This window comes from Stieleria sp. JC731 (assembly GCF_020966635.1).
Classification (GTDB): Bacteria; Planctomycetota; Planctomycetia; order Pirellulales; family Pirellulaceae; genus Stieleria.
In genome coordinates, this window is the sequence record NZ_JAJKFQ010000005.1 from 288,356 (window position 1) to 403,698 (window position 115,343).

Genomic DNA, 115,343 nt, shown 5'->3' on the forward strand with positions numbered 1-115,343 from the left:
GCAAGTAAAGATTTCAAAGAGAGTGAATCGTTTCGACTATTTGATGCCCATCCCGGAGTGACGGAGAATCACTTCTGGCCAGACGGACAGATGCGGGTCACGGGACGAGACTATTCGGGGATGATTGAATCGCCTTGTTATCAACGAGGTGAACTTGGCTGTGTCTCTTGTCACACGATGCACCAACAGGACGAATCGCTTCAGGCCGAATGGAAAGATGACCAGCTGAAACCGCAAATGCGAACAGACGATGCTTGTCTACAATGTCATCCCAGCTACGCAGATCTTGGAGAATCGCACACGCATCATCCGGTCGGCTCTGAAGGCAGCCGCTGTATGAATTGCCATATGCCACACACGGTCTACGGGATTCTGAAAAGCAGTCGTTCCCACACGATTTCAAGTCCTTCGGTCGCAACGACATTGCAAACCGGTCGTCCCAACGCATGCAATCTATGTCACCTGGACTTCACCCTCCAGCAGACCGCGAAGCATCTACACGAGTGGTACGGACACGACATTCCCGAGCTGTCCGACGATCAAAAAAACACCGCCGATTCATTGCTGCATTTCATCACGGGGGATGCCGCACAGAGGGCGTTGCAGGTCAACGCGTTTCAATGGCCGCCAGCACAAAAAGCGTCAGGGACGGGTTGGATGCCGTTGTTCTTTCTATTGGGAATGGATGATGAGTACCACGCGATCCGTCTTATCTCCGAGCGGGGCTTCAATCTCTTGCCCGACGTGGAACCGTTTACCTACAACTTTTTAGATTCATTGGAAAGCCGTGGCGCAACGATGGGACGCCAGTACCAGAAAGCCCTTAGCAAAGAGCACCAAGTGGATGGTCGTCTTTTGATCGATTCGAGCGGCTATTTCGATCGGCGACGCATGGAACGATTGATGGAGCAACGTGACGAACGTCCCATCTATCTTCAGGAATAGTTTGGAAGGGATGCGGTCGTGCTTTATTTCCGCAATGACTGATGCGACCCGTCACAACGAGGCAGGCGTGATGAAAGTCCGCAGATGCAATCGTGGATTCCTTTGCCTGCCATGATGCGATCGACGCTTTTTTCGACTCGGTCTTTACGCGTCCGAGATTGCTTGGCACCGGTAAAGTGCAGGATGTAGCCTCGCTGTCTGCCCGGAGTCAACGACTCGAACGCGGCTTGTAACAATGGGTTCTCGTCGTATGTCTGTTGCAGTTCCTTGGGGATCTCCAGGTTGTCCTTTTGACTGAAGTCGACTTTCTTTCCGGATTGTTCGATCTCGATCGCTTGCTGAACGTACGACCGGATCGTATCGGTATGAGAGTGAATCTCTTCTTCGCTGAAAAAACGAATGACTCGCGCGGACTGAGAGTTCTTTCCGGGGGCGACTAGGACTTTTGCTTCATCGTTCAGCAAGATGCCCTTGAAGAAGCTAAGGGTGCAACTGTCTTTCAGACGGGCGATGATTGCGATGTTGCTATTTTCAAACGTATAGCACGGTGCCCGCCATTTGAAATCTTCCGTCAGGCCACTGTCGACAAGGATCGAACGCAGCGTCCGAATTTCCTTCCGCCAATTCGAATCCTTCTTGATGAATTCAGAAACCTTGGGGTGGACTTTAGGCATCGGTTAACCGGTTCAGGGAGACAGAGATTACTTCGTGACGGCCAGCTATCGCATCTTGATAGACGTTCGTCGACAAGTTTCATTCACTGATGACATACTAACTGGCAAGACCCGACGAACGTTTTATCGCTCGACTGGTTGCGCACAATCATTCGCCGATTTTTCGCTCGCTCTTTCCACGACTCGCTCCGACGGGAGCGAAGAGTCAAGTTCATTTTAAACCATGGTTTGGCTAGCTGATGCCTACCAGACCAACGTCATTCAAATTTGCTTCTGTCATCGACATGCGAGCAGTGATTTGCCAGCGGTGACGAGCCTAACTGTAAAAACAGAGGTAAGCAGTTTCTTGCTTGACGTTCACCTGAAACTTGGTGCCCGCTGGGACTTTGAATTCGCTTCCGGTCTTAAAAGTTTCAAACGAATCACTGCCTGGGAGTTTGACATCCATCTCACCCGAGACGACTTTCATCAGTTCATTGTCGCTGGCACCAAATTCATATTCACCAATCGACATCACTCCTGCAGTCGCTTTCCCTTCATCGTTGTTGAACGCGATCGAAGTGACTTTGCCGTCGAAATACTCGTTTACTTTCATTGTTGCTAGATTGACACTGTTTTGAGAAAAAGCTGCACCCTTTGTGCACGACCTTCGTAACCCACCCCGTGTTAACTTTCAATAACCGAGCAACACAGTTTGTCTTCCGTGTTGCGAAATCAGATCGCTTTGGATTCAGCACTGGGTGGTGCCGTTCTGCCGTGACAAACGAGGGGAACAAGATCGCAAGATGCCGACCGGTACAACGGGCCACAAGTGTGAGATCCGTTTCGGACAAGACTTGATCAGACAGACCAATCTGTACACACCGCGTGGTGTGACTACGGTTGCTGGAGAGCTGCTTGATGCAGAAGCTGAAACCACAGAGTTCTCGAAACGCCGATCGGCTGAAGTCGAGAGTCGTTGCCCCAGCAACTATCCGGTCCAGCCGATCGGCGGACATGATGTTATCGCTTCAATGGCGCCCGTCAAATAATTACGGGAAACAAATGTCAATTGAGTCATTCCAAGGGGGTTGCTGTCCACCTTGGGCGGGATCGGTTTCGACCAAATGGGTAAATGACGCCGGTTGTTGGCGGTTGGACGTCTGATTTGGGGTGGATATATCAGCCACCGAGGCAGGTCCTTTTCGCAAGAGTCTGTCTGGCTCGGTCCCAATTCATCAAACTAGCGATGTAGATTCGCGCCGGAGCAATACTTTCTCAATTCCCGCTCCAGCGCGTCGATCGATGAACAACTGGTTAGAACGACAAGGCAAGAAGCTGTTGGCTAGTCTTCGTTGACCCAGCTTCGTGCGTCCGCCATTTGCGTCTGTTCGAAGTACTTTATCTTTGCCGTTGTAAATGGTCTGCAGAAGACAGCCATCGCCTTTTCCCATCGACTGTCCCCGACGATCGCCAGCCTTTCAATGTCATTGAAATGCTTAACGTCAAATTTGATATCGTCCCAGAGAGCTTCTGCATCCCAGCCGTGGAAGTCGCTGAACACGACAAGCAAGCGGACCTTTCCGAACTCTTCAATTCGTCGTTCTGTAATCGGAACGAATCGCTTGTAGTCTTCGTCGGATAGCTTTCCGGTCAAGTGAACCTCGATCGTTTTGCCGCCATCAACTTCGGTAATGTTCGTTGACATGACTTGGATCTCCTGCGTTGTAGGAAAGAACTGACGTACGTGTGAGGACGATCTCACCGAGAGGTCTGTGCAGGATGATCCAGTGCGATGTTCGTGCCAGAGAGCTAGAAGTGTGCGAATTTTTGTGGCAACAGTGGCGAAGTCAACATTCGATGCAAACTGATGTCAGCCACGGCAGGCTAGATGTGCAAAGACATCGAGATCGATCGAATGTGTCGGGTAATTAATGATCGCACCGGTCAGCCGTTGATCGGCGCGATCGCGTTGTCGTCAGCTCGACCCATTCCCGATCGCACACATTTGCGGGAATCACGCACGTTTACTGTGACAACTGGGATGAAATGGCCACATCACGTTTGGCAATCAAATCGTTGATGAATGCATCGGCAGGCCGAATCTCGAAAGGTCCGACGCGAACGCCAGGGTGCTTGGACATTAGTTCAACCGCGTGATCCATGTTCTCGGCTTCGAGCAGCAAAATACCGCCGAGCATTTCTTTCGTTTCAGCAAACGGCCCATCGATCGCTTCGATTTCGCCGTTGACCGATTTCAGTGTGATCGCCTTGCTTGATGAATCGAGAGCCTCTCCGCCAATGAAGTGCCCACCGCGCCGCAGCTCGTCATCGTAGGCGAAGCACTCTTCCATCATCTTTTGCCCTTCTTCGGGCGGGAGTTTGGCGAATTTTTCCTCATCGATATAGCCCAAGCAAACGAATTTCATACGAACCCTCACGGAGTGTAGGCGTTGGATATTATTTTCAGTTCAGCAGAGTTATGGATGGTCGAACGGCCCGGCTGCGAATCGACATCGAAGTGAAGTTTTCTTTGAAATCGGTTCGGCGTGGCTACTCGACCCGCGGTTCACACCACATGAAATGTCTGGCACGGATAAGACTTGGTACGAGCACAAATGTGATCGCTAGTTCTTCCGATGCAGTTCATCGGCACGTCAATTCTTCGGTTGCCCTGCATTTTAAACGCGATCAGCCCCAGCAACCTAAGTGGCTTGCTGGGGCTGAATGCACAGTTTGGATGATGCGTTGCAGTCAGCGACGCGTTTACAGCTTGCTCATTGCATCTTTAGCGATGGACACACACTGGCGGATATCATCGATCGGGTCGCTGGGGTTTTCTTCATACTCAAGTGAGATCGCGCCATCGGTTGGGAAGCCAGTCGACTTCAACGCCATAAAGACTCCTTCAACGTCCAGGTGTCCTTTGCCGAGAATGACGCCCTCGGTTCGATCTTTCATTTCCGCGAAGTCTTTCAGGTGGATCCCGAAGAGACGCCCTTGGAGCAAACGGATGACTTCGGTCGGACGTTGTCCGGATCGGATGTAGTGTCCGAGGTCCGCACACGCTCCGATACGTTCGTCGTGGCCTTCGATCGCGTTGAGGACATCGACTGCTTTGTTGTAGCGGTGGCGAGGTCCGTGATTGTGAATGGCAACTCGAATATTGAATTCCTTTACCAAAGCATCCAGGCTGTCAAACGAATCGAGGTCTGGATCTGCGGTGATGGTGGGGACCCCCAATGCCTTGGCAAACTCAAACATCTTGCGATTCTTGGCATCGTCTTTTGAGAAGTGATTCACCCCGTGAGCAGAGATCGACATACCGAGGTCGTCGACCTTCTTTTTCATCGCAGCGATTTCTTCAGGAGTCGACTCGATTGGCAACATTCCCCCGTAAAACTCGACCTGTTGAAAGCCCAGGTCGTGCGCGTGTTGAAGTGCTTGGTCAACGTTGAATCCACGCAGGGAATACAGCTGAATACCGAGCTTATAGCCGCTTGAATCGGCTGCGGCGGCCACGCGAGGCATGGCGGTCATCGCGACCGATGCGCTGGTGGCGAGCAAGAACTGACGACGTGTAGGGGAGATCTTTCGCATAGTCATGATTTCCGGCAGTATTGGGATTCAAAATGAATGTGGCTAATTAGTCTATGGAATCCATTCCAACGATTCTGGCGATTGTCAAAGCGATTACCGAACGGAGCGATTACCAACAGAGCGTTCCGCCCCTCAACCTTATTCGCTCGCATTGTAGAACAGGCCGACCGAGCATTCGAGCAACTGAGCGGTGGGTGGCTGGAAAAGATTGGAATGATACATTGACGATTGGATTTGACGGTAGAATCCGTCTGAAATCCAAAAGAGCTACCCCATGAAACTCAGATATGGGGTCAAGATCGAAACGACTTACAAAGGTGAACAACTTGTCCATGACACAACGCACTCTCAGTCTGGTCGCAGCATTGATGCTGGTTCTCGGTTCGACAGCCTCTGCCGAAGAAGGAAAGTGGATTTCCTTGTTCGATGGCAAAACCCTAGACGGTTGGCAAAAGGTCGGAAACGATGATAGCCACTGGGAAGTCAAAGACGGTGCGATCCATGGCACTGGCAACCCTTCAATGCTGGTCACGACCACCGGCCCTTACAAAAACTTTCGCTACCGCGCTGAAGTGAAAATCAACGACGGTGGCAATTCGGGTTTGTACTTCCGCACCAAAGCCAAGCCTGGCTTCCTGGATGGCTATGAGGCACAAATCGACAGCACACACACAGACCCGATTCGTACCGGATCGATCTACGGCATGTGCCATGTCTACAAACAGGTTTCAAAACCTGACACTTGGTTCACCTACGAATTGGAAGTGCGTGACGACAACTGGCGCGGACGCGATATGACTCGTATCAAAGTCACCATTGATGGCGACGAATTGTACGAATACTTGGACTTCGACAAGACCTTCAAACAAGGTCACTTCGCGTTCCAACAACACGATCCAGGCAGTGTTGTCGACATCCGCAAAGTTGAAGTGATGCCTTTGGAAGACTGATCGATCAGTCGCCAGCCCGATCAAACTTGCAAACGCAGTTCTCAGCACCGAGGACTGCGTTTTTTCGTATCGGAATACAGGCTGACGATACAACGGGCTACGCGATTCAACGCGCTTGGAAGGGTGTTTTGTGCAGCGTGCTTCTAAACTCGGTACGCTTTGTAGCTTGGGATCGCTCTCGATCCGCATGAAATCGCAAACATCCCTCCCCTCTCCTTTCTAAGCTCCCGCCATGAAGATACAGCACTGTTTTGCTTCTCTCGTTTTGTCTTTTTTCTGCCTCACTGCGTCAGCGCAAGTGGCTTCGCCAGCTGCGATCGGAAATCTTGATCCCGAAATGGCGCAGCCAACTCAGGTGTCCGAAGGTATTGCGTGGTACGACGTGACTGGCTGGGGAGTTGAAGGCCGGATTCTTCCCGATCAGAAACGGTTGCGATGGTTTGATAGGCTTCCAGAGTCGGCTGAAAAGTCAGTGACTTCAAACGTCTGGAATCTCAGTCGACACTCCGCCGGAATGATGGTTCGGTTTAAGACCGATGCCACCGACATTCACGTTCACTACAAATTGCTTCATGGCAACTTGGCAATGCCGCACATGCCAGCGACCGGAGTTAGCGGAATCGATCTCTATGCCAGAAATTCAGACGGGCAATGGCGATGGGTTCAGGTCACACGTCCGTCTAGCCAGGAGATCAAGACGAAAATTGTTGGCGGTATCGCTGGCGCTGAAAACGAGCCCGATGGGATGCGAGAATTCGCTGCCTACCTGCCGCTCTACAACGGTGTTGATTCGCTGAGTATCGGTGTGCCCGAAGGCAAACGCTTTGAAGCACAAAACCCTCGCGAAAAACCCATCGTGTTCTACGGAACGAGTATCACTCATGGAGCGTGCGCAAGCCGGCCAGGAATGGTTCACACCGCAATTCTTGGTCGTCAGTTCGATCTTCCGGTCGTCAATCTCGGCTTTTCCGGCAACGGCAAAATGCATGAAGAAGTCGGCGACTATTTGATTCAGGTCGATGCAGCGGTCTATGTCATCGATTGTCTTCCGAATATGAACGCCGCGATGGTGCAGGAGCGATGTATCCCCCTGGTTCGGCAACTGCGCGAGGCGAAACCGAAGACTCCGATCGTTTTGGTCGAAGACCGACGAAATACCAACAGCTGGATTCTTCCTGCACGAGATGCTCATCACAGTGCCAATCATGCGGCACTGAAAGCGGCGTTCGAAGAATTGCAATCAGCCGGTGTTGAGAACCTGTTTTATATCTCTGGAGACGAGCTCTACGGAACCGATGCTGATGGGGCTACAGACGGCTCGCATGCCAGCGATCTTGGTTTCAAAAGGCAGGCCGATATCTTTGCACCAGTCTTGCGAAAAGCTCTGGACCTGTAGCTGAATTGCTAAACTAGCCCTTCAAATTACTTTCCTGTTCAAAAGGCACTGCCATGCGTCTGATACCGAGAATGCTTGCCGCATTCACGATCGCTTCTACCTGCCAGTTTGTATCGGCTCAAGAATCTGCTCAGCAAGGACGCAAGTACTTGCTCGATCGGGTCGACGATGTCGCGATTGTTCAGCTTTATGTCGATGGCTTCGAGCAGCTTCCGCTGCGTGAAAAGACGCTTATTTATCACCTTTCACAAGCTGCCATTGCGGGAAGAGATATCTATATCGATCAGCGATACCGGTACTCGCTGACGATTCGGAACTTGCTTGAAGGCGTGCTCGAACACCCGGGCGGTATTGATCCGAGCACACTCGGTGCGATCGAGAAATACATGAAGCTATTCTGGGTGAACAATGGGCCACACAGTTCTTTGACTGCCAAAAAGAATCTGCTCGAATGCGATCCCGAGGCTTTGGAAACGGCCGTTGAACAAGCATTGCAAAATGGCGCGACCTTCACGGTCGGAGCTGATGAGATGGAGCCGTTGCTCGATGAGCTCGCCCCAGTCTTTTTTGATGAAGACTATGAATCGCATGTGACGCAAAAGTCGCCACCGGACGGTCGCGACATCATGATCGCGAGTGTCAACAACCTCTACGACAACGTCACCACCAGTGACATCGAAGGGTTTGATGAGCAATTCCCGTTGAATTCAAAGCTGGTCAAGCAGTCCGATGGAACTCTTGTCGAACAGGTCTACCGGATGGGGCTTGATCAGCATGTTCCCGCGGGACTGTATGCCGAGCAAATCAGCGAGATCGTACGCCATCTGGAGGCTGCGGTGCCCTACGCAACGCCCAAGATGGCACGTGCAATCGGGGCTTTGATTCACTACTACAAAACGGGTGAAGCGAAAGACTTCTACGAATACAACATCGCGTGGGTCGACGACAAAGACAGTCCTGTCGATACGATTAACGGCTTTATCGAAGTCTATATGGACCCACGCGGGATGAAAGGCTCATGGGAAGCGGCGGTGTACTTCAACGACCCGATCAAAATGGACATGATCGAGAAGTTCGCCGACAACGCCCAGTGGTTCGAGGATCATATGCCTTACGAAAAACAGTTTCGAAAGGCCAACGTCAAAGGCATCTCGGCAAAAGCCATTCAGGTTGTCATGGAGACCGGTGATTCTGGGCCCGTCACACCAATCGGAATCAATCTGCCAAACGATCCCGTGATCCGCCAGCGTTACGGAAGCAAATCAGTTTCGCTAAGCAACGTGATGGAAGCGTACGACAAGTCCGGTTCAAAAGCAGCACGCTCGGAATTCTGTTTTGATGAGGCCGAGGCGGCGCGCGCTGACAAATGGAAATCGGAAGCCTTGGCACTGGAAGTCAACATGCACGAAGTGATCGGGCACGCATCGGGGCAAGTTAATGAAGGTGTCGATCCAGCGATTTCGATCAAAGAGTACTATAGTGCACTGGAAGAGGGACGCGCCGATTTGGTCGCTTTGTACTTCATCGGCAACGAAAAACTGGTGGAGCTGGGGTTGGTCGCGAACCAGAATGAGTTGCAAGAATTACAGCTCGCCGCGTACGAGGCATACACTCGCAACGCGATGACTCAACTGCGTCGGATCAAAGACGGTACGACCATCGAAGAAGATCATATGCGAAACCGTCAGATGATCGTCAGTTGGTTGGCGGCAAATACCAAAGCGATCCAAGTCGAAGAACGCGACGGTAAAACGTACTTTCGCGTCGCAAGCGTTCAAGAGTGGCATGAAGGTGTCGGGCGGTTGCTCGCTGAAGTCCAGCGGATCAAATCCGAAGGCGACCGTCCGTCCGCTGAACGTCTGATGAAACGCTATGCGATCGATATCAACGTCGAACTCAGGGACGAAGTGTTGCAGCGGTACGCTGATCTGGATCCACCGGCCTACACCGGATTTGTTCAGCCAACTTTGACGCCAGTCCGCGATTCCGACGGGGCGATCACGGATGTGGTGATTTCCTATCCGATGGATCTTAAAAAGCAGATGTTGGAATGGTCCGACAATTAATCGCTTAAAAGATGCCAATCAGTCGAATTGCCGCAATCGCTGTGAAGGCAAGCAGGATCCCGTTGAACAGCTGCTGGGAGACTCGTGTGACCAGCCAGCGGCCGAAGAAAATTCCGGCCGGGATCGCAGTTGCCATCACAGCACCGACGGCAAGCGATGAAGACGTGATCAATCCCAAGTTGTAGCTAAGCGGCAGTTTCAACACATTCAAGACGAGGAAAAGCCAAGCTGCCGTACCGATCAGTTCCCACTTCGGCAAGTTGATCGCGATCAGATAAAGTGCGACGACAGGCCCGGCGGCATTGGCCAGCATCGTCGTCAAACCTGCCAGAAACCCGAGGCAAATCGCGAATGCGGTTGAATGCGGGATTTGATCAAACCAATACGGCTTGGACATTCGAACCACTTGGACGCCTGTTAGCACCAAAATAATGATGCCCACCAACCGTTTGAAAATGTTTTCGTCTAGGACATCCATCAGCTGCCAGCCGACCAAGATGCCGACCAACGTTGGCGGAAGCAGCCGTCGAACATGAGACCAGTCGGCTTTGCGACCGAAAACTTTGATCGCAAAAAGATCGCCGACAACGAGCATCGGTAGAAGCACTCCGGTGGACTGCTTTGCACCGAAGACCCATGCATAGACCACCACATGGAACATGCTGATACCGGGAAAACCCGACTTGGATATCCCGATCCCCATCGCACCCAAGAAAAGCAGTACAAATTCGAGGGGCGAAAGGTCGGCGAGCATGACTTTAAAGCGGTGTGAAGCGTGATGTGGTCAATCGAGGCAACTGACCATAGCGTTTGGTCACCGGTTCGTTAACTGGGATAGACCCAGTCGCCGCGGTATTCCCGCCGCATCAAAGCGGCTGCTTCGGCATCACCGGGGATCGTTTGTTTGTCCGCGTCCCATCGAACGCTGCGACCAAGCTTCATCGAAAGCATTCCCAGCAAGCTTAGCGTTGTTGCTTGATGTCCGACTTCAATTCCAGCGACAGGCTTTTTGCCCGATCCGATGGAACTTAAGAAGTCTGCCCACAACAACTGAATGTTGTGGCCGTCGGGTTCTTGCAGCTTGGCATCTTCGTGAATGACAGGTTTTTTGTCGTCGGCCGGATAAAAGGTCCACCCGTCACGCCACCCAAGATGCACCGTGCCTTTGGTGCCGTAAAAGTAGCATCCGACGCTGGACTGTTCGGGACCTTTGCCAGCGAATTTTCGATGTTCCCAGTAGGCTGTGAACTTCTCGAACTGATAAACCGCCACTTGGTGATCGGGGGCATCGGTTGTTTGTTCTTGGTCGTTTAAGACGGCCGTGCCGGCGATGGGACGACCTCCGGTCGAATAGACCGATGTCGGTGCTTCTTGGTCAGCCCACCAAAGGACTTGGTCCAACCAGTGCACACCCCAGTCACCTAGCGTCCCGTTGGCAAAGTCGAGGAAATTCCTAAAACCGCCTGGATGAATTCGACGACAGAAGGGGCGCATGGGTGCTGGTCCGCAGTACATGTCCCAGTTGAGATTTTCGGGCGGCTCGCTGTTTCGTGTGGGGCGTTCTTCGCCACCGCGCGAATGCACGAACATTTTGACCGAACCGATTTTACCGGCGCCGCCATCTTTAAGAAACTTCATTCCGGAGACATGGTGTGGTCCGATTCGGCGATGAAGTCCGACTTGGACGATTCGATCGGAAGCGTTGGCGGTCTTAACCATTGCCTTGCTTTCGTCGATCGTGTGACCGGTCGGCTTTTCGATAAAGACATGGGCACCTGCATTGATCGCTGCGATGGTTTGCAGTGCATGCCAATGGTCGGGAGTCGCGATGATTGCGACTTCGATATCTTCTTTTTCGAAAAGCTCGCGATAGTCGACGTAGGTCTTGGGCGTGTCGCCACACAGGTCGGTGACCTCTTCCGCATTGATTTCAAGACGGTCGGTATCGACATCACATAGTGCTACGACCTTTGTTTGTCCGGCTGACAGTGCTTCGCGGAGGATATTCATTCCCCACCAACCCGAACCGATCAACGCGGTGCGGTACTTTTTGTCTTTCGATGCGGCATGAATAGCCGGTGCGGACGATACGGTGGCCGCTGCGGCTGCCGTTCCGGCCAGAAAGCTTCGTCGTTTCAAGTTCATATTCGCCGTTGGGTCGGGATCGTTTTTGTGTTCGCGTGTCACCCCAGGGCAACAGGATGGCCGCCTAGTTTACTCGCGGCAATCGATACAAACGACCTCGCCATGGACGGTTCGGCAATAGATTTTTTGATCGGAGAAAACCGGCGCGGTCCAGCACTTGCCCTCCAACGCCTTTGTCTCCGAAGTCGGGCTCCAACCTTCGGAAGTTGCCGGCGCGGTGATTAGCATCCCGTCTTCAGTCAACACAATCAGATCGTCGCCAACCATTGCAATGCCGCCCGGTCGCAAGTCATCCTCGGACCAATCGATTTCCCCGGTTTCAAAGTCCATGCATCGGAGGCTCGCGCCGGTTTCCATATCGCCATCAATCCCATAGAGCTTTCCTTTGAACAGGATTGAGCCATGGATTTGATTTTTCATTTCCTTGTTTTTCCAGACCGTCTCGGGCTCAGCCGTGTCTATTGAGAATAGACCTGCGCCCCGGTTGTAGCCCGACGACAAAAACAGCTTCTTGTCCTTGATGATCGGATCGGCCGCATTGCAGTTGAAACTGGTCAGCCAACGAATCGACCAAAGCTCTTCACCGGATTCAACCTCGACAGCTTTGTACGACTTTCCGGATGCGATCACGATGGCTGCTGGATTCGAATTTGGAATGGGGACCGGAGTCGCATAGCCACATTCGCGATCTTTGGATTTCCAAAGCAATTGGCCGTCGGACTTTTGCATCGCTATCCCGGCTTCGCCCAGATTGATAAGCAGCTTGTTGCCGATCACCAACGGAGCGGCTGAGCAGCCCCAGCCTGGCAAGCGGATACCGGTTTCGTCAGGCAGCGACACTTTCCAGATCAGCTCGCCGGATTTCAGGTCAAGACAGAAGACTTCACCCATTCGGCTGAGCACATAGACGTGGTCTGAGTCGATCGTTGGGGTTGACGTTGGTCCGCCTTCGAAATCACGGTCATCAAGCGGCGCAGCGAACTGAAACGTCCAGGCGGCTTCACCGGTTTTTTGATCAAACGCGGTCACGACGGAATTATCACCGACATGCCCCATCGTGATCACAAGCCCCTTGCCGGTGACGAAAGATGAAAACCCAATCCCAACCGATGATCGCCAAAGAACCTTCGCACCGCCATCAGGAAAAACACCCGACCACGAGCCTCCGTCCGCGATGCCGTCCAGATTAGGACCTCGCCAGCGGTACCACTCCTCGGCACCGGCCAATGAGACCAGTGGGAGCGTCGCAAGTAAGAGTGACAGCAGTTGATGCCGAAAGGACATAGGCACGCGATCGTCATTCGTGTGGGAAGAAATTCGAAAATTGTGATGCAAGAAATCTTTACGGATGAAACCTTTCTCGCCGGCGTACAGCATATCTACCGCGGGCGAAATTCGTCGATGGGCGAGGTTTTTTTGCAAAGTCAGCTGGCTGCGGAAAGTCAACTCGCCTTCGCAACCTCGAAAGCAATCACTCGCTCAATTCGCGAAATCGTGCACCTCGGATTACCTTTGTTTTCTGTCTTGGCGATCAATTTCGGCCTCAGGAAGCGAATGCCGGATCTGGGCAGTGGAAATTTCTAAATTTCTGCCCAAACGAACGCAGATTGACTACACCTATGTGTTGGTTGTTCTGTAAATCCTGATGTCGAGCATCACCATGGCTCGCCCGTGTGTCTGACCAACTTTGTATGCCACAGTTCGGCGAAGATTAAATTGATTTCAAGTTTTCACGCATCGCTCATCTATGGCTTGATTGTGCTCTCATTTAGCGTGGTCACGTTCGTCGTCTATGCTGTCGACAAAAGATGTGCACAAGCAGATCGGAGGCGGGTTCCGGAAAATACGCTGCATCTGCTTTCACTGCTCGGCGGCTGGCCGGGGGCTTGGATCGCACAACGCGTTGTTCGGCACAAAACGAAGAAGCGTTCATTTCAAATCGTTTTCTTCTTGACCGTTGCGGCTCATCTATCGGCCGTCGGAACTCTGCTCTACTTGCGATTTTGGAAAGGTTGGTTCGCATAGTGGAAAGCTCAGGCAGCAGATTCCATTTGCAAACCGAAAAAACGCGTCAGTCACGGGATTCGAGCTTGGCCCAATATCGCTATTGATAGCTCTCTAGGATAAATTGGCTTTCCAAAATTGACCGGTGTGATCTGCCTGCGAGTACTCGGCAACGCTTCTTGCCAGACGCCTGATTCTGAAACATTGGTCCCAGCCTCAATTTCCCGCCACGGCTTCAATGGACCGACTTTCAGTTTCTCGCGAAGAGAACGCAAAGTTCTCGACATCAATCGCAGGGATCTTGATCGGTGCGAATATTAGCGGCGTCGCATTGAGCTATCTGTTGATGCTGTATTTGGCTAGGAGCCTTGCGCCGGAAGAGTTCGATGGTTTCGTTGGTGCGATTGCTGTGCTAATGATGTTTGGTGCCCTAAGCGAAGCAGGAGTCGGAAAGTACGCTTACAAACGGATCCCGTTGGCGGCTGAGGCTGAGGATCACAATCAACGCCATGCCTACGTGGTGTTTGCGGCTTGGATGGTGTTTTTTGTTAGTTCGCTGTTTGTCGCACTAGGGATTCTGTTGGAATCCAGTTTTGTTCGTGGTGCCGTCGAGATGACTTCGGTGACCGCGGTTCTGTTTATTCCCGCTATCGCCGGATGTGGTGTCGCAGTCGATCTATTGATCGCAAGTCGTTCTGCGGTAATCGGAACATTGATCGCGCGGTTGATGGTTCCGCTGGTCACGCTATCGCTAACGATTGCTGGCGTGATGTCGATCAAAAGATTCGACGGTACTGCTGCAGTGGTCTGCTTCGGAATCGGCAGCTCCGTCGGATTGGTTGTTTGCTATTGGCTTTTAAAAGGGCGGCAAGATTCACTGGGCCAAGAACCGACGGACACCAATTTCGCTGAAGAAGACTCAGGCGATCTCTCAATACCTGAAGCGTCCGAGTCAAGAAAGCTACGGCTTATTTGGCCAGAAGGGCTGAGCATCCGAAGGGCTGAATGGATCCATTGGACTTATCGAAGCCTGTCGTACTTTGCAATCGGATGTGCGGTCACATGGTTGTTCAAAGCACCTTTGGTCGTTCTGCACCACTTGCCACACTCTGCGGCAGAATTGGGTTTGTTGGCACCTGCGTTTGAAACGGGTTGCCTTGTGCTCCTGCTGTCGAAGTCCGCCGACAAATACTACTTTCCCATGCTGGCCGTCGCGATCGATACCGGGGATCTGAAATCTGACATGAAGTTGCGACGCCGCCGACAGGCGATTGTTGGCGGTGCGGCTTTGGTCTTTTGGGTGATCGTTTATCAATTAGGCGATTCGATCTTGTCACTTTTTGGATCACAATTCGTGCAGTCTCACACGGCCCTGATTTGGGTCGCGTCCGGAGCATGTGTCTGGACGTTGTTTTCGCTTTCGCCCACGGCATTGCTATTTATGCGACGTTCCAAGCAGTTGGCAGCGAACCTGCTGTTCCATTCGATCGCAATGGTGATCCTAATTCCGATCGCGTTCCGAGATTCCGGAAACGACGGTGTGGCCTGTGTCTTTGCGGTTTGTCTGGCTTCAGCAGCAACGATTGCAAAAATCCAAGAAGTCCACGCGTGGAAATCTCAACTCGCTATGTCAGCGACTGCTGTTCAAGCAAATTAGGTTCGGCACCAATGAGTGCAGCAAAGCATCGTGGCTAGACTTCGGCCAGTGGTTGCGTCGCATCGCCAAACTGTTCTCGCTTGACACCCATCACATTCATCATGCTGAGGTACAGACGGCACATCTGCCGATTTGGATTGTTGGCATAGTCAAGATTCTGGCCACCCTTAATTTTCCCGCCTCCGCCACCGATCATGACGACCGGCAAACGAGTCGCATCATGCTGTCCGTTCCGCATGCTTGAACAAAGCATCAGCATCGAATTGTCTAACAGCGTGCGATCACCTTCTTCGATCGCATCCATGCGTTGGGCCAAGTAACGCATCTGTTCGAGAAAGAACTGATTGACTTTTAACCAGTCCTCCGTGTCGCTGTGCGACAACAGGTGGTGGATCATGTAGTCCACCCCCAGATGTGGGAACCGCAATGTTCCGTGATCGTTGTTCAGTTTCAGCGTGCAAACACGTGTGGTGTCGGTTTGAAAGGCAAGCACGAGGATGTCGCACATCAATCGCATGTGATCGACGATGTCTTGCGGATAGCCATCAGCCGGTCTTGGCATGGTCGGCTTCTGCGATGTGGGACGCCAACCCTGCAATTCCCCAAGTCGACTTGCGCGATCCAAGCGGGTTTCCACCTCGCGTACCGAATGCAGATACTCGTCAAGCTTTTGCTGGTCACGATGACTGATTCCGCGGCGAAAGTCTTTCGCGTCTTCCAAAACGGCGTCAAGCACGCTTCTGTCACCCTGTTCGGCCGAGTCTTTGAACAGTTGATCGAATGCCAACGCTGGGTACACCTCCAACGGTGTCGGCGTTGTCGGGCTGCTCCACGAAATGTGTGAGCTGTACAACATCGAATAGTTTTTATGCACCGACGGGTTCGACTTTTCACATCCTAAAACCAGACTTGGGAGTTTGGTTTTCTTACCCACGTGCTGTGCGACCACTTGGTCAACGCTGGTCCCCGAGCGAATCTTTCCGCCAGATGAAAGCGGCGCTCCCGAGAGGAGGTTTCCCGTTTGTGAGCTGTGGATATTTCCCTTCAACGCTTCCGCATTATAAAGCCCATTGATGAACACCATGCGGTCGCGGTAGTCCACTAGCGGATGGAGGACGCGTCCGAGTTTCATCTCCGCTCCCTGCCCCTCGGCCCACCATTCGGTCGAATGGTAGCCGCATCCGGAGAACAGGATTGCCATTCGTGTCGGTGCACTTTCTGTTGACGCCGGTTGGGACGGATCGTCACTCCAAACCGAACGTGATTCCATCCATGGCAATGCCATGCTAACGCCCAGCCCACGCAACATCGCGCGGCGATCAAAGGAGACCTGTGACATGGTTCAATCCAAATAGGCGGGTGATTGAGGAGGGGAGAAATCTGCACATCGAATCTGTCGAAACGGCTGGCTGGTGACGATTGATTCTATCGCAACACGGAACCGGTAGTCATTGTTTTTCAGCCGTTGTTGCATCTCATCGAGCAGGACTTCGTCGGAAAGCTGGACTGCACGTCCCAGGGCAAATCCCAATAGTTTTCTGCAAAATTGACGAACGAAGGCGTCTCGACGATCATGAAGTAAGTATTCGCGAAGCCCATTGATTCCATCCATTGCCGTTCCATCGGCAGCGACAGTCGCGGTGTCGACGGGGATTGGCCTGAGGCGGCCTATCGCATCGTACTGTTCAAGCGCGAAACCGAATGGGTCGATCAGTTCATGGCATTTGGCGCATTGTGGTGCAGCACTGTGCTGTTCGATCAACTCTCGAGCGCTCAGGTCTTTAGGCAGCTCTTCGGGAAGTTGCGGAACATCTGCGGGTGGGCGAGGGAGGCGTTCGCCAAGCAACGTTTCGAAAACATAGTTGCCACGCAAGATTGGGCTTGTCCGTGACGCTCCGGACTGGCTCGCCAATACCGTCGCCATGGCAAGAATACCGCCACGTCCTTGTTTCTGGACGCCGTCAAGACGGACCCATCCGTCGGTGTCGATATCTTCGATCCCATAGTGGGCAGCGAGTGAACGATTGACATACGCATAGTCCGCATCAAGGATCTCCAAGATCGAACCGTTGTTTCGGAATAGGTGTTCGAAAAAGAGAATCGTTTCTTCGTACATGTCGTGTCGAAGTGACGCGAACTCGGGATAAAGCTTTTCGTTCTTGTCGTCGTTCTCGCTAAAGTTCCGTAGGTGCAGCCATTGGCAGGCAAACTGGATCGCAAGCCTGCGGGTTTTTTCATCCGATAGCAGGCGGTCGATTTCGGCCCCAAGAGTTGCTGGGTTGCTGAGTTCTCCTGCGTTTGCAGAACGCATTAGTTTTTCGTCTGGCATCGACGACCAAAAGAAAAAGCTAAGGCGATTGGCATATTCGATTGCAGACACGTCCGCGGTGCCCGAACCTTCGGGCTGAACTTCACGTCGATACAAAAATGCCGGAGAAGCGAAGATCCGCGTGAGCAGTAGCTCGATCGCTTTCTCATGCGGCAAGTCTTCACCACGCAGTGACTGGTAGAGTTCGCTTAGGCCCCGTTGCTCGGGTTCCGAAAGTGGCCGACGCCATGCTTGCGAAGCCAGACGCAACGCAGAATCCACTTGCAGCGGTTCGAGATCGATTTGACGTTGCCGAAACTCGTTTGCTCGGCGAACAACATCTGGTTTTAAAGGGTCCCAAACCTTGACTAGGTCCGGTCGATCTTGCGTCGCAAATTCTCGTAGCTGTTCGAATGCGACTTCATAACGCAGAGGTTCTTGCGCCACGAAAAGCATTTCATCCCACATCTGATCAAGCGTTTTCTTCTGCTGATCGTCAAGCATTAAACGCTGAAGGTCGTCGTCTTGACGATAGTACAAACTGAGCGTCACCACTTCGTCGACCGGGACGATTCGCGAATAACAAACCAGGGGAGGAAAGCAATCGCAGAATAGATCAAATGCGTCTCGAACCGATTGTTGTTTTTGTCCTCGGGGATGAACGAGCACTGGGGTGGCAAGTGGCAACGAATTTGAATTGTGCGCAGCTAGTGCGACTTCGATACAGACACTTCCTTCTTTGCCAGCGGCGTCATGAAGGACTGCGTCTAGCTGCAGCGTCCTGCCTTGCGCAATCGATTGGGGAATGGTGAATGCTAATTTGGCCGGTGCTTGAACCACCAAGTCGTTCTTTCCGATCCCTTCAAGAGATTCGGATGATCCAAACCGCGAATCCGGAATCGAACGCTCGATCAGCTCATTCAGATTCCTTTTCTCGCTATTGAGTTCATCCGCATGCTGTTGTAGCCACTGGATTGATGCAAGCGGAACATCGACATCATTTTCGATCGTGATTCGAGGATTGCGTAGGATCACGATATCGGAATCGCTACCGTCATTCGCATCGGAGATCGTCAAGTGAATAGCGATGTCGGATTCAGGTTCTGCCGGCAATGCAAAATTAACTGACTGGTTTGTCAGAACCGGTGAAACTCTTTCCATCCAACGTTTCGGTTTTCCATCGCCGCCGACATGACCGATTGAATTGAATCGGAAGGTCGCTTGTTGCAGTGCTTTGACGGTCTTCAAAACTTGGTCAACATCGGCCTCGGAAAACTGTTTTGCGATTTGATTGACGATCACCCCGTTTTGAGGGTCCGTTCTTGATAATCGAGCCCAAAGAAAACCGAGGTATTGCGGATTCAAACTGTGGTGATCAGCGATGTCAAGAATCGACTGCTCGCCGGCACGCAAGTCCGTTTGCGACGCTTTTAGTGCGTGCAGATACTTTGCATAAGGAATCGCACCGCCTTCGTTGGGCACAGACCCTGCGCCACTGACCTGCATTTCGACATTTGAAAACTCGGTGAAATTTAGGTAGAAGTCGCGGATATCTTGAACACGTTCGTCGGTCCAGTCGCGGCGTGAAGTGAACTCCGAAAAATCGATCCCTTGAGGCGTCAGGACGGCGTGGGACGCGATAAGTCTTGCCGCGTCTAAGTATTTCGATACCAATGCCGGAGACATCGCTTGAGCTTCGCCGGTATTGATAAAGCCTTCTCCTGCGGCACCATCGACGGGGAATTCCGCGGTCGGATTCAAACTGGAAACGCCTGTCAGGTCGCCGATGGTGTAGCGATATTCTTCATTGTTGAGACGTCGAAGCATCACCGGGCCAGGGTCGCCTGCATTAGCCTTTGCGGCGGATCGCAGATACTGTTCAACCCACGACAAGAGCAGTCGATGTTCGTCGTCGCTTAATGGTTCGGCATCTTTAGGAGGCATTTGATGACTGCGAATCATTGCTCGCGTCTTGACCCAAACGCTGTTCTCGCGTGAAACGTCTCGCGATTCATTGAACTGTGACAGGTCGATATCGGCTTCTGCATTGTCGCTTGAGTGACAGTCGATGCATGCACGATGAAGGATGGGGCGAATGTCGTGTGCAAAGTCCGGTAGGTCGGTCTGCGTTTCGTCAGCGATTGCCGTACTAGCGGAAAGGACTGCGGCGAACAGCAAAGTGATTTTGGCAAGTGGTGACATCGGACAACGGTAGATAGAAGTGTTGCGATGGGCGATCTGTTTCGACAATCGCGAACGCATCAAAAGAAAAACGCCGTGCATCATTATGCACGGCGCCGGCGTCGATGATGTTGTCGCCGAAGCGATATTCAGCAACAAGAGGAAAACAATTCAGCTGAATGTCTTACGCGGTGCCAAGATCCAGGCGGCCGTCGGAGTCACCGAATTGTGTGACGGGAACGCCCATCAGGTTTAACATCGAAACATAAAGGTTTGACATCGGTTGCTTTTCAGCTTGATAGTACCGGCCGGTTGTAACCTTTCCACCGCCGTGTCCCGCCATGATGACGGGAAGGTTTTCATGGGTGTGTCGGTTGCCGTCAGCGATCGCACCGCCGTAGATGATCATCGAATTGTGAAGCAGGCTATTCCCATCGACGTCTTCGGTCTGTCGCATCTTTTCAAGGAACCGTGCAAAGTGCTCGATGTAGAACTGGTCAATTCGAGCCACTTTTTCAGCGAGCTTTTCATCACGTTGGCTATGGGTTAGCCAGTGGTGTCCTTCGGGGATGCCCAGTTGCGGGAATGTCCGATTGCTACCGTCGTAGGCCAGCAACAATGTCGCGACTCGCGTCGAATCGGTTTGAAAAGCCAAGTGCAACATGTCGTACATCAGCGTCATGTAGTCGCCAAAGTCACGAGGGATTCCCGCGGGGGCGTCTTGGTCTGTTTCTGGAGGATCTTTGAAGCGTTCGGCGGCCTCGATGCGTCGTTCCATGTCACGGACGACCGAAAAGTATTCGTCAAATTTTCGGCTGTCGGCAGCAGCAAGCTGTCGTTGTACGTCGCGGCCTTCTTCTAAAACGAAATCGAGCACGCTCTTTTTCGTTGCTAATCGGGCTTCGTAGTTCTGCTTTCGATCGTTGGCAGTGCCCGCACCGAATAGTCTTTCGAACACAAGCCTGGGATTCGCTTCGGGCGTGACCGGAGTTGAGGGCGAACTCCACGCGAGGTTGTATTGGTATGCACACGCATATCCTGAGTCACAGCTGCCGGAGTTTCGGATCAGGTCCGATGTCAGCTCCAGCGATGGCATTCGGGTGACCGAACCGAAAGCTTGCGCGGCGACTTGGTCAACCGAGATCCCGCATTGGATGTCGCTGCCGGATGTCTTACGGGCTCGCAGGCCGGTTAGGAATGTGGCGTTTGCACGGGCATGGTCACCCGCCCCGTCTGGACCCGCCGTGGCATTGATATGGTCCAGGCCGCTGATCACTTGCAGATCCGATTTCAGCCCTTCGAGCGGCTTCATCGTTTCGTTGAGCTGGTAATCCTCTGTCGGGAACCAGTTTTCTTGCTGCACACCATTGGGAATCGACATGAATGCCATCCGCAGTGGTGCACCGGTGGAGGTGACTGCACCGGCGGAAGGAGTCGCTTCGAACGCCGCTGCACTGCTTGCCTTTAGCGAGACGAGTGCCGGCAACGCGACCGACAAGCCGCTTCCGCGCAGGAATCCACGTCGACTGAAAGTTGGTTTCTGTCCGTGACTCATGGCGACTCTCCACTCGCTTGAATTTCGTTTGATGAAATGGTTTGTTGATCTGTGCTGGTCAGTCGTTGTTTTTGAAATGGCGCCGACTCGATCACCGCTTTGACCAGGACACTAAATTTGCCATCGTTCTGCCGAAGCTTTTCAACGATTTGGTCCACGGTGTGTTCGTCGGTGTATTCCATACCGCGTCCAATGGCGAACACCAAAAGCTTTTCCGTAACGCAGCGATAGAAATCGTCCGCATGATTTTCACGTAACAGCTTTTTTAGCTCGCGAATATCGCTAAACGTTTCTCCGGTGACCAATTCACCTTGGGGTTCGATGGGTGATCCGTTATCGGAATCTCTCCACATTCCTAGGGCGTCAAAGTTTTCCAGAGCGAGACCGATCGGGTCCATTCGCGCGTGGCACGAAGCACATAACGCGTCTTCACGGTGGACCGCCAATAGTTCACGCAAGGTCGGTTCGCGTCCGTCGAAGCGATCCGCTGATTCCTCCAGTTCGGGTACGACACCCGGTGCCGGTGGGGCGGGGGTACCCAAAATGTTATCGAGGATAAATAGCCCGCGTTTGACAGGTGAGGTGCGTGTCGGATTGGAAGTCACCATCAACATGGAAGCTTGCGTCAGCAATCCGCCTCGGGGGCTGTCTTCTGGCAGTTCGACACGACGCATCTTTTCACCTTTGACGCCTTCGATGCCATAGTGGTCCGCCAGTTTCGGATCCAGGAACGTGTAGTCACAGTCCAGCAGATCCAACAGGCTGACTTCGTTGCGGATGACGTATTCGACGAATTCCTCTGTCTCGCGCCGGATCGAACGTTTTAGGTCATCGTCAATGCGGTCGACTTGTCGTCGGATTTCGCGGAAGCGGTCCAGCTTGGCTTGGTCTTCATCGGACATCTCTCCCCGTCGCCGAAAGAATCCACGGGGCAGCGTTTTGAACCATTCACGAAGCTCTTCGAGTTCTTCCGAATAGCCGAGGATCACGTTCGCATCAACATTGGCATTGACGACGTCTCGCGTTCGCAACCATTGTCCGACAAAGTTTCGGATAAAGGCGTCGGCCCGTTTGTCAGCCAACATTCGGTCGACTTGCGACTCCAGGTTTTCACGCAGTTTTCCTTGTTCGGCCAGCTCAACCAGTTCGTTATCCGGCATCGAAGACCACAGAAAGTACGACAGCCGTGAGGCGAGCGAAAGTTCGTCGACCAACGCATATCGCGAAGACGGATCGTCCGAAGCTGCCGATTCAATTCGAAACAGGAATCGCGGCGATGCCAGGACGGCGACGATCGCTCGACTGATGCCGGATTCGAAAGTTGTCTCGGGCTGCGAGTAGACTGCTTCGGCTAGGCTGACCAGTCGATCGACCGTCTTGCGATCGACTTTGCCTCGGAAGGCGCGAGTTGCAAACCGTTCTAAAACTTCCGCCGCATATTGCCGTCGTTCCTCGGCTCCTTCTGGTGGTGAGTCACGAGTGAAAAAACGATCGTAATTTTGCGGGTGGACTAGCTCCTGGGTATCCAAGGGGCCTTCGATGCTGACACGATAGATTTCGAAATGAACGTGCGTGTTGCCTTCATCTTCGAGGTCATCTTCGTCGCTCGCATTGACGATCGGTTCGATTTGGAACGAGATCTTGTGATCGCCCGCATCCCAATCTTTGACCGAATCGAATTCCGTTAGCTTGTTTTCGTCCCAACCCAATTCGGACTCAAAGGCGAGTTCGTCGTCGATGCGGCAGATGACTTTGTAGCGAGCCGGGTCGAATTCGAAGGAACCGTGTTGCTTCGTTCCGATCGAAACGTTGTAGCGGCCGTTGTCTTTGATCGCGAATTGTCGGCTGACCGTTGTTTCTTTCTTTCCGTCAAGCGATCGCCCGTTGCGATTTGATCCTTTGTCGGAAGTCGTGAAGTCATGCCCGCGAAAGTCTTGTCTGGGAATGATTTTCGTAACGCGGGGTACGGCGCGTTCGGTAATCATTTCAGCCGCTTGAAGGTATTTGTCCAGCAGCAATGGCGAAACCATTAAGGCATCGGCGACGTTGTCAAAACCGTGACCTGAATCATCTGGTGGAAACAATAAGGTCTCGTCAAAGTCCACACCCATCAAAGATCGAACGGTGTTGCCGTATTCTTGGCGGTTCATCCGTCGAACGGTGATCGGTCCTGGATCGGGGTTTTCGGGGTCAATACCGAACGGTCCAAACTTGATCCAGCGATTGACCCGTGCGAGTTCCTCCGGCTTCAGCTTCGGAGATCCAACGGGAGGCATCACACCGGCGCGAAGATTTTTGACAACGTTCCACCACAGTTCTGGATCGGCGTTTGCTTCTTCGCCGGACGAGAATTGGTCGAGGACGAAGTTGCCTTCTCGTTCGCCATAGCCGTGGCAGTCGTAGCAGTAGTTCTGCAGAATCGGAACAATATCGCTTTCGTATGCCGCGATCGGATCCGATTCGATCGACGGCAATTCACCCGCGACACCACATTGTGGTTCGGTTGCAAACCATGTCATTGCGACTGCGGCCGCGATGGTAAATCGACTCATTCGCGATTCCATTTGCCGAAGGACCCAAGGTCGCTGAATTCGAACAATCGATTTCATCAGATTCAAGGCAGGGTAGGGTGGGTTCTGAGGTCATCCCAGAATTGGGTGGGGCGGCACCATTTAAACACAAAATATTGGCCGATGTTACGGCAAAATCATGCTCAAGACGGCAAACCGGACGCCATAGCATAAAATCGTTCGGTTGCGGTGACAAACGTGGTTTCTTCTATGCCGGAGAAATTAACAAGTCACCGATTCGCATGAGGCGAGCTGATCGGAAGCAACTTCATCGGAAGCTGCTAAATTGCAGTAGGAAGGACGCGAGCCCGACGTTTCATGGAGATAAGAATGGACGACTTGATTGTCTTCAACCAAGAATACGCCAGGCATCTGAAATCCGTCTCCCACCAGCTTTCCAAATCCATGACGATTTAGAATCGCAGCCTGGAAGCCCCGCCACCATACCGATGGCGGAACGAGTTGGTTGATACCACCACGTTGCAGGCCATATGCCTGATATAGATGACAATCGGGATCGCTGATCCGATGAACATCTGCAAGCCCGTAGGATGCGAATAGCTGTCCGTTGGATTGATTGTCCCCCATATGAACCAGAACAATTGTCACGCCCGACTTTTCGATCTGCTCTCGCTGTTCACTGATGTCGCCAAGTGCCTCACGACAGAAAGTGCAGCCCGCATGTCTTAGAAAAACTACCAAAACCGGTCGCTTTGCTGATAAAGACCCGATCGTTTCTCCATGCTGCGATTGGTAGTGCACGTTCAGTTCCTGCATGGTTCCGTTGGTCGGACCCGCCTCTGGACGATTTGCAATATCAAATGCCATGAACAAAATTGCAGCGAATGGAAAGAGCCAAATCAGATCATTGAATATGGTCAACAAGACCCAGTCCATTGACAGAGAACCGGTGGCAAGGTTCCAAGCGATACCGATCGGACCGAAGACTTTTCCTAGAAAGCCGACGAAGACGATGGGCCAGTGTCGGACCGGATCGCGCGACGCGATCGCATATCCGACGCCATAGACCCCCACAATCATCCCCACGCATTGCCAAATGAAGGGGTAAGTTGGAATTTCCAATTCCGCCCAATTGAAGAAATCGTCCGGGCGAAGCACCACCCAGGTCCCCCAAGCCAAGTTGTAAACCGCAGCAGCGATCAAAACCGATTTTGCCCAACTGGCGGATTTGTCTTGTCGTGCAATCGGACGTGTTTGATTCGGATTCAAGGCATAGCTCGATTCGAGGGGGCTCTGTCAAACAGGGTTGCTGCGTCAGCCACTATTAACCGCGTATCTTCTAATTGCAAAACAGGAATTCTATCCTCGAAAGTCCAGGCTGACGAATCAGCAAATCGCCAGTCGACTAGATTGTCGCGGCGGATTGTCATTGCGAAGAAGCATGCATAGGCTGACCGGAACGCGACGATGTTCGGTGGAAGTCTTTGTCACAGAATTGTTGCGAAAGCGTTTGCGGCATTTCCGAAGTCCGCATCTGCCCTAGTGCTTCGTTCCAACTCGATTTTAGGATTAGCCGTATGGCGGCAGCCACGGTTTGAGTGCAATAACCGGGGCTAACGCCCGTCGGCTGATAGTCCGAACAAAACACCTTCAAGATCTTGCTTCATGTTGGCACATTCCATTGAACATCGCGTCCGCTACGATGAGTGTGATCCGATGGGGTTTGTTCATCACAGTGTCTACCTCCAGTATTTTGAAATTGGACGCACCGAATTGCTGCGTGCAAGCGGAGGCCGGTATCGTGATATGGAAGACGAGGGCCTGTTAGTTGTCGTTGTTAACGTCAACTGTCGTTACCACAGGCCTGCAAAATATGATGACCTCGTTCAGATCGAGACTCGGATCGCGAAAGTAACGGCTGGGAAAATCATCCACGAATATCTCGTTTCACGCGAAGGCGAGAAACTGGTCTCAGCCGAAGTCACCTTGGCCGTCATCGATCGGCAGGGTCAGGTTCAACGTGTCCCGCAAAGCCTGCGTGACCAGTATCAGCAAGATCAAGAAGCGTCATCCTGAGGTCGCGATCGCGGACTGTGATTTCGCTAGTGCCCGTCGTGCGATCATGCGTTTGACGACAACGTCAACGATGACGCCTGCAAGAATCACGATTCCGATGATCGCAAATTCAAGCTTGGTGCTGATACCCAAAATGTTGATCGCGTTGTAAAGCACACGCATCACCGCGGCACCGATCACAACGCCTAGGATATTGCCTTCACCGCCACGCAAGCTACAACCGCCCAGCACCGCTGCCGCGATGGCGTAAAGTTCATAGAATTCGCCAAACCCCGACGGTTGGACGGAGTTTACGTCCAGCGAAAACAGAATGCCTCCCAGGCCTGCCGCCAGTGAGCAGAGGACATAAGCGACAACGACCATTCGCTTGGTGTTGATCCCGCTGTACCGTGCCGCTTCTTCGTTGCTGCCCAGTGCCAGCAGATAGCGGCCGTAAACGGTGCGATTGAGGAATACGCTTGCCAAGAACGCAAGCCCGATCATCAGCAACATGGGAGTCGGGACCATCGTCGTGACCAAGTCTGTTTGGCCAAGCAACGCGAGCACTCCGAAAACAATCATAGGCAGCGCAAGTGACCGACTGGTGGCGTTTGACGAGCTTCCTGATTGGATCATCCAGCCGATCGATCCGATCACCATCGCGACGACGAAAAACTCGATCAGCATCACTGCGGTTTTCAATGTCCCACCCGTGATCGTGACTGCTCCGACACGCCACATGTCTTCCGGTGCGGCGTCGCGAAACAACGGCACGACAAACCAAATGCTTAGCCCCAGCAATACCAACGATACCAAAACGGAAATTAACGGCCCGGTGATTCGTTTTGCGTTCGTCTTGAATGCAGCTCCGACGAATGCGATCAATGCGGGAATGAACAGCAGCGTCGCCGCGTACTGCATGATCATCGCTGGCAGTTTGGTTCCGTCCGGTGTCGCGGTGACCCGAATGCCGCGAATCTGATACTCCCCAATAGGCAGTAGGACGGGGCCTTCGCCCGTTTCCCAACCGAGCCAAAAACGCGAACTCCCCGTGATGGCGAGAAACAATCCGACTAGTGGCAGCGACCAGCGCTGGATCTGATTGGAAACCGAGGAAGCGTCAGGTCTCGGAACGAAACGGAATGCTTTCCAGATGCCAACAACCAGCAAGGCAATACCGAGGATCGCTAGCATGGTTGCCCAGCTAGCAGGTTTGCCCGTTGCCAGCAAACGCAAGCTGTTGTCATAGCTTTGACCGTACCCCAACGTCTGGTCATCGGTCAGCCATCTTGAAAAGCCTCGATAGAAAAGCAGCCCGCAAAGGGTGACCACAAATGGTTGTAGATCCAGCCTGGTAATCAACAACCCATGCAGTAATCCGATTGCGGCGGAAACGACAAGTACCGTGGCGATGGATGCCAACGGCGATAGTCCATGGTCCACGACCAGCATCGGAAGTAGGCATGCGACGAGACCGACGACGGATCCGATCGATAGATCAATACCTCCGGTAATGATCACGAACGAGACTCCGATCGACAGGATGCCAAACAAGGCGCTCCAACGCGTGATGTTGTTCAGGTTGCCCTGTCCAACAAAACTGTCGTTCAAAATTGTCGTGAACAAGCAGACGAAGATCAGCAGTCCAAAGATTCCAAGCACTTTATTCATCTGATACTCCGACGCTGACACCTGTTGCCAAATTCATGATGCGTTCTTCGGTAATTTCTTCGCCGGATAAATCGCCAGTCATCTTTCCTTCGTGCATGACCAATGTGCGGTCACTCAGGGCAATGATTTCTTCCATCTCGCTAGAAACGAATAAGACTGCCAGGCCCTCAGATGCGAGCGATTCCATCAGTCGATAGATTTCTTCTTTGGCACCGATATCGATACCACGTGTCGGCTCATCAAGCATGAGTACCTTGGGACGCAATGCCAGCCATTTCCCCAGCACCACTTTCTGTTGATTGCCGCCAGACAGGTAGCGAACGACCTGTTCCGACGAAGGCGTCTTGATTGCCAATCGGTCAATCGAACCATCGGTGTCGGTGGTTTCTTGTTGAAAGTTGATCCACAGACCCGATCGAGCGTGTTCTTTGATGCTTGCCAGCGAGATGTTCGGTTTGACACCGAAGTCGATGACCAAGCCTTGTGTTTTTCGGTCTTCTGGGACCAGTCCTAATCCATTTCCAATGGCATCCGATGGCGAATTGATGCGGACCTCTTTGCCATCGACTTCAATTTTGCCGCCAAGGGATTCCGTCACACCAAAGAGACAACGTAGCAGTTCGCTGCGTCCTGCGCCGACAAGCCCGGCAATCCCAAGCAGTTCACCTGGACGGATATCAAAACTGATCTTTTCTGTCGGGTGCTCTGGGACGATAAAGTCTTTGACTGAAAGCACCGCCGGACGATCGTTTAATTCGGCGCGCTGGGTGCGATTGTAGAAACGCGAAACGTCACGCCCGACCATGCGGCTGACCATCGCGTCGTGGGTGATTTCGTCGTGGTTCAAGTTGCCTGCGTTTTCTCCATCACGCATCACGACGACTCGATCGGCTAGACGTTCGACTTCGGCCAAACGGTGTGAGATGTAGATCACACTCACCCCGCGATCACGAAGTGCTTCGACGACTTCGAACAGTGCTTCGGCTTCACGCTGCGAAAGACTGCTGGTCGGTTCATCCATAATCAGGACGCGAGCATCAATGGAAAGCGCCTTTGCGATTTCCACCATCTGCTGTTTACCGATCGTCAGTCCTCGCAAAAGGGTTTGTGGTGAAACGTCAAGGCCGACGTCGTCAAGATAGCGTTTTGCCTGCTCGTTGATTTTCGAGCGATGGATCAAGCCAAATCGAGTCGGCTCGCGACCCAAAAAGATATTGGCACCGACCGTCAAGTTCTCAGCGAGGTTCAACTCTTGATGGATCAGCGCGATGCCCCGGTCGATCGCGTCCGATACACCAGAAAAGTCCACCGGTTTGCCGTCGATTAGAATCTCGCCCGAGTCTGCAGGTTGCACACCGGCGAGGATCTTCATCAAAGTGCTCTTTCCGGCACCGTTTTCCCCTACGATCGCAAGGACTTCACCGCGATTGAGTTGCAGATCGACTTGGTGCAACGCGCGCACACCGGGAAATCGTTTGCTCAACGAACGCACTTCCAACAGCGGCGTCTGTGACTCCGGCATGTCTGGTTGGTCGACGTTTCTTTGATCGTTCACGGGACGCTGTGTTAAGTGCAAGTCTGAGAAGTAGGCATCACGCGATAGGGCGTGCACGTCATTTGCTGTCCCATCCGAAGTCGCATTGGCCACGTACGGCGTATCCTTGTCTTCGCCTAAGGTCTGTCCGATGCCGTTGGATGATTGTTCCGGCAGGCCGATTTGTGGCTATCGATTTTTGACGAGGAAGAAGCAACGCATGGACTGGCAGGTTCTTTCCTACTTTGCCCCTGCCTCATCTCCGGTCAACGATTTCAACTCGTCCCAGAACTCTTGCACGTTGTCTTGGCGGATTGACCGAGCGGGAATGTCAAGGAACCCTCCTTCGGGAAGCGCTGTTTCGTCGCCCGCGGCGAGCTTCGACAGCATCTCGACAGACTTGTATCCATATTGATATGGGTTCTGAACGATCGTGCCGTGGCAATCACCGCTAACGATGGCTTGCAAAGTTCGGTCGTCTTCGTCGAAACCAACCACTTTGATTTCACCGAGTTTTCCTGCGCCGCTGATGGCTTCCAGAATGTTGGGTGGGTTGTAAGCGAACAGTCCGACCATGCAACCGATCTCGGGATACTTGACAATGGCATCTTCCGCCAAACTCTTTGCCTTGGCGAAGTCGAAATCGTCTGTACGTGTATCAAGGATTCTGTACTTGTCGCCTTTCAAAACCGCATCGGCCGCATCAAACGCTCGTTTGGGATCGTTAGAGCGATCGAGCAGTTCATCAATCACGCCTTGTCGTCGCTGGTCGGCATTGAGTTGCCCAAGTCGTCCGACGAAGATCATGACATCGCCGCCATCGGGCAAAGCTTCTTTGACGAGCTTGCCGCACATGCGTCCGGCGTCATAGTTGTTCATTCCGATGTAAGCCAATCGATTGGCGTCGGGCGCGTCGGAGTCTTGGGTGATCAAATTCGTTGATGCGGCAACTTCATTAAGAATGCTAGTTTGGTTTGCAGGGTCGATCGGGCTAACAGCGACGCCGTCAACGCCCAAGGAAATCAGCTCTTCTAAGGTTCGCTTCTGGTCCGCGGCTCCATCGGGCATGCGGATGGTGCATTCAACACCAAGGTCGCGGGCAGCTGCTTTGCATCCAGCTTCGGCGATCACCCAAAATGAAGCGATACCGTTGGTGACATAAGCCACTTTGATGTCGTCCCCATCGGCTTTTTTGATCGCGTTGGCCGCGTTCGTTTCGGCGAGTTCATTCTCTTGGTTGGAATCAACTTTTTCGATCTTGCAGCCGACTGCCATAGCCGCAACCAGAGCGATCAGCGACACGCGACCTGCCCACGATGAAGCACCGGCAATTGAATGGCGACGGAAAAACCTCAGACAGTTGCTCATGGCAGAAACCGAAACGGGGGGATGGCAGTGTGGCTGGGAAAGCCAGATTAACGGTGGCTTAAAGTGGCTTTTGGCAACCAAGCAGTGTAAGTGGGGAAACATTGTCCCGCAAGCGAACTGCCGCAGTCGGCGGGGCACCAATCCGGACCAGCCGCATAGGCTGCAAAGTCAATCCCGTCGGCAAAGTCACTGAGGACCGCAAAGTCAGAGAACCGTGATGGCAAAGTCCACCAGCGTTCCGCAACCGGCTGATGCGTTGAGGTTTAGCCAGTCGATATCGACACCCTAACGAGAGATCACTTTTCGCTCCGCAACCCCCTGGAAGCGAACGCGATTGATTCGTTGATCCCGGATACTGCGCAGACGCTGTAGAGTCGAGTTGAGTTTTCACACGGAATTGCCGTGGGACTCAAACGCCAAGTGAAATGCCCCGCACCATTTTGTTCGCAGGGAAAATCATCAGACGTCGACAGCGGCTAGAACACCAATCGCAACTCCCTGTTGGATAGCTCGGGGTACGGATCGGAAATCAATCGAATCATCCTCAACGCAGATAACGCAAGAGACCTAGGCCGTGAGTTCCACATCCCAAAATAGCAGTCATGCGATGGGGCCATCCCATTTCGCAACAGCGACAGCAACGGCTTACCGTCAAGCGAAACGCCCTTCCGAAGGCGTGGAGAGCATTGCGTATCGGCCGATGGAGGACGATGCTTTCGAAACGGTTTCGCGTCTGATTAGTGAGACTGCCCATGACATCCGTGCCCCGTTGTCGACGATCCGCGAGGCGGTGCGACTGGTCCGCGATGGAGACCTGGGACGCCTATCCCGAAGTCAACAAGAATGCTTAAGCGCGGCGATTGACCAGTGCAACTGCGCCAATCAGATGCTTGACGAGATGGTCCAATCTCGGCGCTTTGAAACCGGATTCGGGAATGTCTGTCGCACCTGGATCTCGATCGACCAGATTCGCCAGCAAGTCGAAGCGACGCTGCAACCTTGGGCGCTGCCTCGTGAGATCAAGCTGCTCTGGGATGGGCCGTTCGGACAGGACGTGCAGATTTATGCCGATCCAGTTTTGCTGCGTCGTTTGATCGTAAACTTGGCCAACAACGCGATTCGGGTCACCTCGGCCAACCAAGCTGTCTTGATTCGCGCGAACCGAGCCTACAATTCGCAGATGATGAATTGGTCCATCGTCGATCAAGGTCGTGGAATCACACCCCATGACTTGGAGATGATCGCGACCGGTCGTGCACCTACGCAAAGCGTGGGAGGCCTGGGGCTGCTGATTTGCCGACAGCTCGCAGCGGCACATTTTTCAAAGTTGCGAATCGAATCACGCGTCGGGACCGGTACCGCGGCAAGCTTTCAAACTCCTATGGGTGGCCCTTCGTCTGTCGCGGCAAACTTTGCACTTTGGCGAACCCAGTTAACGAAGACTCCGCCAAGCAATATCATGGAACAGGACGAGATGGTTTATCCAGTCGCCCCTGTTGGCACGCCCATCGAAAGGCAGTCCGCCGGAAACCGATCAAAACGCCCCGAGTCGATCGCCGCCCCTCGTCGAGTCAGAATCGACGTGCCCTCCCAGGCGGTCGACCTTGGCGTTGGGAACGTCAGCCCCGTTTTCCCGCATCACGTTTTCCTAACAACGGTCTCGGTCGGGGCCGCGGTAGCCGTCACCGCAGTTGGCGATTTTGAAAAGTTGTTGCAACGATCGCTGCGTGTGACCGAAATGGCGTATCGAACCGGCGGACGAAGTTGGGTGATCGCCTTCGATGCGGACGCAAACGCCGCTCAGGCACGTCGAAGCGATATAGAGCGGCTGGCAGAAATGGAAGAGCTTAACACGCTACGTTTGCGTTGGAGCAACGGTGTCGTGATCAGCAGCGCAATTACGGATGAATTGGCCGTCAAGATGTCATCGATGTTGGCTGACATGATGGTCCGGCAGACGCTCTATGACAGCCAGCAAGCGGTCACGGATCCGAATACGGATCTGGATGGAAATCCGGTCACGGGTGAATCGACCATTCCGTCAAGCCGGCTGCAACGCGAAGTCAACTATCTGCGTGGCCAATGGATGTAACAGCTGAATTGTTTTCAGCTGTTACTACTCGCTCGTTGAAACAGCCATGTAGTTCACCATTGTCGCCCTTCACTCCGTGAAGGTACTGTTCCAGCCGCACAAGCCAACTTCGCAGAAAACAAAACCTGACGATCAACAAGTCGTTGAGCTTCACTTGCGAATCTACTTTAAAGCTGGCCTCCGCCAACGGTGCCTCGTTCCCCTTCTTTTGGAACGTGTGAAACTGGTCTCCCGCGTCGAATGTCTTCTGCAATCGATACAGTTTGACATCGCGATGCCACGATCATGATCTGCGATTGGCGAATATGCGGATCATGAGGGTTTCGCTGCCCCTCCCTGCCGATAGAAAACCACTGTCAGATGGTTTGTCTAGGAATCAGGCGGGTAGAGATCAGCAATGGGTCGGCATTTCTTTTCGTTCAAGCACGAAGCTGTGAAAACGCTGTTTGTCACCGGCGTTGCTGCACTTTTGAATAACGGATGTGCACGCTCGACTTATCGGCAAGCGGCCGATCGCGAGGCCTATTGCTTGATCAATAGCCGCCAAGCTGACAACCGGTGGGATATTCCGAATCGCGCTGTTGAGCCAGACCGGCAATCCAGGATGTATCTTGCCGCCGAAAGGGACTGCGCTCCGAAGCCACCAGACGATCAAGGTGCGCATCGATACATGGTGCAGCCGGATTGCAAAAATTTGCCTTACTACGAAAAGATCGCCACGCGGCATTCTGTCGAGAACCCGATTTGGTTGGACTACCTTCCCCAATCTGAAAATGGGCAAATCGATCTAACGCAGCCGTTGGTGATCGACTTGGCTTTGCTGCACAGTCGGGATTATCAAAGCGAATTTGAACAGGTCTATCTACGAGCTTTGGAGCTTTCGATCAATCGGTTTGAATTCGACTCGCAGTGGTTCGGCGGCGTGGGGCTGGGATATGAAGCCGATGGTGAAGACCTTGGTAACAATCGATTGCTGGGGATTTCGGATCGCTTGGGTTTTCAGCGCAACCTTGCCGGTGGCGGTCAATTTGCGACAAGCGTGCTGAACTCGATCACGTGGAACTTTCCTGGCAACACGGTTCAGCAGGGATCGGCAGCGATCGTATCGACGTTTACACAGCCTTTGCTGCGTGGCGCGTTTCGCCATGTCCGTCTTGAAAACTTGACCCAGGCGGAGCGTGACTTGCTCTATCAAGTCCGCGACTTCGCTCGGTTTCGTCGATTATTCTATGTGGAATTAACCGAGCAGTATCTCGGTCTATTGACGCAAACTCAGGCGATCCGAAATACCGAGAACAACGTCAGTAATCTACGACAGAACCTTGCCGAACACGAGTTCTACGAACAACTAGAAACGGTATCGCAAGTCCAGGTCGACCAAGTCTTTCAGCAATATCAAAACGGTCGCCGTTCGCTCCTGTCTGCTCAGCAAGAACTGATTCGGCAGCAGGACAGTTTAAAGTTTTCGATCGGTCTACCAGCCTGGGTATCGTTCGACATTGATGAATCATTGCTAAAGCCCTTCGAACTGGTCGATCCGATGGTCGAGTCGCTTCAAAAGGATGCGCAGCAGCTTTTCATCGATTTGGTTCAATTCCTTCCGCCAAGCCAGGCGCCCGCAGAACTGCTTCGCTTGCACTTCCAACAGTATCAAGAGATTCATCGGCAGACATTGGAAGTCTTACCCGCGATCGAAGCGGACTTGGTCCGGTGGCAACAACGTTTGGAATCCACCGATCAGTCTTCGTTTTCAGACGATGACCGGTTGGATTTTGAGCAGCAGAAGGAACTTGCCGAGCGTATCGCGGGAAGCCTTGCAGAATTGCGGCAGGATTTTGCAGCTCGATCTTCGTTTGACAATGACGTCTTGGAAAAGCTGCAAAACTACGAAACCAATCCGCCGCGTGCGGATGCCGAAGAAGATCGGAAAACTTTCGAGGAGATTCTGCAGGGCTTTGATTCACTGGAAGATGTCTCGATCGAAGACATCTTACCCAATGACGACGACAACACCGCGATCGTCGCATGGAAAGCCGTGTCCGAGGCGATCGGTAGAAAGCTGCGTGAAGAGATCGCAGAAATCTATGTCGCGCAGTCGCAGATCCGTTTGTTCCTGATCGATATCGAGCCTTTCACGATCCCCTCGGAAAATGCGATCTCCTTCGCGTTGCAAAATCGATTGGATTTGATGAACTCGAAAGCGAATGTGATGGATCAATTCCGCAAGGTCGAAGTCGCCGCCGACGCTTTGGAAAGTGACCTTAGCGTGACCGGTCAAGTCGCCATCGGTAGCGACTCGGATTCCAACAATCCCTTCAAGCTGGATAGCGCGAACAACCAATACCAGCTCGGCGTTCAGTTTGATGGCCCGCTCAACCGTCGACAGGAACGCAATAGCTACCGCGCCAGTCAAATCGCTTATCAGAGCGCCATTCGTTCGTTTATTGGTGACAAAGATGTGATCGCGAATGAGGTCCGGCAAATCCTAAGACAGCTGGAGTTCAGCCGGCTCAGTTTCCAAATCGCACGGCAACAGGTCTTCGCGGCAACGCGTCAAGTTGACCAAGCACAGATTGACCTTCGTCAAAGTCGAGCCGCAGATGCAAACTTGACAATCATTTTGCTGCAAGCTCTCGATGGAATGCTGAATGCAAAGAACAGTTTGGTGCGCAGCTGGATCGACTATCGAATCCAAAAGATGCGCCTCTTCGCGGCTTTGGAGATGCTGTACTTGGATCAAAATGGCCAGTGGATCAATGAGGATTCCGGATTGAAGGACCTGTTGGACTACAAGGCAATCGATACGGAATATTTTCCGTTGAGGTGGATTGCCGAAGGTGACTCCAATTCCGTTCGGGAACAGTTGGCACCATCGGCGCCTGATCCCGTTCTCGGCGAAGACAGCATGAACGGGGCGGCCGAAGAATTGGAACTAATCGAAGCCGAGATATTGCTTCCACCGGCAAACCAAGGTCCTGCCAGCGAAGCTTTGCCGGAGTAGCGGTTGGATTCACTTTGCTGCTACCGGACGTTTCTAGGGCGTTACGCGTGTTCAATGGCGAAGTCCTCGGACCTAGGTTAGACTGAAAGTCGAGAATTTTAGACAAAAGGTCTCGTTTCGAGACTCTGTCTTGAAGTCGCCGAACTTCAGCCATCGTTATGAAAAGAATTGCCAGCTACATCTTTATCGCTCTGATCCTAGGGACCATCGGTTTCGCTGCCATGCGGATGCCGGGTTTGTTGGGCAGTCGCGAATCCGATTCCGAAGCAGACGCGACCTATGTCGTCCAACGAAGGACGATCGAAGACCGCGTTGTCGAACGGGGCACCATCGAGAGTCAGAAAACGGTGTACGGGAAATGTGAGATCCCGGGACGCAATAAAATCACGTTCATCGTGCCCGAAGGATCACGCGTCAAAAAAGGCGACAAGGTTGCTGCGTTTGAGACGACCGAAATCGACAAAGACATCAAAGAAAAAGAAGTCGAGATCAACGAAGCGAAGGGTAAACACGCCGAAGCGATTCAGTCGCTTTCGATCAAAGAGGATGAAAACGCGACCAACATCGCAGCTGCACAGCTGGCTTTCGACATCGCCGAAATCGATTTGAAAAAATACCGGATGGGTGATTTCGAATCCGAAAAGGCTGATTTGAACCGAGCAATTAAAGAAGCCGAAGCAGAACTGGAAAAGGTGCGCGACGAGAAAAACAACATCGAGATTCTGGTCAAAAAAGGTTATCGGACGCCGCAGCAGTTACTCGAATATCAGCTCCGCGAACAGAACTACCAGTTTCAAGTCGAACGCGACAAACAGAAACTGAAGGTGCTCGTCACCTATGACCGTGAAAAGAAACTGATCGAGTTCGGCGGAAAGGTCGAAGAGACAAAGCTCAAGCTGGAACGGTCTAAAAAGACTGCCAAAGCTGAAACGCTAAAAGCACAGGCTGCGATCGACAATGCTGCATCTGCGGTTCAAATCCTTGAGCAACAGCTAGAAGAGTTACAGAAGCTGCTGACGAAATGCACTCTAATTGCTGAGCAAGACGGAACGGTTGCCTATGCCAACGAACGCTGGTACGACGCATCCGAAAGGATTCGTGAAGGCACCGAGCTCTATTCGGGACGGAACGTCTACTACTTGCCTGACATGAGTCGTATGCAAGTCAAAGCAAACGTGCATGAGTCGGTCGTTGATAAAATCAAAGTCGAGCAAACGACGGACATTCGTCTGGATGCGTTTTCGGATCGCAAGTTGGCCGGTCGCGTTAGCAAAGTGGCAGGAATGGCAGCGAGTAGCTATTCCAGTGTCCAGAATTATGAAACCATTATCGTGATCGATTCGCTGCCCGAAGATCTGGATATCAAGCCGGGCATGACAGCCGAAGTCAACATTTTGGTCGGGACATACAAAGACGTCATTTCAGTTCCAGTCGGCGCCGTCACCGAACACTTTGAACAGGCATACGTGTATGTGAGCGCTGGCGGAACCGTCGAGCGTCGTCCGGTCGAAACGGGACGCAGCACACACTCGTTTATCGAGATCACTGAAGGACTTGACGAAGGCGAAGTCGTCATGCTTGATGCCTACCAACGTGGTATCGAGGACTTTGCCGATGCTGAAGAGGAAGCTGGGGCAACTGGAACGCCACCGGCTGGGGCTCAGCAGTCCTGATGCGAGCCATGTTTGACCGCTATCGAGCTATTTTTCGCACGTCCATTCGCGGCGTGCTGATGCACAAGCTCCGTTCCTTGCTAACCGTGTTAGGATTGGTGTTCGGCGTTGCGAGCGTGATTGTGATGTTGGCGGTCGCCGAAGGAGCCAGTCGTCAGGCCCAAGCACAGATTGAAGCACTTGGGGTCAGCAACGTCATACTGCGAAGCAAGCAGCCAAGCAGCAGCGAATCCGAAATCAACTTTCGTTCTTTCGAACAAGATTTCGGTTTGACTTATGACGACTTGCGACGCATTGACGAAACAATCGATTCGGCAACCAACATTACCCCGCTGCGCGAGTTTCGACAGGAAGCTCGCTACGCCGATCAAACCGTCGACGCGAGGATCGTTGGCGTTTATCCGAGTTACTTTGAAACAAGCAAAATCGAAGTGGTGTTGGGTCGACCGATCGAGCCCTCCGACCTGAAGCTTCGTTCGAACGTTTGTGTCGTCGGCGAAGACATCGCAAGGAATGTGTTTCGTGGTAAATCACCGCTTGGAAAGTCAATCCAAGTCGACAACACGCACTTCTTTCGAATTGTCGGTGTCCAAGGCTACAAGACTCCGTCGGCAGGAATCGGATCCAGCATGTCGGCATCGGATCTCAATAGCGACATTGTCATTCCATTGACGACCGACCGCAGCCGAATTGGCGACGTCATCACTCGGCGACAACAGGGCAGCTACACCCGACAGCGACTGGAGCTGAGTCAGATAACGGTCGGTGTTGTCAACCGGCACCACGTCAAAACGACCGCAGCGGCGCTGGAAGGTCTGTTGGCGAAGTACCATCCGCGTGAAGACTATGCGATTACGATCCCACTGGATTTGCTGGAGCAAGCACAAGCGACACAGCGGATTTTCAATTTTGTGCTCGGCGCGACCGCGGCGATTTCGTTGCTTGTCGGGGGTATCGGAATCATGAACATCATGTTGGCAAACGTTAGCGAGCGAACACGCGAAATCGGTATTCGTCGATCGCTGGGTGCCCGTCAACGCGACATCATCTTTCAATTTGTGATCGAGACCGCGTCGCTTTCCCTGTTCGGCACGCTAATTGGAGTGATCGTAGGGTTGGCCGCGCCCTCGCTTGTTTCGTATCTATCCGGGATGGAGACATCGGTCACTCCTTGGTCGGTTGCGATCGCCTCCCTGGTGTCGCTGTCGGTCGGAATCGTCTTCGGGATCTACCCAGCAAGACAAGCTGCGAAAATGGATCCGATCGAAGCGCTGCGCCGAATGTAGCTGTATCGAAAGTAGTTGTCACTGCTTATCGCAGTCATCTTGTTCGGACCGGATCGCGATCATCCAGTCATGGATTCTTTGAACAGTCGCTTCGGCATTGGAATCGCTTGCGGTGATGATTAGACCCGACCAGTGATCCCATGCCATCTCGATGTTGGAAACTTGGTTCTTAGAATGGTCGTGCCGAAAAACGATCGATGCGAATTCGGCACCGTCGGTAACAAAGTCCGACTTCGGTTGCAGCGAGAATGTTTGCGCGATTTCGTTGCTGAAGTCGAGAAAGGATTGCAGGGGAACTTCGAGCACAGACAGCTCCAAGCGTCCCGAAGCATCACGTCCTAGCACCGCTCGCATCAAAGCAACTCCGTAAGGAATGTTTAAAACTAGCCAAGATCAAAATCCCAAACGTCCCCAAAACCCCCGGCGCGCTCCGCCGTTTCTGATAGAACTCAGATCAAACCGCCGCTGGGCAAACCATGCCTGGCATCATAGGGACTGTGATGGGTACTTTCAGCATAGTACCCGGCACGCTCCGCCGTGCCGCCGGCGCTGTTTCTGGTAGAAGTCAGATCAAACCACCGTCGGGCAAACCATGCCTGACATCACAGGGACTGTGATGGATACTTTCGACATAGTATCCGGCACGCTCCGCCGTGCCGCGGGCGCTGTTTCTGGTAGAACTCAGATTTAAACCACCGTCGGGCAAACCATGCCTGGCATCACAGGGACTGTGATGGGGACATTGCCCCATAGTACCCGGCACGCTCCGCCGTGCCGCCGGCGCTGTTTCTGATAGAACTCAGATCAAGCACCCGTCGGGCAAACCGTGCCTGGCATCACAGGGACTGTGATGGGTACATTGCCCCATAGTGCCCGGCACGCTCCGCCGTGCCGATTCACAACACCAGCGTCAGATCAAAAAGCCTACTATGGTCCTGTGCGTACAAGCTTGTATCGCAGTAGCCGTCGATTGACGGCTTGAAAGAAGGGTGGATGACCGGGTTCGAACCGGCGACATCTGGAACCACAATCCAGTGCTCTAACCAACTGAGCTACATCCACCGTCTGAAGCGGGAAGCAATGAACTGCTCCGCCAGATTCAAAGACTGTATCCGCCAATTAAAGTTCGGTCAACGGTCCGTTTTTTCTTGATTGAAAACTTTCCTTTCGGGACGACTTCTGGTCGGCGGAATTACCCTGACAAACCCAATAAATTGTGCCTTCGATCGACCTCCGCAGGCCTTCCTGAGCCGCAAAAATACGACTTCGGGCACCTTTTTGGGACCGAGAATGCACTGGCAACCGGGCTCTCATATGCTGCCGACTCCCTAGCGGGTAACCTATCACCGCATGCACTCTGTTGAGCCCCCATGTTGCTGAGCCCCTGACGGGTTCAAAATGCTGGGTTCAATGATAGGCCGTCTGTTGCCGACCGATTGCCCTACGCTTCGTCGCCCCCTATCCCAGTCACTTTGATGGCTCGCCGAAAACCGCCCCCGTCACGTTCCAGCTCTTCGGATTCTGGCAGCACCGAATCGAAGGCGAGCCCGCCGAACGATGTCTCAACCGGTGATGTTGCCGCCAGTGGTGGTTCCAGCAACGAACACCGCAAGAAAATCGATCGCGGTGGGGCGGTAGAAAACGCTGCGCAGATGCCTTCGAAGGCTATACGCAACCTACTGAGTTTCTTGGTTGTGCTTCATCTGGTGGTGCTGTTTGTTTCGTTTTCCGCGATCATCGAACCATCCTCGACTCAGAATTCACTGCTTGAGACTTTAGCTCCCTATCTTCGTTCGACACATTTTGCTGCCGATGGCCGACGCTTTTACCTCGCCCATGCGACCGCCGACGAGCAGCCTCATCGATTGCAGGTCGCTGCGGCAAACCCGCGAGGCCCGTTCGAAATCGATTATCAGACAAAGTGGACCACCGTGGATCCTTCCGGAATTCCGGGACTGGCGGCATCGGATCGGTACGCAAAATGGATGGCCTTGGCTGCTACCCTATCCGAATCGGATCAACGCTCGCTTGCCGCAGCACTGTTGATGCCATTGGTTCGGTCGGACAAGACGATAGCGGCGGTGCGGATTGTTCGTTTGCCGACGCAGCTCACGACGGCGGAACAGGACGCAGCAGGTCCAGCCTATTTGGCCCGAGTGGTTCGTGATGAAAACCAAGTCAGCTTGGTGTCGATCGAATCGAAAAGGTTAACCACTTCGTCTCGCCAACCCGAGGCGACGCCATGAAAGACGGACAAAAACAAGTGACTGCATGGCAGCGATTTTGGTTTCAACCTAGTTGCACAAGTTCGATTGCTTGGGTGCAAATTGGACTTGGCATTGTTACCGCCGTCTATTTTATTTCCGCGCTGATTGACGTCTCCGTTTGGTATCCGGCGGGGGCTCCCGCAAGCACGACGAACTTGGCTGAATTCTTTCGGACTGCGGAATTGACCGGCGATGCACGTTGGATGGTTTCCCCGCTATTTATCTGGGACTCCACTTTCCAAGGTAGCACGCTTAGCGAAAACACTTGGATCTATCGCGGCTATCTGATCATCGGAGTGCTGTTGTCGCTTTCGATGGCGTTCGCAGATCGCATCGACAAAATCGCGCCAGCGTTCTTGGCCAAGTTTTGCCAACAGGGCGGACTTGCGGCCCTCGTGTGGATTTGGTTCGTTGGCTGGGCCAATCGAACCGTCCTTCTGGCGGGAGTCGCCGAGCCACTGATCAGCATGTCGTTGGCGGCATTGATCATCGCGCCGCTGACTCCACGAAAGAAAGGCGAGGCGCGGCACAGCTGGAGAACGAATTTTTCTCGCCGGTTGCTCGCCTGCCAAGCGACTTTGGTCAGCTTGTTGACCACCGCGACAATGCTGGCTAGCCCAATCTGGTGGAACGGGACTGGCGCATACGCGTTGGTCGCACCGGTCGAAGACCGATTTTTCGATGTCCGTGGTGGCTGGTTCGAAACACCATGGGTTTACGAATGTCTGACCGCTCTTTTGGTCATCATGCTGCCGCTCGGGATTTACCTCGCATGGCATGCTGGAACCCGCAAGAAGGGTGTGGTTCTGGTTGTGGCTTGGAGCGTTTTGGTTGGTTTTTTAACGACAAACGTTCTCTACGCGGCGACGCTTGCCATCATTGCGACAACGCTAGGTGATCGTGATACTAAGCATGCTCCCGCCGGAGCCTATGGGGCAGATACGCTCGTCGACGGGAACATGGCTTAGAGGGCAAACTTTTCGCTTCCCGATTGCATCACGTTTAAGTCGGTAAAGCAGCGAAACGGCCGCCACCGACACAGTGCGGGAAGCTAGAACGGGTCTTCAAATGGATTGCGATTCCGACAAAGGTTTCGCGTTCCGATCCACGAAAAATACGTGGTTGGAAGAGCGTTCGGAGTGTGTAACGTGAACTCGCACACAACATCCACTGCAATCTAAAAATTTTTTTGCTCAGATCAACGTAGGTAATCTCAGTGAGTCAGTTGAAAGGAAAGGTCGTCGCAATCACGGGTGGCGGAACCGGGATCGGAGAGGGCGTTGCGAAAAAGTTGGCCAGCTTGGGCTGCCGTGTCGCGATCGGCGGTCGCCGCCTGGAAAAACTCGAAAGTGTCGCTGGTGCGATTGAGTCGGAAACACCCGTTTTTTGCCACACGATCGATGTTGCCGATCCCGAGAGCGTCAAGGCGTTCTTCTCGGCCGTTAAGTCTCACTTTGGCGACCCGGACATCTTGGTCAACAGTGCCGGGATCAATATTCAAAAGCGGACGATGGCCGAAATGGTTCCTGAGGACTGGGACCGAGTGATGCAAATCAATGCCAGCGGCGCTTACCGTTGCATTTACGAAGTGCTGCCAGCGATGCGTGAACGTGGCGATGGTTTGGTCGTTAACATTTCGTCGGTCGCCGGAAAGCGCGCGATCACGTTGGGCGGTGTGGTCTACTGCGCGAGTAAGTTCGCAATGACCGCGCTTGGTACCGCGATCAGCAACGAAGTGCGGAACGAAGGCGTTCGGATTACGAACGTTTACCCAGGCGAAGTCAACACGCCTATTTTGGACAATCGTCCTGCACCGGTCTCGCAAGAGCACAAGGATTCGATTCTGCAACCCGAAGACATCGCCGAAGTCGTCGCGACGATCTGTGCGTTGCCACCTCGTGCGAACGTTCCTGAAGTTGTCGTCAAGCCAACGAAGCAAGAATGGGTCTAAGGACGACTCCGCAAGCGATTTAATTTGTTCGCTAGCAGGACTAGGCAGAATTCGCCGACTTTGATCCATCGTCCAGTGATCCATCGTCCAGTGATCACGGTGCAAGCTTCCATTGCTCGTCAAAGAATCCTTGCTGGACGATGGAGCCGGTGGTGATCGAATCGTCTTCTTCGGTCACATCGATCACTGCATAGTCCGGCAGCATTGCGATTTGGCGACTGTTGCTGGCGTTGGAAAATTCTCGAAACGTCATGCCGCTGTTGATGACGAGATACCGTTTGGGGTTTAGTGGATTCGGACAGCACAGTACCGGTGCATAGTTGGCCGGGTCATAAACTTGATCACCGACGACCAGCTTTTCTCGAGTCCACTTTATCGGCAGTTGATCGGCGACATCAAACAGGTACCGATTGCTTGTGAAGTCACCAAAACAGATCAGATTGCAGGTCGCGATCTGATCGTCCGTCAATTCGCGATCGGTGACCACTTGAACGTCGCCTCGCATCAGTCGTTTCCAACGCTGTTGCAAATACTCGGTTTCGCGATCGATCCAGCGTTGGACCCGACCGTGTCGTGCGGGCCGACTTGGCAAAACGATCACGAATCTTTCGCAGAACGCGTCGTCGATCGGGCCTTGCATGCCAGGTCTTTTGCGCAAGCTGTCGCGGTCATCATCCAATGTCCATTCATTGCCGACCTTGCGGAGCCGGCATTGAAAACCGCGTAGATTACCTGTGTCGACGGCAACGGCTTTCTCACCATCGATATCCAGATTGACTCCGCCGGCGGGACCGGACCAACCGGATTTTGAAAAGTCGAATTCCAGGTGTGTTACACCGGAGGTCACGGCTTTGATTGAGCCCGTGTCAGAATCCACGCTGGCTTTGACTGATGCCTCGGTCCAGTGTTCTCGCATACCGGTCACACGAACCCAGTCCGCTTGGCTGTAGCGAAGTGTAAAGGTCGTGAATTCGATTTCGGGACGAGGCAAGGCCGATGGCTTTGAAGCACTGCTAGCCCAAGACGCGAGTTGGTTGTCGATTTTTGTTGCTGACTCGGGATCGATTTTGTGCCCCATCTCGGCACCGATCACATAGGGAAATTCGAATCCCAGTTCATTGGCTTTCTCGACAACGCGATCGGCCGCTTGTTTCTGTTTGTCGATTTCGCCGCTGTAGGCGATGACGTTGGTGCCTTGCAGGTTGCCAACCCAGGGTAGGACATCGTACCAACGCAAAAGTTTTTGCATCGTCGGCGTTATTGGAAACGGTGTCTTGTCCTGCCATCCTTGATAGACAATCGTGTCGACAAATCCTGCGCCCGGATTCGCGGCAAACCATTGAGAAGGATCATGGACTGCCATGTGCCAACATCCGGCGCCACCCATGGAAAACCCACGTATCGAAATGCGGTCAGGATCAATGGTGGCGAATCGCTTCGCGGCTTCGATTGATTCGTAGACGTCTGTTTCGCCAGCGAATTTGAACGCATTGCAGTGCCGACCAAACGGATGCAGTACGATCGTTTTTTCTGGTGCGTACTGCCCAACCTTGGTCATTCGCTCGACAAGGAATGGGATCTCGGTCTTTGTGTCGCCGCGACCATGCAGCCAGACGTCCATGCGTGTTGGCTGATCGATCTGGTCATCAGAATAGCCGGCCGGCACGACGATCCCAAACGGCTGAACCGAATCGTCGATCCTGGAAACGAATCCGGCAACCAGAGGTTGAGGTTGATCGTTTTTCGATGCGTCAAAGCCAAGAAGTTCTAGACCTCTTGTTCCCGCCGACGCCGCGTCGATCCGGCGCTCGGCTTCGTTCAATAGCTTGTCGGCATCTTGGGTCTGCGATGCCTTGAAGAACAAGTGTTGCTCGAGTGCCAAACGGACCGAACGCAGCAAGACCTCGACATCGGCTTGCCACAATTGAGCATCTTTGGAATTCGCGATCGCTTGATCAAGCTTGTTTTGCAGTCGCGTCAAACGCTGCGTCAAAGCGGAATGCGTCGACTGGTCAATTTCAATTCCATCGGGCGGCAGTCGTTTGAATTTCGGTTCCGCGGTTTGGGCTGGCTCAGAGCAATGCAAACCTGAGGCCAGCATCGCGACGGCGACGAAAAGAAAGCGGAACGAAATTCTCATTGGTTAGCAGTCTCCTGCGATTTCGATGACTTGATCCAGTTGCATCACACCATCATAGATTGACCGGCCAACGATTGCTGCTGGCATGCCCATTTCGACCAGCTTTGAGACGTCGTCGTAGGTCGTTACGCCACCACTAGCGACCAAGGGAATGTCGGTCGCATCGGCCATCTGACGCAGCCCGTCAAAATTTGGCCCATTCATCATGCCGTCGCGAGCAATGTCGGTGTAAATGATCGCGGCGATATTGGATGTTTTCTCGCGTAGCTGTTGAGCCAGATCGACTGCCGGTGTGCTGCTGGTTTCCAGCCAGCCGTCGGTCGCAACCATTCCATCACGAGCATCAATGCCGGCGGCAAGTTTTTTGGGATAGGCATCGCACATCGCCGCAAACCAGTCGGGCCGTTTCAACGCCGCTGATCCGACCACCAAACGTGACAATCCGACCTCAAGCAGTGCTTCGATTGCCGATTCATCACGGACACCACCACCCATCTGACAGGGAAGGCCCGTCTCCGCCACGATTCGACGGACCGCTTCACGGTTCGCAGTTGGGTCATCTCCACGTGCGGCATCGAGGTCCACCAAGTGTAAACGCTTGGCTCCCAGTTCTTTCCATTTGATCGCGAAGTCGACCGGATCGTCACCAAACGTGGTTTGCTGGTCGTAGTCGCCCTGGCGCAAGCGAACCGGTTTGCCGTGTCGAAGATCAATCGCGGGCCAGATTTCCATCATGAGCGTGACAGTTTCAAAAATAGGGAAAGATCCATAGTCAATGCGTCCGCAAAGCATCGCGAATCAAGCTTCAATTGACCAGCCACGATTTGGCGGACGAGCATCGGTTCACGATTGTTTTGACACATCCATCAGGCCTCGGTTCGATCAGCTACACTGATTTCCCTTTCGCATCGCGATAACAGAATTACCACGACGACACTGCCGTGAACAAACTGCGAAAGCGCCCTTTCGAATTGGCGTTTTGCCCATCTGCGTCCACCGTCGTTTTCTGCTGCCACCCCTGAACCCGCCGCCCGACATGTCTCGTCCCAGGATTGCTGTACTCGGTTCGATCAATATGGATCTGGTCGTTCGTTGTGAAAACCTGCCGCGCCCCGGTGAAACCATCAGTGCCAATCACTTTTCAGAAATCCCAGGCGGAAAAGGCGCGAACCAGGCGGTCGCTGCAGCCCGTGCAGGCGCCGACGTTCACTTGATCGGTCGCGTCGGTGATGACGGTTTCGGAAAGACTTTGCTGAACCACCTGCGGGAGCAGGGCGTGGGCTGCGAAAGTGTGCAAATCACCGAACAAACTCCCTCGGGCGTCGCTGTGGTTGCGGTCGAACAAAGCGGCGAAAACTCGATCATCGTTGTGCCTGGAGCGAATGGACGCGTTGCGATCGATGATGTGCATCAGCATGCCGATGTCATTCGGCAAAGCGATGTGCTGATGGTGCAGCTTGAAACACCGCTTCGGTCAGTCGAAGCGGCAATCGAAATTGCTCGATCTGCGAACGTCAAAGTGATTTTAGATCCCGCGCCAGCGAGCGTCCTTCCGCCCTCGCTTTTAAATGTGGATGTGATCTGTCCGAACGAAAGCGAAGCGGCATCGATCACGGGCCAACCATGTGGTGACATCCACCAAGCGATGCAGGTCGCTGAATCCTTGCAGCGTTCCGGAGCACAAGTCGCGATCATTACCCTAGGCGACCAAGGGACGATCGTTCACGACGGATTATCGGCAACGATGATTCCTAGTTTTCCAATCAACGCGGTCGATACCACGGCAGCCGGTGATGCTTTTGCCGGCACGCTTGCCGTTCGCCTAGCGATGGGAATCGGCCTGCAAAAATCCGTTCAACTTGCCAATGCAGCTGGCGCACTTGCGGCATCGACCGCGGGTGCCCAACCGAGTTTGCCTTTTGCGGATCAAGTCGATCGATTCGCGGCATCGTTGGCACCACACGATAGCGATGTCTGATAAGATTGCGGTCCACCGTTTCGAGCGTCGACGATGCTTGGCCGACCCTGCCTTCCCTCCTCCTTCCTACCGAACAAGATGCGAACTCTAGTCGCAGTTGAAAAATCGATCGCGTTGAAAATATGCGGGTCGAAAACAAGCGTGATCTATATACTTGCCCTGCTAGTGTGCAGCCTGACCCTAAGCGGCTGCTCGTCAAAGTCGACTTCGACAGATGGTGGGGCGAATGCGGATAGCGATGGCAAACCGAAAGTCGCTTTGGTGATGAAGTCGCTTGCCAACGAGTTCTTCTCGACCATGGCCGACGGTGCTCGAGAACATGCCGAAGCCCATGAAGTTGAATACTCGCTGATCGTCAACGGCATCAAAGAAGAGACTGATCTAAGCGGCCAAGTCGCATTGGTTGACGAGATGATTTCTGCGGGTGTTGATGCGATCGTGATTGCACCGGCGGACTCCAAAGCACTCGCTCCCGCACTGCGGAAAGCCATGAAGCAGGGCATCGTCGTCGTCAATATCGACAACAAGTTGGACCCCGAAGTATTGAAAGCCGAATCGATCGAAATCCCTTTCGTCGGCCCCGACAATCGAAGCGGCGCAAAAAAGGTGGGCGACTACTTGGCAGGCAAGCTTGCCAAAGGTGACAAGGTCGCCATTTTGGAAGGCATCCAAACGGCCGAAAACTCACAGCAACGCGTTGCCGGTTTCGAAGACGCCATGGCTGAACTTGGTGCAGAGGTTGTTTCCAAGCAAAGTGCACAGTGGGAGATGAGCAACGCGAATACGATTGCGTCATCAATCCTGAGTGAGCATCCAGATGTCAAAGCGATTTTGGCGGCAAACGATTCGATGGCACTCGGTGCAATTGCCGCCGTCAAATCGGCCGGCAAGAGTGGCGATGTTTTAATTGTCGGGTTTGACAATATTTCGGCGATTCAAGATGCGTTGAAGTCCGGCAAAGTCCTCGCGACTGCAGACCAACACGCCGATCAGTTAGCCGTTTTTGGGATCGAATTGGCTCTGAAGCAAATTGCCAAACCCGATTGGAAAGCCAGCGACACTGAAACTCCCGTTGATCTGGTGACAGCGGAAACACTGGAATCGGCACCAGGGGAATAGCCGCGTGAGCCGAATTTTGACGGCCAACGCGATGACCAAACGCTATGGCAAAGTCACTGTGCTGCGCGATGTCTCATTTGATCTCGCCCCCGGCGAAATCCATGCGCTGCTCGGGGCCAATGGTGCCGGAAAGAGTACGCTCTGCAAGATGATCGCAGGTCTAACTTCTGTCACGCAGGGATCAATGGAGCTTTCTGGTAAACCTTATCAGCCTGCAAACAAGCAGTCTGCCGAATTGGCTGGCGTGCAGATCATCCAGCAGGAACTGAATCTCATTCCTACGCTGAGCATCGCCGAGAATATCAGCCTGTCGAGGCTTCCCAATCGAGCCGGCGTCATTCGTCGATCGCAGTTGAACGATGATGCCCGCGAAGCGCTCAGTCGACTGGGACTAGGGCATCTTGATCCGCGAATGTTGGTGTCAAAGCTTGGCGTGGGCCAGCGGCAGATGGTCGAAATCGCTGGGGCGCTATCGCGGCAATGCAAGGTGCTGATCTTGGATGAACCGACCGCTGCACTATCGGGTTCGGAAACTGAGCGTTTGTTCGAGCAGCTAGACGAATTGAAGCGTCGCGGAGTCGGGATGGTCTATATCTCGCATCGACTTGACGAAGTGAAACGTATGGCAGAACGTGTTACCGTGCTTCGCGACGGCCAATACATCTGCACTAAGAACATCCGTACTGAGCACATCTCTGCGGGGTCGACCGAGGCCCTGTCGACCGAGGACATGGTCGATTTGATGAGTGGGGACGATGTCAAAAGGGGACCGGCTGGCGAGACGTTTCGATCCTTTGTCGACACCAACAAACCGCCAGTACTGAAGATTGATTCCGTCTGTTCCGGTATGGTCCGTAATTTTTCGATCACCGTCCGCGCGGGCGAAAAATTCGGTATCACTGGGTTGGTCGGCAGCGGGCGGACAGAGCTTCTAAGGGCCGTCTTTGGTGCCGATGTCGCTTCCTCGGGGACCGTCACGGTTGGTTCCCGATCGGCTCGCCGGTTTCGCCACCCGCATCAAGCGGTTGCATCTGGTTTAGCGATGGTGACCGAAGACCGCAAAGACAACGGCTTGCTGTTGCCCCAGTCTATTCGGGCGAACGTCTCTCTTGCCGCACTGCGAAGAAAACTTTCCAGATTTGGTTTTGTGCGGCGTGCCAAGGAATCTCGCAAAAGCGGGGAGCTTTGTCAGAGTTTGGAAACACGTTGCACATCGATTGAACAGTCTGTCAGAACGCTTAGCGGCGGCAATCAACAAAAGGTTGCGATTTCAAAGTGGTTGGCAAACGACGCCGAAGTTTACTTGTTTGACGAACCGACTCGCGGAATTGATGTCGGTGCGCGAAGACGAATTTACAAGCTGTTTGATGAGATTGCCGCGTCGGGAAAAGGAATCGTGATTGTTAGCAGTGACTTGGATGAGCTATTTGAAACTTGCGACACGATTGCGGTGATGAATCATGGTCACTTGATTCGTACTTTCAGCCGTGATCAGTGGAGTGAAGATTTGATACTGCAAGCCAGCTTTGAACAGCCCTCTGGCAAAGTTTCTGGAGGCAGCAATGGTTAGTGAAAAGCGATCCACAAACGGTCACTCCCATGCTGTCGTACTCCACCGACGTGTGATCGCGTCTGTAGTCGAGTACGCAGGTCTACTGGCTGTGCTTTTGATTCTGATCGTCCTGTTCTCGATTCAGACCGATAATTTCTTTCGAGTTCAAACCGCATTGACGATCGCCAACAGCAGTCCCGATCTGATCTTTGTTTCCGTTGGCATGACCTTGGTCCTGATTGTTGCCGGGATCGATCTTTCGGTCGGCTCGCTGCTGGCGCTGGGGGCAGCCGTGATCGGGGTCGCGATGAGCGAGTATGAATTGGGTGTGGCCAGCGCAATTGCGCTATGCATGGTCACGACAACGCTTTGCGGGTTTTGCAACGGATTTGTCTCTGCTTGGTTTGCTATTCCGTCGTTCATCGTCACGCTCGGGATGCTTGAAATGGCGCGTGGCGCTACAAAGCTGATCAGTGATTCGCAGTCAATTTATATCGGCAGTCGGTTCGAATGGTTTGGCGAACCGCTGCCTGGCATATCGCTTTCCCCTTCGTTTCTGATCGCGGTGCTGACGGTCTTATTGGCTCAGTTTTTGTTGACTCAGACAATCTATGGCCGCTATTGCATTGCGATCGGGACCAACAAAGAAGCGGTGAAGATGAGTGGTATCCGTACCGCGCCGGTCTTTATCACGACGTTTGCGATCAGCGGGTTTTTGTGTGGGCTTGCCGCAATCTCACACACCGGGCGCTTGCTGACATCGGACCCAAATGCGGCGCGGGGCTTGGAGCTATCTGCCATTGCGGCTTGCGTGATTGGTGGAACAAGTTTGATGGGAGGCCGCGGCAGCGTCGTCGCATCGTTCATCGGAGTGCTAATCATCGCCGTGCTGCAATCGGGACTTGCCCAAATGGGTGTTGATGACGCCATCAAGCAAGTGATTACCGGTGGTGTGATCATTCTAGCCGTACTGCTCGATTCACTACGTCAACGCATTTCTCGCGAGGAGAAATCATGAACCGTCGTTTGGGGTTGTTTGCATTTTTGATAGGGATCCTTACCGCCAACGCTTATTCGCAGGCTGACATAGTGTTGCCAGCTCAGGATAAAACACCGGTACCTGTTGTCTTCGACACGGATATCACCGGTGACTGCGACGATGTTTTGGCGCTCGCGATGTTGCATGCGTTGGAAGATCGCGGTGAGTGCGAACTGAAAGCGGTGACCATTTCAAAAATCAATACGATGGCGGCACCATTTGTCGACGCGGTCAATACGTTTTATGGGCGGCCTGATATTCCGATCGGGGCAACACGCGATGCGCAGCGTCGAACCAGCCGATACCTGGACGTCTGCAAGGTCAAAGATGGTCAGCAGCTTCGCTATCCTCATGATGTTCAGACAAGTGACGATGTCCCATCGGCAGTCAGCGTGCTACGCAAAGTCCTTGCCGAAAGCGAAGACAACGCTTTGGTCATCATTCAAGTCGGTTTGGCAAGTAATCTAGCGGAGCTGTTGCAGTCCCCACCGGATGAGATCAGTCCTCTAAACGGAAGCGACTTACTTCGTCAGAAATGTAAGTTGATTTCCGTCATGGCCGGCAGTTTTGGTCCGGTGATGAATAAGGATCGACACCCCGAAGCCAACGTGATCAATGGCATTGATGCGATGCAGCGATTTGCAAAGCTTTGTCCGGAAGACGTACCTGTCGTCTGGAGCGAATTTAGGATTGGCTTGGCCGCGCCCTATCCGCGAGAAAGCATCGCCCGCGACTTCGCTTATCGAGAGCATCACATTGTTCGCGAAGCTTATTTGCTTCATAGCGGCCCGAATCACGATCGACCGACGTGGGACTTAACCAGTGTGCTATACGCGGTGCGGGCCGATGACAACTATTTTGACCTTTCGGAAACCGGAAAGGTCACCGTCGATGACGAAGGATACACCGAGTTCAAACCGGGCAAAGACGGAAGAGATCGTTTGCTGACAATGGATGAGCGTCAGGCGGTGCGAGTGATTGAGGTTCAGCGAGCTCTTTCCAGCCAGCCGCCGTGTCGATAATGGAGTCAATCGCGGTGGCAACCGACCATGTGTTGCCCTCCTTTGGCGGGGCGTGGTTTCGATGCCTTGCCGAGTGTCAAAGTTTGGTCATGTGCGGTAAACTTTCCCGCTGAACAAGACACAAGACACTTAAACAAATTCCGGAGTTTGTTCCGATGGCATATAGCTACGAAGACCTGGCCAAGATGATCGACCACTCATTGTTGCATCCAACAATGACCGACAAAACGCTGGAAGAGGGCATCGCGTTGGCCCTTGCGTACGACGTCGCCAGTGTTTGCATCATGCCGTACTATCTGAAACGCTGTGCCGAATTGTTGGACGGTAGCACTGTCCAAGCCTCAACCACCATCGGTTTCCCGCACGGTGGACACACCACCGCGATCAAAGTCGCCGAGACTGAGCAGGCGATCAAAGATGGCTGCCAAGAGTTTGACATGGTGGTCAACATTTCGAAGGTGCTGAGCGGCGATTGGGATTATGTCACGGCCGACATCAAAGCAGTCATCGAGCCTGTCCATGAGGCCGGTCAAAAGGTCAAGGTGATCTTTGAAAACTGCTATCTGGACGATAGCCAAAAGATCAAACTCTGCGAGATCTGCAGTGAACTGAATGCGGATTGGGTGAAGACGTCGACGGGCTATGGTACCGGCGGAGCGACGATCGAAGATTTGACACTGATGCGAAAACACGCTGCGGATCATGTCCAAGTTAAAGCCGCTGGCGGAGTTCGTGATGCGGAGACATTGATCAAGGTTCGTGAACTCGGGGTCAGCCGAGTTGGCGCGAGCAAAACAAAGCCGATGCTCGATGAAGTTCGCAAGAATCTTGGGCTTCCCGAGATCAACATTGCCGATATCGCAAATCCAAGTGGCTACTAGGCAGTGATCTACTAGGCGTCGGTTTCTTGATGCTTGACGTTTGTGGTTGATTCAACCGCGGCTAGCGCCGAAGCGGCTCATGTTGGTTTGGGTATGTGAGCCGTTAACGCGCTAGCGTCGGTTTCTTGATGTGTAACGTCTGTGGTACATACAACCGCGGCTAGCGCCGAAGCGGCTCATTTTGGTTTGGGTATCTGAGCCGTCAACGCGCTAGCGTCGGTTTCTTGAGGTGCATCGTCCGTGGTTTATTCAACCGCGGCTAGCGCCGAAGCGGCTCAGGTTGGTTTGGGCAACTGAGCCGTTAACGCGCTAGCGTCGGTTTCTTGATGTGTATCGTCTGTGGTTGATTCAACCGTGGCTAACGCCGATGCGGCTCATTTTGGTTTGGCATGTGAGCCGTTAACGCGCTAGCGTCGGTTTCTTGAGGTGCATCGTCCGTGGTTTATTCAACCGCGGCTAACGCCGATGCGGCTCATTTTGGTTTGGCATGTGAGCCGTTAACGCGCTAGCGTCGGTTTCTTGAGGTGCATCGTCTGTGGTTGATTCAACCGCGGCTAGCGCCGATGCGGCTCATTTTGGTTTGGGTATCTGAGCCGCTAACGCGCTAGCGTCGGTTTCTTGATGTGCATCGTCTGTGGTTAATTCAACCGCGGCTAGCGCCGAAGCGGCTCATGTCGGTTTGGGCATCTGAGCCGTTAACGCGCTAGCGTCGGTTTCTTGATGCTTGACGTTTGTGGTTGATCCAACCGCGGCAAACGCCGAAGCGGCTCAGGTTGGTTTGGGTATCTGAGCCGTCAACGCGCTAGCGTCGGATTTCTATTCGCCCAGTTGAGTTATCTCTCGTGTCAAATCAGCCCAAGCTTGACGCCAAAGCGACAGCCGATGTCGCGTAATTTGTCACTTCTTTTTGCTTCACCCACCATGAATCTCTACAATCGCTGCCGGGGCATCTGCAGTCCCCTTGGAGGGGCTGCTGTGGTGTATTCGTTGGTATTTTTTCGAGGAAGCAAACATGCCGGACAAACTGGACGCAATACAGTCTCAGCTAAATCAAATCGTTAAACGATTGAACAAGCTGGAGTCGGGCTCGAATTCGAAGGCAACATCTCCATCTAAAGACAGCGCTGATCAAGGAAAACAGGCGGTCTCCCATGGGGTTGGCTCTTGTACCATGCCGGTTGTCGCCGAGCGAATCTATAGCCCAGATGTATCGCCCTATCGCGAAGGCTTGCTGCGATACATGGGAAAGAAATGGGTCAACGGTACAAAACTAAAGTACTACTTTTTCGAAGATGCGCCTTATCGAGGTGATTCGAGTAACCTTGATCTCGTACGGCAAGGTTTTCAGGTCTGGGAGGATGTTGGGATCGGAATCGAATTCGAAGAGGTTTCCAACATTGACGATGCCCAAATCAGAATCGGTTTTAAGCGAGGTGATGGTGCCTGGTCTTACGTTGGTCGTGACGTGATTGACATTCCCGGCCGTCATGAGCGAACGATGAATTTCGGATGGGATTTGACTCAGGATCCACGTGGAGGCGGTGTCGATACTCCGGTTCACGAGATCGGTCATACATTGGGATTCCCTCATGAGCACCAAAACCCCTTCTCCGGGATCGTTTGGAATGAAGATGCGGTGTACCAGTATTTCGCAGGGGCGCCGAACTACTGGTCAAGGCAGCAGACGTACCACAACGTTCTCAGGAAACTAAGTCCCAACGAAGTCGAGGGATCACAGTGGGATCCCAATTCGATCATGCACTACGGGTTCGCTGCCGGTCTAATTCTAGAACCATCAGAGTACAGCAGTGGCTTGAACCCAACGGATGGATTGACCGAGGTTGACAAGAGCGAAGTGCGCAAGTTCTATCCCCCGATGGATCCGCGGCGGTATCGAAAGCTAAATCCGTTCGAATTGGAAATGTTGTCGATCGGTTCCGGCGAGCAAAAAGACTATGTAATCGAACCTGACCGTTCCGACGAATATACGATTCAAACCTTTGGACGATCAGATGTCGTCATGGTGTTGTTTGAAGATGTGAATGGTGAGTTGGAGTATGTGGCTGGCGACGATGATAGCGGGACCGACTTGAACGCAAAAATTACGACTCGATTGGTACGAGGGCGAAAGTACGTTCTGCGGATTCGGTTGTATCTAAATTGGTCGACCGGCGACACTGCCGTGATGCTTTGGTAGACGATCGCGTTTGCGATTTCCTACATCCGATAAAGTGCATGCAGCGCAAACGAACCCATCAGGGAAACGATGATCGTCGCAACACAGTAGCCCAATCCGCGACGTGGGCCTGAACGGATCAAAAGGCTGCCGAGGTAGATTTTGAGTGCCGTAATGATGGCACTGAAGTGCGCTAGCTTCTCGGCATGCTCGCCGACGAGGGAACCGAGGTACAACAGCTCCAACAATGCGGGACTGACTGTCAGCAGGATCGCGATATTTGTGTCCGCATCTTTCCAAGGGGCGAACGCCCAGCCGAAAGGGGCCCAGATGCAGGCCAATAAGCAGAGTGTCAATAGTCTTGTGTGTGCAAATCGCTTTGCCTGGACGCAGGCAGAGGCAACCGCAGATCCCAGTAGCAAGACGCACGCTGTGAGACTGACAATCTTTAGCGGAACGAATGCGATAGCACAGACCGTAACGGTGATTAGAAGTCTCTGTAGTGTAAATCGAGGCTTCTGTGGGGCCTGCCAACGATCCTGCTGTTGAATTGGAACCCACGGAAGCAAAACGCATCCGATGAGGGCTGAGACAACAAAACCAATCGCAAGGCGAGGCACGATAGGAGCAGGACGGCTTTGATCCGCACCTGTCCAGTCATAGAACGCGGGCATCAGAACGCCACAGGCAAAGCTTGCGAGAATCAGGCAGATGCAAGCGAATGGCAGAAATAGTTTCTTGGCGTTGGACATAGATGTCATGTGCCCGACGCTTCGATTTTGAGTGCGCCAATTCAACAAAAATGGCCGATCGTTTTACCGATCGGCCATCCGAAGTTCAGCTCAGTGTTCGTTTGCAGAGTTACTTCTGAAACAATACGCGATGCATTTTATTGAGTTCATCCGCAGGGATTTTGATCACTTTGCGGTCGTAGGTCATCAGGCCATTGATTTCACCTTCGACGTCCGTGGTCTGGGTGTAGACACCGGCAGCGATACCACCACGTCGAAGGTCATTTAGCTTTTCGAGCGAAGTCGCATAGCGTTGCTCGTACTCTTCCTTTGATTCGGGCAATCCGCCGTAGCCCCAGTTACGACGGCCTTCTTCCCAAAGGTGACCGCGAACGGCATAGCCGTGACCACCGAATTCACCAACCACTTTGATGAAGTCATCAAAGCGTCCGTCGGGGCCTTGGTGGTAAGGGAAGCTTGGGTGTGGATAGGCATGGGCGTCGACGATGTCACCGGCAGGCCAGAAGTTGCCGCCACTGGCAATGTTGACCAGTCGGCTGGGGTCTCGTTTGACGGTCCATTGACCGACTTCGACTGTCCGGTGTTGTCCCCAGGCTTCGTTAAACGGAACCCAGCAAACAATTGATGGATGGTTTTCGAGCGAGTCGATCATCCACTCCAGTTCGTCCATGTATTGCTGGTGATGTTGGTCAGGCCATTGACCATCAACCGGATTCGGAGCCAACCGAGTCCATGCGGGCCAGTTCTGTCCGCCACTGACTTGGTCTTGCCAGACCATCATTCCCAAACGGTCACAGTGGTAGTAGTAACGCCGAGGTTCAACCTTGATGTGTTTTCGGATCATATTGAATCCGGCTTGCTTCAGCCATTCGATATCAAACAGCATCGCTTCATCTGACGGAGGCGTTAGCAATCCGTCTGGCCACCAACCTTGGTCCAGTGGGCCCCAGTGAAAGATCACTTCACCGTTAAGCGTGAATCGCCAGTTTCCGTCTGCGTCTTTGATTTTGCCGACGCTGCGGATTCCCGCATATGATTTCACTTCGTCGATCGCATTGCCATCGGCATCCATCAGTTCGACAACCAAGTCATACAGATGGGGCGAGCTAGGTGACCACAGTTTTGCGTTGGCCACTTGGACGGTTAACTTTCCGTTGCCCGAAGCGGTACCGACAATTGTGTCTCCGTCATAGACAGTGACCTTCGAAGTTCCAGTCCCGACAACGATCGGTTCAACGGTGATCGACTTGCTATCGACATCGGTGCTGATTTCCAATTCTTCTAGATAGTTTTCGGAAACCTGTTCCATCCACACCGACTGCCAAATACCAGAGACTTGGGTGTACCAGATCCCGTTAGCGTTTAGCACCTGCTTGCCACGTAATTGCCATGCTTCGGTGTCGTCTTCGACGCGAACGACAAGCTCGTTATCGCCGACTTTGACAGCTTTCGTCGCATCGAGTGTGAACGGTGTGTTTCCGCCGACATGTTTGCCGATCGATTGGCCGTTAACGAAGACTTCGCAGCGATAGTCCACCGCTTCGAAGTTTAGCAGCGTGCGTTTGTTTTCGGTCGAGTCGACTTGGAAGCCACGGTGGTACCACAGTGATTCGCTTTCATGCAGCAGTCGTTGAACGCCACCGAGTTTTGATTCTAGGCAGAACGGGACGAGGATTTCGCCAGCCCATTCCGAAGGCAGCTGCGTCTGGTCTGCGTCGGCAATCGTATAGTCCCAATTGCCGTTCAGGTTGGTCCAATCGCCACGCTGCATTTGCGGACGAGGGTATTCTGTCCAGGTGTCATCGGCCGTTAGCTGTTCACCCCAAGTGGTGATCAATTCAGATTCGAATGGCTTGGTCACGCGTGGCGCCGGCGGCAATTCCGGCACGTTGTTGGCGTCGACCAAATGGACGTCGATAAATTGGCCACCGCGAGTTTGGTGGCAGTGAACCGCAAGCAGGTTTTCGCCAGTTTGCAGTGCAGCTCGCTTCGACGCTGGCAACTTGATCAATTGGTATTCAGAGGTGTATCCGTCGACCTCCAGCACCAGTTGGCCATTGATGTAGATCTCCGCGTTTTCGTCGTGGTGGATCAGCAGGGCGGGATTCGCTGGTACGTTTTGAAGCGAAAAAGTTTTTCGCAGCCAGATGTCATTGGTCGTCCAGACAGTGCCGACACGGGCACCTGGAGTGTCGCGGGTCCCGAAACCAGCTTGGCCGTCTTTCCAGTCGCTTTCACGAAAGTCGCTCTTAGTCCAGTTTTCCGCCGGTTGTTTCAGTGAAAACTTCCAGGAATCGGCGATTTCTTGGCCCTGGACAGAGTTGCCGAGGAACAGAGTGTTGGCGAGAAAGGTGGTAGGAAGCCCTACCGAGAGCATCGCTGCGGCCAACAGCGAGCCAGTTCGTTTGAAGTCCAGTTTCATGTGACCTATTCGTCTAGCAACGGAGGGAAATGTGGGGATTCTGTATCTTACCACCCATGCGAATGGCGGCCATGAGACGGTCCGTAATCATGCTTCGATCCGTTATCAGCCGCTAAGGCGACTTCGGGGTCCGCAAAGTGTCTCAGTCGGCTGAGACGAGACTTCAACGCGTTCAGATTTCCCCGCATCAAACGGTCGCAAGGCTGGCGTCGGCCTAGACGGATCTCATTTCGTCGCGACCGGGACTATTGGCAAATCGATGACAGGCCGGCCGGGAGCACCGTGGTCGTGCGTGTACGCAGGAAATGGTCTGGTGCTTGCGTCGATCACGATCCTTGGGCTGTGTCGTTGATAGGGATCGCCAGCTAATCGAGTTCGAGAAAACGAAGTGCCCTGCAATGGTGGATTGGAATACCCTGCGGGCACGCACGATTTGCTCTCATTCGCACCGGACCTTCAAGAAGTCTTAATGTTGCTGGAGGAATGAGAAAGCTAAGTCTTTAATTCTCTAAAAAGGCGATAGCTCATCACAATTGGCGTGTTAGCTACTGTTGAGAACACTCCCTAGTACATCGTTCCATATGAAAATACGGGTTCGGTTCATCAGCCGACGGGCGTTAGCCCTGGTTATTGCACTGAAACCGTGGCTAACGCCATACGGCTAATCCTAAATTCGATTTGGAACGAAGCGCTAGTGTTCTGGACACCAATCCGTTGATCATCCTGGTCAACGATGAAAGATCGCACACCTTATTGCAGGGTATTCGAACGTCCTACGCCAAGCACTGTCAATCAACCAGATCAGTTGCCGAATGCTCCAGAGTGTTTCGCAATGGCGGTCGCCGCGTTGATCGAGTGCTCGATACTTCGTCATGTCATGGAAGCAATGGCATTTGATGAAGTGCATCGGAGCGTGAGGTGTTGAGAACAGACATTTGCCGCCAAGTGGCAGATGCCATACCCGCCGAATCGACCATGGCAACAGTACAACCACATCTAAGCGAAACGAAACGACAAAGCTATCTGAGCAGCATCATTATGGGGGGCATTGTGTGCTGTTCAATTCCGCTCGGTCTGTTTGCTTACAGTAAGAACACTTTCTCCCCGCAGCGACAACTGACGCTCCGGCCGCTGACCGAAGAGCAGATTGCCGCTGAGCGAGCGCGTGAAGCTGCGATCGGCAAGCAGATGGCTGGCAACGATAACCATCCTCAAATACAGGCATTGATTTCGTTCAAGGGGCGGAGCGAACCAGTTCTTCAAGATCAAGCGTCTGTCTCGCTTAGCGATTCGACCGAAGTGATCGGTGTCAAAGTCGACGGCGTTGAGTGCGCCTTTGTGCTTGAGCCGATGGCCCGCCCTGAAAACCATATTCTCAATATGATGTTGGCCGATAAGGCGGTGACGGTCACCTATTGTGACTTAGCGAACTGTGTTCGAGTTGTCACGGATCAACGAGAAGAGTCGATTCCGCTGAACATTGGTGGTTTGGACATCTACAACCGGATGATTGTCGAGCTAGATGGAGAGCTCTATGCCCAGTCCAGCAAGAACCTCCCTTTGATGGACTTGCCTTTTGAAAGGACGACGTGGGGTGACTGGCGCCGCAGCAATGAAGAAACCAAAATTTGGATTCCTTGATCTCCGGTAGAGTTCAGCTGTCGGATCGCTTTGCGGTGCGACTTCCATTGCGGCTTTGCTAGATAGGCGTGGTTTGATGAATGATCAGCTGGCCTTTGCCAATCGGTAGCACCGCTTGCGAGAATCGCTGACTGTCTGAAAGGTATCGCCGCAGCGGAACGAGTTCTTCAGGGTGTGACTGCGCGTTGTCGACCACGATCAATCCGAACTGGGTGACGCGAATTAGGTCGTCCGCCCAGTCCAGATACGCGGACCGGTCGGAGTCAAGAAATACCAGCTGGTAGGTCGACGTCGGGCAGCGACTCAGAAAAGCACCGCCGTCGCTTGTGTGAAGCGTCACATCTTTCAACAATCCGCTCTGTTCTAAGTTCTCGCGAGCCATTTCCGTTTTGCGAGGACTGTGATCAACGGTGTCGATCACCGCACCAATTCTTTGTGCCGCACGGGCGAGCCAAATGGTTGAGTAGCCGTTCGAGGTGCCGAGTTCAAGAATTCGTTTTGGTTTCAAATCCGAAACCAATAGGTCAAGAAATGCGCCGGTGGATGGAGTGATGTTCAGCATTTTTGACGAACGGTCGACGCTGGTCTCATCGTTCAATTGACCAGTCGTGTAGATCTGATCGAGCAGCTCGTCGATTTCCATGGTTATTCCCGTGGCATGCGTTCCTGCGGCGAACCGAACAGTCACTTCGAACTACAGCGACCCAAGTCATCGATAGTTCCAACAAATATGTGGATACTCATCAGCTACGATGAGGCCTGAGCTGTGCTTAAGATAGACGACCGGACTAACAGATTGAGGTCCCCTGCTGCGCTGTAGGGGACATTCTGTTTGTCGATCATCTCTTGGTTCATCGCGGCGAAGAAAATTGCCTTGCCTCAACTTCTCGCACAGTTGCGGTGTCCATTGGCTACAAGGGTCGTCCCGGTGCGTGCGATGGATATCCATTGTGTAGCGATCCAAAGAGTCGCGATATTATTTGCGAAAGATGCTACCAGCGATCGATGAGATCCCAGCGACAACACCGACGAGTCCTAGAAGCGGTACACGTCCTGTCAAATAACCATTGACGAGGAAAAGCATCCCTACGACGAGCAAAATTGCACCAGTCGTGGCGCTACCCTTGCCTTTAGCAGCAAAGGCCAGGGACTCGGATTTCAGGCTCGGGGACCGCTGCTCATCGGGCGTTCGCAAGAAATGCAATGCGAATCCAAAAACAGAGCCAATCACCGCTCCACATACCAGCACGATCCCGACCAATGCTGGAGACTGAGTGATACCCGGGGTTGCGGCTATGATAAGAGCGAAAAGAAGAAGGCCAATTACCGCACCGATGCCCGTCGATTTCATAGTTGCGCGTCTGTCAATTGTAGGTTTGCGAGATCTGTCGAGCAAAACGATAAGGTGTAGATCGCATACCACAAGTGGAGGACAAAACGAAAAGCCCATTGGTGCGCCGGGTCGCTTCAATCGGATAACTAGAGATCGACGGGGCGCTTCGTGTTCCCTTTTATCAATTTGATGCGAACCTCACGTTGATGGAGTCGCTGTGAAAACGCCAGCGTACTACTAGCTCCGCCGATTCACCGTCTTTAGAACAGCAAGAGGGCACAGAAGCGGGAATTTACTAAGCAACCGCTCTTGGACCGATCGCTAGCGGTAGCATATACTGCAGCATCTGCCACCTCTGGAGACTGAGCTTGCACCGGTTTGTCGCGTTCTTATTGCTACCAGTTCTAACCTTTGGGAATGTTTCTCCACATTTCCATTGGGGCGATTCTGCGCCGCTAGAACACGCGAGTCGACCGCACGTGCATGTCGACGGACATGATCACGCACATCATTCTCATCATCACGACCGTTCTCATTCAGATCGGAAGTCAGAACTGAGTTCGCAGGCGTCATCTTGTGACCTTGAGATTCCGGTCGACCATGATTCGACAGCTGTTTATCTGGCTGTAGACCTGACATTCGCTTGCACGACTAGAAACGTTTCTGCACCTCAGGATCTCGCTGTTCATGCTGACTTGTCAAACGCATTTTCCAGCGATTTAGATCGGGCAGTTGAAGCTCCTCAAGGGACCAGGTTCATCGCAGGCCCGCGTCCTATCTATTTGTTGCATGCTGCGCTGAGGCTTTAGGCGGCAGTTGTTGAACACGATTGTTCGACATCAATTGCTGCGTTCTTTTTATAGTTTTCAGCGTCAAGGGTTTCTGATTCTCCATCGGATTACCGCTGACCTCGTCTTTACTGCGCTGATGATATCTCGTTTGAATTGAACGGGTGACGGCAGCGTTGAGCAACACGATATGTCGCTTCATAAAGCTTTTCGAGTGTTGATAGGCCCTGCCATCGTTGTGGCATGTGTCGGGTGTTTGTGGATGTTTCGTTCCACCTTGATGCCACATGCATCTCCTTCCAATGCGGCGGCTTCGGAGTCTGGTTCTGCGACCTCTGACCTAAAGGTTCTCGAGCTCAATTCGCAAGCAAGAAAGAATCTTGAGTTGGTTTCAAAATCAGTCAAACCGACCGACTATTGGCGAGTTGTGACAATTCCGGGCATGGTACAGGATCGACCGGGAGTCTCCGATCGGGGAGTCACTTCACCTGCAGTTGGCGTTGTATCGAAGATCCATGTGTTTCCGGGGGACACCGTTCGGCCAGGCGAAACGCTGGTCACATTGCAGTTGTTTAGCGAATACCTGCAGGCGACCCAAACCTCGCTATTCAAAGCAACCCAGGAGATATCCCTCACAAAAGCCGAACTTGACAGGGTTTCGGGCTTGGCGAACGTGGGAGGCGTTTCAGGTAATCGGCTGATCGAGCTGCGAAACGAGATCAAAAGGCAACAGACGCAGGTGCAAGCCTCTCGACAGGAGTTGTTAACTCGCGGTCTAAGTCCACAGCAAATCGCCCAGATCGAATCAGGAACCTTTGTGTCGACGATCGAGATCGTTGCACCGCAGCCTAGGCCTCTGGATTCCGGTAATGCCGCGGACAGTGTTGCGTTGCTACCGTCTGAAGGGGCAACCGGAACCGAACTCGGTGGCAACTCGATCGCCTATGAGGTTCAGCAGCTTCCCGTCGAACTCGGGCAAACAGTGCAGGCCGGCCAGGTTCTCGCGAATTTGTCGAACCATCAATCGCTATACGTTGTCGGCCATGCCTTTAAGCGTGAGGCCCGATTCTTGGAGGTCGCTGCGCAACAAGGTCGAGAGATTCAAGTTGAGTTCGCAGATGACTCGCCAGACAACTGGAGTGATCAAAATCAATCGTTCGTGATTCGTCACCTTTCCAATTCGATCGATCCTGAAAGTCGTACTTTCGATTTCTTTATTCCGTTGTCCAACCAGTCGCGCACGTATCAAAACAACGGTGAAACGTTTTTGGTTTGGCGGTATCGTCCCGGTCAGCGAACCAGGATTCATGTCCCTGTCGAAAAACTGGAAAACGTCCTCGTTATTCCTGCAGAAGGCGTCGTCACTGAAGGACCCGAGTCGTTTGTGTTTCGCCAGAACGGCGATCTGTTCAATCAGATCTCTGTGAATGTCTTGTATCAGGACCGTCGCAATGTCGTGATTGCAAACGACGGCAGTATGACGGTGGGTGCCTACTACGCCCAGAATGCTGCTGCGTCTCTTAATCGCGTGCTCAAAGCTCAATCGGCTAGCGGTGAGCAACCCGGGTTGCATGTGCATCCCGATGGAACCGTTCACGCCGCACACTGATTGGGAATCAAAGATGCTTGATACAATTATTCGACTGTCGCTTCGTTATCGAATGCTGGTCGTCATCGCGAGCTTGGTGATCCTTTGCTACGGATCGTACTTGGCAACACAGATGCCGATCGATGTCTTTCCGGATTTGGATCGTCCGCGAGTCGTGGTCATTACCGAAGCTCCCGGATTGGCGACTGAAGAGGTCGAAACGCTCGTCACCCAGCCAATCGAAATTGCATTGATGGGGGCCAACGGAGTTCAGGCGGTGCGTAGTCAAACCACGGCCGGATTGAACGTCATCTATATCGAGTTCGATTGGAAGACACAGATCCGAGCGGCGCGTCAAACGGTGAGTGAACGGCTAAGCACACTCGAAGGCATTTTGCCCGATGGTATTCGTCCTCAGATGACGCCCCCATCGTCCATCATGGGGCAAATCGTGGTGGCCGGAATCTATCGCCAGCAGGGGCCCAATGGTGGCGTTTTGACACCGATCGATCGGACTGACTTGATTGCAGAGTTGTACCGCGAAGATGACACGTTTCGGATTCAAGTTTGGTTGCCAGGGGAGCGACATGAATTTGCGACTTGGACCGCGATCGAATCGCAGAATCTCGATTGGATCGATCAACCCGATACGAGTTCCAAAACGCATTCAGGAAGAGCGAGTGTCACGGTTGATGGCAAGCGTCATGAGGTAATATTTGCTTCACAAGCGAAACAAGACTTAGAGCTGCGGACGATCGCCGACTGGATCATTCGTCCGCGTTTGCTGAAAGTCACCGGGGTCGCCGAAGTTTTCATGCTCGGCGGTGATCGGAAGCAGTATCAAATTCTGCTTGATCCGACAGCCTTGCTTGAATACGACGTTACAGTCCAAGATGTTGAAAAGGCATTGAGGGCAAGCAACTTGAACACCAGTGGTGGTTTTGCCATTACAGGCGAAACCGAGCGGCCAATCCGAGTGCTTGGGCGTTTAGGGTCGAGCACCGGTAGTATCATCGAGGATCTCGAAAAAATCGCGGTCGTCAGGCATGCTAAGCGGACGGTATTGCTTGATCAGGTAGCAAGAGTGATCGAGGGACCTGAACTAAAGCGAGGTGATGGAAGCGTCAATGGGGAAGGCGGAATTGTTTTCACTGTTGTAAAGCAACCTCATGTCGATACGCGAACATTGACGGATGATGTCGCTGCGGCGTTCGAAGAGGTCGAAGCGTCGCTGCCCGCCGATATCGTGATCAATTCCAAGCTGTTTCGCTTGAAGAACTTCATCGATCGAGGAATCTTCAACGTCGCAGAGGCACTGGTGATCGGTGCGACCTTGGTCATCATCGTGCTGTTCCTGTTCTTGCTGAATTTCCGCACAACCTTCATCACGTTGACCGCGATACCAATGTCGCTGGTCATCACAACGCTTGTCTTTCGGATCATCGGATGGTTCAGTAGCAGCGAACTTTCGATCAACGTGATGACTCTTGGTGGGATCGCAGTCGCGATGGGAGAGCTGGTCGATGACGCAATTGTTGATGTCGAAAATATCTTTCGACGTCTGAAAGAAAACAATGCGGCAGAACACCCCAAGCCTGCGATCCAGGTTGTCTACGAAGCGAGTAAAGAAATTCGTAGTGCGATTCTGTTCGGAACGACAGTTGTGATCTTGGTTTTCCTGCCCCTGTTTGCGTTGTCCGGTGTCGAAGGGCGATTGTTCGCACCACTTGGGTTTGCATACATCGTTTCGATCCTGGCTTCCTTTGCCGTGTCATTGACAGTCACACCCGTTCTTTCTTTCTACATGCTGCCGAAGGCCAATGCGACTCATCAAGAAACCGATGGGTTTCTACTCCGTGGGCTAAAGGCTCTTGCGACACCACTTATTCGCACCAGTATGGCGATACCCGGCAGTTTACTTGTTGTGACGTGGTTAATCGTTCTGGTTGCTGCCATTCAGCTATCGACGCTAGGAAGGAACTTTTTGCCTCCTTTCGATGAAGGGAGCATCCAGGTGAATGTGACTTTGCCGCCCGGTTCGTCTTTGAAGGCATCCAATCAGGTTTCTGGATCAATCGATTCGGTGTTCAAAAGCATGCAGAAGTCGCCAGACAATCCGTCAGGCGAAATTTTAAACTTCGTTCGGCGAACGGGGCGAGCCGAGATGGACGAGCATGCTTCGCCCGTCAACTTCGGCGAATACATCCTCAGTATGAATCCTGAGGCGGAACAGAATCGCGAGGAGATGCTCGCGGGACTTTTGGAACGAATTAAAACAGAAGTTCCGGGAGTTGACATAGAGGTCGAACAGCCGCTGGCGCACTTGATCAGCCATATGGTCTCAGGAGTCTATGCACAGATCGCGATCAAGATTCATGGTGACGATCTAAATACGCTACTTACACTCGCAGAAATGGTGAAAGCGTCCATCAGAGAAGTCGAGGGAATCACCCCTCCCATCGTCGAGCCCGTTCGGATGACCTCTGAACTGCATATCGAGCTACGTGGAGAGGACTTGGCTATATTTGGGCTTACTCGCGAGTACGTCGCCGATGTCTTGCAGACCGCATTGCAAGGCGAAGTTGTCTCTGAAGTCCTCGAAGGTCAGCGTCGTTTCGATCTGTTGGTTCGGCTAGAGGAACAGTATCGAACAGACTATGCCAATTTAGGCAGGCTTCGTATCGATCTACCGCATCAAGGTGGGAATGCAGAGCGGGGCCAAATTGAGCTGCGAGAAGTGGCAACAATTTCTGAAGGAACCGGCCCCAATTCGGTCAACCGAGAGAACGCCCGTCGTAGGATCGTTATTCGCTGTAATACCCAAGGACGCGACCTTGCCAGCGCGGTCAACGAGATTCAGAGTCGGATTAACTCCGATGTCACGATGCCGGTCGGCTACTATGTCGAATTCGCAGGCCAGTTCGAGAGCCAGCAAAATGCGACTCGCTTGATCATGATCCTCGCAGGCGTTGCCGTCATCGGCATGTTCGCGGTGTTGATGATTCTTTTCCCTTCGGTGAGGATCGTTTTGCAAATTCTAAACGCGCTTCCAACCGCATTCATCGGTGGGGTCCTCGCGCTGGTGATTACACAGCAAAACTTGACCGTCGCCAGTTTGGTCGGCTTCATCTCTTTGGGTGGCATCGCGGTACGCAACGGTATTTTGCTTGTCACACACTATTTTCATTTGATGCAGCAGGAAGGCGAATCGTTCTCGCAATCGATGATCGTTCGCGGAAGTTTGGAGCGGCTCGCGCCTGTTTTGATGACCGCATTGACTGCGGGGATCGGCCTAATTCCTTTGGTGCTTGGTGGACAAGAACCGGGCAGAGAAATCTTGTATCCGGTTGCCACCGTCATTTTAGGCGGATTGGTCACATCGACTTTTTGTGAGTTCCTGATTCATCCAGGGCTTTTTTGGAAATTCAGCGGAAAGGACGCCAAGCGTTTGGCGGATGTTGAAGAAGTTACCTCGATTTGAAAGGACTGAAACTGATGAAGAAGTACGCACTTCTATTGATCGTGCCCGCATTGATCTTGTCGACCGGCTGTAAATCGTCGACCGAATCGGATTCGCCTACGGCGTCGGTTGAGGACGATAATGGCCACGATCACGGCGATGGTGAAGGCCAGCACGATCATAGTGTCGAAGGTCACGGACACGGTGTTGGCCCCCATGATGGAACAGTGGCGGATTGGGGCGGCGGAAAATACCACGTCGAATTCACCGTCAACCACGACAAGCAGGAAGCAACCGTTTATATCCTTGGTTCTGATGAAGCGACAGCGGTTCCAATCGAGGCAGAATCTATCGAGCTGAGTATCACCGATCCGTCAATGCAAGTGACATTGAACGCATCTCCTCAGGACAGTGATCCAGAGGGCAAGGCTTCTCGGTTTGTTGGCAATCATGAAAAGCTAGGCGTTGTTCAAGAGTACGCCGGAACGATGAGCGGAGTTGTTGATGGGACACCGTATTCGGGAGACTTTAAAGAGGAAGCCCACGGTGATCATGCGCACTGAGGCTTAGCTTAAACGCTAGGTCCCGATTTGTTCGCAGTGACAAATTGGCGAGTCATCCAATTACGCGACATCGCAATGGCATTATTAGATCCTTCCGCAGAGGAGGATTCATGCATTGGGCGGAAGTCGCTGTGGTTTATCCCCAGCAAAATCATTCGCTGCAGAAACGACTTTTGCGATTAACGTGACTACCGGTGATGTCAACTTTCGATAGCAGTCGTTCAATGTTGTCAAAGGCGGTCAGAATGGCCGTCAGGATAATCTTGACACCGATCAATGCTGCCTAGGCGTTTTCGACGATCCACTCGTCTCGAGCGTAATAGTTTGATTTGCGAAGACCGTAGTAGTGCTCGGCCATTTCCAGATGGTTGTTGTTTCCAGTGATAGCGAGAGGTCCCCGGGGCAATCGCTTGTCGGATGCTTTCAGTTTCATATTGCCGATCACCAGCCATTCGCGGCGTACTAGCACTTCGCGATGAATCGGGCAGATTTTCACGATCAGCGGGCGAGCGATGATCCCATTAAAATTGTGACGAGACATCCCGCGAGAATCGTAGACACCAACCATCGGGCCGAAGTCACCGTTTTCAAAGATCCTGGCGTAGACGGGATCGCCACCTTTCATTTCGGCGAGCAGGATATCGCCGACCGCGTATGCCTGCCGTTTGGGGATCTTGCGAGTTTTAAACGAGAGACTGACAAGCTCAGCCGATTCACCGTCGTTGGTGAGATCTTGAATTTGAGCATCGAGGACTGCCTCGACTGTTCCGATCAGCTCGGCCAAGGTCGGCTTTCGTTTCCAGTCTCGCTGATAGAGTTTGCGGACTTCGTCGAAGCAATCGGCAACACAGTCGTACGCTTCGTCGCCGATGTAGGACTTCGCTTTCGGCTTGTCTGGATAAAGTGGAGACCAGCTCATCAAGAACCTAAAGATAGTGACAGTGCCCGAGGCGGGACTCGAACCCACACAGCCGTATCTGGCCGACACAATATCACGTTGATTGTGATTGATCCCAATGAAGCATTCAAGTTCTGACGACTCCACTGCCGGATTGCTGTTGGCAAGTGGATCGCAACGTTGGATTATGAATGGTGTTCCAAGGATTCAGGCACGTAATCTGCATACCGCACCGGGGTATGCTCCGAGCTATCGAACGGTAGCCTATCGAACGACGGCCCAAAACTCCGAATCGACAAACACTGTCTGCGTCAGCAACATTTCAGCACCGACGGCGTGCGAAGTCAGTCAGAGTTGCGATGGTTCGTTTGCGAATAGGGAATAGCCAAGCCAGTTGTTCAATTCGCGAGCAAGTTGGTTTGAAAACGTCCGGCGAATGATGTGTGGTGAAGACATCCGCAACAGTCGTTGAATACTCAGTAGGCAGATGGCACCTGTTCATACTTTACTCGATAACAATTGCGATGATGCCCGATGAACAACTCCGAAGATCGGCGACATTTTTTAAAGACAGGTTCTCTTGCTGCCGCAGGTCTCACGGGCGGATTCCTCCCTGGAGCCACGCTCGGGCAACAGCAGTCAGGCAGTAAGGAACTGGCAGATGAGGCGAAAGCCGCGACCGCCGCGAGCCAAATTCCGACGGAATCAAATGTGCCTGCCGAGATTGATGGATTTAGTCGATTTAGACCATCGCGTGGGAACGATCCTGACTCGGATTACTACCTCGGTAAGTTGATGCCCGGCTTTCGACCCGCCGCCGCGGGGCCTGCACCTTTCGTTGCACCGGACTTAGACAAGCTACCGTGGAAAATGGTTGACGGAGTAAAAGAATTTCAACTGGTGTCGATGCCGGTCAAACGGGAGTTCCTTCCCGGCTACCAGATGGACGTATTTGGTTTCAATGGCAGCATGCCGGGACCAACCATCGAAGTAAATCAGGGTGATCGAATTAGAATCGTCGTTACCAATGAACTTCCTGAGGACACCTTCGTGCACTGGCACGGGTTTGAGCTACCGATTCAATATGACGGAGCCGCTACCCTGACGCAGAATCCGATCAAGCCTGGACAGTCGATGGCGTATGAGTTCGATGTGCATGAGGAAGGAACGTTCTTCTACCATTCGCATGTCGCCATGCAGGAAGCGTTCGGTCAGGTGGGATGGTTCATTGTACATCCGAAAAAAGTGTTTGATCCGCCGGTCGATCGCGACTTTGGATTGATCTTTCAGAACTTTCATATCGGCCCAACGCAAACGGTGTCCGATTCGTGGGCGATGGATTGGAACTGGCACACCATCAACGGAAGAAGTGGTCCGTACACAACGCCATTGGTGTGCAAACATGGCGAGCGTGTGCGGGTTAGGTTGATGAACTTTGCTCCGATGCAGCACCATCCGATTCACTTACATGGGCACACCTATTGGGAAACTGGTCACGAAGGAGCGCGTTCCCCAAAGAGCGCGTGGGTCCCACGGAACGTATCGCTTGTCGGGGTTGCTCAAGCAACGGATTTTGAATTTATAGCCAACAATCCTGGTGACTGGATTTTCCATTGTCACATGGTCCATCACATGATGAACCACATGGTTCGGCAGGTGGGGCCGCGAATACGTGAGAACAGTTCCGTGGACCGTTACATGGCAAGTGCGGACCAACGTCCCGCCGTCGATTTTTCTCGAGAAGGTGACCAGTGGAATGTGCCTGGATATCCGCAAAAAATGCAAGGCATGGAAAAGGATCCAACATTGATGAAGGCCATCTGGTCTCGCAAAGAGACGCGTGGGATGCGAGCGAATTATCCAATGTCTGTCAAAGGTTTGATGACCGTGCTACGAGTCTTGCCAGACGATCTCTATCAGTTGGTCATGGAGAGTGATGAACTGCTGGAAAAAGGTGCTGTGTTTGCTGAAATCGTGAGACGATTTGGCGATCCAGAACACTACAAGGCGGCCCCAAAAATGATGGAGATGGGGTAAGGCTCAAATAACGGTCACTCCCCTTGTCAAATTTCGTCACTGCCTAGAAGTCTGAGTTTCCCTATTCGATGCTGGTGAGTTACGTTCCGCATCGTAGCGTCGATGCAAGTTTTTGATCTCGTTGACCCGCGACGGAAAGTTGCGATCTGAGAAGGGTTCAAGATTTAAGTCATTCGAACAATCGTTTTTCAGCGGATAACTATCTCTCTATGAACCCCGGTGAATTCAAACGGTTGGGTTATCTCGGTTTCGCTGTCGCTGAAATATGTCCGGGTGGCATTGGCCCCGTTGGCGCGGAAAGTCCACCTTCTAGAAGGAATCCTTCAATCAGCGTTTCTTGGCTCCGCCAAGCGATAAGGTGTTGAACGTAATTGGCTTTCTCCAAATACAGATTTCTCTGGCTTTGCAGAACCGCAGGCCAGTCCACACGATTTTCTTTGTACGCGTCGAGCAATACTTCATAGGCGCGCCGTGATTCCGGTAAGATGACTTCCTGATAGCTGCGAACGTTTTGTAGAGCGGTCAGATAGTTTTGATATGACTGGGCAAGTTGTCGTTGTAGCGAAAACTCGATCCGCTCAATCTCCCCCTGTTGTCTGACGATGTCTGCTTCCGCTTGCCGGATGGTTCCCTGGTTCCAATCGTACAGGGGGACTTCCAGTGATAGTCCAGTGTTATGTGTGTTTTGTCCGGCTTCAAAGTTCCGACCATATCCGTATGTCACGACAAGATCAGGGATTGGCTCGACAGTTTCTCGCTTCAGTTTGATTTGGTCAGCCTGAAGCTTCGCACGTGCACCTAGTATCTGGGGACTTTCAGTTGTTAGGCGGTTCAGAGCTTGGTCGAAATCGATCAATGAAAGCTCACCTTCGAGTGATCCTTCTAGCGGTGTCGGCTGCATCCTCAACCCGGCAAGCGAAGCCATCCCGTACCACTTGGCTCGCAATTGGTTGCGAGCCATCAAAAGATCCAGACGAACCTTTTGCAGCGTCACATTGGCTTGGTGCAATTGGTCCCGTGTCGCTTGGCCTTCGTTGTACAGCTCTCGCGCGGTCACGACAGCATCCTCGGCGTTCTTAAGAATCTCATTGTGAATCGCGACGATCTGCTGTTGCCCCAAGGTCATCCAGAAGCTCATTCGGACATCGTTCATCACCTGGTACTGTTGTTCGAGAGCCCGCCACTGAGAAGCGCGGGTCAACTGCAAAAACTTTGCTCGGCTTAGCTGAAGCTTTCGTCCGGTGACAATCCGTTGCGAAAATTCGACACCTTGCCATTCCCCAGCGGTTCCCTCGAGCCCAGCCTGTTCGCCGATGTAACTGAGTGTTGGATTGGGAACGAGACCTGCTTGGATCGCTTTGCCTAGCTCGCCTTGAGTCTGAGCCTGTGCTTGCGCCAAAGTCGGATTGCGACTACAAGCCATCGATTCAATCGCTTCAATGGTCAGTGGAGCTTCATCGGATGGGAACATCTGTTCGGTCAGCGACTGTGGGACGGGCGGCACCTGCGGGGGCTCGGTGAAACGTTCCCCAATACTTGCGCGGATATCTCGCGACCCAGCGTCCTGAGGTGGTGTTTCAATCGTCGATCTGATCCGACGCGAATCCGTCGTCGGAGACTGTGCGCTGCAGATTCCGGCAATCATTCCAAGAGCCAACGCGAAGGCGGTGAGTTGAATCTTTTGCGACATGGTTCAATCCGTTGAACACTTTTTGCTACGAGGAACTTGAGAGGTTGCGACTAGTCGACGATCTCGGAGAGATGTTTCTTGCGTTGCACCATCCGTAGTGCTGCGTCGTACCAATGCTGTGTGCGATTGTCGTTGATGGTCTGATAGAGAGGCAAAAACGGATCATCACCTCGTGGGTTGGTACCGTAATAGATCTGCGGTAGACACGACGAATAGTGTGGCCCTGTGCATCGAATGTCGGGACACAGACAGCGGCCTTGGCTTCGTGTAGGCAGTGCCGGTAGGACGCGTTTACCTGCAGGCGCCAACGCCAATACGCCACTCGGTTTTGAAATGCTCGCAGGCAAATCTTCTTTCCCAGAGTTTATCGGTCGGAGTTGCGGTTCTTCGCCTTTACCGGTCGTCGTCTCGGCGTCTTGAACGATCGCCGTGACTAATGTTGGGGCCGGAAGACGTGCGTCCCAGGGGCCAGAGGCTGCGACGGTGTTGACCATCATTGTCACCGCGATTGCGGCAATCCATTTTTGCCTAAGCTTCATTGCACCATCCACCACAAGATCAGAAAACAAGTTCTAATTTCTTATCGGGCATACTTGGGCAGGGTCTCTGATAAAACCCGTTCCGGACTCGCAACCGGTCAAGTTCGTGCCGGTATGTTTCGTCAAGAAAGTGTTGACTTTGGGAACTTCTGTCTATTTCGTTAAAGAGTTGTACGCTGTGAACTTCGATTCAGTCTCGCCCGGTCGGTCACATCCGTCAGGCGACGTAGTGCGGAACGATCATCATGACAGCCATGACGATCATGACCGAATTCTCGATGATCGTAACAACAGACATTGGGAGATTGAATGCTGTGCCAAGGCACGCGCATTGAATCGCTTGCTTTTTGCGAACGGCGGACACAACACCGATCAATCCAACTGACATGATGATCGCGGTGGCAATATTCGCGAGTAGTAAGACGCTTTGTGTGACGAACAAGATCCCGAGAGTGACTTCGACCCACGGATAAGCTAAGGCATACGATCGTGATCGTTTCGCGATGATGTCGTATGTCGAAAACGCGTCAGCGAATTTGGAGACGTCCAAGAGCTTGAAAAACGCGAAGCTTAAGAAAAAGAACCCCATGAAGTAGCTCATGCCGAGCGACAATGTCCAAGTCCCGGACGCTTGCAATATCAGAAGTGTCGCGCCGACGACATAGGTAACGACAAGAAACAACGGCTTGTAGGTCGAGAGTTGAATTGACGGTTCTTCCTCGGCCGGTTTGATTTCCGACTTCGCAGGTGAGTCTTCTCTCACGATTTCTGCATCGAAGCCTTGGTTGCGGACAAGGGTAACGATTTCGTTTGGGTTCGTGTCATTTGCCAAGTCGACATGTAGTAGCTTTCGAGGATCGTCAAGATCGGCATGCCAGGACTTAACCCCATCGGAAGCATCCAGGTGCGGTCGGATTTTGCTCAAACAGCTGCCACATTTCATCGCTGTCGCGATTTGAATTGACATGGTTATTCCTCTTCGGTTTCTTCTGAGTGGTCGTTGACGAGCGATTGAATGATTGGGCAACCCCGAACATCTCCACGCCCCGAACATTGACAGACAAGTTCCTGAAGCGTTGTTTCCATCTGTTGAAGATCGATGATCCTTTGACGGATAGAAACCAGCTTTAGCTCAGCCAATCGTTTAACGTCGGCACGGCTTCCGGTATCACCGTCGGACAGTTTCAGCAGATCGGTGATCTCGGCCAATGTGAATCCAAGGTTTTGGGCACGCTTGATAAAGCGAATCCTTGCCGCGGTCCCAGGTGGGTATTCGCGAAACGTTGTCGAAACAGGTACAGGTTTTTGAACCAACCCTTTCCGTTCATAAAAGCGGATGGTTTCGACGTTCACTCCTGCGGCTTTGGCAACGGTTCCGATGGTTTGACGCTTCATCTATTTGTCCTCCAATGGCATTATCGACTCCGTACCACGGTACGGAGTCAAGGCTTTTCTGGAATAACTGCGCATCGCACTGTGATTGCATTCTTGACCAAAGCCTTTTGCGAGCAGTGACTACCTCTCAATTGAGTTCGCAAGACCGTGGTACGAAAGACCAACGGGACCATCCCGCTCAGGTGTACCGAACGTGTTGGACACCAATTGCAAAGGGAAAGGGTGGCGAATTGACTTCATGCCCGAAACAAATCGATCGCGATACTTTCGTCATAAATCCCGAGGCTTAGTCGCCTTCGGCATCGATTTTGCGACCGCGAGATCGTAATCCATTGCCAGTGGGATTCGATGGAATGCGACCGATGACGAACCACGATGATTAATCTTTAATGTCTGACAAGCACAACGAACACGATCGAAAAGGGGATTACGAACAGGGGAGCCTGTCTCTGCTCGGTTCGGTGTCGATGGGTACCGGAGTCATGATCGGTGCGGGAATCTTTGCGCTAACGGGTCAGATTGCCGAGCAGGCTGGTGGACTCTTTCCGCTCGCCTTCCTCTCTGCGGCGGTGGTTGCGGCCTTTAGTGCCTATTCCTACATCAAGATGGCCGAACAGTTCCCATCGGCTGGTGGGATCGGAATGTTCCTTGTCAAAGCGTACGGCAAGGGGACCGTCAGTGCTGGCATGGCACTGCTGATGTATTTCTCAATGGTGATCAACGAAAGTTTGGTCGCAAGAACATTTGGAACGTATATGTTGCAATTGTTCGATGCCCAAGACTCGAGATTCTGGGTTCCTGCTTTGGGCGTCGGATTACTGGTCGTTGTCTTCTTGATCAACATCACAAGTACGCGATTCATCGGTACATTCTCAACAGTCACCGCGGTGTTGAAAATTGGCGGGATCCTTGTCTTTGCCGCGGTTGGCATTTGGATATCGGGTTTTTCATTCGAAAATTTTGGGCCGACCGAGCGCAGTTCCACTGGAAGCTTTTTGTCAGCGACGGCGTTAGCATTGCTCGCTTTCAAGGGATTTACGACGATCACAAACAGTGGCGATGAGATTGTTGATCCAAAGAAGAACATCGGCAGGTCGATTTTAATCTCCCTGGTGATCTGCCTCGTCGTCTATCTGTTGGTCGCGATGGCGGTTGGGGGCAACCTGTCGATCGAAAAGATTATTGAGAGTCGAGACTTTGCGCTTGCCGAAGCGGCACGTCCGGCTGTCGGTCAATGGGGAACAAACTTTACTGTCGGTCTCGCAATGATCGCGACGTTTTCGGGGCTTATCGCAAGCACCTTTGCAGTATCGCGAATGCTGGCGATGCTGAGCGAAATGAAACTGGTTCCACATCGCCATTTCGGTATGCCGGGAGGCATCCAGAAGCATACCCTCGTCTACACGATTGTGTTCGCCATTCTACTGACAGTGTTTTTAGATCTATCACGGATCGCCTCACTGGGGGCGATCTTTTATATCGTGATGGACATCGCGATTCACTGGGGAGTCCTAAGGCACTTGACGGCGAAAGTCGATGCTCGGCCTGCGATCGTGATCACGGCGATCGTGTTGGATGTGATCGTGCTTGGAGCTTTCGTTCTGCTAAAGGCCCAATCGGATCAATTTGTTCTCGTCGTCGCGGGTGTTGGGATGGCCGTTATCTTCATCGGGGAGCGTTGGTTCCTTTATCGCCAACAGCAGGATTGAGTACCAGTGCCAGAAACGGTTCTTGGCAATGAGCAGATCGGCTGTGCTCGCTGTTGATGACAGAGTACCGCCACCGGATTGAGAGTAGATAAGTCTCTACTAGGAAGATTGCAGCAATTTGCCATCCGGCCAGTGATCGAGTCGCAGAACTTTCGCGATTCGTTGGTTACCATTTTCGACAGTGCCCGAGGCGGGACTCGAACCCGCACAGCCGTATCTGGCCGGGGGATTTTAAATCCCCTGTGTCTGCCAATTCCACCACCCGGGCAATTGTCGTTCTTTGGTGTCAATTCAGCCCGCGTTAGCGAGAGACTTCAGATGAGTGGCTTCTTAGCCATTGCGTCTGATGACGGTGCTGAATCTTTGTTCCGGAGTTTGCCAAGTTTTAACGCTGTGGAGACGGCTTGGCCAGGGAACTATCACCAACTTGTCGCCAATTTCTAGAGGCAGGACAGGACAATAGGTTCGTTTGGCAAAAACACTTGCTAGAGCGTTTGGCCGGAGATAGACCTCGGCCACGCCGAAACGGTGTCCGAAATCTTGCAGATAGCCGCGTATCAAGGTGATCCCGATCCGCGATTCAATAACCTAGAGAAAATAGCACCCCAGCGGTCCAAAGCGGCGGACCGCTGGGGAGCAAATGGTTGACATCCTTGTCGATAGGATCCTTCCCTTCAAAACGCATCATGCATTTTGATGACGACCGCGTCGTGCGGTCCATGTCTGTTTAACAACCTGATAAGACGCTTCGACAGCCTTACCTTGTTGGTCTACACGCGTGGCTAATTCGGCAAGACGTGACTTCATGTACGCTTGCTCGACGTGGTCCTTCGACACATCCGTTGCTGACTTGACTGGTCCCTGCATCATGGTCGCCTTTGGTCAGAATGGTGTCCGCAAAGAGTTTGCGGTTGCGAGTAGACGAAAAGTTTATGCCAAATGCGCAACACCACCAATAGCAAAATCTTACGTGTTCGTTTAATCACTCGTTGTTGTTAAAAAAGGTCATCAAGAAGACATCCTGCAATGTCGGAAACACGCAACTGTACATTTACTTTGATCTTGGCTTCAGTCCATTGGGTGTCGCTTGCGATGTTGCAGGTTCATCTGGCCAATGATGTTTCGGATAGCGGCGTTTCAATTCCTTTTTGACTTCGATGTAGGTCGTCTTCCAAAAGCTTTCCAAGTCATCGGTAATCTGTTGTGGTCGATGGTTGGGGCCGAGCAAATGTAGTTGCACATTGATCGATCCTCCTGCCAATTTTGGAGCGGACTGCCAACCAAAGATTTCTTGGATACGCACCGCAAGTACAGGTGGCTTGCCAGGTTCGTAGGTCAAGCGAATGCGATTCCCGCTGGGGACTTCGATCGATTCGGGGGCGTTTCGATCAATCCACTGTTGTTGTTCGTAGGTCAATAATCCGCGCAAGTGATCCAGCCATGCCGAGTTTTGTAGCTCTTTGAAGGACAAGCAGCTCTGGCAAAGCTGCCTCAATACGGTCTCCAAAGCGTCACTCGATCGCAGCGGAAGTGAATCCTGCGAAGCATATTCGTCAAGGAAACGCCACCGAGCCAGATAGCTCTGCAGCGCCTTTTCATTTGGAAGCACATCGTTGAGCCGCGAGTTGGCTTGGCTGAACAGGAGCTGCGCGGAATCCGCATCGGCTTTGGTGCTACACGGATTTTCGTTGATCAATAAATCGAGGATGTAGTGGCGATCTCTTGCGACGACCGATTTCATTGTGGGGTGAAAGAATTTTTCAGTCTTTTGAATCGCCCAGTGTGACGGAAACCAGGCTGGATCCACGGCAGAAGCCAACCTCACTTTTGCCTCGCTGCCTTTTCCATCAACGTTCAAACACAGAAAGAACTCGCTCGTTCGGACTGATGAAGCCGCATCCAGTTGAACGCCGCGTTTTCCTACCATGAGGCCTTTGTTGGATCCGGCTGATCGGCGACGTGCCAAGCGGTCTGGATAGGCGGTCAGGAGGGCACGGGAGAGGCGTTCTTCGATCTCCAGTTCGCTGGTTTCACTAGTCGCTTCGGCGCTGGGCGTCTGCTGGAGGATTTGCCGAGCAACCCGCGCGATCGTTTGGCTGGCTCCTCGATGAATGTCATCGTCGCGGCCGCCTTGGAGGAATCGTGTCAGCCGAACGAGTCGGTCGAAGAGATCGCTTTCAACACTGGTCTGCTTTGACATCCGATTGCCGGTTCTTTGAAACGGATCTCGTTCGGATAGGATCGCGGCGGCGAGCGCCGCTTCCTCAACACAGTTCCATTGGACTGCCGAAATCATCAACCGTCCAAGTCTGGGATGAAGCGGCAAAGAGAGTAGTTGTTCACCGACGGTTGTTAGGCGGCCATGATCGTCGATCGCGTCAAGCAAACGCAGTTGCTGTTGCGCAAGTTCGACAGCAGCTTCGTTGGGTGGCGTTACCCAAGGAAAATCGAATGTCTCTTTTTCACCCCAGCCTGCCAAGTGTAAGAGCGCCGTCGACAGATCCGTGCGAAGTATCTCCGGCGTGTTGTGCGCAGGTCGGCTTCGATCAAGTTGTTTAGGCCACAGACGAAAGCATGTTCCTGGTGCCGTTCGACCGGCTCGGCCCGCACGTTGATCGGCAGAAGCTTGCGAGATCGGTTTGATTATTAGCTTGGACAGCCCAACGCCGGTGTCGAATTCCGTCTGTCGGGCCAGTCCGGTATCGATAACACATTGCACACCGGGAATCGTGATCGACGTTTCTGCCACATTGGTCGCGAGCACAATTTTGCGTCGATCCGATGGTGCGAGCACCGCATCCTGCCGATCGGGAGGCAAGTCACCATAGAGCGGCAGAACGTCGATGGCCGCTTTGCGAGCGATTGAGTCGATCCGATCTTGGGTGCGAACGATTTCGCCAACGCCGGGAAGGAACACCAAGATATCGCCTGAGCGTTCTTGGATGGCCTGGGGCAAAACGTTGGCGACACGATCGGCAAGTTCATTCGCAGTGGGACGAACAGGCTGAAGAGACTGATCGTATTTGATTGCGACATCGAATGCCCTGCCTTCGCTTTGGACGACCACTGAGTCGTCAATCAATGATTCAATTGGCGCGGTGTCCAACGTCGCACTCATCACCAACAATCGAAGTTCGGGACGCAGCGTCGTTCGAATTCGCTGCAACATACCGAGGATCAAGTCGACTTCGACGGAACGCTCGTGAAATTCATCAATGATCACACAGCCAACGTTTTCAAGGAGCGGATCCGAGGCAAGCTGTCGAAGCAGGATGCCCGACGTCATCGAAACGAATTTCGTCGTTTTGGAAACTTGGCGGTCAAAGCGGACATGGTATCCGTAAGTCTGACCAGGGCGTTCGTCGATCAGTGAGCTAAGTCGCACTGCTGCCGCACGAGCCGCCAATCGTCTCGGTTGCAGCATCAGAACCTGCCCGAGATCGCCAACGTCGGTCTTCAAAATCGCGGGGGGAACGCCAGTCGTTTTTCCAGCCCCAGGTGGAGCACGAAGAATGACTGCTCGACCGCTAGATAGTTCACCGGTAATACGGTCGAGACAGTGTGCAATGGGAAGCGACGGCGAATCCATTCAATATTCAAACGCAGGGTTTTGAAACGATCGATGGGCAACCCGAATGGATCAATGAGTCCGTTTGGAAACAGGTCGCCGACGTTCCAAATGCAAACGAGTTTTCCTTCAAGATGCCTAGTTGGACGAAGGGATCTCTTGAAAAAGCATCGGGAGGAATTTGGGGAGATAGTCATCGCGCCAAACATCCCAATTGTGAGCACCCTCGCTTTCGACGTACTGGTGATCGACGTTCTCCGCCTGCAGCGTCTTGATGAACTGGTGGTTTCGTTCAAGCAAGAAATCTTTGTCACCGCATGCGATCCAAAACAGTTTCATTTGCTTTTTGAAACCGGCTAGATCGGTCGCGATTTCCTCCAGCGAATCGACGTTCGGGGCAGCCGAACTGAACGCTCCCGCGTATGAAAAGTCGTTGGTGCCCAAGGCGGTGCGAATGGTGTGTCCGCCACCCATCGATAAACCGGCGATCGCTCGCCCGCCAGGCGACCGGATGACACGGTAGTTTTCTTCGACCCAAGGCAGCAGGACTTCGTCGAGATCACGCACCATCTTTTCGTTATTCTGTTCACTGTATTGGCGAGCGACATTGCCATAGGGCAGTGGAACTGGGTGACCATGTGGCATCACGATCAGCATTTCATTTGCTTTGCCCTCTGCGATCAAATTGTCTGCGATGACGTTCGCACGTCCGACTTCTGTCCAAGCGGTTTGGTCATCACCGAATCCATGCAGCAAAAATAGTACGGGGTACTGGCGATCCGGATTCGCGTGGTAGCTCGGTGGCGTATAAACAACGACGTTTCGTTGATTTTCTGTAATCGGAGAATCGTAGATGTGGTGGTGCAATACGCCGTGTGGGACGGACTGAATTTGCGTCACGATTGCTGGATCACCGGGAACCTCGAAAAGGTTTTCCAGGGTATACCACTTTTTGGCCCAGCGATTTCGGATGTCCAATTGGGCCGAACCGTCGACGATCATTTTGTATTCGTAGATGCCCGGCTGGAACGTTTTCGATGTACCTACCCAGAGTCCATCTTCGTTCTTTTGAAGTTCGACCGATGACAGTTCGTCAGCGACTCGATTGATTTCGACCTTGACGGTTTCTGCCTTCGGCAGATGTGTTCGGAAAGTCACGGTGCCGTCGTCGTTGACTTGAGGCGATTGCACTCGCTGCGCATAAACATTGACGCAAGACAAACATGCAATGGCGAAGATGGCTGAGATGGTTCTCATCGATCGTCTTAGTTGAAAGAGGTGTGTGAGGTGAATGGTTCAATCAGTATCTAGTGACGCGTAGCCAGCTTGACTTTTTAGCACTGATTATCTTTTGACAAAACGAACGTTAACGGGACTGCCGATTTTGATTTCACTGCCCGTCGAAGTCAGGAGTCCTGTGTCCTGATCGATTTTCATCGAAATCACATTGCCGGTTTTTTGATTCGCGACGACAAGGAAATCTCCTGAAGGGGCGATCCCGAAACCTCGGGGAGTTTCACCGCCTGAGGAAACGTTGTCGACAAGCGAGATTGATGGGACCGATGCATCCAACTTGATGACCGCGATCGAATCGTGCCCACGATTGGAGACATACGCGAACTTTCCATTGGGGTGGAACAGGCATTCGGCGGTCGTATTGCCTTGACTGGAGGCGCCCTGGGGCAATGTCGAAATGACCTCTCCAAGAAACAGTTCGCCTTGATTCGTCGAGTATTTCAACAACGCGACTTCCGAGGTCAGTTCCAGATTGGTCAACGCATAAAGTCCGACGGGATGCAGACAGAAATGGCGCGGGCCACCACCAGCGGGTGTCTTTAGTGCATAAGGGTTTGCCGGTCGCATCTTTCCTGTTTCGGGATCAACGTCCAAAACAAGAATCTTGTCGATGCCAAGGTCCGCCACGAAAGCTTGATCGCCATTGGCTGAAAAGTTGATCGAGTGGGCGTGGGGACCTTCCTGCCGGTTTGGGTTGACGCTGCTGCCTTTGTGCTGGAAGAACGCTGTTCGCTCACCGAGTGACCCATCGGAGTTGATCGCGAAGGCCGCGCTGCTTCCGCCGGTGTAGTTCGCGACTCCGACATATTTACCGTTGGGTGAGACGGCTACATGACATGCACCCAGTCCACCCGATGGTACCGCGTTTAACTTTTCAAGAGTGCCATCCTCTTTGATCCTGTAGGAGATCAATCCGATCGTGTCAGCGTCTCCGCCCCACGCTTCCGATGCGGCATAGAGATGGTCGCCGCTGGGGGAAACCGCGACGAAGGAAGGGTTGATTGCGGCAGCGGCCAATTTGGGTTCGCCGATCGATCCGGTGCTCTCGTCGAATTCACTGACGTAGATTCCTTCGCTTGATGACCCACCCAAGGTGTAAGTCCCGAAATAGACGAAGGTTTTGGCCTGTAGCGAGGGGCAAAGACAGACCAGAGTCGACAAAGCCATCAGCGCGGCGATCACGAAACGTTGGGGACGCATGGCAGACCGGTGGGTGAGTTGAAGCTGGGAAAAGACTGGGATCGGTTGACTTGATTCACATCGTCGTCCGGCGACATCTTATCATGCGGGCATTGAAAAATCCCGAGGGTGACCAAACCGATGATACATTCGGTTGGCCGCTGGATTTGAAAAACGCATCGCAATCAGAATTCTAGATCGAGGCGACGAAATGTTGGGCAAGCTGCGATTGAATTGGGTAAACGCCATCTACAAAGCGACGATAACGACATCCATCGGATGTTTGTTCGGTTTGGTCGGGGGCGGCGGGGCTACCAATGCACAGGTCGTCGGCGTCCAAGTGACTGATGCGAAAACTGACAACGAGTCAGCTTCTAGTCAAACGCCGGCAATCAACGGTGACGAGTTGGCAGCGGAGTATTTTCGGGATCAGACCTCGCAAATCGCAAGCGGCTCACTACGAAAATTCGAATCGCTTGAGCAATGGACCCAGCAACGCGGCGAGTTCAAGGAACAATTGCTGGACATGCTGGGGCTTAACCCATTTCCTGCTAAATCTGCTCTGAACGCGGCCGTCACTTCGACCCACGAAGCGGACGGTGTCGTTGTCGAAAATGTGCAGTTTCAATCGTTGCCGGGTTTGTACGTTACTGGCAACTTCTATCGTCCCGCAAAACAGCAAGGACCCTTGCCAGCCGTTTTGTACGTTTGTGGTCACGGCCGTGAAGTCAAAGACGGCGTCAGTCTTGGTAATAAGACTCACTACCAGCACCATGGCGGATGGTTCGCACGGAACGGATACGTTTGTTTGACTATCGATACGATTCAGCTTGGCGAAATCGAGGGCGTGCACCATGGCACCTACCGTAAAAAGATGTGGTGGTGGAACAATCGAGGCTACACCCCGGCGGGTGTCGAAGCGTTCAACTGTGTCCGTGCGCTGGACTACCTACAGTCGCGTCAGGAAGTCGAGGGGGATCGCATCGGGGTTACCGGGCGCAGCGGAGGCGGCGCCTATTCATGGTGGATCGCGGCAATTGACGAACGTATCAAAGTTGCCGTCCCCGTCGCAGGGATCACGAATATGGTCAACCACGTCGTTGATGGATGTGTCGAAGGTCATTGCGATTGCATGTACATGGTGAATCGGTTCCGATGGGACTTTTCGAAAGTTGCCGCCCTTGTAGCGCCACGCCCGTTATTGATCAGCAATACCGACAGTGATCGAATCTTTCCGCTTGACGGTGTCGTGGACTTGCACGCTGATGTTCGCCACATCTATGAACTGTATGATTCGGAAACCCATTTGGGGCTTCATCTGACGCAGGGGCCGCACAAGGATACGCAGGAGCTAAGAGTCGGAGCGTTTCGCTGGTTGAATCGGTTTTTGCGTGATGACGATTCATTGATCCAAGACGTCGCGACGCCCTTGTTCAAGCGTGAACAACTGAAAGTATTTGATCAATTGCCAAGTGACGAACAGGTCACGTCCATCCACGAAACCTTTGTTCCGAAGGTGGACGAAGGTCTGGATGTGGAATCTGTTGCGGCTGTCAATAACGTCATCGCTGGTCTGCGGTCGATGACGTTCAACGGTTGGCCCAAAGATGAAACGCCGCTGGATATTCAGGAGGTCACGTCGGAGAATGCGGCTGCCGATTGTCGAGTGCTTGAGTTCTCGTCGCAGCATCCTTATCGCTTGACCGCGTACGTCATTTGTCGTGCTAAGGATCGAGATGCACCGACCGAGATCACGGTGCTCGATCAACAGAGCTACCAAGCGTACGCACCGGCTCTTGCTGCCTTGTTTCCTGGTCAGTTGGCCGGTGTGAAACCGGATCCAGAGAAGGTGCAGCAATTCGTTGATGAATCATGCTCGTGCAATCAAGCGTTTTTGATCCCGCGAGACGTTGGCCCAACGCGAGCCTCCGAAGACGATCGTGGTCGGACCCATATGCGCCGCAGGTACATGCTGCTTGGCCAAACGCTATTTGGGATGCAGATCTATGATGTTGTTCGGGGCATTGAAGCTCTTCGCGAATTCGAGCCACTGCGTTCAAGTTCGATCATTATCGGCGGCGAAGGTGATGCCGCAGTGCTGGCAGCCTATGCCTCATTGATGTCGAAAGGTGTCGGGTATTTTGGGAGTGCGGATCTTCCGAAAAGCAATCGTGACGCACCCGATCTATTGAATGTCAGTCGTGTGATTGAATTGGTGGATGTGCAGAAGATTGTCGAGTCGTCTCATTGGCCGCGGACGGAGTCGACGAGCGATTGAGTTTTTTGAGACACGCAACCGCGGCTAACGCCGTTGCGGCTCATGTTGGTGTTTTAATAACCGTGGCTAGTGCCGATGCGGCTGATGTTGTTGGACTGAGCCGTGATCGCGCTAGCGACGGTTTCTTGGAGTATTGCGCGTTGGCAGGCGGAGCCTGCGAGACATCACATGCGAGGCAGGAGCCTCGCACGAGCGTGTAGAGGAGATCGGTTAAGGCACGCAACCGCGGCTAACGCCGATGCGGCGGATGTTGGTGTCCCAACCGCGGCTAATGCCGATGCGGCTCATGTTGTTGTACTGAGCCGTGATCGCGCTAGCGACGGTTTCTTAAAACACCACGCAAGCGGCAACCCGACATTGCGATCCAACTCAGTCTTCCATCAACAAAACACGCAGTTGCTCGACGGCTTGGTCGACTTTGTCAGCTTCGACGGCGGCTTGTAGTGTTGTGAGGCGAAGCATCCGCCGAATATCGGGGTTTTCGACTTCTCGTGCGACATCCGAAAGCACGTCGACGAGCACTTCTTTCGGGAGCCCGCGAGCGATTTCGATCGCGGCTTTCGCGGTTTGCAACCGCATTTCTCGATGACGCTGATCCATCATTTTCGCCTGCTCGCGTTCTCGCATTTCGGCATGTTCACGCTCGCGCATCTCGCGTTCATGCATTTCTTTACGACGGACATCGAGTTCTTTTTCGTGGTGACGCTGATCCTCGAGATGACGTTCCATCTTTTCGACTTCTTCACGCAATCGATTGCGATGCTGTTCAAGCTCGCGCACTTCGTTTTGCATCGCTTCAAGGTGACGACGTTGTTCCTGCGATTCGCGCTCGATCCGATGTCGTTGCTCGTCACGTTCGCGCGCATGTTCTTCGACGATTCTTCGAAGCTCGCGCGGATCCATCAACTGCGGACGGTTTCCCCGTTCGTTTGGTGGCGTGATTTGATCACGTGCCGAGGGACGGTCTGTTGGAGGACGAAGGGCGGGCGGACGATCAGGATTCGCAGGGCGTCGCTCGCCTTTCTGTTCAAAGATGACTTGTTCGACGTCGTTGAAGGGAGAGTCAACCAATGGCTGAAGTGTCGGCTCGTCTGCTAACGCGGTCGACCCCGCCAGGATGGTTGACGCGAAGAGCGTATTGGAAAGTAGCAATCGGATTGACTTTGCAGTATTCATCGTCGTTGAACCGTGGAGGGAAGGGGAACCGCGGAGGAAGGAAGATACGATGTCTCGCCAGACCGGCGCAATCTCAGGCGATACCGTGATTGCGGACTGTGAGTGAACGCAACATCCATTGAAAAGCGTTCGCTCTTACCAAGGCAATGGGAGAGCATTGTTGAACTCTATCTTAGCGTTTGCGTCGTGCAGACGCAGTGAACGACAACCGCTACCGGCGTCGCTACGCCAGCATGGCGGCGCTACAGGCCTTTGCCCACTTTTGATGAAAGGTTCCCAGTTTTTCGTTGGTTGGCTTCTCCAGTTCGATCGAAGAGCACAAACCGACAACACGATCAATATCGTTCCAAAGGTGTTCTGAAACCAGCGAAGGGATTTCGCGAAGCACCTGATCGATCGAGTGGGCGTGCTGAAGTTCTTCTTGTAGCACGTCCAGCAGGGGAGCACACCAAGAATCGATCGCCACAGCGGATGCGCCCAGAGCGATCAGTTTGGCAATGTCGTCTGCGGAGATTTCACCCGGAACGACCCAGAGGGGAAGTTCACTGAGATTGTTTCGGCGAAGGAATTTTCGAGTGCTCGCGACGATCGCCGCGATTTGTAAACCTTCGAATTCCGGATGATCGCAACGTAGGAATAAGCCATCGGGGACGGCAGCGGTTGCCGCCGCCAGTTGTTCCTCAAGACGATAGGCATTGACCGAGACGAATACGGCCGAGGTCGGTGCCAAGCGCCGAAGTTGCTGCAGTTTATTCTTGGCTTGTTCGGCGGTGATGATGTCGGCTGGGAATGTCGACGCAGCGACATAGCCACCGCCAGAGATTGGACTGTCGGATTCCGAACGTTCCCAACGTTGCATCTGACGAGGTGAGTATGCAAATCGTCCCGACGGATCGCGGGCAGGTGCCAACCTGACGTCGATCAGTTTGGCGTGATCAAAATCATCGGTGGTGAAACCGTATCGTTCTGCTCGATAAGGGGCGATGCGAGGCAAGAATGATTGACGATCGGTGGAATCGGGTTCTTCGCCGTTTTCAATGGGCCAAAACAATTCGCCGGGTTCACCATCCGTTTCCGAAAGGTCACGGCGCAAGGCCGAAACCACGATTTCTAAATTGGCGACCGAAGCGGCAAGTCGGCTCGCGATGATTGGCGGAAGATCTATCCAAGGCGGTTCGTACCAAAACAGCGGTCGAGTGATATCAACCGCAACATCATCGACGCGGCGTATGTTGGTTCGCGAAGACGACAAGCGACTCGTGGTCCACACTTCGTTCGATTTAGGTGGTAGCAGGTGGAGCCCAGCGAAACGGTCCGCGCTCATAGTCGATACTCAGAAAAGTGCGTTGGGCTGATAGGTTCGGCAAGTGCGTTCGGCTAGCGCCAATTGGGGACAACTTCGCCGCGAGCGGATCGTTCGGCATCGAGCTTTGCGATCGGTATGATTCGCTGAAAATCTGACGCATCGCCTCGGATGCCCGCGCTGATCAACAGCAGCCCAAGTTGGACTTCTTGTTTCTTGCGCAGTTTGGTCTGCGTGACACCGGGAGCCAAGCTGGCGGCTTTGCCACGAATGAAAACCGCAACGTCGCTCAAGGGGTCGCCGAGATTGATTCCCGCATCGCCACCGATCACGATCGTTCCACCGATCGCCCCCAAGCCGACTTCGTTACCAACGCTGCCACGGACGAACAAGCCACCGCCACGCATTGCCGCGCCGGCTCGGTCACCGGCAGAACCATAGATGGCCAACGTTCCGCCGGTCATCGCGGTTCCTGCGGCATGACCGGCGTTGCCTCGGATTCGCACCGAGCCACTGGCCATGCCTTCGCCGACCCCATGGCCAACATTGCCAAAGACTTTGACGACGACTTGTCGGTGATGGGCAAAAGCGTAGTCACCTAGCGAGCCATTGACGCGAAGCTTACTGGGATGATCGAGCCGCATCAAAGCGGAATGTTGCCCGTCGGCGTCGTCGATTTCGACGCGTGGAAGTTTATCATCGCGGTCATCAACCGGGATCGAATGGATGCGGCTGCGTAGTTCCGCATCGGTCAGTTTCAGCATCGAGAAGCGCATGCCTTCGGGGGATAGCAAGTCGCGGGACTCGCTATCGAAGACGGCTTCGGTGTCGCTCTTGATCTCGGTTTCGGAGTCAAGAGGCGAGCTGCTAAATGGCTTCGGGCCGGATGGTTTTGGTACGTGCGGCATGGATCACTCGTCGAACGATATGTTCCAGTTTAACTGCTGCAGCGTCTCCTGCCTGCAATACTTCGCTGTGATCGGCCACAATCGCGCGATCCGGGTCCGCTACATTGCTGACAATAGATAGCGCAAGCACCTCAATCCCGGCATTTGCCGCAACCAATACTTCCGGAACCGTACTCATCCCGACCACATCAGCGCCAATGCGTCGCATCATGCGATACTCAGCACGGGTTTCGTAGGTCGGCCCCAGGGTTGCTAGGTAGGTCCCTTGGGTCGCCGAAAAGCCGTGTGCCCGCGCGGCCGCGAGGGCAATTATGGCAAGTTCGGGGCTGTAGACGCTTTGGCAACGACGCAGCGATTGGCCATTAGCATTGTCTTTGCGATCGGGCGGAAAGAATTCACCGCGATGGTGCAGCCAATTGATGTGATCGGTGATCACGAGCAAATCACCTACCCGCAACTTTGGATTGACGCCACCGGCAGCGTTGCTGGCGATCAACCGCTTGATGCCAAGCTGTGCCATGACTTCGATCGGAAACGCCACTTGCGGATTGGTCCATCCTTCGTAGCGATGAAGTCGTCCCGCCATGGCGATGATGGGGCCGCCTTGAAGCGTTCCGATAATCAGCTGCCCACGATGGCCGCTTGCGGTCGAATGGCCAAAACCGGGGATGTCCGAAAAAGGGATCGCCGTTGGGCTTTCGATCTTGTCGGCAAGCGAACCGAGTCCGCTGCCAAGAACGATTCCGGTGAAGTCGTTTCCGGCACTGTTTCCGGCACTGAACGTTTCCGCCTGGCAACGGCTACGAACGAAGTCCGCGGCGCGGTTGGCGTCATCCGATCGATCGGTCGACTGATTCATGTTTACTTGATCACCTCGTTTGCCGGCATCGCCAAAAGATAGGTCGGTCATGCGATCCGAACTTGTCCGACTTCGGCAACCACATCGCTCACAATTCGTTGCAGGCGAGGTGCGGCCTCGTTCGCCGTCGCAATGATCTCTTCGACGTTGGCTTCTTGAAGTGAATCGGGGAGGCACATGTCGGTGATCACGCTAAGCCCCAGAGTCTTCAGGCCACAATGCGCAGCGACGATCGTTTCTGGCACGGTGCTCATCCCAACAACGTCCGCCCCGATGGTTCGTAGGAACCGATACTCGGCACGTGTTTCTAAGTTCGGGCCTGCGACCGCGACGAAGACGCCGCGGTGGAGATGGATATCGGCGCGACGACCGATAGCGATTGTGCGGTCGATCCAGGTGGGGTCGTAGGGAGCCGACATATCAGGGAACCGCGGTCCGAGTCGGTCGTCGTTGATACCGATCAGCGGATTATCGCCCATCAGGTTGATCTGGTCATCGATCACCATGATGTCGCCTGAGTTGTAGTAGGGGTTCAATCCACCACAGGCGTTGCTGACGATCAGAAGTTCCGCACCGAGGCGTTTGAAAACGCGGACGGGCAGTGTGATCAATTTCAGCGGATAGCCTTCGTACATATGGAAGCGTCCTTCCATCGCAACGATCGGAACGCCAGCGAGGTATCCACAAACCAATCGTCCGCGATGGCTAGTCGCGGTCGATTTCAGAAAGTGTGGGATTTCGTCGTAGTCGATCGATGCTTTGACGTCGATCTGTTCGACCAAGTTTCCCAGCCCGGTTCCCAGGATGATCGCAACCTTCGGTGTTTCCGGGAATACAGCGGAAATGGCTTTCGCCGCATCTTCGATTTTGTCAAACAGGTCTAACATGCCAAGTTGAATCGTAGGTGTACTGGATTGTGGATCGCGCCCCTATCATCGGCTCATTTGCATGTCGTGGCGAGGGGGCAATAAACGCAGGTGCGAAGTCCATTTCATTGCCGTGCAATCGTGGGTGAATTGACTGGCCATTTGTCGGGGAGCGGGCACGTGAATGGACATTTGAATCGCCAAAGTAGTGTCGTACAGCCGTGACGATCGGAACTGCCCGAACCACCGGCACAATTGAAGTGGGATCAGGGGGGCTGAGTAAAAATGTTGCACTTAAACCGGTGAGTCAACATTGGGAAAGTCGATAGCCACTTCTGCACGAAGACCATGGGTCAGTGATCCACTGGAAACGTGACGTGTATGCCGCTGTTCGATCAGATGTGTCGGCGGGTGATGATCTTTCGAAGACATCAATAGGCAAGTGCCCACCGGCACAGCTGACCACTATGGCTGATCGAAACGCGGCAAGCGCGACTGGCAAGACCCTTCCAAATTTTGTTCATGGAGAATCACGATGCGTCGTGTAATCGTACCAGCTCTGTTGGCCATCGTTTTGGCCGCAGGATCGTCTGCCAACGCTAACGCGTTTGGCCTGTTTAGCAAATTGTGTAACAACGGCTGTGACACTTGTTGTGATGTCGAGCCAACTTGTGGCTGTGAAGCACCGGTTGATTGCGGATGTGCAATGGAACCAGCTTGCGGTTGCGAAGTCGCTGCACCAACTTGCGGATGCGAAGTTGTTGATCCTTGCTGCGACAGCGGTTGCGGCAAAGTTCGTGGTGGCCTGTTGGCCAAATTGTTCGGCAAACGCGGTTGCGGTTGCGATTCGATCTGCGAGCCAGCTTGCGGATGCGAAGTTGCTGCTCCTTGCGGATGTGCTGCTGAACCAGCATGCGGATGCGAAGTTGCTGCTCCTACTTGTGGATGCGAAGTCGTTGATCCTTGCTGCGGACCAAAGCACAAGCCATTCGGTTTGCTGAAGAAGTTGTTCAGCTGCAAGTCTAGCTGCTGCGACAGCGGTTGCGCTTCGGCTTGCGAGCCAACTTGTGGCTGCGAAGTCATCGAACCAGCTTGCGGTTGCGAAGTTGCTGCTCCCGCTTGCGGCTGCCACTAGTAACTTGATCGAGTTGCTTCGGTCGGGTCAATAATTCCTCGAGGAGTTCCCGCCTAGCACCCAAGTTCAATGATCGTCCACTGCTTGATGCTTCTCCCTGACAAGCAGTGACGATCGTGCATCGCTCCGAGCTGTGACGCTGACCTAAGCGAAATCTCGAAAGCCCCGGTGATCAATCTGGTCACCGGGGCTTTTTGCTATTTGAGGCTCTTTTCAATTGATCGACAGCCTGTGACCGCCGGCAACCTGGCTGAATAAAACGTCAGTCGGCAATCCCAAACGTTTCAGCAGCCAACGCGTCCAATTCGGATAACTTGAATCGCACGCTAATGATGTACGGCGGTTCGCCCTGATCCCAATGTCCGTAGGTCGTTGTCACAATGGTATCGTCGGGGAGCACTTCGACACCTGGATAGGCCGTGTCGTACGATTTAGTGTTGTCTTTAAGGCGAACAAAGTAATCGCCGTTGGTTCCGTCAATCAGATCGTCCCAGGAACCGACCCAAGCGACCCAGTCGCCTTCGAACGGTCGTGATCGCTGATCTTTCTTAGCAGAGATGCAGCGATAGCTGACAACCAACCGACCGTCATCGGTATATTTTCCGGTGTGACGATCGCCTGTCAAAACCAGTGGAAGCTCTTTGGGCGAAGTCCAAGTTTTGCCCTCGTCATCAGAGATGATCAGGTGTGAGTTTTTATTTCGGGAGTTTTCTCTTAACAAAACCGCCAGACGTTTGCCGTCGGGGGAACGAATGCAGCCCGGTTCGCAAAGATGGATCTGGGAAGACTGATAGACCGATTCGGGGTCGGACCAGGTCAGGCCGCCATCGTCCGAAAAGGTTTTGTAGAGTGTGAAGACACCGGTGCGTTCTCCGTCCTTTGTGAAAAAGCGTCCGTCATCGTGAAACATCGCCATGTAGTGGCCTGGACCGGTTGAGAGCTTTTCAACAAACCCCATCACGACGATGCCGCCCCAATCGCCTACCTGACGAAGTGGACTCCAGGTTTTGCCATCGTCTTCTGAAACAGCCAACCGGGCCGGATAAAGTCCGCTCCACATGATGATGCGTTTCTTTCCAGACGCATCAACAACGCGATGAAGCGTAGGAACCTCGCGAGAGGTTGACCAATTGTCAGGCGTTGGCAATCGTTCGCCCCAAGTCTTTCCACCATCGCTACTGCGTCGATAAACGATGGGCCCCGCGCCATGGCCTTTGGGATAGACGCATAAGATGGTTTTGCCATCCTCCAGCAAGCATGTTGTCGGATGACCGAGGTATTGTCCTGCTTCGCGATCGACGATGACTTGTCGGTCTTTTTGTTGATCGAGATCAAGCGTCACGACTGTCGTTTCAGCTTGTTTGGAATCCTCGGACTTTGGGCTTTTATGAGCAGCCACGAATCCTTCTTCGATCAAGAACTGGTCTAGCAGCGCGATGGAGTTGGCATAGCTTGAGTTGTCACCACGGCCATAGTTGAAGAAGCCATGTCCATATCCTTCAAACCCAACCAGTTTGGACTGAGCACCGGATTGCCGAAGCTTTTGATGAAACATCTCTACCGTCCAAAACGGGACCGTTGTGTCGGCTTTGCCATGAAAGATGATCGTTGGCGGATGCTTTTCGCTAACCTGGTGGTAGGGCGAAAGCTGAACCGGTTCAACGCCCATGCGTTCTGGCAGTTCACGAATTTTGTCCTCGTCCAATGGGTATTGTGTATCAACTTTTCCCAGGATCACTGCGGGGTTAAATAGTGCCAGCGCGTTGGGTCGACTGCTAACGCTGGCATCCTCGGCGGGCTCATCAAAGCCGTTGATCATTTCCGTGCACGCGGCTACGTGTCCTCCTGCCGATCCGCCTGCGGCAACGATGTGATCAGGATCGACCTTGAGTCGCTTTGCGTTTTGACGAACCCATCGAATTGCGGATTTGCCATCGCTGACACAAGCAACCGCTTTGGTTCCCTGTCGACTGGACACACGGTATTCAGCCGTGATCGCGACCATGCCTCGGGCGGAAAGGTATTTGCAATGTTCTAGAAACTGTGCGGGAGTTCCGCTTCGCCAGCCACCGCCGAAGAAAAACACGATCGCGGGACGATTGTCGTCCGAGACGCTCGAATCGGGCTCAAATACGTAGGCCTTTAACTCGACAGCATTTCCATCGGCGTCGGTTGTCGTCTTGTAAATTTCGACTTCTGCACCAGCTGCTCGAAGTTGATCATCCGCACGTTGCATTTGATCATTGCTGTTGTCCTGTGCTCGCGAAACGCAAGGCGATAGGACAATGATAATCCCAAGGGTCAAACCGGTGGCAAGTCGGCGGGCGTAGTGGAACAGCATGGCGGAGGGTGGGGTGGTGGGCAGGGAATTCGAAGGCGGCAACATTTGAAATTGGCGTCTTCAAAAATGGAGAAATCTGAGGACCGAGAATTTCAGATAGAGAGCGATTCAAATACTGGGCAATTGGAAGGTTGCCTCGAACGACGGTGGCTTCGTCAATCGATTAGTATATCCCCGATCGGCAATGGGGTGTCGGACGCGACGATGATCGCATTGCGACGAACCTTGCTACACCAAGTTGACATTGGAACCAGCTTACCCCCGAGGCGAACGTGCGACTTCCAACGACGATGATTTTCATGCTGCTGTGTTTGACAGTGTCGATCGCAGGTGCAGATGACACGCCAGCGGATCAGGCGACAGGCAACACCTTTACATCAGCGGATTGGTGGGAAACGCTCGATGGTCGTCCCGTCACCGAGTCGTGGGAATTCAGCGAGAACGAAATTCGTTTACAAAACCCACGGGGCGGAAAAGGAAGTTTGATATCGCCGCCACTGCCTTCGAACTTCGTGTTGTCTTGGAAATGGAAGATCGAAGATCGGTGCAACACGGGTGTGAAGTACCGTGTTCGTCGATTCGGCGATCATCTGTTTTCCAACAGCTACCTGGGGATCGAATATCAAATCATTGACGAGAAATCGGGTGATGGTTCAAAGGGCAGTACCGCAAGTATCTATGACTTGGTTGCTCCGAACCCGGACAAGGTGCTTCATCCGGCAGGGGAATGGAACGAGTCGAAAGTGGTCGCCAATGGCAATCAGTTGCGGCACTACTTGAATGGTCAATTGGTTGCCGAAGCGATAACGGAGGGACCGAGTTGGGACCTGAGTATCGCGCTGAGCAAGTTTTATGGCTCCGCACGGTTTGGAATGCCGGGTGATCAGGATCGAATCATGTTGACCGATCATGGCGGCAAAGCGGTCTATCGAGACTTTCAATTTGTTTCGATCTCCGATCCTATCGAATCGCAAGTCCGAAGTGCGTCGGGCCCATCCTTAGGAAACGGAATCAAGAACAGTTGGGCCGATCAAAATTCCATTGTGATTTGGACCAGGACAACTGCGCACAAGGAAATGGCATCCGACGGAACACCTTTCATTTCGTTGACCGCGTTAGAGGCAAATCGGCTATCCAAGAGTACTGACCAAGAAGCGATTCATGCGGCGCAGATTCCCGAAGGCAAACCGTTGGATGAAATGTTTGGAGCCTGCCCTGCGATGCCCGGAAAGGTGCGTCTGACATACTTTCCAGAAAAGCAACGCTACAACATGCGGACGACATCATGGAAAACGACTTCGCTCGAAAGCGACTGTACCGCACAGTGGGTATTGGAAGACTTAAAGCCCGGTACCAAGTACGCTGTCGTTGTTGAAGCAAGGCCGGTCGATGGCGACTATGCCAGTGACGTGATTCGGGGTGCGTTCGAAACCGCACCGCCGGATGATGCTGACAAGTCCGTCAAGTTCTGTTTCACAACCTGTCACGATTTCATTCGACGAGACGATGGGATGCGGGGACACAAGATCTATCCGGTGATGCGATCGATGAATCCGGATTTCGTCGTTCACGCGGGAGACATCGAGTACTACGACAAGGCCGACCCGTGGGCGATGACGTTGCCTTTGATGCGTTTCAAGTGGGGACGTATTTTCGCACTGCCCAGTAATCGTGATTTCTATTCAAACACCACCAGCTACTTCTTGAAAGACGACCATGACACATTAAAGAACGATTGTTGGAAAGGCCAACGTTACGGAACTGTCACGTTCGACGAAGGAGTGCGACTTTTCAACGAAGAGCAATTTCCATCGCATCCGACGCGATACAAGTCGGTGCGTTGGGGCGATGCGCTAGAAATCTGGTTGCTAGAAGGACGTGATTTTCGAAGCCCGAACAATATACCCGACGGGCCTGACAAAACGATCCTTGGTGAAGAGCAGAAAGCGTGGCTACTGCAAACCCTTCGTGATAGTGATGCAACATTCAAGGTGATTTGCAGTCCAACCCCGATCGTCGGACCGGACCGCAAGAATAAGCACGACAATCACGCCAACGAGGTTTTTGAATTCGAAGGAAACCAAATTCGAAAAGCGTTGTCAGAGCTGGAAAATGTAATTGTCCTGTGTGGCGACCGGCACTGGCAATATGCATCGACCGATCCAGAGACTGGCCTTTGGGAATTTGGTTGTGGTCCCGGTAGCGAGAAGCACCAATTGGGTTGGAAAGAAGGTGACGAACGACCGATGCACCAATTTCTAAGGGTGGCCGGTGGATTTTTGTCAGGGCAAGTTCGCTATCAGGACGGCGAACCGACATTGACGCTAAAACATCGCACCGTCACCGGGGATGAAGTCAGTCGATTCACGTTTCCAGTTGAACCACAGCCAGTCAAACCACAGCCAGTTCAGCCGAAGGAAAAACAGGAATAACTATTCCGCTGATGTAGTGTCTGCAGGCGTCTGCGGTGCTGCCGCAGGTGCCTGCACCGGTGGCAATGTTTGAAGGTTTTGCATTTTGTTATCCAAGTTTTGTTTCGCTTCTTGGATCAACTCGTTGGCATCGTTTTGAGCGTCTGCAATCTGCGCTTCGGCGTTTTCTTTCGCATCGGCAATCGTTTCCAAAGCATCTTCTTCGGCGTCCGAAACCATTTCTGCTGCTTCTTGCCGCGCGTCTTCAAGCTGCTCTTGTGCTTGCTGTGCTTCACCAAGTGGGCTGTCGGGGTCAGCACCGCAGCCTGAGATGGCGATGGCTGTGCTGGCAATAAGAACGCTGCTAATAAGAATTGCGAAGTAGGGCTTCATCAGACGTCCTAAGGATTCATGGTTGTTGCAAAAGTACTAGGGCAACACCCGAGTACGAAGCTCTCGATGAAGCCTTTTGGTGAAGCAACTGCTATACCAATCCAATACACGCCCGGACTATTCGCCGCTTACTGGTCGAAAAGCGTTCGCCGAGCCAACGAATAACCGGCATTGGAGGCGTCTTTGTTACCCTTCGATTTTTAGGCGAATGAATTGCGGATCCGGTGTTCCGCTTCCTCGGCGATCACAACGAAAGTATTCGGAGATGTATCGCACCGGAACCCGCTTTTCAGGAAGTCGAAATCGATCGCCTTTCTGAAGGACTGGTCGAATTTCGTCCATTCGGCCGAACTGTCGTGTTCCGGCTGCTTGGCACGGATACCAGTGACCTTCACCGGCTTCGTCTTCGAGATAAAACTCGGGGTAACAGTGGTCGGGGATCCAAACGACTCGGGCGGGAATATCAAGGTTCCTGCAAAGTGCCACGAATAGGCTGGTCATTTCTTCGCAATCACCGGTGCCGTCTTTCAACGCGTCTGAAGCATTTTTCAGTTCGCCCTCGGTGTATTCGACTTTGTCTCTGACGTAGTCGTAGATCTGTTCAGCCCGCTGCCAGGCGTTTTCAGATTCCTTTTCTTCGATTTCCTTAGCAGCTGTGCGGATAAGCCGATGGTTTAAGTCGATGAATGGACTCGTGCCAGTGAACAGCTTTAGGTCACGTGAAATCCTTTTGGGAATCACGAGTGAAGAGGTTTCGTCGGGCGGCAGGATTCTTGAGCGGGCGATGTCGAATTCAAAGAGTGCCTCGACTGTAGATCCTGCGGCGACACGCGGGATCTGGACAACGACTTGTTTTGCGCCGCCGGGCAAATCACGGACTTTCCATTGAACGTTCGGTGTCACGTTTTGGCTACGCAAGGTGACGGTCTGTTCTGGCCAATCGGTGGGAATGGGAAACGTTGCCAGAACGTTGGCGCAAGCCACAGGCGTATTGAGCACCAGTCCGATTCGCCAGCGAGATGCCTCTTGTTCCTCAAAGCTAAGTTCTTGACCGAAACTTTGTGACGGAACCGAAATCGCTGTGGCTCCCGCAACGGTTTGCAAAGCGAATCGTTTCAGTAGATGACGGCGAGAATAGAAATGACTGGTGGTCATCGGATTCGTCCGGAGGGAGTTCGGTTCAATTCGCAAAGCCGCTTGAGGGCAGTCTCTACTTTGATTCAAAAAAACACGGAACGCAAACGTGTGAGATCCCCGTGCATGTCTCACTCGCCTGCGTTCCGCGGGAGTTTGATTCGATTGATTCGCGATCGATGATCGGATGAGCCGGAGCGTCATTGGCTTGCAACGGTCGTTTAGGTTGCCAGCCAATCGGTCATCAGCGCGTCATCTATCGGTGGTCTATTTTGCGGTGCTCGCGCCAGGTGGTAGCGGTTCTTCGAAGATGATTCGGTCACCGTCTTCGTCAACGCGGTATCCAGGTGCGGTGTAGTACCCATAGTTTGCCTGGTATTGGCGAGGCACCCACTGTCCGTCGTTGTAGTAGTAGCCAGGAGCGACGCCATTTCCAATCACCCCACCGTCATAAGGGCCATACGCAGCATAGCCACCGGGGGAGCATCCATCAGCAACTGCCGGTCCACAACCACACGCATTGTTGTAGGGGGCGGCATATACAGGTTGTGCATATGCAGGAGTGTTGCATGTCGGCGCGGGGGCAACGGCAACTGGAACGGTACGGCGGAATGGTGCGGCGACACGTGTGCAAAGTCCACACTCGGCACCACGTCCAAAGAAAAAGTTTCGAAACGGGGTGCAGCCACCAGCCGACGTCGTGACCAGCACAGCTAGTACAATCATCAAAGGGCGCTTGTTCATTGGATTTTCCGCGATTTGCACAGGGAGCGTATTCGTTGGTCTCGTATCGAGATCTGTTCAAAAGTAGGACGCTCTGAATGATGTGCAAACGCAACATCGTTTTTTTTCGGCAACAATTTGTTGCGTTTCGACTGCCGCTACTCCGTTGCCCCCCGGGATGCGTCTGCGAATCATTCCGTGCCTTCCTTTCGTCCCGCCTTTGTCGCTTTACTTGATTGCCACCATGTTGTTGAACGTGATGACCGATAGCGTGATGCACGCGGTTCGCTGCTGCGCTGTACCGCTGCGATCTCTTTTGTTGGTTGCGATGATCGCGATCGGAGGGGCACCTTTTGGGCTGAACTCTGTATTGGCGAATGAATCGATCGTCGATTTGGAAAGTGGCAGCGACGCAGGCGTTTCTGAATTGGACCTTGCAGAGTCGAGCGACGGGGATGTTCAAAGCGAGATCGAATTGACCGATGCCGAATTGGCTGATTGTGTTTCCTTGGCGTCGATCAACCCATCGTGCTGTGAACGTGTGTTTTTGTTTTCAACACGGCATTTGCCTTTCGATGCTTGCCGGGCACCGCTGGAGGAAACTCCTTACAAAGCATGGCAGATCGAGTGTGGACAAAGTCGATCAATCGAAGCGCAGGAATACTTCGCCTCACTACGACCCGACCGCCCTGTCGTTATCTATGTCCATGGCAACCGGATGCCGGCGTCTAATATCGTCAATCGTGCAATGCAGGTACGCCAGACGATCAAATGCAATCTGGATCAACCGGTCGATTGGCTGATCTTTAGTTGGCCAAGTGCACAGGAAGGCATTGCTGTGCATGACGTTCGCCGCAAGGCAGACCGATGTGATGCACAGAGTCTTTATCTGGCTACGGTGATGCGGGCACATGTCGAAGCCGGGACTCCGCTGGCCGTTGTTGGTTTCAGTTTTGGCGGCCGCGTTGTTACCGGGGCGCTTCACGCATTGGCTGGCGGTACGCTGAGTGGACGCACAATTCCGGGGCCAAAGATCGAAGGGGCCGCAGTTGATGTCGGTTTGGTCGCCCCGGCAATCGAATCGAACTGGCTGGCCAGTTGTGGGTATCACCGCATGGCGACCAAGAACATGGACCAACTGTTCTTGATGTACAACCGACGCGACGCGGTATTGAAACGATATTGGCTGCTAGAAAAGGTCCGCAGTCAAACGGCACTTGGATATAGCGGTCCTTCGAGCTTCGCGCCACGATACGACGGGACCCGTTTACCCGTTCGGTCACGCGATTTTTCCGGTTCGGTTCGATTACGTCATGTGGAAATGGACTACTACGAAAATGGTTGCGGCTGTGACTTCGCTCGTTTGATCAGCGATGCTGGGAGTCAGAGCTATTAGCCCCATCGTCGACCGCGTGCACGAAACTCGATTGGCATATCAAAATGGCCACTGGGTTTCGGCAGCACATCTGAGGGTATCGATCGCAGATCCGGCGGTCACGCAAGGCGTGTCCGCGGTAGAACGTATCCGCGCCTACCGGGGAAAGCTTTTCCAAGTCGAAACGCACCTTCAGCGTTGGAAGCAAAGCACCGAAGTGCTGCGAGTGGCTAAGTTGCCAAACCGCGACGAACTCCTTTCACTGATTGATCAGACACTTCAGAAGAACCGAGCCTGGATCGCTGGTAACGAGAATTTCGGTGTTTTGCTGCTGGCCTCTCCCGGAGTGCAAGGCAAGGCGACGTTCGTTATCGATCTGTATGCGATTGATGAGCAACTGATACAGAGACGAACCACCAGCGGGATGCCTCTTGTGGTGACGGACGTCATGCAACCTGATCCCTCATGTTGGCCAAGGAACATCAAAGTTCGGTCACGGCTGCACTACTACTTGGCCGATCAGTTTGCCCAGGACCAGGATCCGGACGCGATCGGTGTCTTGCTGGACAACGACGGAACGATCACCGAAACCAGCATTGCCAACGTCTTGATCGTCGAAAACGGATGTTTGGTTTCGCCGTTTATCGAGCGAATTCTGTTTGGCGTATCGATGCAAGCGGTGGTCAAAATCGCAGCTGACCTGAAGCTCGATTGGCTGCAAGAACCGATCTCGCCGGAGCGAATGAGCCGAGCGGATGAGGTATTGCTGACCGGATCAAGTTGCGGGATATGGTTTGCCAACCGTATCGATGGCCAGGCTACCCCCAGCAATCGTCCGGTTTACCAGTCATTGCGAAAAGGATTCGATCAGCTGATTGGTAAATCACGTTAGCGGGCTATGGATGATGCTTTGCCGTGATCGCCAGAGCCTTCGGATGAATCGCCTTCGTCGCAGCCAACACGCTTGATTGTGACAAGCCAAGTGGATCACCTTTCCCGTCGGTAACAATTGCGCCGGCTTCGGAAGCGATCAATTGTCCGGCTGCGAAATCCCAAGGAGACAACTTGTATTCAAAGAACGCGCCGAACTGCCCCGAAGCGACTGCGCATAGGTCCAGTGCGGCGGTGCCAAAGCGGCGAATCCCATGAATGTCGTGTGAAAAGAATTCTTCGATCGCTGCCAATGTTGATCGCATCATGTCGCCACGATCGTAGTAAAAACCGCATCCGATCATTGACTGTGACAGTTCGGTTTCTTTGCCCGCATGAATCGGTTGTGAATTTCGAAAGGCGCCTTCGCCGCGGATTGCAGTGTAGGTATCGCCGGTGATGGGATTGTGAACGACACCGACCGTTGGGACTCCATCACGTAGGTAGCCGATCGATACGGCAAAGTGTCCGATGTGATGAGCAAAATTATTTGTGCCGTCTAAGGGGTCGATTACCCACAGATGTTCAGCCGACAAGTCGCATTGCAAGTTTTCTTCGCCGAGTAATGCGTGTTTCGGGTACGCATCGGCAAGAAGTCGAGCGATCACGGATTGGCTTTCCAGGTCCGCATCACTGACCAGATCGTAACTCTTGCCGCCAAATTCGGACTTGTCGCGCAGTTCGATGCCATTGTGCCAGTACCGCTGCAAAACGTGACCACCAGCTTGGGATGCGGAAACGGCGGTCTTCAATATGGAGTTCAGGTTGTCCGACATGGCTGTAGCAAATCTTTGCGATGGGTGATGGCGCTATCTTGTAGGCTAGTGCTATGTTCCAACTGAATTGTACGGCTGGAGCCCTATCAGCCGCACCGCGTTAGCGGCGGTTGTCGCATGGGCAACCGGGGATAGCGCCCGATCGGCTCATTCGAAAATCAAGCTTGACCGAAGCACTTGCCAAAAGGGGGCGATTTTGGCGTCACGTTTTTCGATTGCGAATTGGGCCGAGTCAACATGCTGCCGAGAGCACCTACCCGGTCGTTGGGTTTGGGGCGTTTTCCGGACTGGCGACCGGCAGTTTGACCAAGGCCAAGGTTCCGCGTCCAGGGATGGACGAAAACTTTAGCGACCCACCCAATTGTGAAACGACGTTCCTGGTTAGGTAAAGCCCCAAACCGATGCCGCGACCTGGTTCTTTGGTGGTAAAGAACGGATCGCCGATTCGACCGAGAACTTCGTCGGTCATCCCCTGGCCTTCGTCGGTAACGATAAATTCGACGAACTGATCGTCGATTCGCGATTCGACTTTGACGCGGCCATTGACCCCGCTTGCATCGAGGCCATTGTGAATCAAGTTGCGAATCGCCTGGGCGACGGCTTCCTCGGGCATCCACAAGGTTCGGTTTTCGTCGTCTTCGGATCCGTCGATCACGTCGACACGATGGGGATCGCGGACGCCTTCGAGTGTCGCATCGATCAGGTCGCCCACCGTCGTTTTGTACCATTGCTGGGCCATCGAATCGCCCGCGGCACCACGCATGCGGTGCAAAATGTGTCGGCACAGTTCCAATTGATGGTCGATGAGGCGAAGGTCTTCGGCGACGGATTCGGGTTTTTCAATGCCTTCCAGGTGCCGTGACAATTCCCGTGAGATCACATCGATTGTCGAAAGCGGTGTGGCAAGTTCATGGGCCGCCCCGGCGGCGAGTGTGGTCAACGCTTCCAGTCGTCGATTCGCCGCCTTGGCAAGTTGGCTTTCACGCAGCTCTTTTTCGCGGGCGCGTAGGGAGCCACTGGTGCGAGTCACGAAGTAGGTCACCACGGATGCACAGGTTGCGAAGGCGATCATCAAACCGATCGAACGCAATCCGAACTCGTGTCGAGCTAGTGGCGGCCCCAATTCAGAAACTGGGACACTATCAAGCAAGATCGTTGCGTATCCGACGATGGCAACCGCAGTCATCGACCAAGCGGCTCGAGGCCAAATCATCACTCCGCCAACGGCAAGATTGACGAAGTAGAAAAAACTGAATGGGTTCGCCGGACCACCGCTGAAGTACAGCATCGCCGTTAGCGTCATCAGGTCCAGCAGCATCAGGCCAAGAGTGATCAAGCGAACCGTCGGGGGATCGTCCGCAGACAGTAGCTCTGTTTCACCGCTTAGTTCTGCAGTCGGCTGGGCCGATTCGGATCGGAGATAGACGCCATAGACGACGTTCGTGACCGCGGTCATCGCGACGAGCGCAAGTAGCGCGTCGTATTGCAACTTGATCCCGATCAGTACGGCCACGACGATGGCGACTAGCTGGCCGGCGATCGCAAAGTATCGCAGGTGCAACAGCCAGGTCGATGAACCCAGGCGTGCTGCCGGAATAAGCGGGATTGCTAGGCGAGAAGAAAGGTCATTCACTTCGATCGGCCGTGCTGATAGCTGTAAAAATGTCGGGATGCGGCGAACGACCCGATTCGAGCGGCGTGGAAAGAATGGACAACCGATCGCGAACGATGCCGCATCATTGTCAGTCGCTGGCGGCTTCTAAGATAACCAACGTTGGTTCAGTGATCGATCGCCGTTTCGTTCGCGCTTCGATCATGTTGTTCGCGCAGTTGGTGCATCGTTTCGATGATCGCTTTGGCCTGAAAGCTGATGCCTGATTTGCCGTCACCGGCCTGCATCGCGGCTGCACCCTGCTTTTGCAGTTCATCGATTTGGCCCCAGTCCATGAGCCAGTTTTTTAGCTTGGCTGCATCACGGAGTTCTTCGACGGTTTTACCGAGTCGTTGGTATAGCGTTTCGTCGGGTTTGGCGAGGTATCTTCGGTAAGGTGCGTTTCCACCGAACGCTTTGGGAATCGTTGTTCCGTCACGCAGGGCAAGATTGCGTCGCCGCGACTGTTCTTTAAAGCTGCTGTAGCTCATCGCGGCAATGACGCCCGAAATGATCGCTCCGATCACAGCGATGATCATCGGCCCGGGTTCTTGCAACAGAAAGAAAGCCACACTGGTGATCGAGGAAATGCCGCAGGCGACGATCGACGCGATTGTACCCCAGAAGACCAGCGTGTCGTCGTCGCGGGATTGCATCTGTTTGGCTTCGGGACTGACCAGCGGGCCGTCCGTAACAGTGGCGATCACCACGGTGGAGTTATCTGGTCCGCCACGAAGATTGGCTAAGTCAACTAAGACTTCGGCCGCCAAATCATCGGGTAAGCACTCTAACAGTGTGGCGATTTCGACATCGTCGACCTGGCCGGACAAGCCATCGCTACACAGCAGAAATTTGTCACCGATTTCGATCTCGAAAGGGCCTTCGATGTCAACTTGAACATCGCAGTTTGGGCCAAGCGATCGAGTGATCACATTTTTGGGCAGTGCCTGTCCAAGTGCGCTATCCGGGTGAACCTGGCCGCTCGCCTGAACTTCCCAGACCAATGAATGGTCAAACGTCATCTGTTCGAAAACACTGCCGCGAAGCCGATAGATTCGCGAATCACCCACGTGTGCGATAACGGCACCGGTCGGCAGCAAGGCGAGGCTGCTGGCGGTGGTTCCCATATTGTGAAATTCGGGATTCTTCTGACCACGCTGGAAGATTTCCGCGTTCGCTTCGCTGACGGCGACATGCAATGCGTCTTTCGCTGACATCGGTGACGAGCGAAAGTAATTCATCGCGATCAGTTCGGTCGCCATGCTACTGGCTAGCTCGCCAGCGGCGTGTGCCCCCATCCCATCGGCGACGACGAACAGGTGTCCTCGGGCGTCGAAACGTTCACGCGACTGCGCCGGGATCATGGAGTGCGAATCTTGATTGTTGGTCCGGCGCATTCCGACATCGGTTCGCGCTGCACAGACAACACCAGGATTCCAAGACTCCGACACCGATCGCTTTTCCCGAGGTTGTTTCAAAAAGTAGGACGTTGAGATGACTTGAACGAACATGTCACCATGAATTCGTCGTCGACACAGACGACAGATGTTTATTGTATTTGCAAGCCGTTGAAACACCTAGGCGGCGTTTCGGCGGGGCAATTCGTGAAAGTTCAGACCCTCATTTGGTTCTGTCTACCACAGTCATATACCGCCATGTCAGAGTAATCTTTCGTTTGCTTGATTGTTTGCTAGGGATTTTGTTTCGTCGCGAAATCACGACCAATCCGCAGCATTCTCCCATTTTCCCTGGAACAGCAGTTCAGAAAGCGGTTTGCGGACTCTGGCTGCCCGTTCCCGATCTTGCAACTTTTGATTGTTCGGATCGGTCGCGGCGTCAAGATCCGGGTAGCCGATCGCGATCGCCGTTGCCGGTTCGAACGGTTCAGGGATCTGATATTCTGTTCGTATCTGGCTTAGATTTATTCCGCCCATCTGATGGACTTGCAAACCCAAGGCGGTCGCTTGCAGTGCGAAGTGCGCCGCAGCTTGTCCGAGATCGTGCAACGCGACTCGGTTTGGGTTGTCGTTTTGCGTGAACTTGCTGCGATAAGCTGTCAGGACTAGAGCACCGGCGTTGGCCGCCCAGGATTGGTTGGCTTCCATTAGACAGCTAAGCATCTTCTGAAAGTCTTCGGAGTCACTGCGGGTGGCGACGATGAAACGCCAGGGCTGTTCATTGAAGCTGCTTGCCGCCCATGCGGCAGCCTCGAAGCACTGCTTTAAAAGGTCGGTTGGGACCGGTTTCGGCGAGAAGCGATATGCGCTGTACCGATTGGCGACCGAGTCGATGACGGAATGACGTGTGGGGTTCGTCGTCACGATGTTTAAAGCTCCGCAGACAACACAAAAGCTCGATCAAATGCGAGCCGCGTCGCGCGATGGTTTGAAGTTTTGGATTGGGTTATCGCGTCTATCGCCTTGGGTCGACTGGATGGACCCGGGAGCGAAAAGGCGTATTCAAATGACTACGCCTGGGTGACAACGCTCAGAATAGCGATTTCTGTACGCCGATGTGGCTCCGCGATCGATCTCCGCCGCACAATTGGAGCGGAAAGCGTGGCAGAACCCCGACAAGCATTCGCAGGCGGTGGCACCGCGAATCTTGATTGGCGTTCCGCTTGACACACGCGACAGTCGACTTCAACTGCTTGCATCGAGCGGCGACATATCGAAAGCTTTCGATCTACTGCGAGCGTCTGGCGAGCATCAGTGCACCGCGTTCGTTGCGGATTGGGAAGTCCGCGATTTCGCGACGCAACATCGCAAGTGGGTCTTTGGCGTTGCTATCGGAGTTCCGCATGCAGCACCCAATCAGATCCTGTCCTATTCCGTCTTTGCGAAGCCCCCCGGTGTAGGCCAGTAGCTTCTCACCTTGGGCAAGCTTGAATGTTGATTCGAAGCAATCGATATCGAATGAGCTTGCCAGCGGGCGACAGCCGGATGCGACCAGTGGCCGATATCCGTAGTCTCCGGCGATCATGCCTTCGATCTGTCCGGCAACAGCGACTTCGCCTTCTCCTGTTTCTGGATCCAACCGCAGGTACATCAACGAGACCAGTTGATCAGCGGTGTTGGTTTGCCAGAGGGTATCGCTGATTCGTTGCAGCATTTGGCGTGGTGAGTGTCGATATCCGCTGTGCGCGGTCAGCGCGGCGCGGGCCGTGGTGGCGGCCATTGCGCCATTGGCATGATGGTCAACGGCTTCGGCGATTGCCAGCATGATGCTGCCATCGGGGAGGACATCCCAGGCGTGCCAGCCGGTGGCCCAGCGATCTGGGGAGTCGATCATTCCGTCAACAAACCAGCCACTGGCAATGTCGTTGCTTGCAGGAAGTGCCGAGTACTGCCATGCGGCGATGTCGGCGACCGCTTCGGTGGCTTGTTTGGACGAAAGTTGGGCACGGCTTTGTACGGCCGCGGACAGATTCAAGGCGACCAGTTTGGCAGCCATTCGTGCGATGGCGGCATGTGACTTGTCCAAAGGCTTTCGGTTTTGCGAGAACAGCCAAAGCGTTCCCACCGGAAGGTCCCCTTTGTAGATCGCGGCACAAATCGCCGAGCCGGCGTTTTCGGGAGCGTTCCAAGTCGAACCGATTTCGTTGTGTAGGTCATCGATCATGACGACCTCTTGCACCATCGCTTCTAGATCACCGCGGCTGCCACGCAGGGCGCGAGGCTCGGCGGTCAATCGTTCTTGTGGCAGACCAAAGACGACCCGCGTGTTAAGAAACTGTGTATCGTCATCCAAGACATAGATCGCCGCGGCATCAAATCGCAACGCTTCGGCTGCATCACGCAAAGTGCCTTCGATGCTTGCACATGTTTCTTCGACGTCAGCGGTGTGGTACGGAGCGACCGCCATCGCGGCGAGTTCGACTTCACGTTTGCGGACATGCGATTGCAACATTTCGATGTCGCTCGCCATCTCGGTCGCAAGTTGGGCCAGTTCGGCGGCGCTCGCTTTTTCGACCGGAGGCATTGCGTCGACGGGGTTGTCAGCCATCACGTCCATCCCTACCGCGGGCAAGACGCGAACGGGCTTGCGGCGAGAGGTATCGGTTTGAACCGAAGGACGATGCGATGCATCGACCCGCCAGCCAGTCGCCGCCGAAAACGCTTGCCAGAATTTTTGGCTTGTAGTGCGAGCGTTGATGGATGATTCCGCGGCGTTTTCATCGCCACGATGGATACGTAGATGATTGGGAGCCGTCTTTTCCACAGCGTATTCCTGGCAGTCGAGACGCACTTGGTCCGCGTCGGTGGTTGAAAGGGGGCACGTGTGGTCAGCACTTGTGGCCGTGACGACGAATAAAAAATGACGTCACTACCGTTTGCGTTTGTCACACCCGGATTGAATCTCTCGGGCGAGCTGATAACGCCTTCTAAACACCGTGCAACGGCAATCCCTGCCAGTAATGTTTCCATCTCTTCGCCAGTTCGAATCGAACCGCAGTTCGAATCGAGCTGGCTGTTGAATGTAGCCATCGTCCATCGCCCCCAGTCGGTATGAACTGATTTGCTAGTAAACCTTACGATGGCCGCAGACTCGAAGTCGGCTCTCGGTACGATCGTTACCAACGGAGCAAACCGTGTTTGGATCAAAATGCCGCACAACGGTCCCGATCCGGTCGAAAAGTACATGCAGGCCATGTGATCCAGTCGGTCGCTTTGGTACGGCACGGATAGCCGTTCCGATCGTGGCTTTCAGTCGGATCGAATGTGACACGGTGTGATAACGAGGTGGGAAAGGATGTCCCGGAAAAGAATCATCATCGGATCGAAGCGACGCTTAGCAATGTTGCTAGGCGGGTTGGCAGTATCGTTGCCTTTGGCAGGCAGCGTCGCCCGGGCGCATCATCCTGACCGCGAAAATCAAGCCGTCCATCAGCGAGTGGATGTGATCGGCCCTGTTGGCAATCGGTTGGCGCCGGGGTATCGGCGGACTTACAACCGGCCCAGCTATATTGAAGGCAAGATCGCCTATCACATCGCCCCGTCCAGCCAGGAAGCGATGGCATGGCATCGTGCGGTACATCGGGATTTGTACAGCGAATCAAAACGCTGCAAGCGATACACCGATCTGTACTTCTATCCCAAACCCTGGGAAGCCCTACTAACTGGGCCACGGTCATCGCAGGGTATCGGCGCAGACGAGACGGTTATCGATAGCGTCCCGACGATCGACAGTGGCAATGTCGAAGAGATCGAAGACGCGTTGAATTTGCAGCCGCCCGGTTCAGACGACCTCGGCAGTTCACCATCGGATCGAGGCAGTCGATTTGCCGCGCCACGTTTTCAAAACGGAAAACAACAGCGGACAGAACCAGAGCTGCCCCTATTAGATTTGAACGACTACTCGGCTATCCAGCGGTCTGGTGGAGTTTCCAACCCATCGACTGATACGTTTGGTGTCGAATCGCAATTCGGCTTGGCAAGTTCGGAAGAAGAGATCGCTCAAGATCGGTTGGCGGCCGATCCACAGATCGCTGCTCCGAAAATCGCTGCTCCGAAAATCATGGTCGACGAACCGGAAATGGTTGTCGCCGCGACGGGAAATCAAAGCAAGGCGAAGAAATCGGCGCGGACGTTAAATCCGCTTTCGCTTCTGACAAAGCCGATCTACCTGCGGTTCTCACCCGCAGAAAACTGATCACAACTGGTGTGGTAACCAATTGGCGGCGTGCTTCGCGACTCGATCGTGAAACACGCCGCCTTTTTTTTGTTGTGAAACAGCTCATCAGGCTCGCTTTGAAAACTAATCGGAATTTTTGACAGAACCGTCAAAGTTTGCGTGCCTTGCCACCGATATCCAACTCCTGGACAGGTTCTCGTGTTTGCGATGACGCGAGAAGCTGGTGGGGGGCTTCCATTTGGACTGCTCGTGTTTGGGCCGAATCGTCGTGTGATCCTCCTTCACACGGACCGAATTCGGTTGCATCACGACCTAGGGAAGCTTTTGGGCATGAATCGCTCGCTATTTCGTTTTGCTGCGTACCTGCAACTCGCGTTGGCGATTGTTTTGGCTACCGGATGTACGCCAACACAACCGTTTTTCATCAACGAGTCGCCGGACCTCAAACATTATCTCGACACTGCGACATCCATCGAATATCCGGATGTCGACGTGCAACCGATGCCGGAAGCGGTCGAATCGCTTCCGCCGCTGACGGTCGGTAATCACGACTATCAGTTCTGGAATCTGACGCTGGAAGAATGCGTTGGGATGGCGCTACAGAACGCGCGCTTCATTCTTGCCAATGGCGGTACGTCTGAAACGCAGCAAAACCTTGCTTCGCAGTTTGTCAGCAGCCAACCAGGCCAGTTCGGTAGCATCTACGATGTCGCGCTGCAGCAAACGACGACTCAATCAGTGCACTTGACCACTGATGGGGCTGGAAACCGTTTGTTGCCACGTGGAGCTGTTCGTGCAAACCAAATCGGTGGTGTCGAAGACGCGTTGGCAGAATTCGACGCCGTCGCGAGCGGCTTCATCGATCTTTCGACGACCGATCGTCCGCAGAACGTCGGTGCGGGAAACTCGATCAACCCACAGGTTTCGGTCGCCCAGAACACCACGCAACAAGCCGCGATTAGCAAGCGTCTAGTAACCGGCGGTGTCGCGACGCTTCGTCAGCAAACGATCTACACCCGCAACAATTCGCAGATCAGCAGCTTCTCGCGACTGTATCCCAGCGACTACACGTCGTTGATTGAAGCTCAAATCCAGCATCCGCTGTCGCGCAACCGTGGAACTTACGTCAACCGAATTCCTGTGATGTTGGCGAGTATGAACGAAGACATTGCGATTGCCAGCTACGAAGCCCAAGTACGAAACTTGGTCCGTAACGTCGAAGTCGCCTACTGGGATCTGTACCTGTCCTACCGTGCCGTTTCGACCGCGACGATTGCTCGTGATAGCGCACAGGCGACCGCTCAGTTCACCAAGTTGAACATGGAAAAAGGCAATGCCACGATCCAAGAACTTTCGCAAGCTGTTGGCCAGTACTGGAACCTACATCGACGTTTGACGGCCGCACTGACAGGATCCAACCTGCAGGGTGACGATCGCTTTGGCGTCTACGGTCGTGAACGTGCACTGCGTGAATTGATCGGGTTGCCACCGACGGACAACCGTTTGATTCGCCCGATCGACGAACCAACTGTCGCGCGTGTTGACTACGACTGGTGGGAATCCGTCGCACAGGCTCTGTACCTCAGTCCTGAACTGCGTGAAAAGAAGTACCGCATCAAGCAGGGGGAACTGGAACTGGCTTTGGCCAAGAACCAAGTGCTCCCACAAGTTGACTTGTCGTTCCTGTACCGTTGGGTCGGACTTGGTGACACGCTGGGACCACCGAATCGTGATGGCAATCGTTTTCCAAACGACGGCAGCAGCTCGCTCGCGGAACTCACCAGCGGGGACTACCAAGAAGCTCAAGTGCGTCTGGATATCTCGATGCCGGTCGGTCTACGACGTGAACAAGCTCGCGTCCGCAACGCCCAGATGACCCTTCGCCAACGTGAAGACAATCTTGCCGACAGCGAGCGGCTATTGATCAGCCAATTGAGCGACGCTGTTGCAAAGGTTGCCAGCCACTACTCGTTGTTGCAATCGGCTGCGAACGAATGGCAAGCGACCGAGCAAGAAGTCGACGCACGACTGTTGGAATACCGCAAAGGTTTCCGCGACGTGAACGTGGTTCTGCAAAGTCAGCAACGTCGCGCCGAAGCTCAGATCTCGTACTACCGAGCTCTGACCGAATACAACAAATCGATCAACTACGTCGACCTGCTTCGTGGAACGTTGCTGGCCAACAACGGCATCGAACTGCGTGAAGGGCCATGGAACAGCAAGGCTTATTGTGACGCACTGGAACGTGCTCGCGAACGAGCGGCTGGACATCAATTGCAGTACGGCGTGACTCGCCCAAGCGTCGTCCGCCAAGGGCCTGTGATGGATGCGGAATCGGCTGCCAACGCATTGAACTTTGGAGACGCAGTCCAAACTGACGGTGGCATGGACTTGCTTGGACCCACGATGGACGACGTTCCTGAAATCGACCAAACACCTTTGCGGGCGTTGCCAGAAGCAGGTGATCTGATGACACCTGACCCATCCATGCCACGCTACGTTCCGGTTCCCGATGATTCCAACAGCAGTGAGTCTGGCGACAACGCGGTTGATTCTTTGGAACCACCAAGTAGCGTTCTTGTGCCCAGCAAATATGTTCCTCGCGAATTGCCCGCTGGCAGTCAAGCCTCGAACAATGTGCGGCCGATTAATTATCAAGCCGAAGTGGTCGGCAGCGGAGTTCGACAAGCCAACCTTGTCGATCCCAGCGGAGCACCGCTCCCCGTGCGACGCAAACCACTTCAAGTCGGTTCCGCATCGGCAACTCAAAGCGGGAACTAGCTCCGAATTACAACTGGGAAACCAGATGGGGCAGACACCAATCCATCCGTAGGGCGGAGGAAAAGCGAGATCGCTGATCGGTTCTGATTCAATTCGAACAGATCGCTCTTGCTCACGAACAGCTCGAGTCGCGCTCACAAGGCGCCTCGAGCTTTTCGTCGTTTATAACCAACGTGCAAATCACCGATTCTATATAGCAGAACCTTTCGGCGATCGGCACTTAAATGACTTCGTCGTAAACCAAGTGTTCATCGATCCACACGCGGAAGCGGCGGATCCGAAGGCCACGCGAAAAGTCAATTTCGATTCGGCCGGGACGTCTCTGCGGATCGACTTCGGCGGGAAGTTGAAACTCGACCTGCCGGTCAATGTCCAGCCAACTGATTTTGCTCCAGACAACGAAGCCTGAGATCGCGATGGTCTGACGAAACCACCAACCGGAATAGCGCAGCTGCATCGGGATCGGCGACTGGATGTCGATTACTCGATACAGGAACGTCCGTTCGTTCAGCGAGGCACGTTCGGTAAAGACACCGGTTTGTAACGGAGCCTCGGATGAAACTGAGTAGGGATTTACGATTGGACTACCCCCGCCGACTTGGAAAACGATAAAGCGGTACTATCCTACCCTCAGATCAGGTGATCCGAGCGAGGCATGGGCGAAATGCACACTCGATCACGCCCCACCTATCACATCATGTTACGAGAGAGCCAAGCGATGCGTTCATTCCGCTCGACGGTGCTTTGTTTTGCCAGCCTGTTTCCGATGACCGCTGCGATCCAAAACGCAGACGCACAAGATGCGGGAACGCTAGTCACTCAGCAATGGAGCTCGGTAAGTTCCAGCGGAAAGCTCCGAGCTGCCATCTTGCCTCCGTTTGGAGGTCAGTACCAGCAAGGCAGTCCGGTACAGGTCAATATTATTGGGCAAGACGGTAATGTTGTTCTCGGGGCCTCCGACGAAGCCTCCGAAACGGATTTACTGTTCGAATCGATCCAGCCGGGCACGTATACATTGGTCGCGACCGGTCCGGAATTGGTTGCCATCTACGCGATGCATGTTGTCGAAGACGCCGAAGCGACCAGCGGTCTTCCCATGCTGGTCGCCCCAGCGGCGTTGCCGATCGAAGTGGTCCGCAAAGCCGCATCGCGTTATTTGCCAATGGAAGTCAATTTCGCTTCTGTGTTCACTCCGACGAGTGGGACGAAGATGTTGCAAACGCAAACAGATTCCCCAAACTCCCTGGTCAAGCTTGCCGCCAACCAGGTGTCCGGCCAGCTGTTTCGGGCCGGCGCTGACCGTCAGGGTTTAATCAAAGCTGGCGTCAATAATGTTCTTGTCTATCAAGGCAATGCTTTGGTCGCACAAGTAGTCAGTGAAGAGACCGGTGCTTTTCGCGTTGACGGACTAACGCCAGGCCCGTACTCGATCATTATTGCTGGACCGGACGGTTTGGCAGTCACCGGTTTTGAGGTTGTCGAAGCAGGGACATCAACAGCGAGCTTGGGCATCGCCGATGATCAGCACTTGGTTTCGATGAAAGCCGCTGTTAACCATTCGGTTTTCGCTGTTCAGTTAGCGCCTGTCGGACTCAATTCGCCAGCCCTGGACAAGCTCTTTGACGATTCCGTTCCTGGCCCAGCCAATGTTGCTGCCAGTGGTCCACCTGTCGCCGGTGTTCCCGCTGCACAAGTTCCCGGTGGTGGAGCAGGCGGTTCGTTCGGCGGTGGTGGCGGAGGCGGGGGAGGAGGACTAGGCGGTGGCGGGGGGATCGGCCCCATTGTCGGCCTTAGCGTGGTCGGCGCAGCGATCGCGATTGCCGCATCTGATGACGACGACACTTTGGTGCCTCCACCGATTGCAAGTCCATCGACTCCATAGGGTGGTTCGAAAGCTTCCAGGATGCGGTCGAAAAGATGTCAGTGCGGTTAATTTCACGGCGCGATTTTGATGAAAAAACCGCTCTGTTGGGCAGGTGCAGAGTAGATGGGTAGGTGGGTGCGGTTTTTATCTTCCCCAAATTGCCAAATTGCTATCCACAAGCGTTGAATTCCCTATTTGCTGCACTTATAGTCAATCGGCAGGAATGTTTGCCTGCAACTAAGAACGCTCAACTTTGACTGGAAGCTGGATAATGAATCTTCTAACTCGTGCTGCTGCAACGCTCGCACTAGTAGTATCGGCTGGATACTCGTCAGCAGCCGATGTGACCGAACATCAGTGGGTACGTGCAACCAATGGGGCCGTGAAAGGCCGCGTCGTTGTACCCCGCGGTGACAGTATCTCTGCTGTGCGTGGCGCGAAAGTGCATCTTTTGGATCAGAGTGGCAAGTTGGTCATCGGCGAAGTCGCGTCGGATAACACCGGTCGATTCACCATGTCCGGCGTCAAACCAGGCGTTTACACGCTAGTGATCAAGGGTGAGCACTCGTTCGCTTGCTGTGCGATGCACGTTGTTGATTCGATCGTTCCTTTGAAAGACCAATTTGAAATCGCCGCTGGTGCTGTCGAAGCAAACGTGGTTCGAAGCGTCATGATGCGATACCTTCCAAGCAGCGAAGCCGCTCAAACCGAAATCGTCTTCGACCCATCGACCAACCCTCTGACCACCGACCGTGCTCAAAGCGGCGAGACGATCCGCATTCGCCAATTTGAAGGTGGTTTGAAAGGTCACATCGCTCGTGCCGGTTTTGCTGATCACCTGGGTTCCGCTCAGTCAAACGTGATGATCTACAAAGACGGCGCCGAAGTCGCTCGCACCATGACCGACGACGAAGGCAACTTCTGGGTCAGCAAGCTTTCTCCAGGTAGCTACACCGTCATCGGATCTGGCCGTGATGGCTTTGGTGTCCTCGGTGTTGAACTGGTTGATCCCGCGCTTGTGCAAACTGCGTTGACAAAGGCTGACGGCTCGACTTTGGTTGCAGTTGGCGATCTGCCCGCAACCTTCGTCATGCAAGTCGCCCCAGTGCCTACGAACGAAGTTGTCGCTGACGTTGTGATCGCAGACGAAGTCATCGTTGAGGACGACGATCGTGGTGCACCAATCTTTGCAGGTGGTGGCATGAGCGGTTCTGTCGGTGGCGGCGGAGCTGGCGGTGGCGGAATCGGCGGTGGCGGCGGCTTGGGACGAATCGGCCTGTTGGGCGGAATCGGTGCGGCGATCGCAATTGCGGCATCGGATGACGACGACACGACGACCCCACCTGTTGCTAGCCCAGCTACTCCATAAGTGTGCTGATTAGTTGTGCCGCTCATGCGGTGCCACGAAGAATTAAAACACAAAGCCGCGCCTGGTTCAGGTGCGGCTTTTTTCGTGGGCACATCATGGTCGATTCGTGAGATCGCGATGACAGCGGGGATAGTGGCTTCGCAAAGGTTTTGCGTCTGTTCAGGTGCCGAATCCAATTCCGCTACAAGCACCAATTGCCTGGTCGGTAATCTTTACGAAGTCCAAAATGGCGTTACTTTTTTGAGGATGGTTACTTGTTTGTGGCGGTGTCGACTATCTTTCGTCGCAGGGTTCTTTCATCCCACTTTACCGCACGCAACAATGGGCTGATTGGTCGGGCGAGTTTGCCGGCTAATTTGATGCATTGATGAGCAAGCTTGAGGCCGCCCGATCGGTTAAGCTCGACGGTCTCTGACCACACATCCCACCTCCTACATCACCTGCCGGATAAGAATGAGTTCAGCTGAACCAGCGATCTCTGACGAAGTCGCAAAAAGTGCCGCCGAGGCCCTCGATCGTTTGAACGAGCACACCCTGAAAACTGTCCACTGGCACTTCAGCGATGAAACGGGAAGTCCGTTTTGGCTGGGGAAGAAGGCGGAGCTGAATTTCGACCCGTTGAAGGATGTGAAGTCCTTCGATGACCTGAAGAAATTTCCACACTTCGAAGACGAGTGGTTGCGCGGCGGACCGGTAACCCGTTGGGTTCCAAAAGGTCATGCCGGAAAGCCAACCTACGTTTTCGAAACGGGCGGAACCACCGGGATCCCCAAGAGCCGGATGGTGATTGAGGATCACTGGAAAGATTACGAGTTGTTCAGCGACACGCTTCCCGACGAGTATTTCCCTCGCGGTGCGAATTGGCTGATGCTGGGACCAAGCGGTCCACGTCGGCTTCGTTTGGCTGTTGAGCACCTAGCGCAACACCGTGGCGGTATCTGCTTCTGCATTGACTTGGATCCACGATGGGTTGTGAAGTTGATCAAGAAGGGATGGATGGAGCACCTCGAAGAATACAAGAAGCATTGCATCGATCAGGCGGTTACTGTTTTAACCGCAGGTCACGACATTCAATGCATGTTTGCGACACCAAAGTTGTTGGAATCACTCGGTGAAGCGTTAGAGGATCGCGGCACCAGTCTGCAAGAAGTCGGAATCAAAGGCATTTTCTCTGGCGGAACCGAATTCACACCACAGTGGACTCGCTTCTGTGTCGAAGAAATGCTCGGCGGACCGGTCGAAGAGGGTGGCGTTTATATGACGCCGACCTACGGGAACACACTGATGGGCTTGGCATGCAGCAAACCCATCACAGCAGCCGAAGGCTACAAGATCAGCTACTACGCGCCGCAGCCTCGCGCGGTCACCGAAGTCGTTCAGTTTGACGACTACGATCAAGTCGTCGGCTACGGAGAAACCGGACGCGTCAAACTCTACACGCTGACCGATGAATTCTTCGTACCTGGATTCATGGAACGTGATGAGGGAGAGCGTGAAGCTCCGTTCGACATGTATCCATGGGATGGTGTCAGTGGAGTTCGTCCTTTCCACGAGCTCGCCAGCGCCACAACGGTTGGCGTCTACTAGAAATCTATCTTAAGGATCCGCGCATGGCTCTTTCCGATGTGAGAGAGCGTGCGTGATTGCATTCCCATAACAAGACATGCATGCATGGCGTTCAGGCGAACGCCAGTTTCAAAGTTCACCTTGGCAAGCGTTCCGCGAATAGGCGGCTGCTCGGTGGTGATGCTGTCTCTACTTCGCACATTTAAAACACACTTT

General features: G+C 53.4%; 86 protein-coding genes and 2 tRNA genes (1 of these 88 cut by a window edge). 39 read left to right on the forward strand and 49 right to left on the reverse strand.

Annotation, left to right across the window (positions count from 1 at the left end; translation table 11 throughout):
* Nucleotides 1-945 carry the final stretch of a cytochrome c3 family protein gene (locus tag LOC67_RS12205; protein ID WP_230262884.1) on the forward strand. Its footprint begins 978 nt before the window's first position, so only the last 945 of its 1,923 coding nucleotides appear in the window; its start codon lies beyond the left edge, outside the window; its stop codon occupies nt 943-945.
* A gap of 23 nt (nt 946-968) precedes the next feature.
* On the opposite strand, the gene LOC67_RS12210 is transcribed toward LOC67_RS12205, so the two are convergent.
* Both LOC67_RS12210 and LOC67_RS12215 read right to left on the reverse strand, forming a co-directional pair.
* Complete coding sequence (locus LOC67_RS12210; protein WP_230262885.1) at nt 969-1,619, reverse strand: DUF1801 domain-containing protein; 651 nt, start codon at nt 1,617-1,619, stop codon at nt 969-971.
* A 316-nt stretch (nt 1,620-1,935) separates the two neighbouring features.
* On the reverse strand, nt 1,936-2,214 hold the full coding sequence (locus tag LOC67_RS12215) for a pyrimidine/purine nucleoside phosphorylase (RefSeq protein ID WP_230262886.1): 279 nt from the start codon (nt 2,212-2,214) through the stop codon (nt 1,936-1,938).
* A 190-nt stretch (nt 2,215-2,404) separates the two neighbouring features.
* Here LOC67_RS12215 and LOC67_RS12220 point away from each other — a divergent pair, with 190 nt between their 5' ends.
* The gene (locus LOC67_RS12220) at nt 2,405-2,650 is read left to right on the forward strand and encodes a hypothetical protein (RefSeq protein ID WP_230262887.1); all 246 of its coding nucleotides are present in this window, start codon (nt 2,405-2,407) and stop codon (nt 2,648-2,650) included.
* A 293-nt stretch (nt 2,651-2,943) separates the two neighbouring features.
* Here the strand turns inward: LOC67_RS12220 and LOC67_RS12225 are convergent, their stop codons facing one another.
* The 3 genes from LOC67_RS12225 to LOC67_RS12235 all read right to left on the reverse strand — a co-directional run bounded on the left by LOC67_RS12225 (nt 2,944) and on the right by LOC67_RS12235 (nt 5,198).
* A complete protein-coding gene (locus LOC67_RS12225; RefSeq protein WP_230262888.1) occupies nt 2,944-3,306 on the reverse strand; it encodes an STAS/SEC14 domain-containing protein in 363 nt (120 codons plus the stop codon).
* A 319-nt stretch (nt 3,307-3,625) separates the two neighbouring features.
* Complete coding sequence (locus LOC67_RS12230) at nt 3,626-4,027, reverse strand: YciI family protein (protein WP_230262889.1); 402 nt, start codon at nt 4,025-4,027, stop codon at nt 3,626-3,628.
* Nucleotides 4,028-4,364: 337 nt separating this feature from the next.
* Nucleotides 4,365-5,198, reverse strand: a complete 834-nt coding sequence (locus LOC67_RS12235; RefSeq protein ID WP_230262890.1) for a sugar phosphate isomerase/epimerase family protein — start codon at nt 5,196-5,198, stop codon at nt 4,365-4,367.
* A gap of 332 nt (nt 5,199-5,530) precedes the next feature.
* On the opposite strand from LOC67_RS12235, the gene LOC67_RS12240 reads away from it, so the two are divergent.
* From LOC67_RS12240 to LOC67_RS12250, 3 genes are all read left to right on the forward strand, one after another.
* Entirely contained in the window at nt 5,531-6,148 is a 618-nt protein-coding gene (locus LOC67_RS12240; RefSeq protein WP_230262891.1) for a DUF1080 domain-containing protein, read from the forward strand.
* Between the two features lie 232 nt (nt 6,149-6,380).
* Complete coding sequence (locus LOC67_RS12245; RefSeq protein ID WP_410001132.1) at nt 6,381-7,544, forward strand: SGNH/GDSL hydrolase family protein; 1,164 nt, start codon at nt 6,381-6,383, stop codon at nt 7,542-7,544.
* Between the two features lie 53 nt (nt 7,545-7,597).
* The gene (locus LOC67_RS12250) at nt 7,598-9,610 is read left to right on the forward strand and encodes a dipeptidyl peptidase 3 (RefSeq protein ID WP_230262893.1); all 2,013 of its coding nucleotides are present in this window, start codon (nt 7,598-7,600) and stop codon (nt 9,608-9,610) included.
* Between the two features lie 4 nt (nt 9,611-9,614).
* Here the strand turns inward: LOC67_RS12250 and LOC67_RS12255 are convergent, their stop codons facing one another.
* From LOC67_RS12255 to LOC67_RS12265, 3 genes are all read right to left on the reverse strand, one after another.
* Nucleotides 9,615-10,364, reverse strand: a complete 750-nt coding sequence (locus LOC67_RS12255) for a sulfite exporter TauE/SafE family protein (protein WP_230262894.1) — start codon at nt 10,362-10,364, stop codon at nt 9,615-9,617.
* A gap of 71 nt (nt 10,365-10,435) precedes the next feature.
* Complete coding sequence (locus tag LOC67_RS12260; protein ID WP_230262895.1) at nt 10,436-11,755, reverse strand: Gfo/Idh/MocA family protein; 1,320 nt, start codon at nt 11,753-11,755, stop codon at nt 10,436-10,438.
* A 69-nt stretch (nt 11,756-11,824) separates the two neighbouring features.
* Nucleotides 11,825-13,039 (reverse strand): PQQ-binding-like beta-propeller repeat protein, encoded by a 1,215-nt coding sequence (locus tag LOC67_RS12265; RefSeq protein ID WP_230262896.1) that lies wholly within the window; start codon nt 13,037-13,039, stop codon nt 11,825-11,827.
* Nucleotides 13,040-13,084: 45 nt separating this feature from the next.
* Here LOC67_RS12265 and LOC67_RS12270 point away from each other — a divergent pair, with 45 nt between their 5' ends.
* The 3 genes from LOC67_RS12270 to LOC67_RS12280 all read left to right on the forward strand — a co-directional run bounded on the left by LOC67_RS12270 (nt 13,085) and on the right by LOC67_RS12280 (nt 15,416).
* Nucleotides 13,085-13,339 (forward strand): hypothetical protein, encoded by a 255-nt coding sequence (locus LOC67_RS12270; RefSeq protein ID WP_230262897.1) that lies wholly within the window; start codon nt 13,085-13,087, stop codon nt 13,337-13,339.
* 189 nt (nt 13,340-13,528) lie between these two features.
* Nucleotides 13,529-13,780, forward strand: coding sequence for a DUF1294 domain-containing protein (locus tag LOC67_RS12275; protein WP_230263743.1), 252 nt, complete (start codon nt 13,529-13,531; stop codon nt 13,778-13,780).
* 217 nt (nt 13,781-13,997) lie between these two features.
* Nucleotides 13,998-15,416 (forward strand): lipopolysaccharide biosynthesis protein, encoded by a 1,419-nt coding sequence (locus LOC67_RS12280; protein WP_230262898.1) that lies wholly within the window; start codon nt 13,998-14,000, stop codon nt 15,414-15,416.
* Between the two features lie 34 nt (nt 15,417-15,450).
* Here the strand turns inward: LOC67_RS12280 and LOC67_RS12285 are convergent, their stop codons facing one another.
* From LOC67_RS12285 to LOC67_RS12305, 5 genes are all read right to left on the reverse strand, one after another.
* Complete coding sequence (locus tag LOC67_RS12285) at nt 15,451-16,755, reverse strand: DUF1552 domain-containing protein (protein ID WP_230262899.1); 1,305 nt, start codon at nt 16,753-16,755, stop codon at nt 15,451-15,453.
* A 3-nt stretch (nt 16,756-16,758) separates the two neighbouring features.
* Complete coding sequence (locus tag LOC67_RS12290; protein WP_230262900.1) at nt 16,759-19,974, reverse strand: DUF1592 domain-containing protein; 3,216 nt, start codon at nt 19,972-19,974, stop codon at nt 16,759-16,761.
* Nucleotides 19,975-20,089: 115 nt separating this feature from the next.
* Nucleotides 20,090-21,460, reverse strand: coding sequence for a DUF1552 domain-containing protein (locus LOC67_RS12295; protein ID WP_230262901.1), 1,371 nt, complete (start codon nt 21,458-21,460; stop codon nt 20,090-20,092).
* Nucleotides 21,457-24,012: a DUF1592 domain-containing protein gene (locus tag LOC67_RS12300; protein WP_230262902.1), complete on the reverse strand. Its 2,556-nt coding sequence runs from the start codon at nt 24,010-24,012 to the stop codon at nt 21,457-21,459. Before LOC67_RS12300 ends, LOC67_RS12295 begins: the two co-directional genes overlap by 4 nt.
* Before the next feature lie 240 nt (nt 24,013-24,252).
* Complete coding sequence (locus LOC67_RS12305) at nt 24,253-25,260, reverse strand: peroxiredoxin-like family protein (RefSeq protein ID WP_230262903.1); 1,008 nt, start codon at nt 25,258-25,260, stop codon at nt 24,253-24,255.
* Between the two features lie 396 nt (nt 25,261-25,656).
* On the opposite strand from LOC67_RS12305, the gene LOC67_RS12310 reads away from it, so the two are divergent.
* Nucleotides 25,657-26,067 (forward strand): acyl-CoA thioesterase, encoded by a 411-nt coding sequence (locus LOC67_RS12310; protein ID WP_230262904.1) that lies wholly within the window; start codon nt 25,657-25,659, stop codon nt 26,065-26,067.
* On the opposite strand, the gene LOC67_RS12315 is transcribed toward LOC67_RS12310, so the two are convergent.
* The 3 genes from LOC67_RS12315 to LOC67_RS12325 all read right to left on the reverse strand — a co-directional run bounded on the left by LOC67_RS12315 (nt 26,059) and on the right by LOC67_RS12325 (nt 30,619).
* Nucleotides 26,059-27,717, reverse strand: coding sequence for an ABC transporter permease subunit (locus tag LOC67_RS12315; protein WP_230262905.1), 1,659 nt, complete (start codon nt 27,715-27,717; stop codon nt 26,059-26,061). The two genes, LOC67_RS12310 and LOC67_RS12315, sit on opposite strands and share 9 nt — an antisense overlap.
* Nucleotides 27,710-29,239: a sugar ABC transporter ATP-binding protein gene (locus LOC67_RS12320; RefSeq protein WP_261366917.1), complete on the reverse strand. Its 1,530-nt coding sequence runs from the start codon at nt 29,237-29,239 to the stop codon at nt 27,710-27,712. The genes LOC67_RS12315 and LOC67_RS12320 overlap by 8 nt, the downstream gene beginning before the upstream one ends.
* Before the next feature lie 252 nt (nt 29,240-29,491).
* Nucleotides 29,492-30,619, reverse strand: coding sequence for a sugar-binding protein (locus LOC67_RS12325; RefSeq protein WP_230262907.1), 1,128 nt, complete (start codon nt 30,617-30,619; stop codon nt 29,492-29,494).
* A 574-nt stretch (nt 30,620-31,193) separates the two neighbouring features.
* Here LOC67_RS12325 and LOC67_RS12330 point away from each other — a divergent pair.
* The 4 genes from LOC67_RS12330 (at nt 31,194) to LOC67_RS12345 (ending at nt 38,671) form a co-directional block, all read left to right on the forward strand.
* Complete coding sequence (locus LOC67_RS12330; RefSeq protein WP_230262908.1) at nt 31,194-32,711, forward strand: sensor histidine kinase; 1,518 nt, start codon at nt 31,194-31,196, stop codon at nt 32,709-32,711.
* Between the two features lie 397 nt (nt 32,712-33,108).
* Nucleotides 33,109-35,712, forward strand: coding sequence for a TolC family protein (locus LOC67_RS12335; protein ID WP_230262909.1), 2,604 nt, complete (start codon nt 33,109-33,111; stop codon nt 35,710-35,712).
* Between the two features lie 158 nt (nt 35,713-35,870).
* Nucleotides 35,871-37,385 (forward strand): efflux RND transporter periplasmic adaptor subunit, encoded by a 1,515-nt coding sequence (locus tag LOC67_RS12340; RefSeq protein ID WP_230262910.1) that lies wholly within the window; start codon nt 35,871-35,873, stop codon nt 37,383-37,385.
* An 8-nt stretch (nt 37,386-37,393) separates the two neighbouring features.
* Nucleotides 37,394-38,671, forward strand: a complete 1,278-nt coding sequence (locus tag LOC67_RS12345) for an ABC transporter permease (protein WP_230262911.1) — start codon at nt 37,394-37,396, stop codon at nt 38,669-38,671.
* A gap of 18 nt (nt 38,672-38,689) precedes the next feature.
* Here LOC67_RS12345 and LOC67_RS12350 read toward each other — a convergent pair whose 3' ends face one another.
* Entirely contained in the window at nt 38,690-39,025 is a 336-nt protein-coding gene (locus LOC67_RS12350) for a hypothetical protein (protein ID WP_230262912.1), read from the reverse strand.
* A 634-nt stretch (nt 39,026-39,659) separates the two neighbouring features.
* Nucleotides 39,660-39,733, reverse strand: a tRNA-His gene (locus LOC67_RS12355).
* A 413-nt stretch (nt 39,734-40,146) separates the two neighbouring features.
* Here LOC67_RS12355 and LOC67_RS12360 point away from each other — a divergent pair.
* From LOC67_RS12360 to LOC67_RS12370, 3 genes are all read left to right on the forward strand, one after another.
* The gene (locus LOC67_RS12360) at nt 40,147-40,917 is read left to right on the forward strand and encodes a hypothetical protein (protein WP_230262913.1); all 771 of its coding nucleotides are present in this window, start codon (nt 40,147-40,149) and stop codon (nt 40,915-40,917) included.
* Nucleotides 40,918-40,991: 74 nt separating this feature from the next.
* The gene (locus LOC67_RS12365; RefSeq protein WP_230262914.1) at nt 40,992-41,906 is read left to right on the forward strand and encodes a hypothetical protein; all 915 of its coding nucleotides are present in this window, start codon (nt 40,992-40,994) and stop codon (nt 41,904-41,906) included.
* Nucleotides 41,907-42,154: 248 nt separating this feature from the next.
* Nucleotides 42,155-42,889 carry an SDR family oxidoreductase gene (locus LOC67_RS12370; RefSeq protein ID WP_230262915.1) on the forward strand — a complete coding sequence of 245 codons (735 nt, stop codon included), beginning with the start codon at nt 42,155-42,157 and terminating at the stop codon, nt 42,887-42,889.
* Nucleotides 42,890-42,983: 94 nt separating this feature from the next.
* Here the strand turns inward: LOC67_RS12370 and LOC67_RS12375 are convergent, their stop codons facing one another.
* A complete protein-coding gene (locus LOC67_RS12375; RefSeq protein WP_230262916.1) occupies nt 42,984-45,029 on the reverse strand; it encodes a prolyl oligopeptidase family serine peptidase in 2,046 nt (681 codons plus the stop codon).
* A gap of 3 nt (nt 45,030-45,032) precedes the next feature.
* Nucleotides 45,033-45,761, reverse strand: a complete 729-nt coding sequence (hisA, locus tag LOC67_RS12380; protein ID WP_230263744.1) for a 1-(5-phosphoribosyl)-5-[(5-phosphoribosylamino)methylideneamino]imidazole-4-carboxamide isomerase — start codon at nt 45,759-45,761, stop codon at nt 45,033-45,035.
* Nucleotides 45,762-46,065: 304 nt separating this feature from the next.
* Here hisA and rbsK point away from each other — a divergent pair, with 304 nt between their 5' ends.
* The 7 genes from rbsK (at nt 46,066) to LOC67_RS12415 (ending at nt 54,817) form a co-directional block, all read left to right on the forward strand.
* Complete coding sequence (rbsK, locus tag LOC67_RS12385; RefSeq protein WP_230262917.1) at nt 46,066-47,007, forward strand: ribokinase; 942 nt, start codon at nt 46,066-46,068, stop codon at nt 47,005-47,007.
* Between the two features lie 141 nt (nt 47,008-47,148).
* Nucleotides 47,149-48,126: a sugar ABC transporter substrate-binding protein gene (locus LOC67_RS12390; protein WP_230262918.1), complete on the forward strand. Its 978-nt coding sequence runs from the start codon at nt 47,149-47,151 to the stop codon at nt 48,124-48,126.
* Between the two features lie 4 nt (nt 48,127-48,130).
* Nucleotides 48,131-49,696 carry a sugar ABC transporter ATP-binding protein gene (locus LOC67_RS12395; RefSeq protein WP_230262919.1) on the forward strand — a complete coding sequence of 522 codons (1,566 nt, stop codon included), beginning with the start codon at nt 48,131-48,133 and terminating at the stop codon, nt 49,694-49,696.
* On the forward strand, nt 49,689-50,696 hold the full coding sequence (locus tag LOC67_RS12400; protein WP_230262920.1) for an ABC transporter permease: 1,008 nt from the start codon (nt 49,689-49,691) through the stop codon (nt 50,694-50,696). The genes LOC67_RS12395 and LOC67_RS12400 overlap by 8 nt, the downstream gene beginning before the upstream one ends.
* Nucleotides 50,693-51,739 (forward strand): nucleoside hydrolase, encoded by a 1,047-nt coding sequence (locus LOC67_RS12405; RefSeq protein WP_230262921.1) that lies wholly within the window; start codon nt 50,693-50,695, stop codon nt 51,737-51,739. The genes LOC67_RS12400 and LOC67_RS12405 overlap by 4 nt, the downstream gene beginning before the upstream one ends.
* A gap of 155 nt (nt 51,740-51,894) precedes the next feature.
* Nucleotides 51,895-52,620: a deoxyribose-phosphate aldolase gene (gene deoC, locus LOC67_RS12410; RefSeq protein ID WP_230262922.1), complete on the forward strand. Its 726-nt coding sequence runs from the start codon at nt 51,895-51,897 to the stop codon at nt 52,618-52,620.
* 1,012 nt (nt 52,621-53,632) lie between these two features.
* Nucleotides 53,633-54,817: a M12 family metallopeptidase gene (locus tag LOC67_RS12415; protein ID WP_230262923.1), complete on the forward strand. Its 1,185-nt coding sequence runs from the start codon at nt 53,633-53,635 to the stop codon at nt 54,815-54,817.
* A 20-nt stretch (nt 54,818-54,837) separates the two neighbouring features.
* On the opposite strand, the gene LOC67_RS12420 is transcribed toward LOC67_RS12415, so the two are convergent.
* Nucleotides 54,838-55,557: a hypothetical protein gene (locus tag LOC67_RS12420; RefSeq protein WP_230262924.1), complete on the reverse strand. Its 720-nt coding sequence runs from the start codon at nt 55,555-55,557 to the stop codon at nt 54,838-54,840.
* 100 nt (nt 55,558-55,657) lie between these two features.
* Entirely contained in the window at nt 55,658-57,970 is a 2,313-nt protein-coding gene (locus tag LOC67_RS12425; protein WP_230262925.1) for a glycoside hydrolase family 2 protein, read from the reverse strand.
* A gap of 975 nt (nt 57,971-58,945) precedes the next feature.
* Here LOC67_RS12425 and LOC67_RS12430 point away from each other — a divergent pair.
* A complete protein-coding gene (locus LOC67_RS12430; protein WP_230262926.1) occupies nt 58,946-59,611 on the forward strand; it encodes a DUF3179 domain-containing (seleno)protein in 666 nt (221 codons plus the stop codon).
* Nucleotides 59,612-59,669: 58 nt separating this feature from the next.
* Here LOC67_RS12430 and LOC67_RS12435 read toward each other — a convergent pair whose 3' ends face one another.
* On the reverse strand, nt 59,670-60,254 hold the full coding sequence (locus LOC67_RS12435; RefSeq protein WP_230262927.1) for an O-methyltransferase: 585 nt from the start codon (nt 60,252-60,254) through the stop codon (nt 59,670-59,672).
* Nucleotides 60,255-60,587: 333 nt separating this feature from the next.
* Nucleotides 60,588-60,962 carry a hypothetical protein gene (locus LOC67_RS12440; RefSeq protein WP_230262928.1) on the reverse strand — a complete coding sequence of 125 codons (375 nt, stop codon included), beginning with the start codon at nt 60,960-60,962 and terminating at the stop codon, nt 60,588-60,590.
* 1,032 nt (nt 60,963-61,994) lie between these two features.
* On the opposite strand from LOC67_RS12440, the gene LOC67_RS12445 reads away from it, so the two are divergent.
* The 3 genes from LOC67_RS12445 to LOC67_RS12455 are packed head-to-tail and all read left to right on the forward strand — an operon-like array spanning nt 61,995 to nt 67,343.
* Nucleotides 61,995-63,341: an efflux RND transporter periplasmic adaptor subunit gene (locus LOC67_RS12445; protein WP_230262929.1), complete on the forward strand. Its 1,347-nt coding sequence runs from the start codon at nt 61,995-61,997 to the stop codon at nt 63,339-63,341.
* 13 nt (nt 63,342-63,354) lie between these two features.
* The gene (locus tag LOC67_RS12450) at nt 63,355-66,801 is read left to right on the forward strand and encodes an efflux RND transporter permease subunit (RefSeq protein ID WP_230262930.1); all 3,447 of its coding nucleotides are present in this window, start codon (nt 63,355-63,357) and stop codon (nt 66,799-66,801) included.
* A gap of 14 nt (nt 66,802-66,815) precedes the next feature.
* Nucleotides 66,816-67,343, forward strand: a complete 528-nt coding sequence (locus LOC67_RS12455) for a hypothetical protein (RefSeq protein WP_230262931.1) — start codon at nt 66,816-66,818, stop codon at nt 67,341-67,343.
* A 283-nt stretch (nt 67,344-67,626) separates the two neighbouring features.
* On the opposite strand, the gene LOC67_RS12460 is transcribed toward LOC67_RS12455, so the two are convergent.
* Nucleotides 67,627-68,262 (reverse strand): hypothetical protein, encoded by a 636-nt coding sequence (locus LOC67_RS12460; RefSeq protein WP_230262932.1) that lies wholly within the window; start codon nt 68,260-68,262, stop codon nt 67,627-67,629.
* A 513-nt stretch (nt 68,263-68,775) separates the two neighbouring features.
* Between LOC67_RS12460 and LOC67_RS12465 the strand changes: the two genes are divergently transcribed.
* Nucleotides 68,776-70,278 (forward strand): multicopper oxidase domain-containing protein, encoded by a 1,503-nt coding sequence (locus LOC67_RS12465; protein WP_230262933.1) that lies wholly within the window; start codon nt 68,776-68,778, stop codon nt 70,276-70,278.
* A 238-nt stretch (nt 70,279-70,516) separates the two neighbouring features.
* Here the strand turns inward: LOC67_RS12465 and LOC67_RS12470 are convergent, their stop codons facing one another.
* The 4 genes from LOC67_RS12470 to LOC67_RS12485 all read right to left on the reverse strand — a co-directional run bounded on the left by LOC67_RS12470 (nt 70,517) and on the right by LOC67_RS12485 (nt 73,902).
* Nucleotides 70,517-71,968, reverse strand: a complete 1,452-nt coding sequence (locus LOC67_RS12470; protein WP_230262934.1) for a TolC family protein — start codon at nt 71,966-71,968, stop codon at nt 70,517-70,519.
* Nucleotides 71,969-72,018: 50 nt separating this feature from the next.
* Entirely contained in the window at nt 72,019-72,507 is a 489-nt protein-coding gene (locus tag LOC67_RS12475) for a hypothetical protein (protein ID WP_230262935.1), read from the reverse strand.
* Between the two features lie 217 nt (nt 72,508-72,724).
* Nucleotides 72,725-73,474 (reverse strand): heavy-metal-associated domain-containing protein, encoded by a 750-nt coding sequence (locus LOC67_RS12480; protein ID WP_230262936.1) that lies wholly within the window; start codon nt 73,472-73,474, stop codon nt 72,725-72,727.
* A gap of 2 nt (nt 73,475-73,476) precedes the next feature.
* Nucleotides 73,477-73,902 carry a MerR family transcriptional regulator gene (locus tag LOC67_RS12485; protein WP_230262937.1) on the reverse strand — a complete coding sequence of 142 codons (426 nt, stop codon included), beginning with the start codon at nt 73,900-73,902 and terminating at the stop codon, nt 73,477-73,479.
* 389 nt (nt 73,903-74,291) lie between these two features.
* On the opposite strand from LOC67_RS12485, the gene LOC67_RS12490 reads away from it, so the two are divergent.
* On the forward strand, nt 74,292-75,611 hold the full coding sequence (locus tag LOC67_RS12490) for an APC family permease (protein WP_230262938.1): 1,320 nt from the start codon (nt 74,292-74,294) through the stop codon (nt 75,609-75,611).
* A gap of 182 nt (nt 75,612-75,793) precedes the next feature.
* Here the strand turns inward: LOC67_RS12490 and LOC67_RS12495 are convergent.
* The 5 genes from LOC67_RS12495 to LOC67_RS12515 all read right to left on the reverse strand — a co-directional run bounded on the left by LOC67_RS12495 (nt 75,794) and on the right by LOC67_RS12515 (nt 81,675).
* Nucleotides 75,794-75,879 (reverse strand) — tRNA-Leu (locus tag LOC67_RS12495).
* A 416-nt stretch (nt 75,880-76,295) separates the two neighbouring features.
* On the reverse strand, nt 76,296-76,481 hold the full coding sequence (locus LOC67_RS12500) for a hypothetical protein (RefSeq protein WP_230262939.1): 186 nt from the start codon (nt 76,479-76,481) through the stop codon (nt 76,296-76,298).
* 181 nt (nt 76,482-76,662) lie between these two features.
* Nucleotides 76,663-79,200, reverse strand: a complete 2,538-nt coding sequence (gene hrpB / locus LOC67_RS12505; protein ID WP_230262940.1) for an ATP-dependent helicase HrpB — start codon at nt 79,198-79,200, stop codon at nt 76,663-76,665.
* Nucleotides 79,201-79,317: 117 nt separating this feature from the next.
* Complete coding sequence (locus LOC67_RS12510) at nt 79,318-80,436, reverse strand: alpha/beta hydrolase-fold protein (RefSeq protein ID WP_230262941.1); 1,119 nt, start codon at nt 80,434-80,436, stop codon at nt 79,318-79,320.
* 87 nt (nt 80,437-80,523) lie between these two features.
* Entirely contained in the window at nt 80,524-81,675 is a 1,152-nt protein-coding gene (locus LOC67_RS12515; RefSeq protein ID WP_230262942.1) for a lactonase family protein, read from the reverse strand.
* Between the two features lie 190 nt (nt 81,676-81,865).
* Here LOC67_RS12515 and LOC67_RS12520 point away from each other — a divergent pair, with 190 nt between their 5' ends.
* Nucleotides 81,866-83,932 (forward strand): alpha/beta hydrolase family protein, encoded by a 2,067-nt coding sequence (locus LOC67_RS12520; RefSeq protein WP_230262943.1) that lies wholly within the window; start codon nt 81,866-81,868, stop codon nt 83,930-83,932.
* A 369-nt stretch (nt 83,933-84,301) separates the two neighbouring features.
* Here LOC67_RS12520 and LOC67_RS12525 read toward each other — a convergent pair whose 3' ends face one another.
* The 5 genes from LOC67_RS12525 to LOC67_RS12545 all read right to left on the reverse strand — a co-directional run bounded on the left by LOC67_RS12525 (nt 84,302) and on the right by LOC67_RS12545 (nt 89,065).
* A complete protein-coding gene (locus LOC67_RS12525) occupies nt 84,302-85,108 on the reverse strand; it encodes a hypothetical protein (RefSeq protein ID WP_230262944.1) in 807 nt (268 codons plus the stop codon).
* Between the two features lie 223 nt (nt 85,109-85,331).
* The gene (locus LOC67_RS12530; protein ID WP_230262945.1) at nt 85,332-86,378 is read right to left on the reverse strand and encodes a hypothetical protein; all 1,047 of its coding nucleotides are present in this window, start codon (nt 86,376-86,378) and stop codon (nt 85,332-85,334) included.
* Between the two features lie 107 nt (nt 86,379-86,485).
* Nucleotides 86,486-87,319, reverse strand: a complete 834-nt coding sequence (locus LOC67_RS12535; protein ID WP_230262946.1) for a tributyrin esterase — start codon at nt 87,317-87,319, stop codon at nt 86,486-86,488.
* Nucleotides 87,279-88,229 (reverse strand): purine-nucleoside phosphorylase, encoded by a 951-nt coding sequence (locus tag LOC67_RS12540; protein WP_230262947.1) that lies wholly within the window; start codon nt 88,227-88,229, stop codon nt 87,279-87,281. Before LOC67_RS12540 ends, LOC67_RS12535 begins: the two co-directional genes overlap by 41 nt.
* A complete protein-coding gene (locus tag LOC67_RS12545; protein WP_230262948.1) occupies nt 88,226-89,065 on the reverse strand; it encodes a purine-nucleoside phosphorylase in 840 nt (279 codons plus the stop codon). The genes LOC67_RS12540 and LOC67_RS12545 overlap by 4 nt, the downstream gene beginning before the upstream one ends.
* Before the next feature lie 635 nt (nt 89,066-89,700).
* Between LOC67_RS12545 and LOC67_RS12550 the strand changes: the two genes are divergently transcribed.
* Nucleotides 89,701-90,045 carry a hypothetical protein gene (locus LOC67_RS12550; RefSeq protein ID WP_230262949.1) on the forward strand — a complete coding sequence of 115 codons (345 nt, stop codon included), beginning with the start codon at nt 89,701-89,703 and terminating at the stop codon, nt 90,043-90,045.
* Nucleotides 90,046-90,441: 396 nt separating this feature from the next.
* Here the strand turns inward: LOC67_RS12550 and LOC67_RS12555 are convergent, their stop codons facing one another.
* Nucleotides 90,442-92,565, reverse strand: coding sequence for an alpha/beta hydrolase fold domain-containing protein (locus LOC67_RS12555; protein WP_230262950.1), 2,124 nt, complete (start codon nt 92,563-92,565; stop codon nt 90,442-90,444).
* A 227-nt stretch (nt 92,566-92,792) separates the two neighbouring features.
* Between LOC67_RS12555 and LOC67_RS12560 the strand changes: the two genes are divergently transcribed.
* A complete protein-coding gene (locus tag LOC67_RS12560) occupies nt 92,793-94,952 on the forward strand; it encodes a family 16 glycoside hydrolase (RefSeq protein ID WP_230262951.1) in 2,160 nt (719 codons plus the stop codon).
* Here LOC67_RS12560 and LOC67_RS12565 read toward each other — a convergent pair whose 3' ends face one another.
* From LOC67_RS12565 to LOC67_RS12575, 3 genes are all read right to left on the reverse strand, one after another.
* Nucleotides 94,953-95,324: a hypothetical protein gene (locus tag LOC67_RS12565; protein WP_230262952.1), complete on the reverse strand. Its 372-nt coding sequence runs from the start codon at nt 95,322-95,324 to the stop codon at nt 94,953-94,955. It abuts the gene before it with no gap.
* A 186-nt stretch (nt 95,325-95,510) separates the two neighbouring features.
* Nucleotides 95,511-96,479, reverse strand: coding sequence for a transglutaminase-like domain-containing protein (locus LOC67_RS12570; protein WP_230262953.1), 969 nt, complete (start codon nt 96,477-96,479; stop codon nt 95,511-95,513).
* Between the two features lie 246 nt (nt 96,480-96,725).
* Nucleotides 96,726-97,202 carry a hypothetical protein gene (locus LOC67_RS12575; protein WP_230262954.1) on the reverse strand — a complete coding sequence of 159 codons (477 nt, stop codon included), beginning with the start codon at nt 97,200-97,202 and terminating at the stop codon, nt 96,726-96,728.
* A 157-nt stretch (nt 97,203-97,359) separates the two neighbouring features.
* On the opposite strand from LOC67_RS12575, the gene LOC67_RS12580 reads away from it, so the two are divergent.
* Both LOC67_RS12580 and LOC67_RS12585 read left to right on the forward strand, forming a co-directional pair.
* The gene (locus LOC67_RS12580; RefSeq protein ID WP_230262955.1) at nt 97,360-98,577 is read left to right on the forward strand and encodes an alpha/beta hydrolase; all 1,218 of its coding nucleotides are present in this window, start codon (nt 97,360-97,362) and stop codon (nt 98,575-98,577) included.
* Nucleotides 98,578-98,608: 31 nt separating this feature from the next.
* On the forward strand, nt 98,609-99,448 hold the full coding sequence (locus tag LOC67_RS12585; protein WP_230262956.1) for an aminotransferase class IV: 840 nt from the start codon (nt 98,609-98,611) through the stop codon (nt 99,446-99,448).
* 4 nt (nt 99,449-99,452) lie between these two features.
* Here the strand turns inward: LOC67_RS12585 and LOC67_RS12590 are convergent, their stop codons facing one another.
* From LOC67_RS12590 to LOC67_RS27585, 5 genes are all read right to left on the reverse strand, one after another.
* Nucleotides 99,453-100,262, reverse strand: a complete 810-nt coding sequence (locus tag LOC67_RS12590; protein ID WP_230262957.1) for an inositol monophosphatase family protein — start codon at nt 100,260-100,262, stop codon at nt 99,453-99,455.
* 253 nt (nt 100,263-100,515) lie between these two features.
* The gene (locus LOC67_RS12595) at nt 100,516-101,895 is read right to left on the reverse strand and encodes an ATP-binding protein (RefSeq protein WP_230262958.1); all 1,380 of its coding nucleotides are present in this window, start codon (nt 101,893-101,895) and stop codon (nt 100,516-100,518) included.
* 146 nt (nt 101,896-102,041) lie between these two features.
* A complete protein-coding gene (locus tag LOC67_RS12600; RefSeq protein WP_230262959.1) occupies nt 102,042-103,424 on the reverse strand; it encodes a PP2C family protein-serine/threonine phosphatase in 1,383 nt (460 codons plus the stop codon).
* A gap of 204 nt (nt 103,425-103,628) precedes the next feature.
* Nucleotides 103,629-104,234: a nitroreductase family protein gene (locus LOC67_RS12605; RefSeq protein WP_230262960.1), complete on the reverse strand. Its 606-nt coding sequence runs from the start codon at nt 104,232-104,234 to the stop codon at nt 103,629-103,631.
* A gap of 364 nt (nt 104,235-104,598) precedes the next feature.
* Nucleotides 104,599-106,161, reverse strand: a complete 1,563-nt coding sequence (locus LOC67_RS27585; protein WP_230262961.1) for a SpoIIE family protein phosphatase — start codon at nt 106,159-106,161, stop codon at nt 104,599-104,601.
* A 504-nt stretch (nt 106,162-106,665) separates the two neighbouring features.
* Between LOC67_RS27585 and LOC67_RS12615 the strand changes: the two genes are divergently transcribed.
* A complete protein-coding gene (locus LOC67_RS12615; RefSeq protein ID WP_230262962.1) occupies nt 106,666-107,565 on the forward strand; it encodes a hypothetical protein in 900 nt (299 codons plus the stop codon).
* Between the two features lie 312 nt (nt 107,566-107,877).
* Nucleotides 107,878-110,328 (forward strand): TolC family protein, encoded by a 2,451-nt coding sequence (locus LOC67_RS12620; RefSeq protein WP_230262963.1) that lies wholly within the window; start codon nt 107,878-107,880, stop codon nt 110,326-110,328.
* A 220-nt stretch (nt 110,329-110,548) separates the two neighbouring features.
* On the opposite strand, the gene LOC67_RS12625 is transcribed toward LOC67_RS12620, so the two are convergent.
* The gene (locus LOC67_RS12625; protein ID WP_230262964.1) at nt 110,549-110,785 is read right to left on the reverse strand and encodes a hypothetical protein; all 237 of its coding nucleotides are present in this window, start codon (nt 110,783-110,785) and stop codon (nt 110,549-110,551) included.
* Nucleotides 110,786-110,992: 207 nt separating this feature from the next.
* Here LOC67_RS12625 and LOC67_RS12630 point away from each other — a divergent pair, with 207 nt between their 5' ends.
* The 3 genes from LOC67_RS12630 (at nt 110,993) to LOC67_RS12640 (ending at nt 115,148) form a co-directional block, all read left to right on the forward strand.
* Nucleotides 110,993-112,210 carry a carboxypeptidase-like regulatory domain-containing protein gene (locus LOC67_RS12630; RefSeq protein ID WP_230262965.1) on the forward strand — a complete coding sequence of 406 codons (1,218 nt, stop codon included), beginning with the start codon at nt 110,993-110,995 and terminating at the stop codon, nt 112,208-112,210.
* Between the two features lie 253 nt (nt 112,211-112,463).
* Entirely contained in the window at nt 112,464-113,561 is a 1,098-nt protein-coding gene (locus LOC67_RS12635) for a carboxypeptidase-like regulatory domain-containing protein (protein ID WP_230262966.1), read from the forward strand.
* A 453-nt stretch (nt 113,562-114,014) separates the two neighbouring features.
* Entirely contained in the window at nt 114,015-115,148 is a 1,134-nt protein-coding gene (locus LOC67_RS12640) for a hypothetical protein (protein WP_230262967.1), read from the forward strand.
* Nucleotides 115,149-115,343 lie beyond the last annotated feature (195 nt).

Bases quoted from the DNA above. Each gene is read 5' to 3' on its own strand.
- LOC67_RS12345 (WP_230262911.1), top strand. From the start codon at position 37,394: ATGTTTGACCGCTATCGAGCTATTTTTCGCACGTCCATTCGCGGCGTG.
- LOC67_RS12445 (WP_230262929.1), top strand. From the start codon at position 61,995: ATGTTTCGTTCCACCTTGATGCCACATGCATCTCCTTCCAATGCGGCG.
- LOC67_RS12490 (WP_230262938.1), top strand. From the start codon at position 74,292: ATGTCTGACAAGCACAACGAACACGATCGAAAAGGGGATTACGAACAG.
- LOC67_RS12570 (WP_230262953.1), bottom strand. From the start codon at position 96,479: ATGACCACCAGTCATTTCTATTCTCGCCGTCATCTACTGAAACGATTC.
- LOC67_RS12220 (WP_230262887.1), top strand. From the start codon at position 2,405: ATGCCGACCGGTACAACGGGCCACAAGTGTGAGATCCGTTTCGGACAA.
- LOC67_RS12575 (WP_230262954.1), bottom strand. From the start codon at position 97,202: ATGAACAAGCGCCCTTTGATGATTGTACTAGCTGTGCTGGTCACGACG.
- hrpB (WP_230262940.1), bottom strand. From the start codon at position 79,200: ATGGATTCGCCGTCGCTTCCCATTGCACACTGTCTCGACCGTATTACC.
- LOC67_RS12455 (WP_230262931.1), top strand. From the start codon at position 66,816: ATGAAGAAGTACGCACTTCTATTGATCGTGCCCGCATTGATCTTGTCG.
- LOC67_RS12630 (WP_230262965.1), top strand. From the start codon at position 110,993: ATGCACACTCGATCACGCCCCACCTATCACATCATGTTACGAGAGAGC.
- LOC67_RS12625 (WP_230262964.1), bottom strand. From the start codon at position 110,785: ATGCAGCTGCGCTATTCCGGTTGGTGGTTTCGTCAGACCATCGCGATC.
- LOC67_RS12260 (WP_230262895.1), bottom strand. From the start codon at position 11,755: ATGAACTTGAAACGACGAAGCTTTCTGGCCGGAACGGCAGCCGCAGCG.
- LOC67_RS12470 (WP_230262934.1), bottom strand. From the start codon at position 71,968: ATGTCGCAAAAGATTCAACTCACCGCCTTCGCGTTGGCTCTTGGAATG.
- LOC67_RS12520 (WP_230262943.1), top strand. From the start codon at position 81,866: ATGTTGGGCAAGCTGCGATTGAATTGGGTAAACGCCATCTACAAAGCG.
- LOC67_RS12525 (WP_230262944.1), bottom strand. From the start codon at position 85,108: ATGAATACTGCAAAGTCAATCCGATTGCTACTTTCCAATACGCTCTTC.
- LOC67_RS12215 (WP_230262886.1), bottom strand. From the start codon at position 2,214: ATGAAAGTAAACGAGTATTTCGACGGCAAAGTCACTTCGATCGCGTTC.
- LOC67_RS12620 (WP_230262963.1), top strand. From the start codon at position 107,878: ATGAATCGCTCGCTATTTCGTTTTGCTGCGTACCTGCAACTCGCGTTG.
- LOC67_RS12265 (WP_230262896.1), bottom strand. From the start codon at position 13,039: ATGTCCTTTCGGCATCAACTGCTGTCACTCTTACTTGCGACGCTCCCA.
- LOC67_RS12255 (WP_230262894.1), bottom strand. From the start codon at position 10,364: ATGCTCGCCGACCTTTCGCCCCTCGAATTTGTACTGCTTTTCTTGGGT.
- LOC67_RS12270 (WP_230262897.1), top strand. From the start codon at position 13,085: ATGCAAGAAATCTTTACGGATGAAACCTTTCTCGCCGGCGTACAGCAT.
- LOC67_RS12440 (WP_230262928.1), bottom strand. From the start codon at position 60,962: ATGAAATCGACGGGCATCGGTGCGGTAATTGGCCTTCTTCTTTTCGCT.
- LOC67_RS12550 (WP_230262949.1), top strand. From the start codon at position 89,701: ATGTCGAGCCAACTTGTGGCTGTGAAGCACCGGTTGATTGCGGATGTG.
- LOC67_RS12230 (WP_230262889.1), bottom strand. From the start codon at position 4,027: ATGAAATTCGTTTGCTTGGGCTATATCGATGAGGAAAAATTCGCCAAA.
- hisA (WP_230263744.1), bottom strand. From the start codon at position 45,761: ATGGAAATCTGGCCCGCGATTGATCTTCGACACGGCAAACCGGTTCGC.
- LOC67_RS12420 (WP_230262924.1), bottom strand. From the start codon at position 55,557: ATGACATCTATGTCCAACGCCAAGAAACTATTTCTGCCATTCGCTTGC.
- LOC67_RS12280 (WP_230262898.1), top strand. From the start codon at position 13,998: ATGGACCGACTTTCAGTTTCTCGCGAAGAGAACGCAAAGTTCTCGACA.
- LOC67_RS12225 (WP_230262888.1), bottom strand. From the start codon at position 3,306: ATGTCAACGAACATTACCGAAGTTGATGGCGGCAAAACGATCGAGGTT.
- LOC67_RS12600 (WP_230262959.1), bottom strand. From the start codon at position 103,424: ATGTTCGTTCAAGTCATCTCAACGTCCTACTTTTTGAAACAACCTCGG.
- LOC67_RS12465 (WP_230262933.1), top strand. From the start codon at position 68,776: ATGAACAACTCCGAAGATCGGCGACATTTTTTAAAGACAGGTTCTCTT.
- LOC67_RS12310 (WP_230262904.1), top strand. From the start codon at position 25,657: ATGTTGGCACATTCCATTGAACATCGCGTCCGCTACGATGAGTGTGAT.
- LOC67_RS12615 (WP_230262962.1), top strand. From the start codon at position 106,666: ATGTCCCGGAAAAGAATCATCATCGGATCGAAGCGACGCTTAGCAATG.
- LOC67_RS12555 (WP_230262950.1), bottom strand. From the start codon at position 92,565: ATGTTGCCGCCTTCGAATTCCCTGCCCACCACCCCACCCTCCGCCATG.
- deoC (WP_230262922.1), top strand. From the start codon at position 51,895: ATGGCATATAGCTACGAAGACCTGGCCAAGATGATCGACCACTCATTG.
- LOC67_RS12425 (WP_230262925.1), bottom strand. From the start codon at position 57,970: ATGAAACTGGACTTCAAACGAACTGGCTCGCTGTTGGCCGCAGCGATG.
- LOC67_RS12325 (WP_230262907.1), bottom strand. From the start codon at position 30,619: ATGAGCAACTGTCTGAGGTTTTTCCGTCGCCATTCAATTGCCGGTGCT.
- LOC67_RS12450 (WP_230262930.1), top strand. From the start codon at position 63,355: ATGCTTGATACAATTATTCGACTGTCGCTTCGTTATCGAATGCTGGTC.
- LOC67_RS12360 (WP_230262913.1), top strand. From the start codon at position 40,147: ATGGCTCGCCGAAAACCGCCCCCGTCACGTTCCAGCTCTTCGGATTCT.
- LOC67_RS12545 (WP_230262948.1), bottom strand. From the start codon at position 89,065: ATGTTAGACCTGTTTGACAAAATCGAAGATGCGGCGAAAGCCATTTCC.
- LOC67_RS12350 (WP_230262912.1), bottom strand. From the start codon at position 39,025: ATGCGAGCGGTGCTAGGACGTGATGCTTCGGGACGCTTGGAGCTGTCT.
- LOC67_RS12320 (WP_261366917.1), bottom strand. From the start codon at position 29,239: ATGCCGGAGTCACAGACGCCGCTGTTGGAAGTGCGTTCGTTGAGCAAA.
- LOC67_RS12460 (WP_230262932.1), bottom strand. From the start codon at position 68,262: ATGAGCTGGTCTCCACTTTATCCAGACAAGCCGAAAGCGAAGTCCTAC.
- LOC67_RS12300 (WP_230262902.1), bottom strand. From the start codon at position 24,012: ATGAGTCGATTTACCATCGCGGCCGCAGTCGCAATGACATGGTTTGCA.
- LOC67_RS12285 (WP_230262899.1), bottom strand. From the start codon at position 16,755: ATGTCACAGGTCTCCTTTGATCGCCGCGCGATGTTGCGTGGGCTGGGC.
- LOC67_RS12640 (WP_230262967.1), top strand. From the start codon at position 114,015: ATGAGTTCAGCTGAACCAGCGATCTCTGACGAAGTCGCAAAAAGTGCC.
- LOC67_RS12315 (WP_230262905.1), bottom strand. From the start codon at position 27,717: ATGAATAAAGTGCTTGGAATCTTTGGACTGCTGATCTTCGTCTGCTTG.
- LOC67_RS12475 (WP_230262935.1), bottom strand. From the start codon at position 72,507: ATGAAGCTTAGGCAAAAATGGATTGCCGCAATCGCGGTGACAATGATG.
- LOC67_RS12500 (WP_230262939.1), bottom strand. From the start codon at position 76,481: ATGATGCAGGGACCAGTCAAGTCAGCAACGGATGTGTCGAAGGACCAC.
- LOC67_RS12405 (WP_230262921.1), top strand. From the start codon at position 50,693: ATGAACCGTCGTTTGGGGTTGTTTGCATTTTTGATAGGGATCCTTACC.
- LOC67_RS12210 (WP_230262885.1), bottom strand. From the start codon at position 1,619: ATGCCTAAAGTCCACCCCAAGGTTTCTGAATTCATCAAGAAGGATTCG.
- LOC67_RS12515 (WP_230262942.1), bottom strand. From the start codon at position 81,675: ATGCGTCCCCAACGTTTCGTGATCGCCGCGCTGATGGCTTTGTCGACT.
- LOC67_RS12415 (WP_230262923.1), top strand. From the start codon at position 53,633: ATGCCGGACAAACTGGACGCAATACAGTCTCAGCTAAATCAAATCGTT.
- LOC67_RS12480 (WP_230262936.1), bottom strand. From the start codon at position 73,474: ATGTCAATTCAAATCGCGACAGCGATGAAATGTGGCAGCTGTTTGAGC.
- LOC67_RS12340 (WP_230262910.1), top strand. From the start codon at position 35,871: ATGAAAAGAATTGCCAGCTACATCTTTATCGCTCTGATCCTAGGGACC.
- LOC67_RS12240 (WP_230262891.1), top strand. From the start codon at position 5,531: ATGACACAACGCACTCTCAGTCTGGTCGCAGCATTGATGCTGGTTCTC.
- LOC67_RS12375 (WP_230262916.1), bottom strand. From the start codon at position 45,029: ATGAGAATTTCGTTCCGCTTTCTTTTCGTCGCCGTCGCGATGCTGGCC.
- LOC67_RS12580 (WP_230262955.1), top strand. From the start codon at position 97,360: ATGCGTCTGCGAATCATTCCGTGCCTTCCTTTCGTCCCGCCTTTGTCG.
- LOC67_RS12485 (WP_230262937.1), bottom strand. From the start codon at position 73,902: ATGAAGCGTCAAACCATCGGAACCGTTGCCAAAGCCGCAGGAGTGAAC.
- LOC67_RS12235 (WP_230262890.1), bottom strand. From the start codon at position 5,198: ATGCGAAAGATCTCCCCTACACGTCGTCAGTTCTTGCTCGCCACCAGC.
- LOC67_RS12295 (WP_230262901.1), bottom strand. From the start codon at position 21,460: ATGAGTCACGGACAGAAACCAACTTTCAGTCGACGTGGATTCCTGCGC.
- LOC67_RS12540 (WP_230262947.1), bottom strand. From the start codon at position 88,229: ATGACCGACCTATCTTTTGGCGATGCCGGCAAACGAGGTGATCAAGTA.
- LOC67_RS12250 (WP_230262893.1), top strand. From the start codon at position 7,598: ATGCGTCTGATACCGAGAATGCTTGCCGCATTCACGATCGCTTCTACC.
- LOC67_RS12400 (WP_230262920.1), top strand. From the start codon at position 49,689: ATGGTTAGTGAAAAGCGATCCACAAACGGTCACTCCCATGCTGTCGTA.
- LOC67_RS12565 (WP_230262952.1), bottom strand. From the start codon at position 95,324: ATGAAGCCCTACTTCGCAATTCTTATTAGCAGCGTTCTTATTGCCAGC.
- LOC67_RS12510 (WP_230262941.1), bottom strand. From the start codon at position 80,436: ATGAGAACCATCTCAGCCATCTTCGCCATTGCATGTTTGTCTTGCGTC.
- LOC67_RS12245 (WP_410001132.1), top strand. From the start codon at position 6,381: ATGAAGATACAGCACTGTTTTGCTTCTCTCGTTTTGTCTTTTTTCTGC.
- LOC67_RS12335 (WP_230262909.1), top strand. From the start codon at position 33,109: ATGGGTCGGCATTTCTTTTCGTTCAAGCACGAAGCTGTGAAAACGCTG.
- LOC67_RS12590 (WP_230262957.1), bottom strand. From the start codon at position 100,262: ATGTCGGACAACCTGAACTCCATATTGAAGACCGCCGTTTCCGCATCC.
- LOC67_RS12535 (WP_230262946.1), bottom strand. From the start codon at position 87,319: ATGCCGCACGTACCAAAACCATCCGGCCCGAAGCCATTTAGCAGCTCG.
- LOC67_RS12435 (WP_230262927.1), bottom strand. From the start codon at position 60,254: ATGGAAATCGACGAGCTGCTCGATCAGATCTACACGACTGGTCAATTG.
- LOC67_RS12430 (WP_230262926.1), top strand. From the start codon at position 58,946: ATGGCAACAGTACAACCACATCTAAGCGAAACGAAACGACAAAGCTAT.
- rbsK (WP_230262917.1), top strand. From the start codon at position 46,066: ATGTCTCGTCCCAGGATTGCTGTACTCGGTTCGATCAATATGGATCTG.
- LOC67_RS12635 (WP_230262966.1), top strand. From the start codon at position 112,464: ATGAATCTTCTAACTCGTGCTGCTGCAACGCTCGCACTAGTAGTATCG.